The 111519-nt window shown below is 69.5% G+C and carries 101 protein-coding genes, 4 tRNA genes and 6 pseudogenes (2 of these 111 only partly in view); 59 read left to right on the forward strand and 52 right to left on the reverse strand.

Annotated features, from left to right (window positions below; all coding sequences use genetic code 11):
- Positions 1–262 carry the 5' portion of an MFS transporter gene (locus GA0115254_RS40920; RefSeq protein WP_093900324.1) on the reverse strand. 947 nt of this gene lie to the left of the window's left edge, so the window shows 262 of its 1209 coding nt (coding positions 1–262); its start codon is at positions 260–262; its stop codon lies beyond the left edge, outside the window.
- An 86-nt stretch (positions 263–348) separates the two neighbouring features.
- Positions 349–660 carry an ArsR/SmtB family transcription factor gene (locus GA0115254_RS40925; protein WP_093900325.1) on the reverse strand — a complete coding sequence of 104 codons (312 nt, stop codon included), beginning with the start codon at positions 658–660 and terminating at the stop codon, positions 349–351.
- Positions 661–1003: 343 nt separating this feature from the next.
- Here GA0115254_RS40925 and GA0115254_RS40930 point away from each other — a divergent pair, with 343 nt between their 5' ends.
- From GA0115254_RS40930 to GA0115254_RS40945, 4 genes and pseudogenes are all read left to right on the forward strand, one after another.
- A complete protein-coding gene (locus GA0115254_RS40930) occupies positions 1004–1795 on the forward strand; it encodes a hypothetical protein (RefSeq protein WP_218105624.1) in 792 nt (263 codons plus the stop codon).
- Entirely contained in the window at positions 1771–2013 is a 243-nt protein-coding gene (locus tag GA0115254_RS40935; RefSeq protein ID WP_093900327.1) for a hypothetical protein, read from the forward strand. Before GA0115254_RS40930 ends, GA0115254_RS40935 begins: the two co-directional genes overlap by 25 nt.
- Entirely contained in the window at positions 2007–2360 is a 354-nt protein-coding gene (locus tag GA0115254_RS40940) for an SH3 domain-containing protein (protein ID WP_256103069.1), read from the forward strand. Before GA0115254_RS40935 ends, GA0115254_RS40940 begins: the two co-directional genes overlap by 7 nt.
- A 64-nt stretch (positions 2361–2424) precedes the next feature.
- A pseudogene (locus GA0115254_RS40945) lies at positions 2425–2649 on the forward strand (ATP-dependent DNA ligase); the annotation flags it as partial.
- Between the two features lie 104 nt (positions 2650–2753).
- Here the strand turns inward: GA0115254_RS40945 and GA0115254_RS40950 are convergent.
- Complete coding sequence (locus GA0115254_RS40950; protein WP_176740503.1) at positions 2754–3560, reverse strand: alpha/beta fold hydrolase; 807 nt, start codon at positions 3558–3560, stop codon at positions 2754–2756.
- Between the two features lie 148 nt (positions 3561–3708).
- Between GA0115254_RS40950 and GA0115254_RS40955 the strand changes: the two genes are divergently transcribed.
- The 4 genes from GA0115254_RS40955 (at position 3709) to GA0115254_RS40970 (ending at position 6127) form a co-directional block, all read left to right on the forward strand.
- The gene (locus GA0115254_RS40955; RefSeq protein ID WP_256103071.1) at positions 3709–4098 is read left to right on the forward strand and encodes a hypothetical protein; all 390 of its coding nucleotides are present in this window, start codon (positions 3709–3711) and stop codon (positions 4096–4098) included.
- Between the two features lie 161 nt (positions 4099–4259).
- On the forward strand, positions 4260–5249 hold the full coding sequence (locus GA0115254_RS40960; RefSeq protein ID WP_093900329.1) for a hypothetical protein: 990 nt from the start codon (positions 4260–4262) through the stop codon (positions 5247–5249).
- A 32-nt stretch (positions 5250–5281) separates the two neighbouring features.
- Positions 5282–5857: a DUF4240 domain-containing protein gene (locus tag GA0115254_RS40965; RefSeq protein WP_093900431.1), complete on the forward strand. Its 576-nt coding sequence runs from the start codon at positions 5282–5284 to the stop codon at positions 5855–5857.
- A gap of 81 nt (positions 5858–5938) precedes the next feature.
- Positions 5939–6127, forward strand: a complete 189-nt coding sequence (locus GA0115254_RS40970) for a DUF2871 family protein (RefSeq protein WP_093900330.1) — start codon at positions 5939–5941, stop codon at positions 6125–6127.
- A 135-nt stretch (positions 6128–6262) separates the two neighbouring features.
- Here the strand turns inward: GA0115254_RS40970 and GA0115254_RS40975 are convergent, their stop codons facing one another.
- On the reverse strand, positions 6263–7084 hold the full coding sequence (locus GA0115254_RS40975) for an NAD(P)H-binding protein (protein ID WP_093900432.1): 822 nt from the start codon (positions 7082–7084) through the stop codon (positions 6263–6265).
- Positions 7085–7171: 87 nt separating this feature from the next.
- On the opposite strand from GA0115254_RS40975, the gene GA0115254_RS40980 reads away from it, so the two are divergent.
- The 4 genes and pseudogenes from GA0115254_RS40980 to GA0115254_RS40995 all read left to right on the forward strand — a co-directional run bounded on the left by GA0115254_RS40980 (position 7172) and on the right by GA0115254_RS40995 (position 9407).
- Entirely contained in the window at positions 7172–7594 is a 423-nt protein-coding gene (locus GA0115254_RS40980) for a winged helix-turn-helix transcriptional regulator (protein WP_093900331.1), read from the forward strand.
- 843 nt (positions 7595–8437) lie between these two features.
- The gene (locus GA0115254_RS44055; RefSeq protein WP_141720999.1) at positions 8438–8638 is read left to right on the forward strand and encodes a hypothetical protein; all 201 of its coding nucleotides are present in this window, start codon (positions 8438–8440) and stop codon (positions 8636–8638) included.
- Positions 8639–8847: 209 nt separating this feature from the next.
- Positions 8848–8985, forward strand: a pseudogene (locus GA0115254_RS40990) (DUF6879 family protein); the annotation flags it as partial.
- Between the two features lie 17 nt (positions 8986–9002).
- Positions 9003–9407: pseudogene (locus tag GA0115254_RS40995) on the forward strand (helix-turn-helix domain-containing protein).
- A 63-nt stretch (positions 9408–9470) separates the two neighbouring features.
- Here the strand turns inward: GA0115254_RS40995 and GA0115254_RS41000 are convergent.
- Positions 9471–9683, reverse strand: a complete 213-nt coding sequence (locus GA0115254_RS41000) for a DUF397 domain-containing protein (protein WP_093900333.1) — start codon at positions 9681–9683, stop codon at positions 9471–9473.
- Positions 9683–10528 carry a helix-turn-helix domain-containing protein gene (locus GA0115254_RS41005; RefSeq protein WP_093900334.1) on the reverse strand — a complete coding sequence of 282 codons (846 nt, stop codon included), beginning with the start codon at positions 10526–10528 and terminating at the stop codon, positions 9683–9685. The genes GA0115254_RS41000 and GA0115254_RS41005 overlap by 1 nt, the downstream gene beginning before the upstream one ends.
- Before the next feature lie 222 nt (positions 10529–10750).
- Here GA0115254_RS41005 and GA0115254_RS41010 point away from each other — a divergent pair, with 222 nt between their 5' ends.
- Complete coding sequence (locus tag GA0115254_RS41010; protein WP_093900434.1) at positions 10751–11386, forward strand: ATP-binding protein; 636 nt, start codon at positions 10751–10753, stop codon at positions 11384–11386.
- Positions 11387–11934: 548 nt separating this feature from the next.
- Positions 11935–12918: a YDG/SRA domain-containing protein gene (locus tag GA0115254_RS41020; protein WP_093900336.1), complete on the forward strand. Its 984-nt coding sequence runs from the start codon at positions 11935–11937 to the stop codon at positions 12916–12918.
- On the opposite strand, the gene GA0115254_RS41025 is transcribed toward GA0115254_RS41020, so the two are convergent.
- A complete protein-coding gene (locus GA0115254_RS41025; protein WP_093900337.1) occupies positions 12915–16055 on the reverse strand; it encodes a DEAD/DEAH box helicase in 3141 nt (1046 codons plus the stop codon). The two genes, GA0115254_RS41020 and GA0115254_RS41025, sit on opposite strands and share 4 nt — an antisense overlap.
- Positions 16056–16379: 324 nt before the next feature.
- Between GA0115254_RS41025 and GA0115254_RS41030 the strand changes: the two genes are divergently transcribed.
- Entirely contained in the window at positions 16380–16799 is a 420-nt protein-coding gene (locus GA0115254_RS41030; RefSeq protein WP_093900338.1) for a RidA family protein, read from the forward strand.
- 132 nt (positions 16800–16931) lie between these two features.
- On the opposite strand, the gene GA0115254_RS41035 is transcribed toward GA0115254_RS41030, so the two are convergent.
- The 3 genes from GA0115254_RS41035 to GA0115254_RS41045 form a co-directional block, all read right to left on the reverse strand.
- Positions 16932–17300, reverse strand: a complete 369-nt coding sequence (locus GA0115254_RS41035) for a S1 RNA-binding domain-containing protein (RefSeq protein ID WP_093900339.1) — start codon at positions 17298–17300, stop codon at positions 16932–16934.
- A 315-nt stretch (positions 17301–17615) separates the two neighbouring features.
- Positions 17616–18131, reverse strand: coding sequence for a GNAT family N-acetyltransferase (locus GA0115254_RS41040; protein WP_093900340.1), 516 nt, complete (start codon positions 18129–18131; stop codon positions 17616–17618).
- A 178-nt stretch (positions 18132–18309) separates the two neighbouring features.
- The gene (locus tag GA0115254_RS41045) at positions 18310–19311 is read right to left on the reverse strand and encodes an SEC-C domain-containing protein (protein WP_093900435.1); all 1002 of its coding nucleotides are present in this window, start codon (positions 19309–19311) and stop codon (positions 18310–18312) included.
- 174 nt (positions 19312–19485) lie between these two features.
- Here GA0115254_RS41045 and GA0115254_RS41050 point away from each other — a divergent pair.
- The 3 genes and pseudogenes from GA0115254_RS41050 (at position 19486) to GA0115254_RS41060 (ending at position 21970) form a co-directional block, all read left to right on the forward strand.
- A pseudogene (locus tag GA0115254_RS41050) lies at positions 19486–20191 on the forward strand (class E sortase).
- A 55-nt stretch (positions 20192–20246) separates the two neighbouring features.
- Positions 20247–20405: a DUF3311 domain-containing protein gene (locus tag GA0115254_RS41055; protein WP_093900436.1), complete on the forward strand. Its 159-nt coding sequence runs from the start codon at positions 20247–20249 to the stop codon at positions 20403–20405.
- Positions 20402–21970: a sodium:solute symporter family protein gene (locus GA0115254_RS41060; RefSeq protein WP_256103076.1), complete on the forward strand. Its 1569-nt coding sequence runs from the start codon at positions 20402–20404 to the stop codon at positions 21968–21970. Before GA0115254_RS41055 ends, GA0115254_RS41060 begins: the two co-directional genes overlap by 4 nt.
- On the opposite strand, the gene GA0115254_RS43655 is transcribed toward GA0115254_RS41060, so the two are convergent.
- The gene (locus GA0115254_RS43655) at positions 21906–22151 is read right to left on the reverse strand and encodes a hypothetical protein (protein WP_176740495.1); all 246 of its coding nucleotides are present in this window, start codon (positions 22149–22151) and stop codon (positions 21906–21908) included. The two genes, GA0115254_RS41060 and GA0115254_RS43655, sit on opposite strands and share 65 nt — an antisense overlap.
- Positions 22152–22249: 98 nt before the next feature.
- On the opposite strand from GA0115254_RS43655, the gene GA0115254_RS41065 reads away from it, so the two are divergent.
- The 3 genes from GA0115254_RS41065 (at position 22250) to GA0115254_RS41075 (ending at position 24442) form a co-directional block, all read left to right on the forward strand.
- On the forward strand, positions 22250–22582 hold the full coding sequence (locus GA0115254_RS41065) for a DUF6412 domain-containing protein (protein WP_093900342.1): 333 nt from the start codon (positions 22250–22252) through the stop codon (positions 22580–22582).
- A gap of 91 nt (positions 22583–22673) precedes the next feature.
- On the forward strand, positions 22674–23444 hold the full coding sequence (locus tag GA0115254_RS41070; RefSeq protein ID WP_093900343.1) for a YidC/Oxa1 family membrane protein insertase: 771 nt from the start codon (positions 22674–22676) through the stop codon (positions 23442–23444).
- A gap of 137 nt (positions 23445–23581) precedes the next feature.
- Positions 23582–24442, forward strand: a complete 861-nt coding sequence (locus GA0115254_RS41075) for a fumarylacetoacetate hydrolase family protein (RefSeq protein WP_093900344.1) — start codon at positions 23582–23584, stop codon at positions 24440–24442.
- 143 nt (positions 24443–24585) lie between these two features.
- Here GA0115254_RS41075 and GA0115254_RS41080 read toward each other — a convergent pair whose 3' ends face one another.
- Together GA0115254_RS41080 and GA0115254_RS41085 are read right to left on the reverse strand one after the other, a co-directional pair.
- The gene (locus tag GA0115254_RS41080; RefSeq protein ID WP_093900345.1) at positions 24586–25065 is read right to left on the reverse strand and encodes a heme-degrading domain-containing protein; all 480 of its coding nucleotides are present in this window, start codon (positions 25063–25065) and stop codon (positions 24586–24588) included.
- Positions 25062–26234: a Gfo/Idh/MocA family oxidoreductase gene (locus GA0115254_RS41085; protein WP_093900346.1), complete on the reverse strand. Its 1173-nt coding sequence runs from the start codon at positions 26232–26234 to the stop codon at positions 25062–25064. Before GA0115254_RS41085 ends, GA0115254_RS41080 begins: the two co-directional genes overlap by 4 nt.
- A gap of 56 nt (positions 26235–26290) precedes the next feature.
- Between GA0115254_RS41085 and GA0115254_RS41090 the strand changes: the two are divergent.
- The 13 genes and pseudogenes from GA0115254_RS41090 (at position 26291) to GA0115254_RS41150 (ending at position 39454) form a co-directional block, all read left to right on the forward strand.
- A pseudogene (locus GA0115254_RS41090) lies at positions 26291–27438 on the forward strand (ROK family protein).
- A gap of 463 nt (positions 27439–27901) precedes the next feature.
- On the forward strand, positions 27902–28645 hold the full coding sequence (locus GA0115254_RS45355) for a hypothetical protein (protein WP_218105625.1): 744 nt from the start codon (positions 27902–27904) through the stop codon (positions 28643–28645).
- Positions 28646–28988: 343 nt separating this feature from the next.
- Positions 28989–29759 (forward strand): GntR family transcriptional regulator, encoded by a 771-nt coding sequence (locus tag GA0115254_RS41100; RefSeq protein WP_093900437.1) that lies wholly within the window; start codon positions 28989–28991, stop codon positions 29757–29759.
- A gap of 162 nt (positions 29760–29921) precedes the next feature.
- Positions 29922–31046, forward strand: coding sequence for a TIGR03364 family FAD-dependent oxidoreductase (locus GA0115254_RS41105; protein ID WP_093900347.1), 1125 nt, complete (start codon positions 29922–29924; stop codon positions 31044–31046).
- The gene (locus GA0115254_RS41110) at positions 31043–31750 is read left to right on the forward strand and encodes a phosphonatase-like hydrolase (protein WP_256103077.1); all 708 of its coding nucleotides are present in this window, start codon (positions 31043–31045) and stop codon (positions 31748–31750) included. The genes GA0115254_RS41105 and GA0115254_RS41110 overlap by 4 nt, the downstream gene beginning before the upstream one ends.
- Positions 31747–32838 (forward strand): ABC transporter ATP-binding protein, encoded by a 1092-nt coding sequence (locus GA0115254_RS41115; protein WP_093900348.1) that lies wholly within the window; start codon positions 31747–31749, stop codon positions 32836–32838. The genes GA0115254_RS41110 and GA0115254_RS41115 overlap by 4 nt, the downstream gene beginning before the upstream one ends.
- Complete coding sequence (locus GA0115254_RS41120; RefSeq protein ID WP_093900349.1) at positions 32831–33778, forward strand: 2-aminoethylphosphonate ABC transporter permease subunit; 948 nt, start codon at positions 32831–32833, stop codon at positions 33776–33778. The genes GA0115254_RS41115 and GA0115254_RS41120 overlap by 8 nt, the downstream gene beginning before the upstream one ends.
- Positions 33765–34562 (forward strand): ABC transporter permease, encoded by a 798-nt coding sequence (locus tag GA0115254_RS41125; RefSeq protein WP_093900350.1) that lies wholly within the window; start codon positions 33765–33767, stop codon positions 34560–34562. The genes GA0115254_RS41120 and GA0115254_RS41125 overlap by 14 nt, the downstream gene beginning before the upstream one ends.
- A gap of 80 nt (positions 34563–34642) precedes the next feature.
- Positions 34643–35704, forward strand: coding sequence for a 2-aminoethylphosphonate ABC transporter substrate-binding protein (locus tag GA0115254_RS41130; RefSeq protein WP_093900351.1), 1062 nt, complete (start codon positions 34643–34645; stop codon positions 35702–35704).
- A 248-nt stretch (positions 35705–35952) separates the two neighbouring features.
- A complete protein-coding gene (locus tag GA0115254_RS41135; RefSeq protein WP_093900352.1) occupies positions 35953–36741 on the forward strand; it encodes an HAD-IIA family hydrolase in 789 nt (262 codons plus the stop codon).
- A gap of 133 nt (positions 36742–36874) precedes the next feature.
- The gene (locus GA0115254_RS41140; protein WP_093900353.1) at positions 36875–37435 is read left to right on the forward strand and encodes a hypothetical protein; all 561 of its coding nucleotides are present in this window, start codon (positions 36875–36877) and stop codon (positions 37433–37435) included.
- 1 nt (position 37436) lies between these two features.
- Positions 37437–38120, forward strand: a complete 684-nt coding sequence (locus GA0115254_RS41145; RefSeq protein ID WP_176740504.1) for a class F sortase — start codon at positions 37437–37439, stop codon at positions 38118–38120.
- Between the two features lie 284 nt (positions 38121–38404).
- Complete coding sequence (locus tag GA0115254_RS41150) at positions 38405–39454, forward strand: glycoside hydrolase family 6 protein (RefSeq protein ID WP_093900440.1); 1050 nt, start codon at positions 38405–38407, stop codon at positions 39452–39454.
- A gap of 49 nt (positions 39455–39503) precedes the next feature.
- Here the strand turns inward: GA0115254_RS41150 and GA0115254_RS41155 are convergent, their stop codons facing one another.
- From GA0115254_RS41155 to GA0115254_RS41165, 3 genes are all read right to left on the reverse strand, one after another.
- Positions 39504–41438 carry a radical copper oxidase GlxA gene (locus tag GA0115254_RS41155; RefSeq protein WP_093900354.1) on the reverse strand — a complete coding sequence of 645 codons (1935 nt, stop codon included), beginning with the start codon at positions 41436–41438 and terminating at the stop codon, positions 39504–39506.
- Entirely contained in the window at positions 41435–43339 is a 1905-nt protein-coding gene (locus GA0115254_RS41160) for a glycosyltransferase family 2 protein (protein ID WP_093900355.1), read from the reverse strand. The genes GA0115254_RS41155 and GA0115254_RS41160 overlap by 4 nt, the downstream gene beginning before the upstream one ends.
- Positions 43340–43853: 514 nt before the next feature.
- Positions 43854–43927, reverse strand: a tRNA-Lys gene (locus GA0115254_RS41165).
- A 184-nt stretch (positions 43928–44111) separates the two neighbouring features.
- Here GA0115254_RS41165 and GA0115254_RS41170 point away from each other — a divergent pair.
- The 4 genes from GA0115254_RS41170 to GA0115254_RS41185 all read left to right on the forward strand — a co-directional run bounded on the left by GA0115254_RS41170 (position 44112) and on the right by GA0115254_RS41185 (position 49602).
- Positions 44112–45476 carry a peptidoglycan-binding protein gene (locus GA0115254_RS41170; protein ID WP_093900356.1) on the forward strand — a complete coding sequence of 455 codons (1365 nt, stop codon included), beginning with the start codon at positions 44112–44114 and terminating at the stop codon, positions 45474–45476.
- A 25-nt stretch (positions 45477–45501) separates the two neighbouring features.
- Entirely contained in the window at positions 45502–47151 is a 1650-nt protein-coding gene (locus GA0115254_RS41175; RefSeq protein ID WP_256103078.1) for an SPFH domain-containing protein, read from the forward strand.
- 158 nt (positions 47152–47309) lie between these two features.
- Complete coding sequence (locus GA0115254_RS41180) at positions 47310–47906, forward strand: lytic polysaccharide monooxygenase auxiliary activity family 9 protein (protein WP_093900358.1); 597 nt, start codon at positions 47310–47312, stop codon at positions 47904–47906.
- A gap of 19 nt (positions 47907–47925) precedes the next feature.
- Complete coding sequence (locus GA0115254_RS41185; RefSeq protein ID WP_093900359.1) at positions 47926–49602, forward strand: AMP-binding protein; 1677 nt, start codon at positions 47926–47928, stop codon at positions 49600–49602.
- 146 nt (positions 49603–49748) lie between these two features.
- On the opposite strand, the gene GA0115254_RS41190 is transcribed toward GA0115254_RS41185, so the two are convergent.
- From GA0115254_RS41190 to GA0115254_RS41230, 9 genes are all read right to left on the reverse strand, one after another.
- Positions 49749–50102, reverse strand: coding sequence for a beta/gamma crystallin domain-containing protein (locus GA0115254_RS41190; protein ID WP_093900360.1), 354 nt, complete (start codon positions 50100–50102; stop codon positions 49749–49751).
- A 370-nt stretch (positions 50103–50472) separates the two neighbouring features.
- Positions 50473–51993 carry an MFS transporter gene (locus GA0115254_RS41195; protein ID WP_093900361.1) on the reverse strand — a complete coding sequence of 507 codons (1521 nt, stop codon included), beginning with the start codon at positions 51991–51993 and terminating at the stop codon, positions 50473–50475.
- Between the two features lie 131 nt (positions 51994–52124).
- A tRNA-Lys gene (locus GA0115254_RS41200) sits at positions 52125–52198 on the reverse strand.
- Positions 52199–52549: 351 nt separating this feature from the next.
- Positions 52550–53308 carry an IclR family transcriptional regulator gene (locus GA0115254_RS41205; protein ID WP_093900362.1) on the reverse strand — a complete coding sequence of 253 codons (759 nt, stop codon included), beginning with the start codon at positions 53306–53308 and terminating at the stop codon, positions 52550–52552.
- A gap of 167 nt (positions 53309–53475) precedes the next feature.
- Entirely contained in the window at positions 53476–54327 is an 852-nt protein-coding gene (gene ehuA / locus GA0115254_RS41210) for an ectoine/hydroxyectoine ABC transporter ATP-binding protein EhuA (RefSeq protein ID WP_093900363.1), read from the reverse strand.
- Entirely contained in the window at positions 54317–54958 is a 642-nt protein-coding gene (ehuD, locus tag GA0115254_RS41215; protein ID WP_093900364.1) for an ectoine/hydroxyectoine ABC transporter permease subunit EhuD, read from the reverse strand. Before ehuD ends, ehuA begins: the two co-directional genes overlap by 11 nt.
- Positions 54955–55695: an ectoine/hydroxyectoine ABC transporter permease subunit EhuC gene (gene ehuC, locus GA0115254_RS41220; protein WP_093900365.1), complete on the reverse strand. Its 741-nt coding sequence runs from the start codon at positions 55693–55695 to the stop codon at positions 54955–54957. The genes ehuD and ehuC overlap by 4 nt, the downstream gene beginning before the upstream one ends.
- Positions 55696–55714: 19 nt before the next feature.
- Positions 55715–56617 carry an ectoine/hydroxyectoine ABC transporter substrate-binding protein EhuB gene (gene ehuB, locus GA0115254_RS41225; RefSeq protein ID WP_093900366.1) on the reverse strand — a complete coding sequence of 301 codons (903 nt, stop codon included), beginning with the start codon at positions 56615–56617 and terminating at the stop codon, positions 55715–55717.
- Positions 56618–56873: 256 nt separating this feature from the next.
- Positions 56874–57833, reverse strand: coding sequence for a D-2-hydroxyacid dehydrogenase (locus GA0115254_RS41230; protein WP_093900367.1), 960 nt, complete (start codon positions 57831–57833; stop codon positions 56874–56876).
- A gap of 208 nt (positions 57834–58041) precedes the next feature.
- On the opposite strand from GA0115254_RS41230, the gene GA0115254_RS41235 reads away from it, so the two are divergent.
- Positions 58042–58857 (forward strand): maleate cis-trans isomerase family protein, encoded by an 816-nt coding sequence (locus tag GA0115254_RS41235; RefSeq protein ID WP_093900368.1) that lies wholly within the window; start codon positions 58042–58044, stop codon positions 58855–58857.
- Positions 58858–58981: 124 nt separating this feature from the next.
- Positions 58982–60079: an LLM class flavin-dependent oxidoreductase gene (locus GA0115254_RS41240; protein WP_093900369.1), complete on the forward strand. Its 1098-nt coding sequence runs from the start codon at positions 58982–58984 to the stop codon at positions 60077–60079.
- 16 nt (positions 60080–60095) lie between these two features.
- On the opposite strand, the gene GA0115254_RS41245 is transcribed toward GA0115254_RS41240, so the two are convergent.
- Entirely contained in the window at positions 60096–61967 is a 1872-nt protein-coding gene (locus tag GA0115254_RS41245; RefSeq protein ID WP_093900370.1) for a putative bifunctional diguanylate cyclase/phosphodiesterase, read from the reverse strand.
- 409 nt (positions 61968–62376) lie between these two features.
- Between GA0115254_RS41245 and GA0115254_RS41250 the strand changes: the two genes are divergently transcribed.
- On the forward strand, positions 62377–63591 hold the full coding sequence (locus GA0115254_RS41250) for a M6 family metalloprotease domain-containing protein (protein ID WP_093900371.1): 1215 nt from the start codon (positions 62377–62379) through the stop codon (positions 63589–63591).
- A 56-nt stretch (positions 63592–63647) separates the two neighbouring features.
- Here GA0115254_RS41250 and GA0115254_RS41255 read toward each other — a convergent pair.
- The 7 genes from GA0115254_RS41255 to GA0115254_RS41285 all read right to left on the reverse strand — a co-directional run bounded on the left by GA0115254_RS41255 (position 63648) and on the right by GA0115254_RS41285 (position 70083).
- A tRNA-Lys gene (locus GA0115254_RS41255) sits at positions 63648–63721 on the reverse strand.
- The gene (locus GA0115254_RS41260) at positions 63712–64419 is read right to left on the reverse strand and encodes a hypothetical protein (protein ID WP_093900372.1); all 708 of its coding nucleotides are present in this window, start codon (positions 64417–64419) and stop codon (positions 63712–63714) included. The genes GA0115254_RS41255 and GA0115254_RS41260 overlap by 10 nt, the downstream gene beginning before the upstream one ends.
- Positions 64420–64639: 220 nt before the next feature.
- On the reverse strand, positions 64640–64981 hold the full coding sequence (locus GA0115254_RS41265) for a hypothetical protein (protein ID WP_093900373.1): 342 nt from the start codon (positions 64979–64981) through the stop codon (positions 64640–64642).
- 114 nt (positions 64982–65095) lie between these two features.
- A complete protein-coding gene (locus GA0115254_RS41270) occupies positions 65096–66430 on the reverse strand; it encodes an AAA domain-containing protein (RefSeq protein ID WP_093900374.1) in 1335 nt (444 codons plus the stop codon).
- Positions 66427–68040 carry a hypothetical protein gene (locus tag GA0115254_RS41275; RefSeq protein ID WP_093900375.1) on the reverse strand — a complete coding sequence of 538 codons (1614 nt, stop codon included), beginning with the start codon at positions 68038–68040 and terminating at the stop codon, positions 66427–66429. The genes GA0115254_RS41270 and GA0115254_RS41275 overlap by 4 nt, the downstream gene beginning before the upstream one ends.
- The gene (locus tag GA0115254_RS41280; RefSeq protein ID WP_176740506.1) at positions 68031–69218 is read right to left on the reverse strand and encodes a hypothetical protein; all 1188 of its coding nucleotides are present in this window, start codon (positions 69216–69218) and stop codon (positions 68031–68033) included. Before GA0115254_RS41280 ends, GA0115254_RS41275 begins: the two co-directional genes overlap by 10 nt.
- Entirely contained in the window at positions 69103–70083 is a 981-nt protein-coding gene (locus tag GA0115254_RS41285; RefSeq protein WP_256103079.1) for a phosphatase PAP2 family protein, read from the reverse strand. The genes GA0115254_RS41280 and GA0115254_RS41285 overlap by 116 nt, the downstream gene beginning before the upstream one ends.
- 248 nt (positions 70084–70331) lie before the next feature.
- On the opposite strand from GA0115254_RS41285, the gene GA0115254_RS41290 reads away from it, so the two are divergent.
- Entirely contained in the window at positions 70332–70928 is a 597-nt protein-coding gene (locus GA0115254_RS41290; RefSeq protein WP_093900377.1) for a histidine phosphatase family protein, read from the forward strand.
- 140 nt (positions 70929–71068) lie between these two features.
- Here GA0115254_RS41290 and GA0115254_RS41295 read toward each other — a convergent pair whose 3' ends face one another.
- Complete coding sequence (locus tag GA0115254_RS41295) at positions 71069–72415, reverse strand: transcriptional regulator (protein WP_093900378.1); 1347 nt, start codon at positions 72413–72415, stop codon at positions 71069–71071.
- 240 nt (positions 72416–72655) lie between these two features.
- Between GA0115254_RS41295 and GA0115254_RS41300 the strand changes: the two genes are divergently transcribed.
- The 5 genes and pseudogenes from GA0115254_RS41300 to GA0115254_RS41320 all read left to right on the forward strand — a co-directional run bounded on the left by GA0115254_RS41300 (position 72656) and on the right by GA0115254_RS41320 (position 77349).
- A complete protein-coding gene (locus GA0115254_RS41300) occupies positions 72656–73105 on the forward strand; it encodes a hypothetical protein (protein WP_176740507.1) in 450 nt (149 codons plus the stop codon).
- Between the two features lie 110 nt (positions 73106–73215).
- On the forward strand, positions 73216–74157 hold the full coding sequence (locus tag GA0115254_RS41305; protein WP_176740511.1) for a spermidine synthase: 942 nt from the start codon (positions 73216–73218) through the stop codon (positions 74155–74157).
- Between the two features lie 197 nt (positions 74158–74354).
- Positions 74355–75098: a hypothetical protein gene (locus tag GA0115254_RS41310; RefSeq protein ID WP_093900379.1), complete on the forward strand. Its 744-nt coding sequence runs from the start codon at positions 74355–74357 to the stop codon at positions 75096–75098.
- 13 nt (positions 75099–75111) lie between these two features.
- Positions 75112–75453: pseudogene (locus GA0115254_RS41315) on the forward strand (FCD domain-containing protein); the annotation flags it as partial.
- Positions 75454–76020: 567 nt separating this feature from the next.
- Positions 76021–77349, forward strand: a complete 1329-nt coding sequence (locus GA0115254_RS41320; protein ID WP_093900381.1) for an ABC transporter substrate-binding protein — start codon at positions 76021–76023, stop codon at positions 77347–77349.
- A gap of 307 nt (positions 77350–77656) precedes the next feature.
- On the opposite strand, the gene GA0115254_RS48080 is transcribed toward GA0115254_RS41320, so the two are convergent.
- Positions 77657–77800, reverse strand: a complete 144-nt coding sequence (locus GA0115254_RS48080; protein WP_370741026.1) for a CRISPR-associated DxTHG motif protein — start codon at positions 77798–77800, stop codon at positions 77657–77659.
- Here GA0115254_RS48080 and GA0115254_RS41325 point away from each other — a divergent pair.
- From GA0115254_RS41325 to GA0115254_RS41340, 4 genes are all read left to right on the forward strand, one after another.
- Positions 77799–78467 (forward strand): carbohydrate ABC transporter permease, encoded by a 669-nt coding sequence (locus GA0115254_RS41325; protein ID WP_370741027.1) that lies wholly within the window; start codon positions 77799–77801, stop codon positions 78465–78467. The two genes, GA0115254_RS48080 and GA0115254_RS41325, sit on opposite strands and share 2 nt — an antisense overlap.
- A gap of 15 nt (positions 78468–78482) precedes the next feature.
- Positions 78483–79400 (forward strand): carbohydrate ABC transporter permease, encoded by a 918-nt coding sequence (locus tag GA0115254_RS41330; protein WP_093900383.1) that lies wholly within the window; start codon positions 78483–78485, stop codon positions 79398–79400.
- Positions 79401–79524: 124 nt separating this feature from the next.
- On the forward strand, positions 79525–80988 hold the full coding sequence (locus GA0115254_RS41335) for a GH1 family beta-glucosidase (RefSeq protein ID WP_093900384.1): 1464 nt from the start codon (positions 79525–79527) through the stop codon (positions 80986–80988).
- Between the two features lie 255 nt (positions 80989–81243).
- Complete coding sequence (locus tag GA0115254_RS41340; protein ID WP_093900385.1) at positions 81244–82275, forward strand: LacI family DNA-binding transcriptional regulator; 1032 nt, start codon at positions 81244–81246, stop codon at positions 82273–82275.
- A gap of 79 nt (positions 82276–82354) precedes the next feature.
- On the opposite strand, the gene GA0115254_RS41345 is transcribed toward GA0115254_RS41340, so the two are convergent.
- The 3 genes from GA0115254_RS41345 to GA0115254_RS41355 all read right to left on the reverse strand — a co-directional run bounded on the left by GA0115254_RS41345 (position 82355) and on the right by GA0115254_RS41355 (position 84401).
- Positions 82355–82427, reverse strand: a tRNA-His gene (locus tag GA0115254_RS41345).
- A 126-nt stretch (positions 82428–82553) separates the two neighbouring features.
- Positions 82554–83156, reverse strand: coding sequence for an oligoribonuclease (gene orn / locus GA0115254_RS41350; RefSeq protein ID WP_093900386.1), 603 nt, complete (start codon positions 83154–83156; stop codon positions 82554–82556).
- A 9-nt stretch (positions 83157–83165) separates the two neighbouring features.
- On the reverse strand, positions 83166–84401 hold the full coding sequence (locus GA0115254_RS41355) for a helix-turn-helix domain-containing protein (RefSeq protein WP_093900387.1): 1236 nt from the start codon (positions 84399–84401) through the stop codon (positions 83166–83168).
- A 940-nt stretch (positions 84402–85341) separates the two neighbouring features.
- On the opposite strand from GA0115254_RS41355, the gene GA0115254_RS41360 reads away from it, so the two are divergent.
- Together GA0115254_RS41360 and GA0115254_RS41365 are read left to right on the forward strand one after the other, a co-directional pair.
- Positions 85342–85863, forward strand: a complete 522-nt coding sequence (locus GA0115254_RS41360) for a universal stress protein (protein WP_093900388.1) — start codon at positions 85342–85344, stop codon at positions 85861–85863.
- A gap of 186 nt (positions 85864–86049) precedes the next feature.
- Positions 86050–86622 (forward strand): acetate uptake transporter, encoded by a 573-nt coding sequence (locus GA0115254_RS41365; RefSeq protein WP_093900389.1) that lies wholly within the window; start codon positions 86050–86052, stop codon positions 86620–86622.
- A 122-nt stretch (positions 86623–86744) separates the two neighbouring features.
- Here the strand turns inward: GA0115254_RS41365 and glmS are convergent, their stop codons facing one another.
- The 3 genes from glmS to GA0115254_RS41380 form a co-directional block, all read right to left on the reverse strand.
- Positions 86745–88574 (reverse strand): glutamine--fructose-6-phosphate transaminase (isomerizing), encoded by a 1830-nt coding sequence (gene glmS / locus GA0115254_RS41370; protein WP_093900390.1) that lies wholly within the window; start codon positions 88572–88574, stop codon positions 86745–86747.
- 43 nt (positions 88575–88617) lie between these two features.
- Positions 88618–88893 carry a hypothetical protein gene (locus tag GA0115254_RS41375; RefSeq protein ID WP_093900391.1) on the reverse strand — a complete coding sequence of 92 codons (276 nt, stop codon included), beginning with the start codon at positions 88891–88893 and terminating at the stop codon, positions 88618–88620.
- 121 nt (positions 88894–89014) lie between these two features.
- Positions 89015–89935 (reverse strand): DUF4429 domain-containing protein, encoded by a 921-nt coding sequence (locus GA0115254_RS41380; protein WP_093900392.1) that lies wholly within the window; start codon positions 89933–89935, stop codon positions 89015–89017.
- A gap of 134 nt (positions 89936–90069) precedes the next feature.
- Between GA0115254_RS41380 and GA0115254_RS41385 the strand changes: the two genes are divergently transcribed.
- Complete coding sequence (locus GA0115254_RS41385) at positions 90070–91704, forward strand: beta-N-acetylhexosaminidase (protein ID WP_093900393.1); 1635 nt, start codon at positions 90070–90072, stop codon at positions 91702–91704.
- Positions 91705–91790: 86 nt separating this feature from the next.
- On the opposite strand, the gene GA0115254_RS41390 is transcribed toward GA0115254_RS41385, so the two are convergent.
- From GA0115254_RS41390 to GA0115254_RS41440, 11 genes are all read right to left on the reverse strand, one after another.
- Positions 91791–93569 (reverse strand): IucA/IucC family protein, encoded by a 1779-nt coding sequence (locus GA0115254_RS41390; protein WP_141721000.1) that lies wholly within the window; start codon positions 93567–93569, stop codon positions 91791–91793.
- Positions 93569–94114, reverse strand: coding sequence for a GNAT family N-acetyltransferase (locus tag GA0115254_RS41395; RefSeq protein WP_093900444.1), 546 nt, complete (start codon positions 94112–94114; stop codon positions 93569–93571). Before GA0115254_RS41395 ends, GA0115254_RS41390 begins: the two co-directional genes overlap by 1 nt.
- The gene (locus GA0115254_RS41400) at positions 94111–95388 is read right to left on the reverse strand and encodes a lysine N(6)-hydroxylase/L-ornithine N(5)-oxygenase family protein (protein WP_093900394.1); all 1278 of its coding nucleotides are present in this window, start codon (positions 95386–95388) and stop codon (positions 94111–94113) included. The genes GA0115254_RS41395 and GA0115254_RS41400 overlap by 4 nt, the downstream gene beginning before the upstream one ends.
- The gene (locus tag GA0115254_RS41405; protein WP_093900445.1) at positions 95372–96820 is read right to left on the reverse strand and encodes a pyridoxal phosphate-dependent decarboxylase family protein; all 1449 of its coding nucleotides are present in this window, start codon (positions 96818–96820) and stop codon (positions 95372–95374) included. The genes GA0115254_RS41400 and GA0115254_RS41405 overlap by 17 nt, the downstream gene beginning before the upstream one ends.
- A 232-nt stretch (positions 96821–97052) precedes the next feature.
- Complete coding sequence (locus GA0115254_RS41410; RefSeq protein ID WP_093900395.1) at positions 97053–97904, reverse strand: siderophore-interacting protein; 852 nt, start codon at positions 97902–97904, stop codon at positions 97053–97055.
- Between the two features lie 109 nt (positions 97905–98013).
- The gene (locus GA0115254_RS41415; RefSeq protein WP_093900396.1) at positions 98014–98373 is read right to left on the reverse strand and encodes a hypothetical protein; all 360 of its coding nucleotides are present in this window, start codon (positions 98371–98373) and stop codon (positions 98014–98016) included.
- On the reverse strand, positions 98370–99011 hold the full coding sequence (locus GA0115254_RS41420) for a GNAT family N-acetyltransferase (RefSeq protein ID WP_176740508.1): 642 nt from the start codon (positions 99009–99011) through the stop codon (positions 98370–98372). Before GA0115254_RS41420 ends, GA0115254_RS41415 begins: the two co-directional genes overlap by 4 nt.
- 211 nt (positions 99012–99222) lie before the next feature.
- Positions 99223–100389 carry an acyl-CoA dehydrogenase family protein gene (locus GA0115254_RS41425; RefSeq protein ID WP_093900397.1) on the reverse strand — a complete coding sequence of 389 codons (1167 nt, stop codon included), beginning with the start codon at positions 100387–100389 and terminating at the stop codon, positions 99223–99225.
- A gap of 29 nt (positions 100390–100418) precedes the next feature.
- On the reverse strand, positions 100419–101357 hold the full coding sequence (locus GA0115254_RS41430) for a hydroxymethylglutaryl-CoA lyase (RefSeq protein WP_093900398.1): 939 nt from the start codon (positions 101355–101357) through the stop codon (positions 100419–100421).
- Positions 101354–103441 (reverse strand): acetyl/propionyl/methylcrotonyl-CoA carboxylase subunit alpha, encoded by a 2088-nt coding sequence (locus GA0115254_RS41435; protein WP_093900447.1) that lies wholly within the window; start codon positions 103439–103441, stop codon positions 101354–101356. The genes GA0115254_RS41430 and GA0115254_RS41435 overlap by 4 nt, the downstream gene beginning before the upstream one ends.
- Before the next feature lie 13 nt (positions 103442–103454).
- On the reverse strand, positions 103455–105077 hold the full coding sequence (locus GA0115254_RS41440; protein ID WP_093900399.1) for a carboxyl transferase domain-containing protein: 1623 nt from the start codon (positions 105075–105077) through the stop codon (positions 103455–103457).
- Positions 105078–105464: 387 nt separating this feature from the next.
- Between GA0115254_RS41440 and GA0115254_RS41445 the strand changes: the two genes are divergently transcribed.
- The 5 genes from GA0115254_RS41445 to GA0115254_RS41465 all read left to right on the forward strand — a co-directional run.
- On the forward strand, positions 105465–106637 hold the full coding sequence (locus GA0115254_RS41445) for a DUF418 domain-containing protein (protein WP_256103081.1): 1173 nt from the start codon (positions 105465–105467) through the stop codon (positions 106635–106637).
- Between the two features lie 282 nt (positions 106638–106919).
- Complete coding sequence (locus GA0115254_RS41450; protein ID WP_093900401.1) at positions 106920–107525, forward strand: SACE_7040 family transcriptional regulator; 606 nt, start codon at positions 106920–106922, stop codon at positions 107523–107525.
- A 195-nt stretch (positions 107526–107720) separates the two neighbouring features.
- The gene (locus tag GA0115254_RS41455; protein ID WP_093900402.1) at positions 107721–109196 is read left to right on the forward strand and encodes a glycosyltransferase; all 1476 of its coding nucleotides are present in this window, start codon (positions 107721–107723) and stop codon (positions 109194–109196) included.
- Between the two features lie 64 nt (positions 109197–109260).
- Positions 109261–110775 carry a DUF6056 family protein gene (locus GA0115254_RS41460; RefSeq protein ID WP_093900403.1) on the forward strand — a complete coding sequence of 505 codons (1515 nt, stop codon included), beginning with the start codon at positions 109261–109263 and terminating at the stop codon, positions 110773–110775.
- A gap of 98 nt (positions 110776–110873) precedes the next feature.
- On the forward strand, positions 110874–111519 hold the 5' portion of the coding sequence (locus GA0115254_RS41465; protein ID WP_093900404.1) for a phosphatase. 134 nt of this gene lie beyond the right edge of the window; only the first 646 of its 780 coding nucleotides appear in the window; its start codon is at positions 110874–110876; its stop codon lies beyond the right edge, outside the window.

Genomic DNA, 111519 nt, shown 5'->3' on the forward strand with positions numbered 1-111519 from the left:
AGACGGCATTGGAGACGGCGAACACCGCGATTGCGGCGGCGAGCACCTTCTTACGGTCGATGCCGGACGCGAGCAGTGTGGTGAACGGCCCGGACACGGCGATGACCAGGGCAAAGGCGCCGACGAGCCATCCCGCGGCGGACGGGGTGACACCGAGCTCGGCCGAGACCTGCGGGAGTACGCCGACCATGCCCATCTCGGTGGTGATGATCCCGAACACGCCCAGGGCGAGCACGAGGACGGTGAGGGAGGTCTTTCTCATCGCGACCTTTCATCAAATCTAGAAAAGTAGATATGTTGCGCCTGGGAGACGGTGTGCGCACGGAAATCGAGTGGGCTACAGGTGGGCTACAGCTCGTCGCGGACGTGCGCGGCGAACTCGGCGATCACCGTTTCGTTGCGCCGGTAGTACGTCCACTTGCCGATGCGTTCCGAGGTGAGCAGCCCCGCGTCCTTCAGGGTCTGCAAGTAGCCGGACACCACCGACTGTGCCAGCCCGGCACGCTTCTGGATGTCGCCGACGCACACGCCGATGTGGAAGCCGAGCCCCTGCTGCCGGTAGGAGTCCTCGTCGAAGTGCTTCGCCGGGTCCTTGAGCCACTGCATGAACTGCAGGCGCGCGGGGTTGGCGAGTGCCTTGTGTACGGCCAGCGGATCCACCGGTCTGCCTCTCCATGCTCTCTACGGGAATGCATCTAGCTTTCGCGATATGTAGTGGCAAGTCAAATCGATCCACGTCGCCCGCCCCTCCGACAGCTCTGCGGAGTCTGAACGATCTTTCCCTGCACCCGGTTGGCCTCGCTGAGCTCATGGGCCTGGCTGTGGCTTCCAGTGCCAGTACCTGATCGGCTGCCTCGGGGAGGCGTTTGTCACCGGCGTCCCCGCTGGGAGATGCGGTTCTGCCCCGAGCGCGTAGGGGGGCTTGCCCCGGGTCTGCCCCGAAGGCGCTTCTCAGAGGCGGGTCGCTGTTGTGAGCATGGACACCAGCCAGGGGGAGGCGCGTATGCGCGCACAGTCCTCGTTGGAGGTGGAGTTCGCTCACGCTCAGGCGGCGCGGTCACGGCGGAGCGGCGAGCGAGGCGGAGCGGCGGCGGTGAGCGCCGGACCGCAGCCGCCGGGGGCGCTGCTCGCCCTGCAGTGCAGCATCGGGAACGCCGCGGTCGCAGCCGTGATCGCGCGAAGCCGCCACGAACATGGCCCCGGGTGCGGCCCGGCCGACTCCGGCGGGGCCGTCGGTGCCGGTGCCGGTGTCGGTGTCGTGCAGCGCTCCAAGAAGAAGGACTGGAAACTCGGGTCGACGAGCAACGAGCTGGCCGCCGTGAAGACGGCGCACTCCAGTGATCCACTGGTCGACACGCTGCACCACATCATTCCCAAGTCGTTCTTCCAGCCGTTCCTCGCCGTGCTGACCCCCGCCCAGGAGCGGCAGATCGGCACCACGCCGGCGCCACTCGCCCCCAAAGCGTTCGGCACGTCCGACGTCGACAAGGCACTGAAGAACATGCCGGCCAACTTCCGGGTCGGCCCCCGGCCCGAGGACAGGACGGACGGCCCGGGAGACGGCCTCGACCTGACCGAGGACGCCAAGGGCAACACCACGCCCCGCTCCGCCGAGCTCGAGAACGCCTTCAAATACAGATCGGTTTCGACTTCGAGCAGGAACGCGGCCTGCTGGCGGTGCTGCCCGCGGACGAGTACGACACCGGCATCGACTGGATGCCGGTGGTGGCCCGCAACGGGCGGGTCACCGTTCGGCAGTGCTACTACTCGGTGCAGGCGAAGTCCATCGGCCTGATCCGCTTCGACGGCTTCGGCCACTACACGGAGAACTGGCCGCTGCACTTCACCCAGGCCGGGCGGGACCGTCTCGGCGTACACCGCGCGGTGTACGCCGAGATCCACCCCGACGTCACCCTTCCCATACGAGCGGCCCCGGCCGCCGAGGTCGAAGAACCTCGGCATAGGGTGGGAGTGATCGATATTCATGATCGAGAATCGGGGAACTGTTGCTGAAATCAAAGAAGTTGGCATCGGCAATCGCAGGCGTCGCCGTCACGGCTGGTCTGCTCTTGGCGAGCGGCGGCACCGCCTCGGCCGCCCCGTCAGCGGCGGCCGCAATTCCGTCTGCCTGCACTTACCAGTGGAACGAACCGCGCAAGGCCGCGACGACCACGGCGGTCAATCTCCGCAGCGGCCCGAGCACGTCCTATACGTCGCTCGGTCTCCTTTCCAAGGGTACTGGGTTCACCCACTACTGCCTCAAGGGCGACGTCAACCCCAGCTGGGCTTGGGGAAAGGTGACAACGGGAGCCAACGCCGGCAAGTCCGGCTGGGTGCGCTACGACTACCTGAACAAGTAGATCAGTATGCACAGGCAGTCGTATCGACAGCCTGACCGCTCAGCAGCCTGAAGGGGAGACCGCGGGCGCCCTGCGGTATGTGGGCAGCATCGGCACCGGGTGGAACGACACGGAGCGCACCGCACTCGCAGAGCTGCTCCACGTCGCCGCGATCGAGAAGTGCCCGTTCGACAAGTGACCAGGCGTGGCCGGAGCACGGTGTGTGCTGCCGCGCCTGGTCGGCGAAGTCCGCTACGCGACCCGAACCCGAGCGGGGCTACTGCGACCCCCCTCCTGGCGCCGGCTGCGGAGCCCTGTTCAGGGCCACCGGCTGCCACCGGCCGCCAGCAGCACTCGGCCTCCGGAAACGGCCGCGGCCACCGAACACGGCTCGTTCCCGGCATCGGTGATGTCTCATGGGGGGAGAACCTGTCCCGCCATCTCCCGGACCGCGTCGGCCAGGGTGTCAGGAGCGGTGAGGTGGGCGACGTGTCCCTGGCCGGTGAGCGTGACGATCCGGGCGTTCGGCAGGGTCGCCGCCAGGTCGGCCAGGCGCTCGCGCAAGTGGGCGGGACTGAGGTCTCCCTCGACCAGCGTCGTCGGCATTCCCAGCGCCGCGAAGCGATCGGTGCCGACGCCGAGCGCGTCGATCGCCTCGTCATCGGCGATCAGCGCCTCCGCGTGGGCGGAGAGCGCTGCTCGCACCCGCTGGTCGGCGAACATCGCATCGACCACGCCTGCGGGCATGCGGACGATGTCGCGCATGTGGATCCGCATGGCCTCGACCGGGTCGCCCGTATCGAGCGCGGCACGGGCACGAACTCCCGCCTCTCCGGCAACCAACTCCCTCGTGGGCATGGGAGGTTCGTAGAGGAACAGCCCGGCGAATGCCGATGGTGCGAGCAATGCGGCTTCCATCGCGGCGACGGCACCCGAGGAATGCCCCACGAGAAGCACGGGGGGCTTGAGGAGTTCCGCGACGGCGACGATGTCGGCTGCCTCGACGGCCATCGAATGGGGCAGTGCGATGTCCGCCCCGGGTGCGTAGACCCGTCGGTTGATCCTGACGACGCGGAAGTCGTCGGTCAGTTGGCGGGTGACGCCGTTCCAGGTCGTCGCGTCTCCGCCGCCCGGGTGGACCACCAGCAGGTTCGGCCCGCCACCGTCATCGAGAGCGGTAATGGGTCGACCGTCACCGGATGATGCGAGAAGCTCAGCCATGCGCACAAGTCTGTACCCGCCGACCGACATCGCGCCGAGGGTCTGCCGACATTCCGCGCTGCCGACAGCGGTCGCCCGTCCCGGCGGATGCCCTTCCCGGTAGCCCGCCAGGAGAGCCGTCCCTGCTGGTTGCTACCGATGGAGCCCCGTGGCACGCACCGCTCATCACCTTCCCCCTTCGCAGACCAGGAAGTCCTACGACGACCGAGTGGGCAGCCCTTGGCACTGCGTGGTCCTGAACGCTCTCCGATACAGCACCCGAAGCCTCATCGAAGGGGCGAGCGAGGGGCGCAGGCCCCGGCCGCAGAGGGTCCGCCGCCGCGTGAACGTCTACTGCTTCCCCCGACACAACCGCGACCGCGGGGTCTCCCGGGATTCCGCCCTGGCGGAACGCAGGGCCCGCCAACGCCTCCGCGCACAGGCAGGGATCATGCTGCGCCTGGTGAACTCTCCTACCGGAGAACTCGCGTGCGAAGCCGCGGACATGGTGGACGTACCACCGGCGAACCACCAGCACAGCTCGATCTGGCTCGCCTGAGGGTGCGAAGTCCCGTTCACGTGGTGGGAGATGGAGGCGATGCGGTACGGTGACGAAACCATCACGCTCTGTGTGCCCCCGTGCGCATGGAGCGGCCCTCGGCGGTGCGTCAACACCAACCGAGGGCCTTCATCACCAGTGGAGCTGCGAGGCCACCGGAAATGCTGCGTCATGCTATCGCGCCGTCCGCGCGCTATACGAAGGCATCGCACGATGTCGTCCGCCATCCGCGTCTGAACAGTGACGCGAAAGTCCTGCTCGTGTACGTCCAGGGTCTTCCCGAGGACGCCACGACCAAGCCCTTGAGCGAACTCGCCCAGAAGCTGGGTATCAAGGGCCGCGCGTACCAGAAGGCGAAACAACTGCTGGTCGAGCACGGGTACGTGCACGAGTGGCGGAGCCAGGGCGGCGGGGGTCGTTGGATCACTGAGCAGTTGGTCGCGAACACCCCTCTGACGAGTGAGCAGGCGGGACGCCTGCGAGGGGTCTCACCCGCGGCCGCCCCGCCACCGAGTGAGCAGTTCCCGACGGTCGGCGCACCGGCTGCCCGGCCGGCCGGTGGCTATGAACCGGTAGAATACCACAGTGATAAGACCACTCCCCACCCACCCTCCGAAGCCGGGCCGACGGCGAACCCGGACTCGGACCCCGAGCCGGCGGCAGAGTCGGCCGACTCCCTCCAACTGGCCCGGGCAGAACGGCTCCTGCTCTCCCTGCGCCACGCCCGCCGCGAACTGCACCTGGGCGTGCGCGAGGCCCGCGCGCTGGCCGTGGAGGCGGTCAAGTGGCTGGAGCGCGGCCTGAGCGAGTCCGACCTGCGCAAGGCCTTACTCGCCGAACCCCCGCAGGACGGCGTGCGCTCAGCGGTCGGCTTCCTGCGCTACCGCCTCATCCAGAAACTTCCCGAGCCCCAGGCCCCACTCCCGCCGTACGAGCCCTCGCCCGTCCGCGAGTTGTTGGAGTGCGAGGGCCCGGGCGAGAAACACGTCTTCCGCCCCCTGGCCGACGAGACGGAATGCGCACCGTGCCGCCGCTCCACAGCACACGCGACCTTCCACGGCGCCCCGGCACCGGAGCCCGACCGCGTCCCGTGGCGGGAGCGGATCGCGAGAATCAACAGGACGTCGGCGGCCCTGCCCGAGCGGCAGTAGGAGTGTCCGACCCGACTGCCATAGTGCGGTGCATGGATGAGGACTCCTTCTGGGCCCTGTTGGAGGGCTCTCAGCAGCAGACCAGTGACCCGGACCAGCGGCTGGAGGCGCTGCGTGAGCAACTCATGCAGCGGCCACTGCCGGAGATCGCGCAGTTCCAGTCCTGCCTGCACCGGGTGCGAGGGCGGATCGATACGTGGGAGATGTGGGCCGCCGCCGAGCAGATTCACGGCGGACGGTGCTCCGACGACAGTTTCTGGTACTTCCAGTTCTGGGTGGTCGGCCTCGGCCGAGAGGCGTTCGGGAGGGCCGCGGCCGACCCGGATTCACTGGCGGAGGTCCCGGAGCTGCGCCGGTTGGCCGGGCGGTCCATGGAGACATGGTCCGACGACGAGTGGCCCGAGTGGGAGTCGTTGGACTACGCCGCGGCTGAGGCCTTCAACACGTTGACGGGTGAAGAGGAAGGCCTTGAGACGGCACTGGAGGCCGAGGGACTGGACAACCCGTGCAACCCCGAACCGAGCGGCGAGGCGTGGGACGTACGCGACGTGGACGAAGCGTCTCGTCGGCTGCCGCGTCTCAGCAGAATGTTCCCGCTCACCGGCTGAGTCCACTCAGGAACTGCCCGGGTCTGTTCCGCCCCGGTTGCAGACCAGCGGCTGAACTCGGCTGCGGTGGGGTTGTGGTTGATGTTCGTTCACGGCACCGAGACCGTGCTCGGAAGCCATGTCCCCAAGGCCGTGCCGTGGATTGCCGGCCTGGGCCACACCCTTCTCACGGTCGGGCTCATCCTGCTGTTCGTCCTGCTCGGCAAGCGCCTGAACGAGTCCGCGACGACCGAACCGACGGAGTCGGAGCCTGCGAAGACCACGGCCTGAACAGGCTGTGTCGGCAGACCACGTGTCATGCGTCCGGGCCGGGCGCTCTCGCCGACCGGTCGGGGAGCCGGACCGGTCGACCGGTGGCCCCCGGCCACAGAGCCTTTCCGCTTGGAGGGAGCGGGCTGCCCGCCGCTATCCGGCTGCCCCCGGTCTCGTGGCGGACGCGGCTGCGACAGCCGTAGTCAGTGGGTCGAGGACTGGGCGGTCGAGGAGGGCAGCGAGGTCGGGGCCGGTGTTGTCCAGGAAGCCGTGCCGGATACCGGTGGCGATCGAGGCGAGCATGGGCGGCTGGAACGGCAGGAATTCCGGCATCTCGTCGAGGAGCCTGCGCCGGTACTCCCCCAGGCCGATGGTGCGGTGCGGGACTCCGAGCCGGTCGGCCACCTGCGCTGCCGTGATCGGCGTGCCGACGAGGTCGTAGGTGCGCCCGGTGTGTGGTGCCGGATCCGCTGCGGTGATCGTCGCGGCCTCGGCGAGGTCCGCACGAGCGACCGCTGACAGGGCACCTTCGCCGAATGCGGACTCCACACCGCTGCCGACCCACATGAGGAGACCGCCGAAGAGTTCGGCGTAGAGACCGTTGCGCAGGATGGTCCACGGCAAGCCGCAAGCGCGTACCAGCCGTTCGGTCGCGCGGTGCGCCAACGCGAAACCGAGGTGGTCGCCGGCACCGGTCAGGCTCGTGTAGACCACATGCCGGACGCCGTCTCGGACGGCAGCGTCCAGGACGGCCGCGTGCCGCCCGATGACCTGGTCGTCCTCGGCATAGCCGGCGGAGATCAGCACCAGGGTCGATACCCCCGCCAGGTCCATGCCGGAGTGGTCGTCGAAATCGAGCTGCCGCATCCCGCCACTCGGCGTACGGCTGCCGCCTGTCGCGATCACACCGCGGGCGTGCAGCGCCGCGAGTGTGGCCGAGCCGAGGTTCCCGTTCGCTCCGGTCACCAAGATCATGTCCGTCACAGTCTTCCGTCGTGGTTCTCTGAAGTAATTACGCTTGATCCTGATCCGCCCACATACCGGTCACAAGAAGGCACTTTGATGTCACCCACGCACACCGAGGTAACCGCCGCACCCGCCGACCTCGACCCCTGCGGGCACGAAGATCACCCGGGCTGCGGGATCCGCGATGTCCTGGACCGCATCGGGGACAAGTGGTCGGTACTCGTGATCGTCGAGCTCGCCGGCGGGCCGCGCCGGTTCCGCGAAATAGAACGCGCCATCGACGGCATCTCCCAGCGCATGCTCACGCTCACCGTGCGCAGGCTGGAGCGTGACGGACTCGTTCTCCGCACCGTGTACCCGACCGTCCCGGCCCAGGTCGACTACCGCCTGACCGAGACCGGGGCCAGCCTGACCCACCTGGTCAAATCACTCGCCGACTGGTCTCTCACCCATCGCACGGTCATTGCCGAGGCACGGCACCAGTACGACGAGACCCACCCCGACCACGACATCCGATGACAGGGACCGCCACCGCCTCATGCGGGGCGCGTCGCCGGCGACGGCGGAGATCAACGGACGCCTGCCGCTCTGCCGAGTGAGCTGATTCCGCAAGCGGCCGGGAGTACGACCCGAGGGCTCAACCGCGCGGTACGACCAAGGCAAACGACGTACGGAGGCGCCGGAAGCTCTTGTGCCCGCTACGCCCGGTGTGGCTCATGCACTCCACGTCGACGTTCGCGGAGTTCGTGGAAGGCTCCGCGGCCCAGCCGCACCAAAGACACTCGGCCTCGAACGTGACGTCCGTGTCGGGGTGCTCGGTGATGCGGTGGAGCATGTTGCGGTACACGGCCCGCGCACGGGACGCCGCCTGCTGGGACAACGGAGACGGACTGCTCGATGCTCGCCCGTGCAGGATCGCGAGCTGGGTGCGGTAGTTGGGCTGAGAGTGACCGTCTGGTCTACCCGGCAAACGAAGTTCCGGTTGCAGTGGCCCTCAACAAGCGCCGTGCAGTTGTCGAGGAATGCATTAATTCGTGGCGATTCATGCTCATCCAGGGAACGCCCGAGTCGAATCGATATGTCTTCAGAAGGTGCCAGAAGCATATTCGACTTCGAGTGTGTGTGTATGTCCGCGCCGAGGATTGCCCTTGGTGGTCCTGATTCACCCACACGTGCACGTGGGCCTGGTGTCAGAAGAGTTGAGTTGGGTACACTCAATGGCGATAACGGAAGAGGGGGGTGGTCGCCATGGGACCGCCATGAGGCCCCGAATGGCGGGGCGTTGAGCCAATCGAGGCTCAACGAATAAATTACGTATATGAGGTGATATGCCGTGAAGACCTAGAAGATGAGGAACTCTCAATGTTGTCACTGTTTGCCCAGAAAGTATCTGTCTCTCTGAACGTCATTCTCGTCAGCACCACCGTCGGTGGAGTTGTCGCCACCTGTGCGGTTGTTGCTGGGGTGGCCACCCTTACTGCGGTCGGCCTGGCTGCCGGTGTGATTCCGGTCGTGGGAACGTTCGGATTTGTTGTTACCAAGGCCTTGGGCCTGACTTCATAACTTGAGACCCATCCATCGCTACGGAGCAGCCAGCTCCGCAGCCTGACCGAGAAGTTGGGACCGCTGCCGGAAACCTAGGCTCCACAGCGGACCCAAATAGGGTGAGGCCCCGAAACCATCGGGGCCTCAGTCATGTCAGCCGCCAGCCGGGGCCTGCCGTGATCCGGCCGGGCAGGCGGACGAACGGCGCTGGTGTTGCCGCTGTAGTCGACCGCGACTATCTCGTGGACGTCGAACTCATCACGGAGCCGGCAGAGGTGGTGCGCTGCTCGCTGGTACGCGACGCGGCGTGGCACCACGCTGTCCCGCACGAGCTGTTCGCGGCCGAAGTCCACCAGCTCGACTGAAGGTATGTGCTGAACCGGTGAGCACGGACTATCAAGCGGCACGGGCGGCCCTGGGGGCCAGGCTCCGGGAACTCTGCGCTTCGTGCCCTGGAGGCCCCGCTCACCGGCTCGGAATTGGCCGCACGCCTAGGCTGGACACAATCCGAGATCAGCAAGCTGGAGAACGGCCGCCAGACCGCCGCCCCCGAAGATCTGAGGTCGTGGGCGGACGCAACCGACCACCCGGATGCGTACGAAGAACCGCATGCTTCGACTGCCGTCTTGTGATTACTGAGGACTGGCATGCCGAGCTATGGCTCGACGACGCGGACACCATCGCCACGTACCGGTGGGTGTGGCGGGCCCTGAGCGAATCCGCCGTGTTCGGAGCCGAGGCACAACACGTGATCGCCCAGGCGCGCCGGAGCCTCGATGTCCGCTGACTCGGCCCCGAGGCCTGGAGTGATCGATCACCCTCAACCACTGGCGGAGGACTCCGAGTCTGATCACGAGCGCCCAGCGCGCCCCCCGGACGCTGGCTGTCGCAAGCTCTGTACGAACTCGGTCCAGGTGCTTCGTTGGACGGCGATTCGCGGCCCTTGGGGCTGCTTCGAGTCGCGTACACCGATGGCGGATATCAGGTCGGCGACCTCGATGCACTCGGTGCCGCTACCGCCGCTGTAGGACGACTTGAACCAGTGCGTGCGTTCGTAATCCATCAAAGCTCCCCACAGACTTGGTCCAGGAGCGCGGCAGACAGGTCGATATCCAACGCCTGCGCACGCAGGTACTCGAACGCCAATTTATAGCGTGCGAGTTCTTGCGGCTTCTCCATGAAGAGTCCGCCACCGATGATGTCCACGTACACGACGTCGAGTTCGGGCGCAGGACCGCCGAGGACGACGAAACTGCCCACCGCAGCGGCATGAGCGCCCGCTTCGAACGGCAGTATCTGAACGGTGACGTGGGGCTGGGTGGCTTGAGCACTGAGGTACTTCAACTGCTCGCGCATGACGGCGCGGCCACCCACGATGCGTCGGATGACCGCTTCGTCAATCACTGCCCAGATGTGCGGAGGATCGGCCCGAGCGAGGAGCTCCTGCCGCTTCATGCGGATGTCCACCATGTGGTGGATTTCCTGGTCCGTGCACCGCATCTCTGAGGCGCGATGAACCGCCTCTGCGTATGCGCGCGTCTGGAGCAGGCCAGGCACGTACATACAGGCGTAATGGTCCTCACTGACCACTTCGTCTTCAAGAGTCAGCATGAGATTCATCGACTCGGGGATTGGATCCGCAAGGGACCGCCACCATCCCTGGATCCGCGCGCCCTTGGCCAGCTCGACCAGCGACGCACGTTCCTGATCCGAGGCGCCGTACTCACGGCAGAGGGCGTCGACTGCTGGCCACTTGACCGTGCCCTCCTTCGTTTCGTAGCGGCTCAAGGTTGCCTTGGAGATGCCGACCCGAGCCCCGGCCTCCTCCAATGTGAGGCCCTTGCGCTCGCGGAAACGGCGAAGATCTGCGCCGAGTTGACGTCTACGGGTGGTTGGTCCGACTGGCATGGCGGTGGTCCTTCACGTTGATCCCCAAGAGCGTGCATGGTGCGGGGTGCATCGAGCAAGACAGCGCACTCCGGGGGCGCGCGTCAGTTCGTGTGCTCCCGTTGCTTCCACATGAGAGTTCCATTTTGAGAGTTCCAATGCCACCGTATGAGAGAGATCGGGCACACACGGTGACCGACTGGTGTTGGAGGGGTGGTTGGCTTGGACGAGTGTCGTTTCGGCGTGGACAGAAAAGCTTGGGATCTGGCGTTTCTGGCAGAAGCAGAGGAACTCGCCGGCCTGCGGCGCGTGATGCGGATACACCTGGAGCTCTGGGGATTGCCAGGAGTCGTCTACGCAGCGCAGGTCTGCGTCACGGAGCTAGTCACAAATGTGGTCAGCCATGTAGGCCGCGGCACCCCGTCGTGTCTAGCCGTATCCATGAACGGAGACCGTCTTCGCATCGAGGTAAGCGATCCCGATCTGCAAGCACTCCCTACGCTCATCACGGCAGCGGGGGAGAGTGAGGCGGGGCGGGGCATGGCCCTTGTGGACGGTATTGCAGATCGCTGGGGCGTCATCCTGCGCGGTGACTCCAAGGTCACCTGGTGCGAGCTGGCCACCGGCCTCCGGTCATCGAACGATCACGTCGGTGGTCCCCAAGTCGCGAAGGCGGAGGCACTGCTGGGGCTTTGCGGGCTCGGCGGCCTCCCGGCGAACTACCGTCGTGAACGGTTGAGCCTGACCTTGGGGAGGGAGATGGCGATCGATCTCATTGTCGACCTCCTCCATTGGCTCCGTGCTCACGGCTGCGATCCAGACGACGCCCTCGACTGCGCACAAACGCACTTCGAAGCCGAGGTAGCTGATCCGGTGTGAAGCAGCCTTCGCCTGAGGAACTTGTCGAAATCGCCGAAGAGTTGGATGACTTGGAAGCGGACTGCGACTGGACGGACTCATACAACCTGTGGTGCCTCGTGTGTGCTGCACAGCATTGTGGCTTCTTGCCCGGAGTGTCGGTGCACCAACTCGTTCCCCTCGGTCGGCGGGACGACTTCTTCCTCATCACTGTTGAAGCGACGCCGAGGATCGTGTTGGCCTCAGCCCCCATCCACTGGCGTGGAATCGAACCTCCAGCTCCGAGTGCCGGGACGGCGGCGATCAGCCATCTGTTGGCGAGGATCGGAGAGGAGTGCTCGAAGTTGCTCGTGGCCTTTCATGAGAACGCCGCAATTCGTCCCGATGAGTAGCCAAACCGATCGTCGACCTCCCCACCGGCTGTACCCGCGGCCATGACCCCGACGAGGTGTCGGGCCAGGCCCAGTCATTGGTCACCTTTAGGTCAAGTGTAGGGGGGATTCGGCCACTTAGCCTCACAAGATGGCAGGAGTGATCAAAAATGATCGAATAGCCGGAAGTATGTTCGCATGGCTGCGTACAGAGCTTTCTTTGGGCATGTGGATGAGTGTCTTCCGGGCGTCCATTTTGAATCCCGACAAGCTGTCAAGGATGCCAAGCTTCACAAAGAGCGCGAGGCGGGTATCTCCTGGGGGCTTGATGCTGACGGGGAGAGGGCTGCCGATGCGATCGTGCTAAATCAAGGCTATGAAGACGACCTCGATAAGTGGGATGAGGTCATTTACACGGGTGCTGGTGGTCGGGATCGCAACACTGGTCGGCAGATAGAGGATCAGACTTGGGAGAACCGTGGCAACGCGGGTCTCCGGAGAAGTCGGCTGCTGGCCAACCCTATACGGGTCATACGGGGCAGTGAAGGTGATCGAGATTATTCGCCTGTGAGCGGATACCGGTATGACGGCCTCTACCAGATTGTCGAGGATTGGGCTGAAGTCGGTAAGGCCGGCTTTCGGATCTGCCGGTTTAGGCTGCGTCGCCTCCCAGCTGAAACGCAGGAGCTTACGCCCGTTGAGCAGCAGGTCCGAGACATCCTCGACCGGCAGGACCAAGGTGCAGCAGATGAGAACAGTGCTGACGTGTCTTCGGCGCCTGCTCAGCGGCGGACGACTACGGTCGAACGTATCGTCCGCGACACGGCTGTTGTCCGCCGGGTTAAGCGATGGCACGAGTACACGTGTCAGATCTGTGGTCTAGTGCTGACAGTTGGGGCTGAGGGTAAGAGCTATGCCGAAGGGGCGCACATACAAGCGCTTGGCGGCTCGGCGGGGGGTCCCGATGTCGAGGGGAACGTGTTGTGTCTGTGCCCCAACTGCCATGTTCGACTTGACCGTGGTGCCCTTTATCTGACCGATGAGTTCCGTGTTGTGGATCGCTATGCAGAAGGTCTGACCTCGCGATCGGTTCCGTTGAGGACGGTGGACCAGCATCGCATTGGAAAGCGATTCCTTCGAGCACACCGGCGCTTCTGGCATATAAGCGATCTGGATCGCTAACCTGCAGCAATTGCCGAGTAGGTCCATACATCAGCAGGAATCTCATGACGGAGCTTCCAGGTAATGCCCATGGGCTTGCTGCCCTTGTGTTCGATGTACTCGGCCGGACCAAGAAGCATCCACGGCTGGGGCCCGCCGATGTCCGTCTTCTTGTAGCGGCGGACGAAGAGTAGGACGTGAGTGCCCTTCTCTTCGTGGGTCTGGTAGCGGATGCCGGTGGGGGATGTCTCGGAGGTCTGGTTCTGCGATTCCCAGTGGAACAGGGACTCGTTCAGGGCGTAGTCCTTGTAGCGGGTCTCTGGCGAGAAGTCCTTCTCGTCCTTTTCGAGGGTGATGAGTAGTGCGTCAGTCTGGATGTTTTCGCACCACTTCACACCTTCGCGGAAGTGTCCCGGCATGAAGCCACCCACGTAGGACTGCCCCAGGGCAGGGAGGATCTCTTCACGACTGTACGAGGCGTGCACTGTCAGCGGCAGGCTTGCATGCCTGCCGAGCAGGGGGACGGGTACGTGGTCGGCCTGGTCCAGGGCGTGAGCGAAGACCTGGCGGAGCTCGTCGCGGAAGGCGTGCTGAGGGCGAAGGGTGTTGAAGCCGTCCTGGTAGCTGTTGAAGTCGCCGCCCAACGGCCACAGAGAGAAGAAGAACATGCGGGCATACGCCTGTTCCTGCTCGCTGAGGTCGTCGTACGTGGGGGCGTCGTCAGCGAGGAGCTTGCTGTATACGGCGACTCGGAGCGGGTCATCGACGTGAAGGAACGCCGATACGCGCTTCAGCAGCGACGTTTCACCCTCCGGCCCGGTCTCAGGGAGGAGCTTGGCCCGGCGGAGCAGACCCGTCCATGAGTTCCCGTTGCCCCGGTAGAGCTCCTTGAGCTCGCGACCGCTCTCCTTCAGGTAGTCGGCGAGCTGAGGTTCGGCGTACCTGGCGACCTCGCGTGCAAGCTGGGTGACGTTGACGCTGATCTGGCTGCGGATGTTGTCAATGATCAGATCCTTGGCCTTCGACTCAAGGATGATCTGGCAGCCAGACGGCAGCTGCGGAAAGTCGTGCTCGATGTTGGCGAGCAGGCGATTGCGAGTGAGGTTGGTCAGCGCGCGGAACTGCTCCTCGAAGCGGAACTCCTTGCGGTGCTGACCGATGAAGTCCAGGACAGTGAGGACGGCCTTGTCCTCGGTACGACGCAGGCCTCGTCCCAGCTGCTGGAGGAACACCGTGGCGCTGGAAGTAGGGCGCAAGAGGAGCAGGGTGTCGACGTCAGGGACATCGAGACCCTCGTTGAACAGGTCGACAGAGAAGATGACCTGGAGCGCGCCTGCCTTGAGCTGATCCAGGGCGTCCTTGCGCTCATGGCGTGAGGTCTCGCCGGACAGGGCGACCGCATGCAGGCCGGCTCGTCGGAAGAAGTCGGCCATGAAGACGGCGTGGGCGACTGATACACAGAAGCCCAGCGCGCGCATCGAGCCCGGGTCGGCAACCTTGTCCTTCACGGCCTGCACGACGAGCCTGGCTCGTGCGTCATTGCCAGTGAAGAGATTGCTGAGGGCCGTGGCGTCGTACGACCCCCGCTTCCAGGTGATGGCGCTCATGTCGGTGTTGTCGGTGACGCCGAAGTAGTGGAATGGGCTGAGTAGATCGTTCTCCAGGGCTTCCCAGAGGCGCATCTCTGCTGCGATCCGGCCTTCAAAGAACTCGTCCTGGATGTTCAGCCCATCCATGCGTTCCGGGGTAGCGGTGAGTCCCAGCAGTTCCTTGGGGTCGAAGTGATCCAAGATCCGCCGGTACGTGGGGGACGTGCCGTGATGGAACTCGTCGATCACGATGACGTCAAAGTGGTCTGGAGCGAAGCGGTCCAACACACTTGAGTTGAGCGACTGGACGCTGGCGAACACATGCGTCCAGCTATCAGGGATCTCCCCACCGACGAAGAGCTCGCCGAAGTTCGCGTCAGTCAGCACGTTCTGGTAGACGCGCAGAGACTGCTCCAGAATCTCCTTGCGATGGGCTACGAAGAGCAGACGCGGGTCACGGCCCAGCGTCCGCCGAAGCCGCTTGAAGTCCAGAGCTGCCATCACGGTCTTGCCTGTGCCGGTCGCGGCAACGAGGAGGTTGTGGTGCCGACCGTGAACGGTGCGCTCCACTTCGAGGCGTTCCAACATGTCGCGTTGGTGCGGATAGGGGCGCACCTCAAGTCCGGAGAGCGTGATGGTGGTGCCACCGTTTCGGCCGGATCCGCCAGCTTGAGACAGCGCATCGTCCAGTCGTTGCGCGTCGCTGTCGGGGTCGTACGGCTCGAAGGAGCGCTCACTCCAATACGCGTCGAATGTTGCCTCGAACTTGCGGAGGACGGATGGCGTGGCGACCGACGACAGCCGAACGTTCCATTCGAGCCCGTCAAGAAGGGCGGCCTTGGACAGGTTCGAGCTGCCCACGTACGCCGTATCGAAGCCGCTCTCGCGACGGAAGAGCCAGGCCTTGGCATGAAGGCGCGTAGAGCGGAGCTCGTAGTTGACCTTCACCTCGGCGCCGAACTCGCGTACCAGACGATCCAGTGCGCGACGCTCCGTGGCTCCGATGTAGGTCGTTGTCAACACACGGATGGGTACGCCGCGATCGCGTGCGGAGGAGAGCGACTGCTCAAGGACTCGGAGTCCGTGCCACTTCACGAAGGCACAGAGGAGATCTACGCGGTCCGCCGTGGCCAACTCAGCGCGGAGCTCAAAGCCCAGGCTCGGATCATCAGGCGAGTTGGTGATCAGTGCCGTCTCGGAGAGGGGTGTTGCCGGGCGAATTGCGTAGACGCCAGGAGCTTCTTGCTCTGCGACTGCGAGCAATTGTCGGGGGCCCTCGATGACGAGATCGACCCACTCGGTCGCACCTTCGATGGTGTTGAGCGAATCCAGGATGTGGTTGGCGGCGACCACCTGCTCCGCAGGTGAGAGGCCCTGAAGGACCCGTCGCACGGCGCCCGCGATGTGGCGTGACAGCACGTGAGGTGCAGATTCAGCGCCGACTATTTCATCGATGGAGTGCCAGCCCGTGGAGTCGAGTTGCTTCATACGCTCTTCGAGACGGTGGGTGATCAGCGTCTCGTAGAGCCCAGCAACCGGAGCTGCTTCGCCTGCAAAGTCGTTGGGCATCGCCGAGTCCCCCTCATCTCGTCAGCTATGCGTGCAGTTCTATCAAGCGGGACTGACAAAGCCGCTCTCGCATGAGCCCGCCCGTGTTGGGGGAGGGTCTTCGGAAGGGTGTCGTGATCAACTCAAGGCAAATTCCATCTGCGTCCGCTTCGTCGCAGTGCGCTGCAACCGCCGATGGCTGCACTCCACGCCCTGCTGCCGAAACCCGTACGAAGCGCCTCAAGTAGAGTCACAACATCGCCCTCGCAGCGCAGAGATCGAGTGTCCACTCCGCTGGGGGAGCTTCACCGGGTGGAAACACCGCACTTGAAGGAATCGCCACACATGAGCGACAACCGCACCATCACCAACCCTGCCGGGCTGCACGACCCCACCCCGTTCGGTTACAGCCATGCCGCTTCCGCACCCGGCGAGCTGGTGTTCATCGGTGGGCAGTACGCCTCCGACGACACCGGCCAAGTCGTGCCCGGTGACTTTGCCGCGCAGGTCGAGCGGTCCTTCGGCAACCTGCGCATCGCGCTCGCCGGTGTCGGTCTCGGCGTCGAACATGTCGTACGGCTCGGCACGTACATCGTCGACCATGACCTGGAGAAGCTGGAGATCCTCGGCAGGGCGCTGCACGGCGCCTGGGGCGACCGGCTGCCCGCCCAGACGCTCAGCGGGGTTGCTTCGCTCGCGCTGCCCGGGATGCTCTTCGAGATCGACGCGGTCGCGGTCCGTCCGGCCGAGGGACGCGAAAGCTAGGAGCGTGGGTCGGTAACGGGCAACTGCCTGGCCGGGCCCGGCCCACGGCTTGCGGGCCAGGCGTTCCTTGAGCTGCCCGCACGCGTGTCTCACGCTTTGCGGCTGCTCAGCGGAGCGAAGCCTGAGCAGGTCCTACGGAGTTGATGGTTTCGAACTCCTCACGACTTCGCCGATTTCGGATGGCCAAGCGGGCCTGTATCGGGCAACGAAGTCGGCGAAGTCCTCGCACAGATACTTCGGATCAGACGGCTTGAGCCGTATCTGCTGGTGGCCCTTGTGCACCCACCAGATCTCGAAGTCGGTCACAGTCCCCTCGGCAGGCCAGTCCTCGATTCGTGTACGAGGCAGAAGCACGACGTCGACGAACCCTTCGACGCCGAGGCCGATGTCCACGAAGATGCCGATCGTTCCGGGCCTGGGCACCCGGACGACTGTGCCCGTGACGACCTGACCGAAGCGCAACTCACCTTGAATTCGCTCCCACTCCGCCTCCGTCACCACTCACGCATCCTCGCACGAGCACCGGCCTGGACAGGAGGGCCCGGTGCGAGCTTCAGTTCGTGCCGGGCTCAACGTCTGAATTCGCCAACAGTGTGAGTGTCTGCCGGGGCTGCTGGGGGAGTGGATGGTGTGTCATCCGGGGTGGTTCGCCGCGGTCAGGGGGCCGGGTGGTAGGCGTGCAGGATGGTTTGTTCCGCGGTGCCGCCGTCGGTGTCGCGTGGCGCGGCCTTCAGGGAGACGAAGGGGCCGGGCCCTGCGGGTGGGCTGGTGGTGACGCGGTGGCTCGCGGTGCCGTCCGAGGTGACCGGTGTCCTGCTATGCCGTGCCGTCGTCGAAGGAGACCTGGTCCGCCGTACTCCGTGCGTAACCCAGCCCCGGCCGCCCGCTCAGCAGGAGTTCCTCTCCCGTCGGGACGAAACCCGCGCGGGTCAGGACCGTTTGGGAGGCCGGGTTGTCGTGTGTGGTGGCGGCCCGCAGTGTGGTCAGGCCGTACTCCTCGGCCGCCAGGGTGCAGAGGCGGCGGACGGTGGCCGTGGCCAGGCCCCGGCCGGTGGCCTTCTCGGCTACGCGGTAGCCGAGTTCGGCGGAGCCGTTCGCCGCGTCGACCAGGTTGAAGCGGCCCAGGATCACGCCCTGGTCGTCCACCAGGACATGGAAGTGACAGATGCCCGCGGCCTGTTCGGCGAGCAGGGCGGCGAGGCGGGCGTCGAAGTTCGTGAAGTAGTCGTCGCCGCGGTCCGGGACCGATGCGGCGAAGAACGTGCGGTTCTCCTGCTCGAACGCGAGCAGGGCCGGGACGTGATCGGGATGGAGACGCTGGAGGTCGGGCATGGCTGCACCATACGGATCGGCGGCATGGCGTGGCCATCAGGATTCCGCGGACACCACCCCCGTCGTCGTGCCGTGACGGTCGCGGCCCGATGTGTCACGTTCACGCACGAGGGCATGGGTGGCCGTGCAGTACGGGAACGGCCCCGGTTGCGCCGGGACCGCCCCTTCGTACGGTCGTTCAGTCCGCCCCGTGGCACTCCCGGTACGCCCGTCCCGATCCGCACCAGCAGGGCGCGCTGCGGGCCGGGGGCCAGGGGACCGCTCGGCCGCGGGCGGCGAGGGTGGTGGCGTACTGGGGGAGGAGATCCGGGTCGGCCGGGGACGTGGCTTCCGAGGCGGCGAAGGCCTCGTACGACGGGACCGTGCCCGTCACGATGCCGAGGTTCGGGGTGCCGGCCTGGTGGAGGTCCCGGAGTGCGGCTTCCAGGCGGGCCAGGTGGTCGGCGTGGGAGGGGTACTCGCCGCGCAGGACCGGGTACGCGTTGAGGAGTTCGTCGAGCTCGGTGGCCGGCCAGTGCAGCACCGCCACCGGGAACGGGCGGGACAGCGCGGTGCGGTACGTGCCCAGTTCGGCGCGGAGGCGGGTGATCTCGGCCCGGAGCTCGCCCGGGTCCGAGGAGCCGAGTGCCCACAGGCGCTTCGGGTCGTGCAGCTCGTCCAGCGTGACGGAGGCCGTGTGGACGGTGTCGGCCAGCTCGTCCCAGACATCGTGCTCGACGCCCATCAGCCTTCGCACCCGGTGGCGGCCGATCAGCAGTGACTGCGTGGCGTACGGGACCTCCTCGCCCGGCGTGAGGAGGAGCGTCAGCGCGGTCGTGAAGCAGTCGTGGGCCGCGTCCAGCTCGTCGTGCGATTCGAGGGTCTCGGCCGCGATCTCCCAGGCCGCCGGGTCGAGCGGGCCCGCGGCACGGATGCCGTCGATGATCGCGCGGGCCTCGGCCTCGTGGCCGTACTCCCACAGGTTGGCCGCGTTCAGGGCCTTGACCAGGTGCGGGTGGTCGAGGTCGGGGGAGCCGAGCAGTTCGTCGTAGAGAGTGGTGGCGCGGGCGCGGTCACCGGCGAGCTCCAGATGGGCCGCGGCCTGGAGGAGCAGCGGCTCGCGGTCCTCGGGGTACTGCGCCGCGGTGCGCAGCAGGCGCTCGGCTTCGGTGATGTGGTCAGCAGGCGTGTCGGGGCGCATGAACCACACCGTACTGCTGTACGGCATCTGGACGGAGGGTTGTTCCGGCCCTGGAGAGTTACGGCACATGGCCCTATCGTGCGGGCCGTGCGGGAGCGGATACCGGTCGTGGTGCAGGGAAACTCGCGAGGGCGCCGGGTCGCCGCGCGCGGGTTGTGGACGGGCGCCGAGGTGATGGTGACCCTGGGTTTCGTCCTGTTGTTGCTCGTTGTTCATCAGCTGTGGTGGACCAACCGGCAGGCCCGCGCCGACGCCCAGCACAAGGTGCAGGCGCTTGAGAGGGAGTGGGGAGAGCCACGGGGGCAGGCACAGGAGGAGCCGCGACAGCCACAGGGGCCGGAGGGCGGTACGGGGAGCAGTGGCGAGTCCGGACGTGGGGCTTCCGGCGGGGGTTCGTCCGGGGGGCGCACCGCACCCCGCGCCCCGCTGGGACCAGGCGTACGCCGTCATCCGTATCCCGCGGCTCGGGCTCGCGGCCCCCGTCGCCCAGGGCATCAGCAAACGCGGCGTCCTCGACAAGGGGTACGTCGGGCACTACCCGCGCACCGCACAGCCCGGCCAGGCCGGGAACTTCGCGCTCGCCGGGCACCGCAACACGCACGGCGAACCCTTCCGGTACATCAACCGGCTGCGGCGCGGGGACCGGATCGATGTGGAGACCCGGGACGCCGTCTACACGTACACCGTCGACCGGACGCTCGGGCAGACCAGCGCCGGTGACAGCGGTGTCATCGCGGCCGTCCCGCGCAGCAATGTGAACCCGCACGCCGGGTACGGCACGGCCGGTTCGTATGTGACGCTCACTACGTGCACGCCCGAATTCACCTCCCGTTACCGGCTTGTCGTATGGGGGAAGCTCACGGGGGTCCGGGGGCGGTAGCGGTGTCGCACTAAGGTTTTCTGACGTGCTCAGACGACGTCCGCAGTTGTTGTGGTTGCTGGTCCCCTACGTGCTGTACCTGGGGTTGCTGCCGTTCGTGAACCGGGTCCGTCCCGTGGTTCTCGGACTGCCGTTCCTCTTCGTATGGCTGCTCGGGGCGACCTTGCTGACACCCGTCGCCGTATGGCTGACTCGACGGGGGGACCGCCGGTGAACGCCGCAGTCGCGACCTCCGTCTTCGGGGTCTTCATGGTCGTCACCGTCGCCCTCGGGCTGCTCGCGATGCGCGGGCGGCGGAATGGGAGCGGCGAGGGCGGCGGGCTCGCGGAGTGGTCCGTGGGCGGGCGCAGCCTCGGGACCGTGTTCATCTGGGTGCTGATGGCCGGCGAGGGCTACACCAGCTTCAGCTACCTGGGCGCCGCGGGATGGGGCTACAACTACGGGGCGCCCGTGCTCTACGTGGTGGCGTACATGTCCTGCGGTTACGCCCTCGGCTATGTCGTCGGGCCGACGCTCTGGGCGTACGCACGCAAGCACGGACTCGTCGGGATCACCGACATGGTGGCGCACCGCTTCGGACGGCCCTGGCTCGGTGCGCTGGTCGCCGTCCTCGCGACCGTCTTCCTGCTGCCGTACATCCAGCTCCAGATCACCGGCATGGGCGTGGTCGTATCGACGATCTCCTACGGTGCCATCAGCCTGAACTGGGCCTACTTCATAGCCTTCGCCGTCACCACCGGCTTCGTCGTGGTGAGCGGGCTGCGCGGCAGCGCGTGGGTGTCCGTCCTCAAGGACATCCTCGTGATCGCCACGCTCGGCTTCCTCGCCCTCTACGTACCGATCCACTACTTCGACGGCTACGGGCCCTTCCTCGACCGGCTCGTCACCGAGAAGAGCCAGTGGCTGACCTTCCCCGGGCACGGGGACAGCGGGCTCGGGCAGGCCTGGTTCATCACCACCTCGTTCCTCAACTCCCTCACCGTGGTGATCTTCCCGACGACCGTCGCCGGCTACCTCGGCGCCAGGAACGCCGACGTACTGCGGCGCAACGCGATGTGGCTGCCCGCCTACAACGTGCTGCTCTTCGTGCCCATGCTGCTCGGCATGGCCGCTCTCTTCGTCGTGCCGGGGCTCGTCGGCGCCGAGTCCAACCTGGCGCTCTTCAAGCTGGTCGTGGACTCGCTGCCGGCCTGGGCGGTCGGCGTCATCGGTGTGGCGGCGGCTCTGTCGTCGATCGTGCCGATGGCCGTCTTCATGCTGGTCATCGGAACGATGTGGGGGCGCAGTGTGCTCTCGCTCGTGCCACGGTGGGAGCGGCGGCAGAAGGGCGCCGCGCAGACCGTCGTGGTGGCCGCGGGGGTGATCGCGCTCGTGCTCACGTACACCGCGCCGAACACCCTCGTACGACTCTCCCTCATCTCGTACGAGGGGATGGCACAGCTGCTCCCCATGGTGCTGCTGGGGCTGATGTGGCGGCGGCTGACCCTGCTCGGGGCGATGAGCGGGCTGGTCGTCGGCGTGGGCATGGTGTGCGGGTTCGTGTTCACGGAGAACGATCCGGTGTGGGGGGTGAACGCGGGCATCGTGGCGCTCGGCGCCAACCTCGCCGTCGCGCTCGCCGTGACGTACGCGGGCCCGCGCGAGCACGACGACCGGCCGGACAGCGAGGTGCTCGCGCGGGACGGGATCGGGTCCCCGGAGGACGGCGTGGAGCTCAGCGGCGTTCCCGCGGCGCGGACATCCCCGGCGCCTGCTGGAGCAGCGTCGGCAGACAGCTGAACAGGTCGATCAGTGACAGACCGGTGAACAGCCCGCCGGCCGACGATTCGAGATGCGGCCGGGCGACGGACTCGATCCGGACCCTGCCGGTCCGGTCAGCCGCGCCCTGCTCGCGCCGCACCGACTGCCGCGGCCGCTGGAGACCGATCGCGCCCAGCGCGGACAGGTGTGCCGGACCCATCGTGTATAACGGCTGGAGAGCCGAACGCACACCTGCGCGAAAGGCGTGGCTGAGTGAGCCCGGCCGTCAGGCCGCGAAGGGGAAGAAGGGAGGGGCCGATGAGTGGTGACGTGAACCGTCTGCGCGGTGGCCTCGCCCGGCTGCTCCGCCCCCTGGGACTGCTGCTCTTCCTCGTCACCGAAGTCGTCCTCGCCGAAGGCGGCAGCCTCTCCGCCGCCGTCGCGCTCGCCGCCACGGCGGCCGCCGGCTCCGCGCTCGTCGCCGCCTCGGTCATCAGCGCCCGCTGCGCCGTCCCCATGCCCCGCACCCGGGTCCGTACGGCCATCCGCGACCGGGAGAAACGCACCGCGTTCCTGCCGCAGCGAGACCCGGACGCCAAGGGGCGCAGGCGCCCCCGAGCCCCCGGCCGTGCCCTCCCGACGGCCGCGTAGGGGCTCGCACCACCCGTAGGCACCCCTCGCGGTTCGTCATGCCGAGTTCGCTCTTCCTCCCGGCACGACGAGACCCCCGGAGGGCTCACCCATGTCCGTCTTCATGTCCGCATTCGCCGCCCTGGTCGGCGCGCTGGCCGATGTGCTGCACCCGCTCTTCCAGGGCGCGTCCGCCGCCGCCGCGATCGTGCTGTTCACAGCGCTCGTGCGGCTCGCCGTGCACCCGTTGTCGCGGGCCGCCGCGCGCGGGCAGAAGGCCCGCACCAGGCTCCAGCCGCAGATCGCCGAGCTGCGCAAGAAACACGGCAAGAACCCCGAGCGCATGCAGAAGGCGCTCATGGAACTGCACAAGGCGGAGAACGTCTCGCCGCTCTCCGGCTGCCTGCCGAGCCTTCTGCAGATGCCCGCCTTCTTCCTCCTCTACCACCTCTTCTCCAGCCGGACGATCGACGGCCACCCCAACGAGCTGCTCGGCCACCAGCTCTTCGAAGCCCCGCTCGGCGAGCGCTGGCAGGACGCGCTCGCGCACGGCGGGCTGTTCGGGGCGCAGGGCATGGTCTACCTCGGCCTGTTCGCGATCGTCGCCGTCGTGGCCACCTTCAACTTCCGGCGTACGAAGCAGCAGATGGCCGCCAACCCCGTCACCCCGGCCACCGGGCCCGACGGACAGCCGGTCCCGGGCATGGGCGCGATGACGAAGCTGATGCCCCTGATGTCCTTCGCCACCCTGTTCACCGTGTCCGTCGTACCGCTCGCCGCCGCGCTGTACGTCGTCACGAGCACCACCTGGACCGCGATCGAGCGGGCCGTCCTCTACCGCGACATGCCGGCCGCCGGCACCGCCATGGCCACCGCGGCGTGAGTCGGGACGGCCAGTGCGCCGGTCCAGTGTGTGAACAGGGTCTTGCGGAGTGATCGGATGTCTTGGACGATCGGACAAGCCTGCGATGGCCGACACCCATCCGACGGGCCCGATCTCGACCAAGGGGAGAAAGACCGTTGAAGCTGCTTCGTGTGGGTACGGCAGGCGCGGAACGACCGGCACTGCTGGACGAGGACGGAACCCTGCGTGACCTGTCGGGAATCGTCACCGACATCGACAACGCGCTGCTCGCCGACGAGTCCGCGCTCGCCCGGGTACGGGCCGCCGCGGCCGCGCCCGGCGAACTGCCCGAGCTCGACGCCGAGGGGCTGCGGGTCGGGCCGCCGCTCGCCCGGATCGGCAAGATCGTGTGCATCGGGCTGAACTACCACGACCACGCCGCAGAGACCGGTGCGGAGATTCCCGCCGAGCCGATCCTGTTCTTCAAGGCGCCGGACACCGTCGTCGGGCCCGACGACACGGTGCTGGTGCCGCGCGGCAGCGTCAAGACCGACTGGGAGGTGGAGCTCGCGGTCGTCATCGGGCGCACCGCTCGCTACCTGGAGTCCGCCGAGGAGGGGCTCGCGCATGTCGCCGGATACGCGACGGCGCACGATGTCTCCGAGCGCGAGTTCCAGATCGAGCGCGGCGGCACCTGGGACAAGGGCAAGAACTGCGAGACGTTCAACCCGCTGGGGCCGTGGCTGGTGACGGCGGACGAGATCGCCGACCCGCAGGCGCTGTCGCTGAAGCTCTGGGTCAACGGTGAGCTGAAGCAGGACGGCACGACAGCCGACCAGATCTTTTCTGTGGGTGAGGTGGTCCGATACCTCAGCCACTTCATGACCCTGTACCCGGGCGATGTGATCAACACCGGGACGCCGGCGGGGGTCGCTCTGGGGCACCCCGAGCCCAAGCCGTATCTGAGGGCGGGGGATGTCGTGGAGCTGGAGGTCGCGGGGCTGGGGCGGCAGCGGCAGGAGCTGAAGGACGCGTAGCGGTGGTGTCGGGGGCGGGGTGGTTCGCCGGGGCGTCCGGGTGACCGCTCTGTCCTCGGCCGCCGACCGGGTCTTGAGGTGACCGGCCATAAAGGTCGGAGGGGTGGGGTGCTGTGCAAGCAGCGCCCCACCCCTCCTTGCCGTCACGCGCCGATCGTCGTCGCGAACTGTTCCAGTGCCTCGACCACCAGGGCGTGGTCCTCCGCCTGGGGCAGGCCCGAGACCGTCACCGAGCCGATGACGCCCGCGCCCTCGACCGCGATCGGGAACGAACCGCCGTGCGCGGCGTACATGTCCGGGTCCAGGCGCGAGGACTCGTCGAAGGTCGTCCCCTTCGACCGGAACCGGGATCCGACCAGGTACGAGCTCTCGCCGTACCGTTCCACGACCTTGCGCTTGCGGTCGATCCAGGCGTCGTTGTCCGCGCTCGATCCCGGCAGTGCGGCATGGAACAACTGCTGTGCGCCGCGGCGGATGTCGATCGCGACCGGGGCGTGCCTTTCCCGGGCCATCGAGACGAGCAGGCCGCCGAGCGCGTACGCATCGTCGTAGCTGAAATGCGGCAGCGTCAGTCGGCGTTCCTGAGCGATGAGCTCGGAGATGGTCGGAGCGGTGGGGTTCATACGTTCTGCTCCTCGGTATCGGTATCGGTTTCGGTATCGGCGGAGGTGGACGGGGTGACGGCGGGCAGGGGCACGGTGACGCCCTCGCGGGCCGAGCGGCGCGCGGCCTCCAGTACGTCCAGGGCAGCGGCGGCCTGGAGGGCGGTCACTGGATTGTCACCCTTTCCGCGCAGTGCGTCGGTGACCGCCGCGTAGTACGCGGGGTAGTCGCCCGGCAGCGTACGGACCGGGGCGCCGCCGCCCGTCAGCGGGGACTCGCCCGAGCCGATCCGGCCCCACAGTTCCTCGGGCTCCTCGCCCCACGACCGGTTCGCCGTCGGACGCGCGCCCGCGCGCAGGTCGGCCTCCTGCGGGTCGAGGCCGTACTTCACATAGCCGGCGGTCGAACCGAGCACCCGGAAGCGCGGGCCGAGCTGGGCCGTGGTGGCGCTGACGTACAGATGCGAGCGGACCCCGTTCGCATGGGTGATCGCGAGAAACGTGTCGTCGTCGGCGGCGGCACCGGGGCGGCGTACATCGGACTCCGCGTACACCTGTACCGCCGGTCCGAACAGGACGAGCGCCTGGTCGACGACATGGCTGCCCAGGTCGTACAGCAGCCCGCCGATCTCCTGGGGGTCGCCCGACTCGCGCCAGCCGCCCTTCGGCTGCGGTCGCCACCGCTCGAAACGGGACTCGAAGCGCTGTACGTCCCCCAGCTCACCGTCCGCGACCAGGCGGGCGAGAGTGAGGAAGTCATTGTCCCAGCGGCGGTTCTGGAAGACCGAGAGCAGCACCCCGCGCTCCTCGGCGAGGGCCGCGAGCTCCCGCGCCTCGGCGGCCGTACCGGCGATCGGCTTGTCCACGACGACCGGCAGACCGGCCTGGATCGCGGCGGTCGCGATCGGGACGTGGGTCCTGTTCGGCGACGCGATCACGATCAGATCGAGTTCGTCCGCGCGCCCCCACAGCTCCTCCGGCGACGCGGCGAACCGTACGCCGGGGAACTCGGCGCGCGCCTGCGCCTGCCGCTCCTCGTTCGAGGTGACGACCGTGTCGAGGACGAGGCCCTCGGTCGCGGCGATCAGCGGGGCGTGGAAGACGGAGCCCGCCAGGCCGTAGCCGACGAGTGCGACGCGCAGGGGGGTCTCGGACAGCCCGGGCGTCTCGTGAGTCGCGTTGCCAGTCATGCCCGCCACTTAAGCAACGCTGTTGCCAAAGTGCAAGCGACAGGGACAATGGAGCTGTGAACAGGAGTAATAGCGGCGCGAACCTGCCGACGCTGCGCAGCCACAATGCGGCGCTGGTGCTGGATCTGCTGCGGGTGGCGGGCCAGCGCGGCATCAGCAGGCTCGAACTCGCCGAGCGTACGGGGCTCACGCCGCAGGCCGTCAGCAAGATCACCGCCCGGCTGCGCGCCGAGGGCCTGGCGACCGACGCGGGCCACCGGGCCTCCACCGGGGGCAAGCCGCGCACCGTGCTGCGGCTGGTGCCGGACGCCGGGTACGCGGTCGGCATGCACCTGGACCGCGACGAGCTGACGGTGGTGCTCGTCGACCTGGCCGGCGCGGTTGCCGCCGGCCGTACCGCTCCGCTGGACTTCGGCGCCCCGGCGGACGAGGTGGTCGCGGCGGCGGCGTGCGCGGTCGCGGCGGTACGGGACGGGGGCGCGCAGCCCGTGGACCTGCCGGTGCTCGGGGTCGGTGTGGCGGTGCCGGGGCCGCTCGACCACCGGGGCGGGGTGCTGCACCGCGTCACCGGGTTCCCGCAGTGGGACGGGTATCCGTTGCGGGACGCGCTCGCCGCGCGGACCGGGCTGCCCGTCGTCGTCGACAAGGACACCAACGCCGCGGCCCTGGGCCTCGCCCTGCGTGCGGCAGGTGCGGGTGACTTCGCGTATCTGCACCTCGGGACCGGGCTCGGCGCCGGGGCTGGTCCTGGGGCGGGGGGCTGCACCGCGGGGCCCGTACCGGGGCCGGTGAGTTCGGGCACCAGACCGTGCAGCTGGACGGGCCGGTGTGCAGCTGCGGGGGGCGCGGCTGCATCGAGGCGCTCTGTCTCGCCGCCGTCGCCCGCGGTGATGTCGCGGAGGCCGCACGAGTACTGGGTACCGGCGCCGCCAACCTCGTCGGGCTGCTCGACGTCGACCGGGTGATGCTGGGTGGCCGTACCGTCGCCGCCGACCCCGATGCGTACGTGCGAGGCGTCCGTGCCGTGATCGACGAGCGCGCCCGGCTGGGCGGCATCGACGCGCCCGTGCCGGTCACCGCCGCCGGGGGAGGGGACCGGCCGGTCGCGGAGGGGGCCGCGCAGCTGGTCCTGGCCCCGCTGTTCGGGCGGGTCGGGGGTGCGGACGTCGGAGATACGGACGGAGGTGCGGCCCTGGTCCCGTGACCGTTCGGCGGCCGAGCGCGGCGGGTTCGGCTCCGGTCCCGTGACCGCCGGCGGCCGAGGGCGGAAGCGTGGACGCGGGGCGCCTGAGCCGATCGAGCGGTTGCGGGCCGCCGGCCGGGCGGCCCTCCGGCATGTCGGTGCCGGTCGCCTCGCGCGCGCGTGGCAGCGTCGCGGCCCAGAACCGGTGAACTCCGGCGCACGGGGCGAGCCGACCGTCTCGCGAGCAGCGAAGGGTGCCCCCCCATCGCCCCCCACACCGCCCCCGTCCGGACCGCCCCTGTCCGGCGGACCTTCCGCCTCCGCCCCTGCATCCATTCCCGCGGCCGGTCCTGCATCCATCCCGCTGTCCTCCGCCGCCTCCATCCCCGTATTCACCGCCTCCGCGCGTCCTCCCTCGCCCCCGCACCCGCTCCCCGGGCGGACGCGGCACGGGCTCGCGCTCGGGCTGGCGGCGGCGGCGAGCGTGGTTCCCGCCGTCCTCGGTGGCGCATCCGCCTCCGCCGCATCTTCGGCCACCCCGGTCTCGAAGCCGGACTTCGCCACCGCCGACCAGCAGCCCACCTGCGGTGATCCCGAGGCGCACGACTTCCCGATCAGCACCCGTATCCACGGTGGTCCGGACACCTACGCATCCGGCGGCGGCTACGGAACCTGGTTCCTGGACCTCACCAACACCACCACCGAGTCGTGCCGGGCCATCCATCCTGTGCTGGTCCTCACCGACGAGGACCGGAAGCTGACCTCCGAACAGATCCAGCTGGAGTTCTCCGAGCCGAGCCGTCCCGATGTGGAGCACCGCGTCACCTGGGAGACCACCGACCAGGACGAACACATCGGCGTCTTCGGCGGTGACGGCGCCGACTCCTTCGAGGGCTTCACCATTCCCGCGGGCCGTACCGTCACCGTCGAGATCCGGATGGCGTTTACCTCGGACACCAGACCGGGCCGGATGACCGCCAATGCCGCGATCGTCCAGCGGCAGCCCGCAGCGAGCGGCGGGACCGGGAAGGACGACGGGGCCTGGGTCGGCGAGTCCGGCGAATACCCCTTTGCCGTCGTCGACAACAGCGGCGGGACGGGAGAGATCGACAGGACCGGGGAGGTCGGCGGGACGGGGGAGGTCGGCAGGGCTGGCGAGGTCGGCGGGACCGGGCAGGTCGGCGGGACGGGAGAGGTCGGCAGGGCTGGCGAGGTCGGCAGGACATGAGAGATCGGTGGGACCGGGAAGGCCGCCGACACTCCCCGCGACACCCTGCCCGACAAAGCCACGCCCAGCGCCACCGCCGTCACCGGCACCGGTGACGCTCCGCGGCCGCTCGCACCCGGCCGGACCCCTGCCGACAGCGGCCTCCCCGAGCTGGCCGCAACCGGTCCGGCCGCCCTTCCGCACCCCGGCATCACCGTTGCCGGGTTCCTGATCGGCGGCGGGGCCATGGTGGTCTGGTCCCGCCGCCTGCGCCGCCCCTGAACCGCCCCTTCCGCACCCGTCGTCAGGCCCGTCCGCGCCCGGGCTTTCACGGGTGTTCATGTCCGTCTGCCACCATCGGGCCGTGGACTACCCGTACGACCAGACACCTGGCGCACCCATCCGCTCCGGCATCCCGGAGCACGGCCGTATCCCCAAGTACTACGCGGTCAAGGCTCGTGTGTCCCTCCTCATAGAGGAGTTGGGCGAGGGCGGCATGCTGCCCACCGAACGCGATCTGGCCGAGCGCTACGAAGTCTCGCGCGAGACGGTGCGCCAGGCGCTGCGCGAACTCCTGCTGGAGGGGCGGCTCGCCCGCCAGGGGCGCGGCACCGTCGTCGCGGGCCCCAAGCTGGAGCAGCCGCTCTCGCTGGCGAGCTATACGGAGGGCGTACGCCGCCAGGGCCGCACCCCCGGCCGTCACCTCATCGGTCTGGAGCGGTTCCCCTGCCCCGAGGCGCTGGCCGCCGACATCGGGGTGGGGCGCGGCGAACCGGTCTGGCACCTGGAGCGGGTGCTGCTCGCCGACGACGACCGGGTCGGCCTGGAGAGCACGTACGTCTCCGTCGCCCGCGTACCGGATCTCGACACGGGATTCGACCCCGACTCGTCCTTCTACGCCTACCTCCGCGACCGGCTCGGGATCTCCTTCGGTGATGCGGACGAGCGGATCGAGACCGTGCTCGCGACGCCGCGCGAGGCGCTGCTCATCGGTACGCCGCCCGCACTGCCCATGCTGCTGATCCACCGGATCTCGCGCGATACGGGCGGGAAGCCGCTGGAGCGCGTACGGACCCTCTTCCGCGGGGACAGGTTCTCCTTCACCGCACACCTGGGCGCGCAGGGCGGACGCTGAACGGCGCCAAACGGCACCAAACAGCCCCGGACACGGCAGCCACCGATCGACTCCTCATGATAACGAGAAGGTAACGGGTCTGGTCCAAGCTTGGGGCCCAGTTCACCCTCCCGTTGCCGTACCGATCCGTACGGGTCACCAGCCCCGAGGAGCGTAGCCGTCGTGAGAGTCATCGTCGTAGGAGCCGGCGTGGTGGGAACCATGCACGCCTGGCACGCAGTGAACCGCGGCCACGAGGTCGTACAGATCGAGCGCGAGAGCGAGGCGCGCGGGGCATCGCTCCGCAATTTCGGACAGATATGGGTCAGCGGCCGGGCCGGTGGCGAGGAACTGGAGACCGCGCTTCGCGCCCGTGAGCTGTGGGAGGGCATCGGGGCCCGGGTCCCCGGCCTCGGCTTCCGGCCCTGCGGCTCGCTCACCCCGCTCCGCACCGAGCTGGAGACCGCCGTCGCGGAGGCGGCCGTCGCCCGCCCCGACGCGGCGGCCCGCGGCTACAAGCTGCTCACCGCCGACGAGGCCCGCGCGGTCAACCCCGCGCTGCGCGGCGACTTCACCGCCGCCCTGTGGTGCGAGCGGGATGCGGCGGTCGAGCCGCGCACCGCCCAACTGGCACTGAAGCAGGAGCTGGTGAAGTCCGGGCGGTATACGTACCTCGGCGGGCGTGAGGTCCGCGAGGTGATGGGTACCGCCTCCGTCCGCGACGACCACGGCGATGTGCACACCGGTGACGCAGTGATCCTGGCCACCGGAGCCTGGCTCGGCGGACTCGTCCGCGAACTGGCCGGCCCCGATCTGCCGGTGCGTCGCGTACGCCTCCAGATGATGCAGACCGACCCGCTCGGCGAGCCGCTCACCACCTCCGTCGCCGACGCCGACAGTTTCCGTTACTACCCGGCGTACCGGAGCGAGGCGCTGGACACCCTCAACGCCCGGCAGGCACAGGCGCCGACCGCCGCCGAGCACCGGATGCAGCTCCTGATGGTGCAGCGCCGCGACGGCGGACTGACCATCGGCGACACCCACGAGTACGAGCACCCCTTCTCCTTCGACACCGTCGAGGAGCCGTACGAGCACCTCACCGGGGTCGTCGAATCCTTCCTCGGCCGCCCGCTGCCGAGGATCCGCCACCGCTGGGCCGGGGTCTACGCCCAGTGCACCGACACCGGCCGGGTCGTCCACCGCCAGCAGGTGCGGGACGGCGTCTGGCTGGTCACCGGACCGGGCGGGCGCGGCATGACCTGCTCGCCCGCAATCGCCGAAACGACCGCCAACGAACTGGGCTGGTGAAGAAGTTGACCTCGCAGAACCCCCTCGACCTGATCGTGCTCGACATGGCCGGCACCACCGTCGCCGACGGCGGCCTCGTCGAGCAGGCCTTCTCCGCCGCGGCCCAGCGCCTCGGCGTGGAGCCCGGCTCCGCCGACCACGCCGGAAAGCTCGACTACGTACGCGCCACCATGGGCGAGTCCAAGATCTCCGTCTTCCGCCACCTCTTCGGTGACGAGGACCGGGCCCAGCAGGCCAACACCACCTTCGAGGAGGCATACGGGGAACTGGTCCACGGCGGCCTCATCGCCCCGGTCCCCGGCGCCCGCGAGGCGATCGAGGAGCTGAAGGCAGCCGGCCGCACGGTGGTCCTCACCACCGGGTTCGCGCGCGTCACCCAGGACGCGATCCTCGCCGCACTCGGCTGGCAGGACCTGGCCGACCTGACCCTCTGCCCCGCCGACGCGGGCGGGCGCGGGCGTCCCCACCCGGACATGGTCCTCGCCGCTTTCCTGCGCACCGGCGCGGTGGACGGCGTCCAGCAGACCGTGGTCGCCGGGGACACCTCGTACGACATGCTCAGCGGCATACGCTCCGGGGCCGGGATCGTTGCGGGCGTGCTGACCGGCGCACACGACAAGGACCAGCTGACCCGCAACGGGGCCACGCACGTGCTGCGTTCGGTCGCGGAGCTGCCGGACCTCGTCGCTCGGGCGGAAGCATGACCGGCGGGGCCACCGGCGGGATCCGTTTCGATCAGGTCAGCGTCGCCTACGGCGGGAACACCGTCCTCGACCGGCTCGATCTGACCGTCGAACCCGGCGAGGTCATGGCGCTGCTCGGGCCCTCCGGGTCCGGCAAGACCACCGCCCTGCGCGCCGTCGCCGGATTCGTGCAGCCCGCCTCGGGCCGGGTGTACCTCGGCGACCGGGATGTCACCGGGCTGCCGCCGCACAAGCGCGGCATCGGCATGGTCGTCCAGCAATACGCACTCTTCCCGCACATGCGGGTCCAGGACAACGTCGCCTTCGGACTCAAGGCCCGCAAGGCGGCGAAGGCACAAATCCCCGAGCGGGTCACCGAGGCCCTCGAACTCGTCGGCATGGCCGCCTACGCCGAGCGCTACCCGCGCGAACTCTCCGGCGGCCAGCAACAGCGCGTCGCCATCGCCCGCGCGCTCGCCATCCGCCCCGGCGTGCTCCTGCTCGACGAACCGCTCTCCGCGCTCGACGCCCAGCTGCGCTCCGGAATGCTCGCCGAACTGGCGCGACTGCACCGGGAGTTGCCGGACATCTCCATCCTGTACGTCACCCACGACCAGGTCGAGGCGCTCACCCTCGCCGACCGGATCGCGGTCATGGACAAGGCGCGGCTGCAGGATTGCGGCACCCCGCAGGAGCTGTACCGCCGCCCGCGTACGGAGTTCACCGCGTCGTTCGTCGGCAACGCGAATCTGCTGCCGGTCACCGTCGCCGACGGCGCCGACACCGTCGACTTCGCGGGGCGCGCGCTCGACGTACCGACCGGCGAAGCGGCCGGCGGTGCCACCGCCACCCTGTGCGTCCGGCCCCATCTGGTCGGGCTCGGCGACGGGCCCAACGCACTGAGCGGCACGATCGCCGAGGTGCAGTGGCGAGGCTCCACCCACCGGCTGTACGTCGACGTCGACGGGCACCGGGTCAAGGCGGACCTCCGCGAGCTGCGCGAGACACCGGCGCTCGGTGACACGGTGACGCTGCACTTTGCCGCGGAGGATGCGGTGCTGCTGCCCGCGGGCACGGCACCGGGAACCGGGGGAGGAGCGCATGCCTAGCGCGCTGACCGCGGACGTCCGCCCGGGACCGTCCGGCAGCCGGTCCGTCAAGCGCCGCACGGGCTCGATCGCCGACCCGCGCAAGCCGGTCGAGGCCCCGGACCGGGGTGCGGGCGACCGCCGGATCCCCCGCTTCGTCTGGGCGCTGCCGCCCGTCGCCGTCCTCGCACTCGTCTTCCTCTACCCGCTGGCCCTCGTCGTTCAGCAGTCCGTCAGCCCGGACGAGGGCGGCACCTCACTCGCCCCGTACGGTGACGTGTTCGCCTCCGAGTCGTTCCGCTCCGCGCTGACGACCACCGTGTGGCTGGCGGTCGGTTCGACGGTCGGATGTCTGGTGCTGGGCTTCGTCCTGGCCATGGTCATCGCGTTCGTGCCGTTCCCCGGCGGCAGGGCGGTCGCCAAGTTCATCGACGTCTTCCTCTCCTTCCCGTCGTTCCTGATCACGCTCGCCCTGCTGTTCATCTACGGCAATGCCGGCATGGCCAACGGCCTGTGGACGGACGTCACCGGGGCACCGAACGGGCCCTTCGACTTCCTCACCACCCCGTGGGGCGTGCTGCTCGCCGAGGTCACGTACTTCACCCCCTTCGTGATGCGCCCGCTGCTCGCCGCGTTCTCGCAGCTCGACACCGCGCAACTGGAGGTGGCGTCCTCGCTGGGCGCCAGGCCGGCCCGGATCGTGCGGCAGGTGATCCTCCCCGAAGCGCTCCCCGCGCTCGCCGCGGGCGGCAGCCTCGTCCTCGTGATGTGTCTCAACGAGTTCGGCATCGTGCTGTTCACCGGCGCGAAAGGAGTCACGACCCTGCCGATGCTCGTCTACAGCAAGGCGATCCTGGAGTCCGACTACCCGGCCGCCTGTGTCGTCGCCGTCGTCAACATCGCGATCTCCGTGGGTCTCTACAGCCTGTATCGGATGGTGAGCCGCCGTGTTGGTGCATAGCCGTACGGGGAAGTGGGCCGCCTGGGCCGTGTTCTTCGTGCTCTTCGTCCCGCTGTTCGCGGTGCCGCTGCTGGTCATCCTCGCCGCGTCGTTCACCACCAACTGGTCCGGCGCCTTCCCCTCGGGCCCGACCACCGAGCACTACGCGGCCGCGACCGGCGGCGACTCCCTCCAGGCCCTGACCACCAGCCTGATCACCGCCGTCAGCGCCAGTCTGCTCGCCCTCACCGTCGGCTCCTGGGCCGCGCTCGCCGCCGCCTCGCTGCGCAGGCGCGGCAGGAGGTTCCTCGACGCGCTGTTCATGCTGCCGGTCGCCGTGCCGTCGGTCGTCGTCGGCCTCGCCGTGCTCGTCGCGTTCAGCAAGCCGCCGATGCTGCTGAACGGGACGCGCTGGATCGTGATCCTGGCGCACACGATTCTTGTCACGGCGTTCGCCTATTCGTCGGTTTCGTCGGCAATAGTGCGTCTCGACCCGATGTACGAACAGGCCGCGGCCAGTCTCGGCGCCCGACCCTCGTACGTCCTGTGGCGCATCAAGCTGCCGCTCCTGCTGCCGGCCCTCACGGCGGCCGCAGGGCTCTGCTTCGCGCTGTCCATGGGTGAGCTGAGCGCCACGATGATGCTCTACCCGCCGGACTGGACACCGCTCCCGGTGCAGATCTTCGCGGCCACCGACCGTGGCTCGCTGTTCACCGGAGCGGCCGTCGCCGTGGTCCTGATGGGAACGACGCTGCTCGTGCTGCTCGGCGTCGCCCGAATCCGCACCAGGGCCTCGTACCGCTGATCCGTCGATCCGTGGATCGGCCGACACCCCCGTACCGACTCCGGCCGGCTTCCGGCCGACATCCAGGAGATACGACCGTCATGCGCAAGAACCACCTCAAGCCCATAGCCGCCGTCACCGGCTGCCTCGCCCTCGCCGCCACCCTCTCCGCCTGCGGCGGCTCCTCGGCCGCCTCCGACGAGAAGGTCGTCACCGTCTACAGCGCGGACGGCCTCAAGGGCGAGAACGGCGACGGCTGGTACGACAAGGTCTTCAAGGACTTCGAGAAGAAGACCGGCATCAAGGTCAAGTACGTGGAGGGCGGCTCCGGCGAGATGGTGCAGCGCGCCGTCCGCGAGAAGTCCAACACCCAGGCCGATGTGCTGGTCACCCTGCCGCCGTTCATCCAGCAGGCCGACAGCAAGGGCCTCCTGACGGCGTACACACCGGCCGGCTCCGACAAGGTCGACGGCGCCGACAAGGCGTCCGACTCCAAGTGGACCTCCGTCGTCAACAACTACTTCGGCTTCATCCACAACAAGAAGGAGCTGAAGTCGGCCCCCACCACCTGGGAGGACCTGCTCGACGGAAAGTTCAAGAACAAGATCCAGTACTCCACCCCCGGAGTCGCCGGTGACGGCACGGCCGTACTGATCAAGGCCATGCACGACTTCGGCGGCAAGGAGCAGGCGATGGAGTACCTGAAGAAGCTCCAGGCGAACAACGTCGGCCCGTCCGCCTCCACCGGCAAGCTCGCTCCCAAGGTCGACAAGGGCGAACTGCTCGCGGCCAACGGCGACGTCCAGATGAACTACGCACAGTCCAAGGACATGCCGAACCTCGGCATCTGGTTCCCCGCGAAGGAGGGCGGCAAGCCCACCACCTTCGCCCTGCCGTACGCGGCCGGCCTGGTCGACAAGGCCCCGCACAGCGCCAACGGCAAGAAGCTGCTCGACTTCATGCTCTCCGAGCAGGCCCAGAAGGACGTCAGCGCGGTCGGCGGCGGCTTCTCGGCCCGTAAGGACATCGAGGCCACCGACGCCAACGCCATCGAGCTCGCCAAGCTGATGGACGGCGTGGAGATCTTCCAGCCCGACTGGTCGGACATCGGCACCAACCTGGACACGTACGTCGAGGCCTGGAAGTCGGCCACCGGCAGCTGACCGCAGGCCGGCGATTCACCTTGAGGAAAAGGGACTTCGGCGGATCATCGCGCAAAGGTAACGGGTCTGGACCACCCGGGGGGCGGCGCCGGGCGACCAGGCACCGACGACCAGGCACCGGGTGATTCGGCACCGGGCGTTCCGGCCGTATCGGCTGGTTGAACGGACGGCCTAAAATCGGGGATGTCGGCGCTGCACAACGCGGTGCCGCCGGCGTCCCCGCACACGGCGTACGGCAGGAGTCCCACATGGCAGAGCGCAAGCCGATCTCATCCTGGCTCACCGACATGGACGGAGTCCTGATCCACGAGGGGACGCCGATCCCCGGAGCGGATGCCTTCATCAAGCGGTTGCGGGACTCGGGGCTGCCCTTCCTGGTCCTCACGAACAACTCGATCTACACCGCTCGCGACCTCCACGCCCGCCTGGACCGCATGGGTCTCGACGTGCCGGTGGAGAATATCTGGACCTCTGCCCTGGCCACCGCCCAGTTCCTGGACGACCAGCGGCCCGGCGGCACGGCGTACGTCATCGGAGAGGCCGGGCTCACCACCGCCCTGCACGACATCGGCTACGTCCTCACCGACCACGAGCCGGACTACGTGGTCCTCGGAGAGACCCGTACATACAGCTTCGAGGCGCTCACCAAGGCGATAAGGCTGATCAACGGCGGCGCCCGCTTCATCTGCACCAACCCGGACGAGACCGGCCCGTCCGCCGAGGGCCCGCTGCCCGCCACCGGGTCCGTCGCCGCCCTCATCACCAAGGCCACCGGCAAGGCCCCGTATTTCGCGGGCAAGCCCAACCCGCTGATGATGCGCACCGGACTCAACGCGATCGGCGCCCACTCCGAGTCCAGCGCCATGATCGGCGACCGGATGGATACCGATGTGCTGGCCGGTCTGGAGGCGGGGATGCAGACGTTCCTGGTCCTCACCGGTCTCACCGCAATGGCGGATATCGACCGGTACCCCTTCCGGCCGTCCACGGTCGTCGATTCCATCGCCGATCTGGTCGACCTCGTCGACGTGAGCTGAGCCCGGCGGGGCGCCGGCCCGAGGGGGCGGGGGGAAAACGTTCCGAGGGGGCCTTGCCCGCCCGCCCCGCCCCCGTGCTCCTGCGGATGCGAAAAGCCGGAGCAGGCGTGAACCTTCCCTAAGGAGGTTCACGATGCGTTCGATACCCCTCACGTTCTGTGCCGTCGCGGCCGTCGCGGCGACCCTGGTGCCGGCTTCCGCCGCACTGGCCGAATCCGGGTCCGGCCAGACGGGCTCGGACTCCCGCACCGCACTCTCGGTGACCCCGCCCTCCGCCGCCCCGGGCGGCGACGTGGCCCTCAGGCTGGACGCCTGCGGGGGCAAGGAGGCCAGGGGCACTTCCGATGCCTTCGTCTCGGAGGCGCGCTTCTCGCCTGCCGCGGACGGGGGCCTCTTCGCGCAGGCCCGGATCAGCTCGGACGCCTCCCCGGGCGACCACGACATCCAGATCGTCTGTACGGACGACAAAGGCACCAAGGCATCCGGCAGGGTCACCGTGATGGACCGCGGCCGGGCCACGCCCCTCGCGCCGGTCAGCGCGGGCGGCGGCGGTACCGCCGTCCTCACCGACAAGGAAGCCCATCAGGACGGCCCAGGCGCCGTGCATGTGGTGATCGGTCTGGCCCTGGCTGCCGTCGCGGCCGCCGTCGTGGGGTTCCGCAGCGTGCGCCGTCGCCGCCCGGCCGAGGACTGACGTGTCCGCCCCCGACCGCCCCGAGGGTCGCGGTCGGCTGCTCACCGGAGTGGCCTGGGCAGTCCTGCTGATGGGCCTGTGGCTCTGGGGCCGCGACATCGCCGACGGCTCCGGCGCCAGTTCCGCCCCGACCACCGGCGACATCGCCGCGGTCGGGCGCCCGCTCGGCGTCCCGCTGCCACCGCCGCACGACCCGATCGAGGGCGCCGCGCCGGAGCGCGTCGAGGTCCCGTCGATCGGCATCGACGCGCCCGTGGTCGCCCGTGGCCTGGACAAGGACGGGGCGATCGAACCGCCGCCGTTCGACACGCCCCGGACCGTCGGCTGGTACGGCAGCGGCACCGAGCCCGGCGCGAAGGGTCCCGCCCTCTTCGTCGGCCACGTCGACACCGAGACCCAGCCGGCTGTCTTCTACGGGCTCAGCGCGGCCCGCCCCGGCGCCAGGGTCGAGGTGACCCGCGCGGACGGCAGGGTCGCCGAATTCACCATCGACGACGTCCAGGTCTTCACCCGGGAACGCTTCAACGCCGACAAGGCGTACGGCCCCCACAAGAACGGCCGCGCGGAACTCCGTCTGATCACCTGCGGCGGCACCTACGACCGGGCGGCGCACTCGTACGACGCGAATGTGGTCGTCTCCGCCTACCTGACCGGCGAGAAGTCCGCGGGGAGCGGCAGCGACTGACGACGCCGGTATCCGGCCCGGCCGACAGCCCTCTTCCCCCGGGGCGTCGGCCGGGCCGGTCCTCGACCGCGGCGCACGGGTGCGGGAGCAGCCGGCGCCGGCACGGGGGGCCAAGGGGTGGACCGCGCCCGGCGCTCCATGGCGGCGAACCGCCGTGACTGAGAGCATTTCTGACGTACCGTCGACAATGGCTCACTCTCGGCTTCCGGGTGAACGGACAGAAGCCCTGTGCCAGGATGAAGGGGACGCGGCAGTGCACCGCCGTCGCACCCGAGGGGGAGTGGATGTACGGCAGCTGCAACGGCCGGTCGGGCATGGTGCGGGTGGGTGCGGTGGCCGCGGTCGGGGCCGTTCTGCTGCTCGCGGGATGTTCCTCCTCGTCCGGCTCGTCCGGCTCGTCCCCCGGTTCCGGCGGTGCGGGGAAGGATGCCGGTGCCATCGGTCAGCGTCCCCGGGGCAGCGACCCGTACTGGGTCAACCCGGACGGGAATGCGGCCAGGCAGGTCGCCACGTACACGAAGGACGGCGACGAGGAGAACGCCGGCCTGATCGAGAAGATCGCGCGGCAGCCCGTCGGCGAGTGGATCGGCCCGGACGATCCGGAGGCCGAGGTGAAGGGCTTCACGGAGGCGGCCGAGAAGGCCGGCCGGGAAGCGCTGCTGGTCCTCTACAACATCCCGCACCGCGACTGCGGCCAGTTCTCCAAGGGCGGCGCCGCCGACGGCAATGCGTACCGGGCCTGGCTGGACGGCGTCGCCAAGGGCATCGGTGACCGGCGTGCCACGGTGATCCTGGAGCCGGACGCGCTGCTGCACATGGTCGACGGGTGCACGCCGCAGGAGTTCCACGAGGAGCGGTACGACCTGCTGAAGGGGGCCGTCGAGCGGCTCGGGCAGCAGCCGGACACCCGCGTCTACATGGACGCCGGCAACGCCGGCTGGCGCACCCCCGACGCGCTCTTCCAGCCGCTCCGGCGGGCGGGCATCGCAGCGGCCGACGGATTCGCTGTCAACGTCTCCAACTTCCAGACCACGGAGGCCAGTACGGACTTCGGCAGGCAGCTCTCGGCGAAGGTCGGCGACAAGCCGTTCGTCATCGACACCAGCCGCAACGGCAACGGCCCGTACAGCGGGGGCGCGCCCGAGGAGAACTGGTGCAACCCGCCCGGCCGCGCGCTCGGCGAGACGCCGACGACCGACACGGGTGACGAACTGGTCGACGCCTACCTCTGGGTCAAGCGGCCCGGCGAGTCCGACGGTGACTGCAAGGGCGGCCCGAAGGCGGGCGATTGGTGGCCCGAGTACGCGCTGGGGCTGGCCCGGGCGTCGAAATAGGGTGCGGGGCGCCCCGAATCACCGGACGCCCCGCCCCGGGGACCCGCACTTATGGCACGTCGACCCACGTCGCGTCGGACGGCGTCCCCCTGTCGTCCGTCACGAACAGCATGTACCACCCCGACGGCACCAACGCCCGGTTCCCCGGCACCGTCACCGTGATCCCGCCCGCCGTCCTCTTCAGGCCCAGCGCCACCGACCGCTGGTCGGTGTCCGTGACATGGGTGACCGCACTCGGCCGTATCAGCTTCGCCGAGGTGATCGGCGCCCCGTGCGCCGTCGTGAATCTGCCCGTGCCGCCGCGTCGGACGGTCTTCGGTCCGGCCGTCAGCTCCGGGCGCGAACCGCGGTACCTGTACGGCGGCGTGTAGATCTCGATGCGCTGCTCGAAGACGCCCGGCCGGGTGTTCGCCCGGTCCGCGTAGAGCGAGTCCGAGCCGAAGACCATGACCCGGCCGTCGGGGAGGAGTACGGAACCCGAGTGGTAGTTGCGGCCCACCGCCGGGTCGGCGACCCGCTTGTACGTGTCCGTCCTCGGGTCGTACAGCCGGGCCTGCAGCACATTGGACCCACCGCGCCCGCGGTAGTCGTGGGAGCCGCCGGTGACCAGCAGCGAGTCGTCGGGGAGGAGGGAGGCGCTCGGATAACGGGTGCCTTTCTCCAGCGAGGCGCCGTCCCGGAACCTCGGGGAGGGGTCCTTCAGGTCGACCAGACGTGACTTCGCGCTCGACCTGTCGGACTCGCCGACCCCTCCACCGCCGATGACCATGAACTTCTCGTCCTGGGCCGGGGGCAGCCGTACCGTTGCCGAGGTCTCCATCTCGTCGGCGTCGCTCAGGCCGGGGATCTTTCTGAAACTGTTCGTCGTCAGGTCCCAGATGCCGGGCTCGCGGCCGACATCGGCGGGGCCGTATCCGGCGTTCGAACCGGAGTAGAAGAGCTTCCCGTCGTTCAGCAGGAAGACCGCGGGGTACGTGGGGAACCTCCGGACGATGCCGGTGTACTGCCACTTCCTGGTCTTCGGGTCGTAGATCTCGTCCTTGCCGGGGACGATCTGCCCGATCTCGTCCAGTCCGGAGAGGGCGAGGACACTGCCGTCCCGGAGGGTGGTCAGCGTCGGGTACCAGCGCGCCTCGTTCATCGGGTCGACGGTGATGTACTTCTCCGCCACCGGGTCGAACTCGAAGGCTTCCCGGATGCCCTGGAAGTCCTTCTTGTCGAGGGCGAGCTTCTGCGCGATTCCGTACACGTTCCGTGCGTCGGAGCCGGTCAGGCCCGCGATCCGGTAGTTGTCCTCGGTGCCCGTTCCGTACTCCTCACCGGATTTCCGTGCCTCGACATAGATCCGGCCGAGGCCGGCGTCGTTGCGCAGGAACGCGCCGGTCCTCCGGTCGAAGACCTTGGTGGCCCTCTCGACCAGCACCGGATCCTTGGAGACGAACGTCCTGCCGTTCGCGCTGCCCGTGAACCGAGTGCCCGCGGGCAGGGTGATCGGCTTGTCCGGGTCCTCGTTGTGGACGATCATCAGCCCGCCGGCCTTGGTGACATCGCCCTTGAGCTTCTCGTAACGCCTGGTGCCGCCGGCTATGAGCAGCTTGCCGTCGGGCAGCTGGGTGTGACCCGAGCAGAACATGTCCTTGGGCGTGGGTATGTTCTTGAACTCATCGGTCTTCGGGTCCCACAGCACCGAGCGGAAGCTCTTCGCGTCGAAGTTCTTCCGGTTGTTGCCGGAGCCCGCGACGAGCAGCACCTTGCCGGTGTGCAGCAGGGCCGCGTGGATCGTATTGATCCGGTACCCGGAAGGGATGTCCAGGAAGTCCCAGTGGCCGTTCGCGGCCGTGTAGTCCGGCTTATTGATCTTGTACTCGTGGTAGCGCTCGCTGCTGAAGCGGTACACCCACGGCCCGTTCGCTCCCGAGAGTGCCAGGACCACCGCCGTACTGATCGCCATGCGGCGGGTACGGAGACTCGGACGGTACTTCATCGTTCATGTCCCCCAAGAGCGGTCTGCATGGTCTGTTCGTCCTCGGCCCGCTCGGGATCGGCCTGTATGCGTGCCGGCTGCGGGAGTGGGGTGGTGCGGCGCTTCCGCTTCTCCGTGCGGACGGTGTACTGCCAGCCGAGGATCGGTGCCGCGGTGATCAGCAGCGCCATGGCGGCCCAGGTGAGCATCGCCGGATGGCTGTGTCCGCGTACGAAGGAGGCGGCGATGGAGCCGCCGAAGACCACAATGAAGACGAGGTGGATCCGGAAGGTGCCGAAGAGGGTGTCCGGGCTGGACGAGTCGCCCTTGGGTGTCACCACGAACGAGCTCTTGCGGCGCAGCACGGCATCCAGCAGCGAGCGTGCGTAGACCGGGGCGGAGAGCGCGGACATCATCATGCCGGCCAGGCCGCCGGAGCCCTCGGGCTCGTGCGGTGAGACATTGTGCCGCCGGTTCCAGATGTACAGGCCGATCTGGAGCGCCGAGGCATTGCCGTACAGCATCATCCAGACCGTCGGGTCGATCTGCACGCCCGAGGCGCCCATCCCCAGGAACAGTGCGCAACTCAGTGCCGCGAGGATCCAGTTCAGGGCGGACATCGGGTAGAAGATGATCATCATGGTGTAGTTGAAGAGCTTGCCCACGGGGAGCGAGAAGAGGCCCCTCCCGTACTGCTTGAGGATCGTCTCGTACGTTCCCCGTGACCAGCGGAGCTGCTGGGTGAAGAAGTCCGTCCACGCGGTCGGGCCCTCGCCGACGGCCAGCACGTCCGGGGTGTAGACCGAGCGCCACTTGCGGCCGGTCCGCGGATTGCGGGCGCGGTGCATCTCGAAGCCGGTCGCCATGTCCTCGGTGATCGAGTCGTACAGGCCGCCGATCTGCTTGAGGGCCGAGATCCGCACCGCGTTGCTGGTGCCGACGAACATCGGGGCGCCGTAGCGGTTGCCCGCGCGCTGGATCAGTGCGTGGAAGAGGAACTGCTGGGACTCGGCGGCCTTGGTGACCAACGTGTCGTAGTTGCCGTAGACCTGCGGGCCGATGACGAAGCCGACGTCCGGGTCGCGGAAGTAGCCGAGCATCCGCTCCAGATAGTTGGGCAGCGGTACGTGATCGGTGTCGACGGAGGCGAAGAAGTCGTACGCGCCGCCGTGCGCGTCCAGCCAGGCGTTGTAGTTGCCGTGCTTGGTCCTCGCGCGGTGCGCACCCTCGGCCCGGTTCCAGCGCGCGACGCCCTTGCGGGTGAAGTGGTGCACCCCGAGCCGGACGCAGACCTCTTTCACGGCCGGGTCGTCGCCCTCGTCGAGCAGCCAGACGTGCACCGTCCCGCGGTGCCGGATGCGGACCGCGGCCCGGAGGGTCTTCTTCACCATCGCCAGGGGCTCCTTGCCCGGGACGAAGGAGGTGAGGAAGGCGACCCTGGTGCCGGTCTCCGGTACGACCGGGACCGGGTCGCGCGCGACCAGCGTCGCGTGCGCGTTCGACAGGACGTTCAGCGTGCGGAAGAGCTCGATCAGGCCGATCGAGACCAGCATCACGATGTCGAGGACCAGCAGCGTGTCGTTCTTGAGGTTCGGGTCGCGCCGGGTCCAGTGATCCGGCTGCATGAGCCAGACGAACAGACCGAGCGAGACGAGGGGCGCGGCGCCCAGCAGGAGCGCCGCGCGGATTCTGTGCGGCTCCTGCGAGAGCAGCGAGCGGTACTGCACCCGGTACGGTCTGCCCGGATCGGGCCGGGTCAGCGGGCCGGCGAGCCGGCTGTAGTGCTCGTAGTCGTAACGTGGCAACGCATTCTTCGGGTGCCGCCGTCGTTCCCCGGTCCTCGGCTGCGCCGGTATCCGGAGCTGAGTGGTCCGGGAAGGGTCGTTGTTCTGCTGCCGGGCGCCTGTCGGCGTCGACGTCATGGGTCATCCCCCTGCACGCGTGGTCAGTGCGTGGTTGGTCGGTCGTCTCGGCCACGGCGATTCCCTGTCGGTCGCCGCGGACGACATCAATGGCGGGCGACTTTCCGCTCAGACACGGAACGGCGCCCTTCCGGCTGTCCGGTGCCTCCCCGGCATCTGTCCCTGAGCGGGGCCCCCACCCCACGTAGCGGACAGCCGGAGACGTCCCCCTCTGCATCCCCCAACTGCACGGCACATCAGCCTGGTTGGAGCTGACGACCTCTAGACAGGTTGTCCGACCCCGGTCCCGATCGCAAGGGTGAAAAGGGTGGGTTGCCAGTCATGTGTTCGATTTGTGGAGCCCTTGCGGAAGGGGTGCGCGGAGGCGTAAGCGAAGGCTCTTCGGGCCTCTGGGTGACGGGGTGGTGACTGTGTGGCAGCCGTATGCCGCTTGCGGGTCCCGTGAAAGTGGCGATGCGGGGGGTGTGAACGAGCAAGGCCCCCTCACGTGTGGTGAGGGGGCCTTGACTCTGCGTGCGCCGCCAGGGACTCGAACCCCGGACCCGCTGATTAAGAGTCAGCTGCTCTAACCAACTGAGCTAGCGGCGCCTGCTGACCTGAAGAACTCTACCCGAAGGTGAGGTGTGCTCCCGACCATTTCCGGTCCCTCACGGCCTGTCGGATGGTCGTTTTTTCTCTTCTGTCCGTCAAAATGCGATATGTCAGGAGAGTCGAGACACTGGCGCCCGTGCAGATGCGCCGAAGGATCTTGACGAGTGAGGAGGGGAATCGCATGACTGTGCCGGCTTTCGAGGAGTACGTACCTGCCAGTGACTGCACCTGTGCGGGATGCGCCGCACAACGGCGCACTGCCGCCGGCGCCCTGCCCGTGCGGTACGGAGGTCATCCGGCCGCACATGGCGCGCGCCGCGCGCTGGTGCTGGTCACCGCGGCCGGAGTGGTGCTGAGCACCGGCGTGGCCGAGGCGGCGCGTGCGCCGGGCGGCCGGGCGGCGGAGGCGACCGGAGCCGCCCGTACGGACGAGGCGACGATGTCGGTGGACCCGGAGACCCTGGCCGACGAGGACGACCCGCTCGCCCCGGTCGACCGGGATCCGGACAGTCCGCAGGGCGGCCCGGGGCCGCTGCGGGGCACGGGGGCGTCGGGCCCGCCCTCGTCCACCGGGACCACATTGCGCAAGACCAGCCGGGCCGCGATCATCAACCGCGCGAAGAAATGGGTGTCCGCGCAGGTTCCGTACAGCATGAACAAGTACTGGTCCGACGGCTACCGGCAGGACTGCTCCGGCTATGTGTCGATGGCCTGGAACCTGCCCGGCAACGAGTGGACCGGCAGCCTCGCCACCTACGGGAAGAAGATCGCGCGGGCGAAGCTGCAGCCCGGCGACATCCTGCTCTTCCACAATCCGGCCGACCCCACGAAGGGCTCGCACGTCACGATCTTCGGCGGCTGGACCAACTCCACGCACACCCACTACACGGCGTACGAGCAGACGAAGCCGCACACCCGCAAGCAGACGACGCCCATGGCGTACTGGACCAACTCCGCCAAGTACGTCGCGTACCGCTACAAGTCGCTCAGCAGCGACAGCGGAGTGTCGACGAAGGCGTTCCCGGGCGCCGGGAAGTTCGGTACCGGAGTCAGCAACACATACGTCACCCAGCTCGGGAAGATGCTCGCGGACCGGGGTGGCAAGCGCTTCTACAAGGTCGGCCCCGGGCCGGGCTGGGGCGACGCCGACCGGCGCGCGACCCGGGCTTTCCAGCAGGCTCAGGGCTGGAAGGGCAAGGAAGCGGACGGCATCCCCGGCCCCGACACCTGGCACCGCCTGGCCAACGGGACCGGTCGCGACATTCCCGCCGCCGGAAGCGGGAGCGGCCGGGGCGATTCGAACCCGGCTTCGAAGTTCCCCGGGCGGGGCTATTTCCGGCCCGGTCGGTCGAACGGCCATGTCGACAGGCTCGGCAAGCAGTTGGTGAAGAAGGGATACGGCAAGCACTACCAGTCGGGACCGGGGACCCGCTGGACCGAGGCGGACCGGCGCAATGTCGAGGCCTTCCAGCGGGCCCAGGGCTGGCGGGGCGGAGCGGCCGACGGCTACCCCGGCCCGGAGACCTGGCGACGACTCTTCGCGTGACAGAACGGACATGACGGAGGCGGGAATGGGATCCACGGTGTCGGACAGCTCCGGAACCCCGGAGAACGCGAGGGAACGGGAAGGGAGGCGGGAGCAGGGGGAGACGCCGGTGCGGGTGTGGAGTCCGGACCGGCTGAAGGCGTGCGACGGGGCGGGGAAAGCGGGCGAGGAGACGGCTCCGGATCCGGGGAGCGGTGCGGGGGCGGCTTCGGGTTCGGGTAACGGTGCGGGCCCGGGGGCCGTCCCGGACGGGGAGCCGGGTGCCGGTCCCGACTCGGTGGTCGACCTTGTGCTGGACCTGGTCCCGGGTGGGGCCGTGGACTCCGCAACCCTCGGTGCGACCTCGGCCTCGGTATCGGTTCCGGCCGTGGGCGCCGCTCCCGTCCCGGACGTCGCGCCCGCTCCGGCCCTGACCGACCACCGCACCGGGCCCGGTTCCGGCACCCCGTCCCCGTCCTCGTCCACGAACCGGGTCGTTCCCGACATCGTCTTCGACCCCCTCCCCGTCGCCGGGGGTGACGGGGCCGGGCAGTCCGCCGACGCCCCACGGAGGACCGAGCGGCATCACGCGGTCATCGCCCATGAGCGGCCCGCCACCATCCCCGTGCACCTGCTCTTCCGTGAGGGCTCCGAGCGCGCAGACGCGGCCGCGCTCCCTGCAGGTGTGATGCGGAGGGGGGACGACGGTGACGAGCCGGCGGCGGGGGTGCCTCAGCCGCCCGTGCCGAGGGGGCCGCAGGTGCCGCCCCCGACGCGGCCGGCGCCGGTCGGTGATCCACAGCTTGCCGAGCGGCCGGGGCCCGCGCTGCCCGGCTGGGTGGCACTGCTCGCCGGGCTGGCCGGGATCGTTGCCGGTGGTGCTGTCCTCTGGTGGGTCGGCGCGCTGCCCGCCGCCGCGCTCGCCCGGTTCGGGATCGGCTCGCGTCCGTACGACGGGATCGGTTCCGGCGTCTGGGCGGGCCTCGCCGCGCTGGTGATGGTGGTGATCTTCGCGCTCGGCGGCCTGGGCCGCGGACGGGCCGGGTACGCCTGGGTGCTGACGCTCTTCGGCGAGTACCGGGGGAGTGTGCGGCGGACCGGGCTGATGTGGATCAGCCCGCTGCTGCTGCGTCGCCGGGTCGACGTACGCCTGCGGCACTGGCGCAGCGAACCGCTCCCCGCCGTGGATGCCAACGGTACGGCGCTGCGCGTCGTCGTCCTCGTCGTCTGGCGGATCAGGGACACCGTACGGGCGACGCTCGGGGTCGCGGACCACGAGGCGTATCTGCGTGAGCAGGTCGAGGCGGCGATGGCCCGGGTCCTCTCGCAGCTGCCCGCCGACGCCTTCCAGGAGGACGCGCACACCCTGCGCGACGCGGAGGCCGTCGGTGATGCCCTGACCCGGATGCTGAAGGCGGACTGCGAACCCGTCGGCGTCGAGGTCTACTCGGCGCAGCCGACCGGAATCGAGTACGCACCGGAGGTCGCCGCGGCCATGCAGCGCCGCCGGATCGCCGCCATCGACGCCAAGCATCGTGACAGTGTGCTGACTTCGGTGGTTGACGCCGTGGACGACACTGTCAACCGGCTGACCTCGAGGGGGCTCGTGGAGCTGGACGACTACGAACGGAAGGCGCTGGTCAAGGACTTGACGGTGGCCTTCTACACCGGACGCAGTGGCGGGGAGGGCGCCTGAGGGCTTCCGGGGGCGCTCCGGTGGCGAAGCGGAATCCAGCTCCCATTGGTCTGGACATGTTCATGTCGCGTCAATAATCTAAGGCTTGGTCTAGACCGCAGCACATGCGCGCAGCAGGGCTCATGGAACCTCCCCCACGTTCTTGAGGAGCGACAGCAATGCGTAAAAGGGCAAGCGCGGCCGTAGTCGGCCTGGCGATAGCGGGCGTCTCGATGTTCGCGACGGGCAGTGCCGGCAGCCACGGCTACACCGACAACCCCATCAGCCGCCAGAAGCTCTGCGCCAATGGCACGGTGACGGGCTGCGGCAACATCCAGTGGGAGCCGCAGAGCGTCGAGGGCCCCAAGGGCTTCCCGGCGGCAGGGCCGGCCGACGGCAGGATCTGCTCCGGCGGCCACTCCGAGTTCGCCCAGCTCGACGACCCGCGCGGCGGCAACTGGCCCGCCACCGATGTCACCGCGGGGCAGGGCTTCAGCTTCCGCTGGCAGTTCACCGCGCGCCACGCCACGACGGACTTCCGCTACTACGTCACCAAGAACGGCTGGGACCCCACCAAGCCCCTCACCAGGGCGGACCTGGAGCCGCAGCCCTTCATGACGGTGCCGTACGGCGGCAAGCAGCCCCCGTCGACCCTGACCCAGCAGGGCACCATCCCCACCCAGAAGACCGGGAAGCACATCATCCTGAGCGTCTGGACCATCGCGGACACGGCGAACGCGTTCTATGCGTGCTCCGATGTTCAGTCTGACGTGTAGTCAGTTACCGTGCGGCGCCATGGGGAGCGCAGGCACCGTCGCGGAGCTCGTACAGCGCCAATGGGGCGACCACCGGCCGGGACTGAGATCTGAGGACACCGTCCTCAGCCATCACCAGGTCGCCTCGGGTGCTGCCGCACGGGCCGCGCTCCTGGCGGATCTGCTGCCGGCGGGCAGCGAACCGCACCTCGGGGTACTGCTGGACAACACCCCTGAATTTGCGCTCTGGTTGAGTGCGGCGGCCCTGGCCGGGGTCGCCGTCGCCGGTATCAACCCCACCCGGCGCGGCGCCGAACTGGCCCGCGACATCCTGCACACCGACTGCCGCGTCCTGGTGACCGAACGCGCGCATCTCTCGCTGCTCGACGGCCTGGATCTTCCGGGTGTGCGGGTGCTGGTCACCGACACCGATGCGTACGCCGAACTGCTCGCCCCGTACGCAGGAGCGAAACCGGGTGACACGGTCCTGGCCGAAGTCGGGCCCGGAACACGGATGCTGCTCTACTTCACCTCGGGCTCGACCGGTGCACCCAAGGCCGCGATCTGCTCCCAGGGGCGGCTGGCGGCGGCCGGGCGGTCCCTCGTCGATCACTTCGGCGTCCGGCGCGAGGACGTCCACTACATCTGCATGCCGATGTTCCACGGCAACGCGGTGATTGCCGACTGGGCGCCCGCGCTGGCCGGCGGGGCCGCGGTCGCGCTGCGCCGCCGCTTCTCGGCCTCCGGTTTCCTCGATGACGTACGGGCGCACGGGGCTACGTACTTCACCTATGTCGGCCGCGCCGTGCAGTATCTGCTGGCCACCCCCGAGCGCCCGGACGACCGTGAGCACCCGCTGCGGCTCGGCTTCGGCACCGAAGCCGGTGCGGTGGACGCGGCCCGTTTCCGGGAGCGGTTCGGGGTGCGGCTGGTCGAGGGCTACGGCTCCTCCGAGGGCGGCGCGGCGATCCAGCGGACCCCGGACACCCCGAAGCATGCGATCGGGAAGGCGGCGTCGCGCGACGATCTCGCGGTCGTCGACCCGGAGACCGGCGAGGAGCGGGCCGCCGCGGTCTTCGACGAGTCCGGAAGGCTGACCAACGGGGCGGACGCGATAGGTGAGTTGGTCAACCGGGGCCGTACGCCCTTCGAGGGGTACTGGCGCAACGCGGCGGCGGACGCGGACCGGGTGCACGGCGGCTGGTACTGGACCGGGGACCTCTTCTTCCGCGACGCCGACGGCTTCCTCTACTTCGCGGGTCGTACGGACGACCGGCTGCGGGTGGACAGCGAGAACCTGGCCGCCGCGGTGATCGAGAACATCCTGGCCCGCTGGCAGGACGCGGCGGCCGTGGCGGTGTACGCGGTGCCGGACCCGGTCGCCGGTGACCAGGTGATGGCGGCGCTCGCGATGCGGGAGGGCACCGGCTTCGACCCGTCCGCCTTCGCCGCGTTCCTCGGGGAGCAGACGGACCTGGGTACGAAGATGGCCCCCCGCTTCGTACGCATCGTCCCGGCGATGCCGGTGACGGCCACGAACAAGGTGCACCGGGTGGGGCTGCGCCGCGAGGGGTTCTGGTGCGGGGGACCGGTGTGGTGGAACGGCGCCCGGGGCGGGTACGAAGCGTTCGGCGAGGAACAACTGGACCGCCTGCTGGGCGAGTTCGAAGCACACGGGCGAGACGGCCTGCTGCCCTCGATCTCCCCCATGGCCTGAAGGGCATGGGAGGCACCCCTCGACGGGCTTGAGGATCGAGCCCGTCCGGCGACCGACGGCAGAACGCTCTTCAAGCCATCGTGTCCCGGTCACGCCCGGAAAGGCGTGACCGGGACAGTCATTTCCCGCAACCGGATGTCAACTCGTCACACGATCTGGATGGCGACGACCTTCGGGGGGTAGTTCGGGAAGGTGATGTCGTGCCAGCGCTCGATCTTCACCGAGTCACCGTTGGCGTCGTAGTAGATCAGGTCGTTGTTGCCCGTGGAGATCCGGTCGACCCACCACCCGCCGAAGTCGGTCTTCCCGCCATTCGCGTAGCAGTCGACGCTCTCACGGCCATCGAGGTGCGACCAGATCTTCAAGAAGTTCTCCCCGCCGACGCATTGGACGTGGTCGATGGCGAAGGCGTTACCGCTCGGCATGCTGACGGTGAGCGCGGCAGCCGTGGCGAGGGCCACGGCCATGGAACGCGCGGCCCTCTTGCTTTTCGAAAACACAGATTCTCCTTCACGCGAAGGCCGGCGCACGGGCCGACCCTGTCGGCGATATTGCGTCATGACGGAACGGTGCTTCGTCGAGCAGGCAACGGGATACGACCCGTCAGGCAGCCATGAGACCCCATCGGGCAGCTCGAACGATGCAGGCCCCACGCTACAAACGGAAGGAGGTCATACCGGCCGTAACCAGGGAAAACGCATCAAAAGGGTGATAACCCGAGGTAAAGCCGTGGCGTACGGTCGAAAAAGCCCGAACCCTCGCCGGCCCCGCCCCACTCGCCGCTCCGGCAGCGTGCTGACGGGCCCGGCAGGCGGTGGAGCCGATGTGCACGTCCCACTTGAGAGGAATCCGAACCCCATTCTGAAGCGATCAGCAATTCGTCAGGGCCGGCTCCTCCCGCGGCGTCACCGCGGACCTCCGCCGCAGCAGCGTCACGGCCAGCACCGCCCCCGCCAGCAACAGTGCGGCCCCAGCCACCGAGGCGTACTGCATGCTGTGCACGAATGCCTCCCTCCCGACCGAGATCAGCGAACCGTCCCCCGTGGCCACCGCGCCCGGCAGCGTCTTGCGGGCCGCCTCCGGCGCCGAGCCCGGCATGTCCGCGGTGTAGACCGCCGTGGCCACCGCGCCCAGCAGGGCCATCCCCATCGCGCCGCCGAACTCCTGGCCTGTCTCCAGCAGAGAGGCCGCCGAACTCGCCTTCTCCGGTGGGGCGGTGGTCAGCGCCAGGTCCGAGACCAGCGCCATCACGGTGACGATGCCGCAGCTCATCACCGCGCTGCCGCCGAGCAGCAGCCACAGCGAGTCCGTACCGGTCAGCGCGAGTACGGCGAAACCGGCGGCGGCGATGACGAAACCGGCGCAGACGACTCGCGTACGGTCGGTCCGCTGGGCGATCGCCGTGGCCGTCGGGGCCGCAGCACCCACCGCCAGTGACGGGGCCAAGCTCCACAGCGCGGCCTCCATGGTGCCCATGCCGAGCACCGACTGCAGATACTGCGTGGTGAAGAACGCCGAGCCCATCATGGCGAAGGCGGCCAGCGAGTTCAGCCCGATTCCGGCCGCGAAGCCGCGGTCACGGAACAGTTCCCGGCTGATCATCGCGTCGCTGCGGTTGTGCTGGCGGCGGACGAAGAGCCGGCCGACGAGGAGCCCGGCGGCGATGACCAGTCCGTATCGCAGATCGAGCCCATGGGCGGCGCTCTCCTTGATCCCGTAGACGACGGGCAGCACGGCGCCCATCGACAGCGGCACGCTCAGGAAGTCGAACCTGCCGGGGTTCGGGTCCTTGAACTCCGGGACCAGCACCGGCACCAGGACCAGCAGCAGCACCATCGCCGGCACATTGATCAGAAAGACCGAGCCCCACCAGAAGTGCTGCAGCATGACCCCGCTGAGCACCGAGCCGAGCGCGATCCCGCCGGCCATGGCGCCCGACCAGATGCCGACGGCCCGGCCGCGCTGCCGCTCGTCGCGGAACATGTTCCGCACGAGACCCATCGTCGACGGCATCAGCGTCGCCCCGCCGATCCCGAGCAGCGCGCGGGCCGCGATCAGCATCTCGGGGCTGGTGGAGTACGCGGCCGCGACGGACGCGGTACTGAACGCGAACGCCCCGAGCAGCAGCAGCTTCCGGCGGCCGATCCGGTCGCCGAGCGAGCCCATCGTGATCAGCAGACCGGCCAGGGCGAAGGCGTACACATCGAAGATCCAGAGCTGCTGGGTGGCGCTGGGGGCGAGGTCCCGGTCGATGGACGGGATGGCGAAGAAGAGGACGGAGACGTCCATCGAGACGAGGAGGAGGGGCAGCAGGAGGACCACGAAGGCGGTCCATTCCCGGCGGCCGGCGAGGTGGCCGCGCTCGGCGGTGGTGCTCGTAGCGTTCGTCATGCCAGGAAATGTACGAGCGTTTAAAACACTTGTCTAGTACGAGTGTGTAAAACGTTCGTACATCTAGAGGGGCAGCAAAAAACGCACTGGGCGGTTCACGTGTGTACGTGAACCGCCCAGTGCGTTGTCTGTGCGCCGCCAGGGACTCGAACCCCGGACCCGCTGATTAAGAGTCAGCTGCTCTAACCAACTGAGCTAGCGGCGCCTGCTGACTAGAAAATAATACCTGCTCCCGAGGGTGCTGATGACACTCGGGCAAACGGAATGTATCGGGTCAAATCGATTCCCGTCCCGCAAAATCAGGCCCGAGGAGCAAAATCGAGCCCGTTTGGCGATTGAGGACGAAGCCGCCCCGGGGTACCCCGGTGGGCCTCGCCGAACCCTCGGCCCCCTGGTGCTGCGACCGGAAAGGTTCACCGGCTCGCGACGCCCGGCACGGCACCTCGCCGCGTTGTCGCATCACCCGAGTACATCCAGTACGCGGGCAATGCTCCGCCTTGCGATGCACCGCACCGGACACCGCGAGCTTTCCGGCAAACCTTTCCGGTCACAGCACCTAGAGCGCCAGCGACAGGAGCACGGGTGCCGCCCGCCGGTTCAGCGTGGCTGCCGCTGCGCGCAGGCGATGCGCGTCCTCGACCGGCAGGGACAGTGCAAGGCAACCCGCCGACGACCCGGCCGTCAGCGGTACCGCCGCGCACACCGTGCCGACCGCGTACTCCTGGAGGTCGAGCACCGGGACCGTCGCCGGCTGGCTGTCCAGCTTGGAGAAGAGCACCTTCTCGCTGGTGATCGTCCGTGAGGTGAGCCGGGCCGTCTTGTGGCGCGAGAGGTGGTCGCGGCGGCCGTTCTGGTCGAGCTGGGCCAGCAGGCACTTGCCGACGGCCGAGGCGTGCGCGGAGGAACGGAAGTCCACCCACTCGTTGACCGCAGGGGTGCGGGGGCCGTCGGCGTACTGCGTGACGCGGATCTCGCCGTCGACGTACCGGCTGATGTAGACCGCCGCACCGACCGAATCGCGCAGCTGCGTGAGCATCTGCTGGAGCTTGGTCTCCAGCGCCTGTCTGCGGGCCGTACCGGAACCGAGGAGCAGCAGCGAGGCGCCGATGACATACGCGCCGTCGGTGACCTGCTCGACGTATCCCTCGCGGCGCAGCATCAGCAGCAAGGAGGTGAGATGCCCCATGGGCAGTCCCGTCTCCCGGGAGATCTCGGTGTCCGGCACGCCGTTGCCGTACCGGGAGACCGTTTCGAGAACACGAAGGGCGTACTGCACCGAATGGAACGGTGCGGTCGGTTCGGGCTTCAACGTCACGGTTTCCCCCCACCAGGTTGTGACCGCAGGCTCTGTCTTCACGATAGCCGCCAAGAGCCCTTTCCGGGGCGGCTGTTGGCGACTTGATGGGGCGCCCCGACGCCGTAAGCTGGGACGCGCCCGTCTGGCATATGCCAGGGTCATTGGCGTACGAGGAAGTGGCGAGGTCACAGCACTGCGGTGAGGAACTCGCGTGTGCGTTCGTGTGCGGGATCCGTGAAGATTTTTTCCGGTGATCCCGACTCGACCACACGTCCGGCATCGAACATCAGTACCGTCTCCGAGACGTCCCGGGCGAAGTTCATCTCGTGGGTCACGCAGAGCATGGTGATGTCGGTGTTCCTGGCGATGTCGCTCAGCAGCTCAAGCACACCCGCCACCAGCTCCGGGTCGAGTGCGGACGTCACCTCGTCCAGCAGCAGGATCTCCGGCTGCATCGCCAGCGCGCGGGCGATCGCCACCCGTTGCTGCTGGCCGCCGGAGAGCTGGGAGGGGTGTGCGTCGATCTTCCCGGCGAGTCCCACCAGGTCGAGCAGCTCACGGGCACGGGCCTCCGCCTCGTCGCGGTCCAGGCCCAGCACACTGACCGGGGCCTCGGTGATGTTCTGAAGCACCTTCATATGGGGGAAGAGGTTGAACTGCTGGAAGACCATGCCGATCTTCTTCCGGGCCTCGCGCAGATGCTTCTCCGTCGCCGGCCTCAGCGAGCCGTCGGGCGCCTTGGTGTGGGACAGCGGGTCGCCGTCCACCCAGATCACTCCGTCGCTGACCTTCTCCAGCGTCATCAGCAGCCGCAGGATGGTGGTCTTGCCCGAGCCGCTCGGCCCGATCAGGGTGACGTTCTCGCCGCGCCGTACCGAGAAGTCCAGCCCGTCCAGGACGACATGGTCGCCGTACCGCTTCACGACGTTGTCGAAGCGGACCAGCGGACGGCCGGTCTGCGACGTGGTGTGGGCCGGGGTGATGTCCACGGCGGCCGCGGGCGCCGTCTTCTGCAGGGGGAGAGGTTCAGTGGCCAAGGCGCTTCTCCAGCTTTCTCATCAGCAGCGAGGTGGGACAGCTCGCGACCAGGAAGACCAGTCCGGCGAGCGTGAACGCCTCGGTGTAGGCGAAGTGATCGGCGCCGTACTTACGGGCCTCGAAGACCATTTCCTGCACCGTGATCACAGCGAGGAACGGGGTCTCCTTGAACATCGAGATCGCGTAGTTGCCGAGGGCGGGCAGCACATTGCGCACCGCCTGCGGCAGGATCACGGCCTGCCAGGTCCGCCGCGGGGAGAGCGAGAGCGCCCGGCAGGCCTCCCACTGGCCCCTCGGCACACCGTCGATCCCGGCGCGGTACACCTCGGAGGTGTACGCGGCGTAGTGGATGCCCAGCACCACGATGCCGATCGTCAGCGGCTCAACAGAGGTGAACAGGGCGGCGGCGCCGACAAGTTGGACGAGCAGCGGGGTGGAGCGGATGAACTCCGTCACGGCCCGCACCGGCACCGTCACGAACCGGCTCGGGGCCCGTCCGGCGACCGCGATGGCGAGTCCGAGGACCGCGGCGACGAGCGTGCCGAGCACGGTCGCGAGCAGTGTGACCTCGAAACCTTCGAGTACCAGGGGAAGGACGTCCCGGGCGGCGTTCCAGTCGAAGCCGTTCACCGGGCACCTCCGGCCGTCGACGCGACGGCTTCCGCGGCGCTGCGGCTGCGCAGCAGCGAGCCCGCACCGGTCTGCAGACCGAGTCGCCGTTTGGCGCTCCGCTCCAGCAGATTCATCAGCAGGGTCAGCGCGTAGGCCAGGACGAAGTAGGCGACCAGCAGGGTCATGTACGCGGTGAGCGTCTCACCGGTACGGTCGCGGAGCTGCTGGATCACGGTCATCAGGTCGGCCGCGGAGATCAGCCACAGCAGCGGGGTGCACTTCAGCAGCTGGATCAGCAGATTGGTGAACGACGGGATCATCTGCACCCAGGCCTGCGGAAGGATCACCTTCCGCATCCGGCGCAGCGGCGTCAGGTTCAGCGCGACGGCCGCCTCGTACTGGGCGCGCGGCACGGAGTTGACCGCCCCCCGCACCACCTCGGAGCCGTACGCCCCGTAGTTGAGGCCGAAGGCGACGACGCCGCAGAGCAGCGGCGTCAGTTCGTACCCCGTCAGCGGCGGCATCGCGTAGTAGAGCCAGAACAGCTGGATGTAGAGCGAGGTGCCGCGGAAGAACTCCACGACCACGCGCGAGACACCGCGTAGCACCAGCAGCCGGCTGACCGACATCAGACCGAGGACGAACGACAGGAGCAGGGCGAGCAGCGCGCCCAGGACGGTGGCCCGGAGGGTCACCCACAGCCCCGAGCGCAACTGCGGCAGATCATCGAAGAAGGCGGAGAAGAAATCACTCATGCGGTGCGTTCCGTCCCCGTCAGCCCTTGCACAGATCGGCCGTCTTCAGGGTGGCCGGCGGGAGCTCGGCGGCCCCGAATCCGTACTCCCGGAGCAGGCCCGCATAGCGCGAACCGTCCGAGACGATCTTCTTCAGCTCGCGGTTGAAGGCGTCCCGCAGATCCTCGTTGCCCTTGCGGAAGACGGCGCCGCCGGGGCTGTACTGCTTCTTGCCGTCGAGCTCCGGCAGGAAGGCCTCGGTGACCTCGGTGTCGGGGTTCGTCCTCGCGAGCCAGCGCAGTGAGATGCCGGTGAGCAGGAACGCGTCGATCCGGCCGCCCTTGACCGCGTCGGCGCCGTCCTGCGGCTTCTGCAGCGACTTGATCCTGTCCTTGGAGATACCGGCACCCTCGGCGTACGAGCCCTCGACGGCACCCGACATCACGCCGACGGTGATTCCGGCGGCCTTCGCCGATGCCAGGTCCGTGACCTTCTTCGGATTGCCCTTCTTCACCATCAGCGCGGTCGGCGAGATGAACTCCGGCTCGGAGAAGACGGCATTGGCGCAGCGCTCCGGAGTGATCGCCATGCCGGCGCTGACCACGTCGTACTTGCCCGCCTGCAGCCCGGGGATCAGGCCGTCCCACTCGGAGAGCGTGGGCTTCAGTTCGTCGACGCCGAGCGCCTTGAAGATCTCCCGGTGCAGGGTGGGCGCCTCGCCCTTGAGCTGCTTGCCCTCCAGATAGCCGTACGGGGCCTCATTGGCGTACGCGACCCGGACGAAGCCCTGCTTGCGGAGCTTGTCGAGCGCCCCCGCGCCGTCCGCGGAACCGGCGTCTGTCTTGCTGCACGCGGAGAGCAGACCGGGAACGACGAGCAGGCCACCCACGGCCGCCGATCGATTGAGAAAGCCCCGGCGGGACAGGTTCGGGAAGTCAGCCATGGTTCGCAATCTCCTGGAGCGGTCGAACAGTCCGGACAGGAGGTGCGCCTGCCCGATCCCGTACGTCTATGCAGGAAGAGCCCTCCTGTGATCGAACGGTGACCGGAGTGCGACCTTCCCGTGTCCTGTTGCGGGCGGAGTGCGACGCCCGGTGCGCAGCGCGTATGTCCTTGCCTGGAACCGTTCATGACGCACCGTCATGCAGAGGCATCGACGAGGGGGAGGTGAACCGACCGGCAGGCCGGGCCCGTCGAGGTCACTCGCTCCGGTCCCGGACGGGGACGTACCCGCGCTGTTTGTCCACCACGTTCGGCAACGGCTCCCCGGCCGACCAGAGTTCGTACAGCTCCACGAACTGCTCGCCCAGCCGGTCCCGCCAGCCCGCTGTGTCACCGCTCATGTGCGGCGACACGATCAGATCCGGTACGTCCCAGAGCGGGCTCTGCGGCCCCAGCGGCTCCTGCTCGAACACGTCGAGCGCCGCGCCCGCGATCCAGCGCTTGCGCAGTGCGGCGACCAGATCATCCTCGACGACCATCGGGCCGCGCCCCACGTTGATGAATCGGGCCGACGGCTGCATCAGCCCGAAGAACCGCGCGTCGAACATGCCGCGGGTCGACTCCGTCAGCGGCGCCGCGCAGATCACCCAGTCGGCCAGGGAGGCCAGCCGGTCCAGCTCTGCCACGCCGTGAATGGTGCGCCGTGCCCGGCGCCCCACGAGCGCCACCTGGACCCCGAGGGCGATCAGCAGCCGGGTGATCTCCCGCCCGATCGGGCCCGCGCCGACGACCACCGCACGGCTGCCCGCGACCTGGGCGCTCTCCCTGTGGCGCCACAGCCGTCGGTGCTGGAGCTCCAGAGTGCCGGGGAGATCCTTGGCGAACGCCAGCACCAGGCCCGTCACATACTCGGCGATCGGCCGCTCGAAGATGCCCCGCGCATTGGTCACCACCGTGTCGGAGGCCGCGAGCTCCGGGCAGAGCAGCCGGTCCACGCCCGCGCTCGCCGTATGCACCCATGCCGGGCGCGGTCCGTCACCGGGCCAGGCGGCCCGCACCGCGTCGGAGGTGAAGTCCCACACCAGCAGTACATCGGCCTCCGGGAGCTGTGCGGCGAGTCCGGCCTCGTCCGTATAGCGGACGGCGGCCCGGCCGGTCAGCCGGCCGAGACGCGGCGACGGGTCGGTGTCCAGGACGAGCAGGGTGGGCTCTGACATGAGAGACAGTCGCTCCGCTGCGTCTGATGAGGTGCGGTTCGACCACGCTCGCACCCCCGCCCGGCTTCGTCAACAGGTCGCAGTGGGGGTGGCGACGGATGGGGGAATACTGGGGAGGGACGGGTGGAAACGGTCACGGGCAGGGCTTCCAGGCCCTGCCCGGCCCCCGAGCACCCGTCCAGGAACCGCAGGAACAGGAAGGGTGGACATGACGACCCTCGGTTTTCTCTACCCGGGCCACCACTGCGCGGAGGACGACTTCCCGCGGATGGAGATCCTGCTCGACGCCGTCAGACTGGTCGTGAACCACACCGAAGTCGACGAGGACTCCTACGGGGTCGACGCGCTGGTACGGACCGGCACGCCCGAATGCCTGGCCGCCGGGGTGGCGGAGCTGCAGCGCGCCGGTGTCGAGTCCGTCGTGTGGGCGAGCAGCGGCGGCAGTTTCCTGTACGGCTGGGAGGGCGCCCATGAACAGACCGCCGCCCTGGCCCGGGCGGCCGGTGTGCCCGCCTCCAGCACCTCCTTCGGCTTCGTCCATGCGGTACGGGAGCTGGGCGCCGACCGCGTCGCCGTCGCCGCGACCTACCCCGAGCACATCACCGCACTGTTCACCGCCTTTCTCCGGTCCGCGGGCATCGAGGTGGCCGCCGCTCACGCCGCCTCCGTCTCCTCGGCCGCCGAGGCTGCCGCCTGGGACCTGGACCAGGTGAAGGAACTCGTCACGGCCGCGGACCGCCCGGACGCCGACGCGATGCTGCTGCCCGACACGGCCCTGCACACCGTCTCGCACGTGGCGGAGCTGGAGAAACTCCTCGGCAAGCCGGTCCTCACCGGGAACCAGGTGACGGTCCGGGAGGGGCTGCGGCTGGCGGACCGCCGGTCCTGGTCCCCGAAGCTCGGCAAGATCTTCGCCGAGCGCGAGGCGCCCCCGGCCCCGGTGGCCGGATGGGGCGCGGGCCGGGAGCGCGCGCACAGCGGGAAGAAAGGGTGGCCCGGAAAGCAGGCCCACCCCGGCTGGTGAGCCCTGGGACGGTCGATGAACCAAGGATGGACGGCGAGCCGGGGGAATAAACGGAGACCACCTCCTGTTCTGCTCTTCCGGACGTATGAGCCGGACGTAGGCGCAACACCGGAGAGGCCAGGACGTGGACGAGATTCGAGGCGACGAGATCCGTGGCAAGACGGAGGGGACGGCCACCGTTCCGCTCTCCGTGCTGGACCTGGTGACCGTGGGCCAGGGCCGCACCGCCACCCAGGCGCTGCGTACGAGCGTGGACATCGCGCAGCTCGCCGAGTGCCGCGGATTCCATCGCTACTGGGTCGCCGAACACCACTCCATGCCCGGCGTCGCCTCCTCCTCACCCGCCGTGATCCTGGCCCACCTCGCCGCACACACCGAGCGCATCAGGCTCGGCTCCGGCGGCGTGATGCTGCCCAACCACGCACCGCTCGTCATCGCCGAACAGTTCGGCACCCTGGAGGCCATGGCCCCCGGCCGCATCGACCTCGGTCTCGGGCGGGCCCCCGGCACCGACGGCGCGACCGCAGCCGCCCTGCGCCGCACGGACCGGCTGGGCGAAGGCGCCGAAGACTTCCCGCAGCAGCTCGCCGAGCTGACCCGGTTCCTGGACGACGACTTCCCCGACGGCCACCCCTACGCCCGTATCCACGCGGTCCCCGGGCCGGTCCAGGCCACCGCCCAGGGCGGGATCCAGTCCCCTGCCCGCCCGCCGATCTGGCTGCTCGGCTCCTCCGGCTTCAGCGCCCGGCTGGCCGGCGTACTCGGCCTGCCGTTCGCCTTCGCCCACCACTTCTCGGCCCAGAACACGGTGCCGGCCCTCGACCTGTACCGGGAGTCGTTCCGGCCGTCCGCGGTGCTCGACGCCCCGTACGCCCTGATCGGGGTCTCGGCGCTGGCCGCCGACGACGAGCGCGAGGCCCGCCGTCAGGTGCTCTCCGGGGCCCTGTCCATGGTCCGCCTGCGCACCGGGCGCCCCGGCCTGGTCCCGACACCCGAGGAGGCGGAGGCGTACGCCTTCAGCCCCATGGAGCGGGAGTTCGTCGACAGCTGGCTGGTCAACATCGTCCACGGCACGGCGGACGAGGTCCGTACGGGCCTCGACGACCTGGCCAAGCGCACCGGCGCCGACGAACTGATGATCACCGCCAACGCCCATGGCGGCGAGGCCCGGCTGCGCAGCTACGAACTGATCGCGGACGCGTACGGGCTGCCCGCGGACTGACATCGTCCGCCGGGGTTCAGACCTTCAGCCTTCCGCTGCCGATCAGCTCGGCGATCCGCTCCGGGGCCACCGCGCGTGAGTACAACCAGCCCTGCCCGGTGTCGCAGCCGATCCTGCGCAGCCGTTCCGCCTGGCCTGCCGTCTCCACGCACTCCGCGGTGACGGTCAGGCCCAGGCGGTGCGCCAGCTCCACCATCGCCTCGACGATCGTCTCGTCGGCGGGGCTCGGGCGGTCGCCGTCGTCGTGGCGGAAGCCGCGTACGAACGAGCCGTCCAGCTTCAGTACGGAGACCGGCAGCCGGCTCAGATAGGCAAGGTTCGAGTAGCCGGTCCCGAAGTCGTCGATGGCGATCCGTACGCCCATGTCGCTGAGCGACTGGAGGGCCTGGAGCGGGCGGCCCGCCGAGCCCATCACGGCGGACTCGGTCAGCTCCAGCTGCAGCAGTGCGGGATCGAGGCCGGTCTCGGCGAGGATCTCCGCGACATCGGTGACCAGGTCGGAGTCCCAGACCTGCCGTACGGCGACATTGACGCTGATGAACAACGGCGGTTCGGCCGGGTGGTCCAGCTGCCAGCGCCGGGCCTGGCGGCAGGCGGACTGCAGCACCCACCGGCCGAGCTGGACGATCGAGCCGTCCTCCTCCGCGATCGCCACGAACCGATTCGGCGAGAGCATGCCGAACTGCGGGTGGTTCCAGCGGACCAGCGCCTCCACCCCGCGTACGACTCCGTCGGCCATGCCGACCAGCGGCTGGTACTCGATGGTGAACTCACCGCGTTCGACGGCCGGCCGCAGATGGGAGGAGAGCGTCTGCCGGGTCATCCGGTGGGCGTTGCGTTCCGGGTCGAAGAGCGTCCAGCGGGCCTTGCCGTCCGCCTTCGCCCAGTACAGCGTGGTGTCGGCGGCCTGCATCAGACCGGTCGCCGAGGTGCCGGCCACGGCCCGTTCCACCACTCCGATCGAGGCCGAGACGGAGAGCCGCTGCCCGCCCAGGTCGAAGGGCTTCTGCAGCGCGGCGAGGACCGTGCGGGCCAGGTCGGTGAGCTGCTGCGTACCGGCGGAGTCCTCGACCAGGATCGCGAACTCGTCGCCGCCCAGGCGCGCCACGAGATGTGAACCGGGGCGGTGCGGGCCGTCCTGGGCCGCACAGTCGGTGAGCCGTGCGGCGACGGCGGCGAGCAGCCGGTCGCCGATCCGATGGCCCATCGTGTCGTTGACGGCCTTGAAGCCGTCGAGATCGAGATAGCAGAGCCCGATACGGCCGCGTCCGGGGACACTGTCGTCCTGGTACGGCGGGGTCTCCAGGGCGGCCGAGAGCCGTTCGAAGAACAACGTCCGGTTGGGCAGCCGGGTCACCGGGTCGTGCATCTGGAGGTGACGCAGCCGCTTCTGCAGCTCACGCCGGTCGCTGATGTCCGCGACGGAGAGCAGCACCCGGCCGGGCCCGGGGCCGTCGGCCCTGCCGGCCTCCGGTTCTGGCATCGGTACGACGGTGATCTCGGCCCACATCGAGCGCCCGTCGCGGTGTTTGAGACTGCGGGTGCAGCGGAACCGTGAGCGCCGACGGTGCAGCACCTCGCGGTACGCGTGCCAGGTGCGGCCGTCCGCCACGAGGTCGAGCAGATCGGCGGCGGACTGTGTGGTCAGTGCCGCGGCGGGGAAGCCGAGGAGGCCGCCGAGGGCGTCGTTGGCGGCGACGACCAGGCCCTCGTGGTCGATGACGGCCATCGGGAGCGTGGCGGCCCGGAAGGCGGCCCGGTAACCGTGCGGCTCGGACCCTGCGGCTCCGGCAGGGGACCACGGAGGGTGACGCTCCGCGACCGACGGTCCTGCGGAATGAGGGGGTGTGCCCACCGCAGGCCTCGGCCCTTCGGAGGTTCCGCTCACCGTTCGCTCCCGCCGTGCAGTTCTGTCCTGAACAGGTGTGGCCGGACTGGCCCGCCGCGCGGGGCGCCGTTGTTGGAGGCGGAAACCACGCGGGAAAGCCTGGTGAAGCATAGAGGTTGGTGCGTCGGCCGTTCCAGCGCCCGACCCCTCCGCGCCCCGCGTACGCCCCACTTGGGCCAGTCGCGCGCCGATCCGGTTTGCCCGCGACTGATCTTTTCTGAGCGGTTCTGTTCTCTTGCGATGTCCTGGTGATTGATTGTGACTGTCCGTGAGGGTGAATGCCTCGGCCCACTGTTGACTCGACTGGGGCAGCTCAACAGGACGAAAGCCTCGAATCATCACAGGGTGGGTGGGTGACTGCATCTCGCACCCGGAGGTTGATGTGCCGCGTCAGCACGGACCCGGAGGAGTGCGGAGGCCGAACCTGCGAGGTGTGGTCGCGGCCGCGACCTCCCTGCTGGCGCTCGCTGCCACCTCCCTCGTCGCCGGGCCCGCCGTGGCGGCCGCCGGCGAAGCGGGTCCGTGCGCGCTGCCCCTGACCGAGGCGCACCACTCGCTCGGCGTCGGGGAATGGAACGACGCCTACCCCCGCCCCGACCATTCCCTCGACGCGGTCATGGTCTTTCTCTCCTTCCCGGACCACCACCCCACCATCACCCCCAAGGAACTCACCGCCGACTACTTCCCCGCCACCACCCAGTTCTTCCAGCGCGCCTCGTACGGGAAGTTCACCCTGCGCCCGCACCCGCTGCAGCAGTGGATCCAGATGCCCAAGGCGTCCGACTGGTACGGCATACGGCGGGACTGGAACGACGAGCGGCGCAGCGCCTATCTGCGCGACGCCATCGCCGTGGCGGACCCGAAGGTCGACTTCTCCCGGTTCGGCATCGTCTACCTGGTCGCCGACCCGGACGCCCCGGGCGTCGACTCCGACGCCACCAAGGTCGTCAACTTCGACCAGCCGCTGCACGCCGACGGCACGGACATCCGGCGCGTCGTCACCGTCTTCGAACGGCACCCGCCGGACCACAATGTGCTGGCCCACGAGACCGGGCATGTCTTCGACCTGCCGGACCTCTACCACCGGCCGTCCGACGGCAAGGGCGACTGGGACACCTATGTCGGCGACTGGGATGTGATGGGCAGTCAGTTCGGGCTCTCGCCGGACTTCTTCGGCTGGCACAAGTGGAAGCTGGGCTGGCTGGACCGCAGGCAGGTGGTGTGCGTCCAGGGCAGCCGGGACGTCACCCTGGAGTCGATCGCCGCCGTGCCCGCGCCCGGGGCCTCCATCGGCACCCGGCTCGCGGTGATCAGGACCGGTGAGGGCAGTGCCGTGGCCATCGAGGCCCGCAGTGCCACCGGCAACGACCGGACGACCTGCACCGAAGGCGTCCTGCTCTACCGGGTGCGCAACGAAACCCCGTCCGGCGGGGGCCCGGTCGAGGTCATCGACACCCACCCCCGCACCGACGCCTGCTGGGACCTGTCCGTCTACGCGCCGCTCGCGGATGCCCCGCTGGGGGTCGGTGAGACGTACAGCATCCCCGGCGTGCACGCCAGGGTCGAGGTCGCCGGCCGGACACGGTCGGGTGCCTGGACGGTCCGGATCACCACGGGAACGTAGGCTCCCGCGAACACGAAGAAGCCCCCTCGCGTTCGCGAGAGGGCTTCTTCCGTCTGTGCGCCGCCAGGGACTCGAACCCCGGACCCGCTGATTAAGAGTCAGCTGCTCTAACCAACTGAGCTAGCGGCGCCTGCTGACGTCGTAGACATTAGCATCCTGATCGGCGGGAGGAAAAATCGAATTCCTGGCCGCCGACGAGGGCGTCGACCTGGTCACCCGTACACAGGCCCAGAGCAGTACGTCCGGCCCCGGCAGCCAGGGGCTGCGGGTGTCGGGGGCTACCAGCCAGCGGGGCCCGGGGGTGGAGGATGTGCAGGTCAGGGGCGGTACGGTCACCGCGTCCCCGATGCCGTGGCAGAGCAGCGGCGGGACCCTGCCGTCGACGCCGCCCCGCCCCTGCGCGTCCCTGCCGGTCCGCGGTTCGTGGCCGCCGCCCCACTCCTCCCAGTCGAGCAGCGACGGCAGCCGCTGGGCGGTGCCGGGGGAGGCGAAGAGCAGCATCCGTCCGCGGTGGGTGGCGACGGGTCCGGAGCCCGGGCCGTCCGCCCACAGGTGTTCCAGCATCCTGCGCCCGAAGAGGGTGGGCACATTCACCACGTCGAAGGCCGAACCGCACGGCAGTACCCCGGGGGATGAGGGGTGGGCCTCCCATTGGGCCAGCGTGCTGCGCGGATAGGCCGCGGCACCGGCGAGCCAGGCGGCGCCGGCCGCGGTGACCTGAGCCGTCTGGTTCGCGGCCCGGTCCCGCAGGAGGGCGAAGATGTCGGCGCCGCGGTGGGGGCCGTCGCCGTGATACAGGGTCGTTTCGTCTGGCAGCCATGCGGTCATGCGCCCATGTCTACCGGGAGTGATCAAGGGGATTCCGAGAGTTGCCGGAAAGCGGGACAGGTGGGGGCGAGGGGGAGTATCTTGCGCTCGGGCATATGCCACTGGTTGTACCCGGTGTAAGGACCTGGCGTGGACGGGTGGTCCGGATGGTCCGGTGCGACGGCGGGCCGGGGCCGGTGGCAGGCCCGGTGTGGTGGTCGTGCCGGGGCCTTTACGGCGGTCAGGGCGTGGAGCCGCCCAGCAGGCTCCGGCCGAACTCGATCATCTTCTTGGCATAGTCCTCGGTCCACTCCGCGCGCTGCGCGATGTCCGCGGTCGTCAGCCGGTCGAACCGGCGCGGATCGGCGAGCTGGGCGGCGGCGATCGCCTGGAACTCGACCGCACGGTCGGCCGCGGCGCGGAACGCCAGGGTCAACTCGGTGGCGCGGGACAATATCTCCTGCGGATCGTCCATCGACTCCAGGTCGAAGAAGTGTTCAGGATCGGCGACTGCCGCCGACGGCTCGAAGAGCAGGGGTGCGGGGCGCAGCCGCTGCCGCTCGTTCCGCTCGGGTTGTGGCATGTGGTGTTTCCTCCTTCGGTGGGCCCGACGGCCACCCTCCATTGTCCAACGTCGCGCAAGAGGGCTCCGCGGCTCCCCGGAAGCGGGGCTGCGACCCGCCGGGACCGGGCGCCGTCACGCCTCCCACCGCACCCGGTGCTCGCCCAGATGCGCCAGCACCGCGTGGTTCGCCTCCCAGCCGTCCGGGAACTTCACCGTGACCCCCAGCTGCACCGGCTCCGTCGACGGGTGCTCGTCCAGCAGTTCCGCGACGCCCGCCCGGCACACCACGATGCACGCATGCCGGTGGCGCGAGGCCAGGACGCACAGCCGGCCCGTCTCCAGATGGAACGCCGTGGCGTCCGGGCGGCCGGACAGCGGGTGCAGGACCACCGTCACATCGAACTCGCGGCCCTGGAGCCGGTTCGCCGTGTCCACCGCCACACCTGACACACCCAGCTCCGCGAGCGCCGCCCGTACCGCCGCCGCCTGGTCGCGGTGGGCGGTGCCGACCGCGACCCGGTCCGCCGTCACCGGGACCGGATCCGGGGAGCGCTCGCTCGTCGCCGCGCCACCCCGGTCGAGGAGCCGGCGGACGACCAGGGCCACCGCCCGTACCGCCTCCGGATCGGTGCGCGGCGTGTGCCGGGCCGGGAGTTCGAGCAGGCCCCAGCCGGATTCCGCGGCCTCGTCCAGCACCCGGTCCGGCGCCGAGCCGTCGGACGCGACGCCGAACGACAGCCGCCGGTCCCCGTGGTCCGTACCGCTGCGGAACGGGGTGTACGGGTAGAACGCGTCCGAGACGAGCGGCGCGGCGGAGGCGGGCAGCCGCCACGACACCGGCAGCCGGTGCTGCGGCAGTTGGGGATTGTGCGCGAGCAACGTGGAGACCGCGCTCGCGGACGGGTCGTACGACAGCCCCGCCCACTGGTCCGCGCCGACGATCGAGAACGGGTCCAACTGGCCCGGATCGCCGACGAACAGCGCCCGTTCGAAGAGGCCCGCGACGGCCAGCAGCGCATCCGAACGCATCTGGTACGCCTCGTCGACGATCGCATGCCCCCACGGCTCGACGTTCTTCACATGCGCCCACTTGGCGGCCGTCGAGATGACGACATCGAGTCCGGCGAGATCCGACGCCCTGGCCGACTTCCGTACATGGGCCAGGCCGTCCAGCACCTTGTCGTACGGGTCGGAGTCATTGCTGTGCAACCGCCCGACCGGTAGCCCCGGGTCCTTCTCGGCCAGCCGCACCACCAGGTCGTCGACCTGGGCATTGGTCTGCGCGACCACCATCAACGGGTGCCCGGCCGCCGCGAGTTCGAGTGCGGCACGCACCACGAGCGTCGACTTGCCCGCGCCCGGCGGGGAGTCCACCACGATGCCGCGTGACGTACCGCTCAGGGTGTCGGCGAGGATCGCGTCGGTCGCTCGCGCGGCCTGGGCGCCCGGGTCGAATACGGCCGTCACAGCAGGTCCTCCGCGGTCACGGGATCGGGGCTCTCGGCCTGCCCGGCAGTGGCGCCCGGCGGGCCGCCGTGCGTCCAGGGCGTCTCCTCGGGGTCCGGCAGCTTCGGGCCGCCGCGCTGATCGTGCTCGAACAGCGTCCAGGCGATCCGGTCGCCCGGCTCGGGCACCGAACCCGGGGCCGGCTCCTTGCTCCGGCCCATCCGGTCGGTGATCCGCAGCACCAGCAGGGGCGCGTTCCCGTCCTCCGGCTCCGTGACGTACTCCACGAACTCGGCGGTCTGCGGCTTGCCGTCCAGCGAGCGGTACACCTTGGTGCGCTCCCCGAGATGCGGGTGCTCGTCCGTGCGGACCGTGACCAGCGGGCGCGGGGACGGGCGCTTCGACTCGCTGTACGCCATCACCACCTCCGTCACGTCGCCGACGAACGCCTCACCGGCCAGCCGCCGCCCGGCCAGCACCAGCGGATCGTCCAGCGCCTCCTGCGCCTCCAGCTGGGCCTGCGCCGTCTCCCGCGAGGCCAGCTTCTGCGCGGCCGTCACCGCGTCGTCCCGGCGCGGCTGCGGCGGCTCACCGGACCGCACCCGGCCCCGGTGACCGGTGAACGACCAGCGGTCCCTCGTCCAGCGGTCCTCGGCACGAGACCCCTCGGGCAGTTCCTTCAGCAGATCGAGCCCCCGCCACACCGCGTCCCAGGTCGGCCGCATCACCCCGGCCAGCAACGCCCTGATGTCCCGCTCGGCGGCGGTCAGTTCGGCGAGCCGGGCATCGGCCGCCAGACCGTCCTCGGCCGCTGCGAGGGAGGTGCGCGCCCGGTCGTACTTCTCGATGGCGGGCGCCAGCAGCCGGTTGTCGAACGCGGGGTCCGTGGCCGGACCGGCCGGCGGGCACAGCAACTGTCCTTCGCCGTCCCGCTCCAGCTCCGCACGGAGCGCGGCCCGCGCTCCGGACCCGCCCGCCGGGGCGGCGATCCAGGCCAGCAGCGCACCCAGATGCTGGTCCTCCAGGCTGCTCTGCCCGGTCGCCCAGTGCCGGTTCAGCAGATCGGTCGTGGCCAGCAGCAGCGAGGAGCCCGGCACCCTGGCCCGCTCCCCGTAGTGCGTCAGCCAGCGGCCCAGCAACGGGACACGGGCAGGGGCGGGGTACGGGGTGTCGGGATCGTCCTCAGCCGTACGCCTGAACCGCATGGAGCGGCCGAGCAGCCGTACGAAATCGATGCCCGCCCGGCTCGGCACGATCAACTGCGGTGCGTCCGCGCACAGCTCGACCTCGACCTTGACCTTCTTCCCGGTCTCCGGATCGGTCTCATTGCGCTCGGCGGGCTCGACGACATCCTCGTACGCCTCGATGTGCGGCAGCACCGCCTCGGCCAGCTCGGCGAGGAACGCGAACCGCAGATCCCGGTCGCGCGGCTGCGAAACCGCCAGCAGCCGCGGCGCCTCCCGGTCGGTCCCGACGAGCGCGCCCAGCGGGGCTCCCGCCTCACCGGCGGTGATCAGCGGCACCAGGACGAGCGGACGGTCGGTGAGATGGCGGTGCAGGACCGTCGTCATCGGCTGCGCCCGGCCGCTCTCCACCGCCTCCAGCCGGGCCAGGGTACTGATCAGCGACATGCCGCACTGCCCTCCAGCGCCTCGGCACGCAGCGCCGCCGCACGCCGCAGGGCCACGACCGTCGGATCCGCCGGGTCGCCCTCCTTGCCCGCGGCGGCGGCCAGCACCGCACCCACCGTCGTCAGCCCGCCGAGCTCACCCCGCACGCTCCGCCCCAGCGCCTCCACGGCACCGGCCGCGCGGGCCTTCGCCCGGCAATGGAAGGCCAGTTCGCAAGCGGCCAGGCACTCCGGGGCATACGCCGCACCGACGGCCTCGACCGCGGCGTCGAGCTGCTGCGGGGAGCACCCCGGATCGAAGGTGGTGCCCTCGGGCAGGGCCGCCGCGATGTCCTCGATCCGGGTCAGCCTGGCCAACTGGCGCCGGGTGACCGCACGCTGCTTGCGTACGTCGACGACCGAGGCGGTGGGCAGGTTGGAGAAGTCCTTCGGGCAGACCAGCAGCACCCGGTGGCCGACCTCCGCGCCCTCGGTCAGTTCCGCGATCCGCTCCAGCGCAAGTACGTAGACGGCGGACTGACGGGCCGCCGCACCGACCTTCGCCGCGTCGGCAGAACCGTCGATCATGGGGAAGGACTTGATCTCGACGACCGTCCAGGTGCCGTCGGGGTGCACCGCGACCGCGTCCGGCTCCAGGTAGGTGGGGGAGCCCGCCACCTCCAGGGCCAGCATCGGGTGGTCCAGCAGCGCCCAGCCGCCCGCCTCGGTCGCCTCCCGCAGGGCCAGCGCCGTACGCGCCGCGCGGCCCTCGGGACCGGCCGCGGTCAGATCGGGCACCAGGACCTCGCGCGGCGCCTCGGCGCCGCCGCCGAGGCGTTCGTGGAGCAGCCGCATCAGCTCCGTACCGCCGTCGGCCTTGACCTTGGCCTCGAAGGCGTTGCCCCGGACGAAAGCGAACTGCGACTGACCGAAGGGGGCCGGTGAACCGAGCGCCGTGGCCAGCGCGGCCTTGTCCACCCCGGCGCCGTCCAGCAGCGCGCGGCGCCGGCAGCCGGGGTTGGCGGCGAGGGCGGCCAGCGCGCGGGCATCCAGCGGACGCGGTGCGACAGCCGGGCCCCGCAGCTCAGCGAGCCGCTGCCGGAGTGTCGTCCCCCGCTGCTCCCGCGCCTGCGGGGGCAGCGGCGTCGGCCCGGGGTGCGCGACCGGCCGAGGCATCTGCGTCGGCCGATGCTGCGGCATCGGTGGAATCTGCGGAGGTGGTCCGCTGGCCAGGGATTCGCTCACCCGCCGAAGTCTTGCATCCGGCACTGACAATCGGGGACTTCGTGGTCCGGGCGAACCGTGGGAAGCGGGTTGTGACCCGGTCGGCAATACGCATCACCGGTCCGGCCAGCAGGGCTCCGACGCCCATCACGGCAGCGCCCGCGACCGCGTCGAGGAAGTAATGGTTGGCCGTGCCCATCACCACGAACGTGGTGACCAGGGGGTACGCGATGCCCGCGGCCCGTACGAGCGGGTGCCGGCCGTGACGCCACAGCAGGATTCCGCACCAGAGCGCCCAGCCGACGTGCAGGCTCGGCATCGCCGCGTACTGGTTCGTCATTCCGCCCATGCCACGCGGAGCACTCGCCTCGCTGCCCCACCAGCCGTACGAGCTGTACTGCGCCATCGTGTCGACGAAGCCGTGAGTGGCGTGAAGCAGCCGCGGCGGGCAGGTCGGCATCAGCGCGAAGCCGATCAGGCCGAGCAGCGTGGAGGTCATCAGCCAGGTGCGGGCCCTGCGGTACACGGCCTGGCGGCGGCGGAAGAGCCAGACCAGCACGACCGGGGTGACCAGATAGTGCAGGGTCGCATATATGAAGTCGGCGGGTATGCCTATGGAGGGGTGGGCGGTCAGCAGCCGGTTGAGCGGGTGCTCGAAGTTGATGTGGAGCGCCTTCTCCAGGTGCAGGATGCGCAGACCGTGGTCGACGGCCGTGGACACGTCGCCGCGCGCCACCAGACGGCCCGCCGAGTAGGCTGCGTACACCAGGGCCAGCAACGGCAGCTCGGTCCACCAACGGGGCCGCGGGCGCGGCACGTACGCGGTGCTGGCATGCTGCATCCGGAAGCTCTCCATCATGTGTTCATGCGACCGACGGCGGGCGTTCAACCGTACGGTGCAGGTCGGTCGCGATTCCCCCGGGGGTCCTTGTCGGGTGCCCCGTGTGTGCACGGATTTCTCCGCGCAGGGAGTGACGCCGGTTCGGCCCCGGAGGTTGCCTCCCGAAGGCGTGCGCGATGATGGGAAAACCGGACGATCCGTTCTGTCTCGATCTCCGGCCTCAGATCTCAGTCTCAGGGAGAGCCGTCATGGCACCGCGTATCCTGCTCGCCCGGCACGGCCAGACGGAATGGTCCGTCAAGGGCAATCACACAGGCAGGACGGACATCCCACTGCTCGACACAGGCCGTGCGGGCGCCAAGCTTCTCGGTGAGCGGCTGCACCGCAAGCCGTGGGCGGACCTGCCGGGCCTGGAAGTCCGCACCAGTCCGCTGCTGCGGGCCAAGGAGACCTGCGACATCGCGGGTTTCGGGGACCGGGCCGAGCCGTGGGACGCGCTGCTGGAGTGGGACTACGGGGCGTACGAGGGGATGACCCCGGCACAGATCAAGGCGATCCGTCCCGACTGGTTCATCTGGCGTGACGGGGTGCCGGAGGGGGAGACCCTGGCCGAGCTGTCCGCCCGCGCCGACGCGATCGTCGACTGGGCCCGCTCGGCCGACCGCGACGTCCTGGTCTTCGCCCACGGTCACATCCTGCGGGCGCTGGGGGCGCGGTGGCTCGGCGAGGACGTGTCGTTCGCGGCGCGTATCCGGCTGGATCCGACGTCGCTGTCGGTGCTGGGGTGGGCGTACGGCGCGCCTGCGATAGAGCGCTGGAACGACACGGGCCACCTGGACCGGTAGTCCTGCCGCCCCCGGCAGCGGGGGTCCTCGGTCGCCGGACGGGCGTGATCCAGCCGGTGCGCGGTGGAAGCCGACCCGTCCCGCGACCGGGTACGGAACCGGTCACGTGGCGCGGGGAATCCGGGCCGTTCGGCGAGCCTCTACGCCCCCGTCTCGGAGACCTCCCCGTGCCGCTCGAGGAACTCCCGTACCTCCACCGCACCCCGCTGCGGCGCCAGTACCCCCGCCGCCCCCGCCAGCATCGCCCGGATGCGGGACGACCGGACGCGGTCCAGCAGGTCCAGCACCCGGTGGCCCGCCGTCGCCGCCTCCGCGGCCCGGCCCGCCCGGGCCAGGTCCCAGGTCAGCTCGGCCCGGTACAGCGCCAGGTTCCGGGTGAAGTGCGGGTTCTGGAGCCGCGTCGCCCGCAGCGCATGACGGGCCGCCCTCGACCATTCGCCCAGCGCCGACCAGCACTGCGCCTCCAGCATCTCCAGCTCCGCCTCCCGGAAGAAGGTCATCCACTCCGGATCGGCGTCGGACGGACCGCGGTCGAACGCGGTGTGCGCCCGGCCGATCGCCCGTTCGCAGCCCGTACGGTCCCCGAGCCCCGCCCTGCCCCCCGCCTCCCGCAGTGCGAGCAGCGCCAGCAGCCGCGGCGAGCCCAGCGGCTGCGCCGCCCGCTGCCCGGCCTCGGCGGCGCGTACGGACTCGCGGGGCCGCCCGGTGTCCCTGGCCAGGAACGACGCATTGCAGAACGCATGTGCCTCCAGCGCCTCGTCACCCGCCACCCGCGCCGTGGCCAGCGCCTCCGCATAGTGCGAGCGGGCGTCCTCGAACCGGCCCGAGTCATGGGCCAGCCAGCCCACCGAGATGGCCAGTTCACCCGCCCCGGCATGCAGCCGGTCGGCCGTGGAGCGCCTGGTGGCGGCTCCGGAGTCGAGCAGCGCGTACGCCGCCCGCAGTGGCTGGGACGCCCTGCGGTACAGGCCGTCACCGCCGTGCCGGTCGTCGAGCAGCCGGATCTGCCGTACTGCCTTCTCGACGGCGCTCACCTCGGCCTCTCCGACCCGGTGCCGGTCGGGCGGGGCGGCGGACGTGCCGTCGAGGCCGAGGCCCAGGGGTGCGGCCGCCATCGCGGTGGTGGCGCTCGTCATGAATACGCGACGCAGCACGTCGCTCTCCTCGTCGGTGTCGCTGTGGAGCGTGGGGGGCGGTGGGGTTTCGGCAGTGGTCCGTGCCCCCCGGCCGCGCACCGATTCGCGCGGCGAGAAGCCCAGGTCCGCCAGGGTGGCGCCGGGAAACATGTGCAGGAAGACCCGTTCGTACGCGTAGTTGGGGCAGCGGATCTCACCGGATTCCACGCGTCCGATGTACCGGGCGTCGCACGCGACCTGCTCGCCGATCTCGCGGGCGGACCTGCGTACCGCGGCGGCGAACTCCCCGGCGGAGCGCGGTCCGCGCAGCCGCCGGAAGGCGAGGTTGGGAACTGCCCCTGTCGACACCATGGCTGAGCCCTCTCTGGTGCAGCCGGGCTCCTGCTTCCGGTGTCCCGGCGGAGCAAGAACGTACCTGTTGTGACAGACCACACACACAGCGTTTGCCTACAAAGCGGGCATCTCGCCCGCGATCCGCCATGAACTGCCACCCTTTGCGGCGGCGTGGCACCGTAGCCCTTGACGCCGTCGGCGCGTTGGTCCACGTGGAGACGGAATCCGGCTCCGCCCGGCGATGAGAGGAGAGGTCCCTTGTTGCACATCGGCACGGAGACCGGCTCGCGGACGACTGCGACGACCCCGGCCGCAACGGGTGCCACGGTGCCCACCGCGCCCACGGAGGACCACGGCGCCGCACCCTGCGACCTGGTGACCGTCCCGGCACGCCAGGGGCTGGAGGCCGTGGACATCCTGCGTCGGGGCGCCGACCAGGAAGCCGTCGGCCCGGTCCTGCACGACGGTGCCTGCGACACCCTCGGCTTCCTGGTTCCCCCGGGGACCGCCGAGGCCTGGGACGTACCGGGCAGCGCCTGTACGCGGACCGACGGCCGCGGGCTGCGCATCCCCGCCGAGCCGCCCGCCACCGGCAGCGGCTGGCTGCTGCCACCCGGGGAGGACGCCCCGGTCACCGACCCGGCCGTGCTGCGGGCCGCTCTCGACCAGGCGGCCCGGCTGATCGAGGCGGCCGACAACTGCCGCTGACCGTGGGCTCACCGCCCGCGCGCCCATAATGGGCCGGTGGCCGGGTTTCCCCGGCACGGCCGGTTCCGTACCGGCCCGGAGCGATGAGCAGTGAGCAGGCACGAGCAGCAGTGGCACGTCGAGGAGCGTCGAGCGCAGGCGCGGGCGCCCGCAAGCGATCCGACCGCAAGGCCGACGGCAGGACCGAACGCGGGGTCGGGCGCGGCGGCGCCGGGCGCAGGACGGAACCCCTCGCCGAACCGGTGGACGGCGGTCTCGCCGAGCTGGTGCCCGACCGGGAGCGCCCGCACGCCTGGACGCTGACGCTCGACGGAGCACCGCAGTCCCATGTGGACCTCGACGACCCCACGTATCTGTCCTTCGAGTACCAGCGCAGGATCGGCCACATCGCCGACCTCGTCGCACCCCCCGGGCAGCCCCTGCACGTGGTGCATCTGGGCGGCGGCGCCTTCACGCTCGCCCGCTACATCGCCGCGACCCGGCCCCGCTCCACCCAGCAGATCGTCGAGGTGGACGCCGCGCTCGTCCAACTGGTCCGCCGGGAGCTGCCGCTGGACCCGCAGGCCAGGATCCGGGTCCGGGCCACCGATGCCCGCGCCGGGCTCGGGAAGATCCAGGACGGCTGGGCGGATCTCGTCATCGCCGATGTCTTCAGCGGGGCCCGTACCCCCGCACACCTCACCAGCACCGAGTTCCTCGCCGAGGTGCGCCGGGTCCTCAAGCCCGGCGGGAGTTACGTGGCCAACCTCGCGGACGGCCCGCCGCTGACCCATCTGCGCGGCCAGATCGCCACCGCGGCCACGGCCTTCTCCGAACTGGCGCTCGCCGCCGACCCGACCGTCTGGCGCGGCCGTCGCTTCGGCAACGCCGTGCTGCTCGCCTCGGATCTGCCGCTGAAGGTCGCGGAGCTGACCCGCCGGGTCGCGACCGACCCGCACCCCGGACGCGTCGAACACGGGCGGGCACTCGCCGACTTCACCGGCGGCGCGGCGGCGGTGAGCGACGCGGACGCCAGGCCCTCACCGGCGCCACCGCCGTCGGTCTTCGGGTAGGAGGGCGCTGAAGACATGGGCCGGGATGCCGCGAGCACCCCGTACCCATGCGGAACCCGAGAGAGCCCTGACCGAAGGCGTGGGGGTCGGCACCCAGGGGGCGGGGAGGCCGATCTCCGAGGTCGCCTTCAACGGCAAGACCCGGCGCGTGGCTGTTGGCGTGGCGACAACGGATTCCTGATCGGAGCAAACCCCGTATGACCCTCGAAGAACCGCGGCGCATGCTCGTGCAGGCCCGGGACGAACCGTCCCCGCTGTACGAGCCGGAGGATCGCGGGGCCTACGAGGACCTCGGGGCCTTCACCCGTAACGTCCCGCTGGACGATTCCCGGCTGGACCTCCCGGCGGATCTGGCGGACGTGCTGCGTTCCTGGTCGCTGACCCGTCCGCCGGGGGGTTTCGTATCCCGCCCGGACCTGCGCAAGCACGCAAGGCAGGGCCTGGCGGCCGCCCAGCGACTGGCCGGGCATCTCGGGCCGTCGTGTGCGGTGCGCTACCGGGACGAGCGCCACGGGCCAGCGAAGTGGGTGTGCTGGGGTTGCGATCGCCTCCACTGGGAGCGCGACAGCCACGGCACGCCCCCGCACCCGGTCGACATCACGGTCGAGGGCGAGTACAAGTTCGGTCCGCTGCGCTCCGACGGATTCGGGGACTTCTTCCCGGATGACCCCGCCGCCGCCCTGGTCCTGTCCGACGACCTCGTCGCCGCTCTGTACATGTGGGCGGAAAGCATCGACACCACGCTGAACCTGCACCTGCGGGACCGGGAGGACGGCAAGTACGACGCAGAGTGGCAGCGGCTGTTCCGCGAGGGATTGGACCTGGCGGAACAGATCGCACACGAGCTCGGCCCCGCCCGGACAGTGACCTACAAAGGCCTGGCACATGGTGGCCTGGCCGCACTGACGTCAGTCACCTGGCAAGGGGACCGGGAGTTGTAGACGTGAGATGAACACGGCCGAGGACCTGGCCGCCCTCGATGCGGCGCTCACCGTGCGGCGAGCGGCGGGGGCCGGGGGAGACGCCGAGTTCGTCGACGTGGTCATCGCCCTGCGCCGGGCCGTGGTGGTCGCGGCCCACAACCCCGTACTCCCCGATCTCTTCGGCGAGTTCGCCCCGGCGTTGCGACAGGGTCTCATCGACCTCGTGGAGCTGTTCGGGCTGCGCCGCGAGGACCCGCACCACGGCGACGCGGGCCATGACGCGCTGGTACGGGCCGTCGTGGCCGACGACGCGGAGTCGGCGGGCCGGGCCGCGCAGACCGAACTGGAGTCCACGCCGGCCCGGCTGCGGGCGGCGTGGTTCCGGTGGACCCCGGCCTGTCCTTCCCGTTGTCCCCGCCGCCCCGTGATGGTACGTCGGGTTCGGAGAAAGAACGCGGATGAGTCCCCGACCGCCCCCGCGGCGCGATGCCCCGTTCACCTTCCGGCGGGCGGTCGGGCGTGAATCGGGGATGTCCAAGACCGCTCCCGGGGGCGGGCGGAAATGCGGCGCGGGCGTGCCGGCTCGGCGTGACCGGCGCGGCGAGCCTTCCTCAATGAGCCCTTGGCCTGCGTCTTTTCGGAACGGCGTGAGTCCTCGATCGGTGCTTGCGGGATATGGCAAGACTTGGACGGGACACGGTCTCGTGACTTGAAGGACACACTCGGGCAACGGAAGCGTCTTCAACTCTTGACACTCACCCCCTCAAGGCAGGAACCTTCCGACATCGACGCATGGGAGCGCTCCCACATCGTGCGGGGATTTTCCGCTCGAACGGCACTGCCCGTGTCCTCCCCCCTGAACCAGTCGGCACCCGCACTCACCAGCGCGTATGCCACGCAGTCAGAACGCCAGTCCCACCCTGGAACAAGGAGTAGTGGAATGCGTATCACCCGCACCGTCGCCGGCCGGAGCCGCAGAGTCGCGGTTCTGGTCACCACGGGCCTGACAGCCTCGGCCCTGTTGCTGACCGGCTGCAGCAGCGATTCGGATACATCGGACAACACGGGCTCCGATGCGAACGGGAAGATCACGCTGACCGTCGCCGACTTCGGGCAGTTCGGCTACAAGGAAGCCGGTCTCTTCGCCAAGTACCACGAGCTGCACCCGAACATCACGGTCAAGGAAGACGTCACCTCCGACGAGAAGGTCTACTACCCCAAACTGCTCCAGCAGCTGAACTCGGGCAGCGGTCTCGCCGACGTCCAGGGCATCGAGGTGGGCCGGATCAAGGAGATCGTCGACACCAAGGCGTCCTCCTTCGTCGACCTCAGCAAGGTGATCAACGTCGACGACTGGGTTTCCTGGAAGGAGAAGCAGGCCACCACGGCCGACGGCGCGGTGATCGGCGCGGGCACCGACATCGGTCCGATGTCGCTCTGCTACAACACCGAGCTCTTCAAGAAGGCCGGTCTGCCGACCGACCGCGAGGAGGTTGCCCAGAAGGTCGCCGGCGGCTGGGAGGACTACCTCAAGCTCGGTGAGGAGTACAAGAAGAACGCGCCCGAGGGCACGTACTTCATGGACTCCGCCAGCGCGATGTTCAACGCCGTGGTGAGCTCGAACGCGAAGCAGTACTACGACGAGAGCGGCAAGGCGATCTACAAGGACAGCCCCAGTGTCAAGCAGGGCTGGGACCTGGCGGCCGAGGCGGCGTCGAAGAAGCTGACCCAGGGCCTCGCCCAGTTCACCGACCCGTGGAAGGCCGGCCTGCGCAAGGGCACGATCGCCACGGTCGCCTGCCCCGCGTGGATGGCCGGTCAGATCTCGATCAACTCCGGTGACGCCAACAAGGGCAAGTGGAACATCACCACCGCTCCCGGTGCGACCGCCGCCAACTGGGGCGGCTCGTTCCTCTCCGTGCCCAAGTCGGGCAAGCACGTCGACGAGGCCACCGAGCTCGTCAAGTGGCTGACCGCCCCCGAGCAGCAGGCCGCGGTCTTCAAGGCGATCGGCAGCTTCCCGTCCAACAAGGTTGCGTACGACCTGCCGGACGTGAAGAACGCGAAGCTCCCCTACTTCAACGACGCGCCGATCGGCCAGATCTACGCCGATGAGGCCAAGTCCATCCCCGAGACGGTTCTCGGCCCGAAGGACGGCGTGATCAAGGACAGCATCTCCACCCAGATCAACAACATGGAGCAGCGCGGCACCAGCCCGGACGACGCGTGGAAGGCCGCGACCAACGTGGTCGACAAGGCGATCGGCTGATCGTCGCCGGTGCGGGCGGCCCCCAGGAGCCGCCCGCACCGGCACGCGCCCCGCCCAGCCCCTTACCCGGGCACCCCTCGTACAGGGCAACCCAGCAACGCAGGGAAGGACTCCCGCCCGTGGCCACCTCCACTCCCACCCGGGACGCATACGCCCCGCCACCCGGCGGTTCCCAGAAGACACCGGCGGCCCCTCGCCGGCACACATGGCGGAGCCGGCTGTGGCGGTTCGACGACAAGGCATCGCCGTACGCCTACATAGCCCCGTTCTTCCTCGTCTTCGGCGCCTTCGGGCTCTACCCGCTGCTCTACACCGGCTGGATCGCCCTGCACCGGGTCGAGATGACCGGCATGAACCGGATGGAGTGGGTCGGCTGGGACAACTTCGACAAGATCCTGCACGACAGCGAGTTCTGGACCGCCGTCACCAACACCTTCCTCATCGGCGTCATGTCCACCGTCCCGCAACTGCTGGTCGCGCTCGGCCTGGCCCACCTGCTGAACTACAAGCTGCGCGCCAGCACCTTCTGGCGGACGGTCATCCTCACCCCGTACGCCACCTCCGTGGCCTCCGCGGCCCTCGTCTTCGCCCTGGTCTTCCGGGCCGACGGCGGCCTGTTGAACTGGGCGCTGGAGTTCGTCGGCCTCGGCCACACCAACTGGGCCAACGGCCACTGGACGTCGAAGATCGCGATCTCCGTCATCGTGATCTGGCGTTGGACGGGCTACAACACCCTGATCTATCTGGCCGCCATGCAGGCCGTGCCGAGCGATCTGTACGAGGCCGCGTCACTCGACGGCGCATCGCGCTGGCAGCAGTTCCGCAAGGTGACCATCCCCTCGCTGCGGCCCACGATCCTGTTCACGATCGTCATCTCGACCATCGGCTCCATGCAGTTGTTCGGCGAGCCCCTGCTGCTGGAGGGCGGCACCCTCGGCGCCACGGGCGGCAACGAGAATCAGTACGAGACGCTCAGCGTCTACCTCTACAACTACGGCTGGAACCTCGGGCATCTCGGTCCGGCCGCCGCAGTGGCCTGGGCGATGCTCGCCCTCCTGCTGATCATCGCTGCGGTCAACTGGCTCATCGGCCGCTTCGTACGCACATCCGCGGTCTGACCGGGAGCGATTTCCATGACCATGACCAGCCCCATCAAAACCCGGGAACTCGGCCCGGCGAGCGCGGCCCACCGGGAGGCGCGGCGTCCGAGCCGCTTCAAGCCGGGCGCCGGCAAGCAGCTGCAAGGCGGCCCGTTCGCCTACATCGCCCTGGCTGTCGTCGGCATCGGCTCGCTTCTGCCGCTCTACTGGACCCTGGTGGCCGCGTCCCACACGCAGGACGAAGTGCTCGCCACCACACCGCCGTTCGTGCCCGGCGGGCGGCTGCTGCACAACCTCGACGCCGCCTGGAACCAGGCGCATCTCGGCAAGGCGATCGTCAACAGCGTCGTCGTCTCCAGCTGCATCACGGCGGCGACGCTCTTCTTCTGCACCCTGGCCGGCTACGCCTTCGCCAAGATGCGCTTCAGGGGCCGTGGCGGACTGATGACCGCGGTCGTCGCCACGCTCACGATCCCGCCGCAGCTCAGCGTCGTGCCGCTGTTCATGATGATGTCCGACATCGGCTGGGGCGGAAAGCTGGAGTCGGTGATCTTCCCGACCCTGGTGAGCGCGTTCGGGGTGTTCTTCATGCGGCAGTACCTGACCGAGGCGCTGCCCTACGAACTCATCGAGGCCGCCAAGGTCGACGGCGCGAACAACTTCCGCATCGTGCGGAGCGTGGTGCTGCCGGTGGCCCGTCCGGCGATGACGGTGCTGGGGATGCTCACCTTCGTACAGGCGTGGAACGACTTCTTCTGGCCCTACCTCGCCCTCAATCAGCAGAACCCCACGCTCCAGGTGGCCCTCGGTCAGCTGAGCGCCTCCTACACCCCCGACCAGAGCATCGTGATGGCCGGTGCGCTGATCAGCACACTGCCGCTGCTCGTGGTCTTCGTGATCTTCGGCAAGCAGATCGTCGGAGGGATCATGTCCGGCGCCGTCAAGGGGTGACACCGCGTCACCCGCTTCTCCCCGGACTCCCCGTACGGCCTGTTCCCTGACCGCGGGCCGTACGGGCCCCCGGAGCTCCACCCCTTATCCGCCCCTGTTCGTCCACCCCTGGGAGCGCTCCCGCATGACTGCTGTACGACCCGACATCGCCCCGAAGCAGGCGTCCGAGGCAGCGGACTTTCCGACCGGTTTCGTCTGGGGGGCGGCCACCGCCGCCTACCAGGTCGAGGGCGGCGCCGCCGAGGACGGCCGCACCCCTTCCATCTGGGACACCTTCAGCCGCACTCCGGGCAAGGTCCGCAACGGTGACACCGGAGACATCGCCGCCGACCACTACCACCGCTACCGCGACGACGTGGCGCTGATGAAGCAACTCGGGCTGAAGGCCTACCGCTTCTCCGTCTCCTGGTCCCGGGTGCAGCCCACCGGTCGCGGCCCCGCCGTCGAACGCGGACTGGACTTCTACCGCAGGCTCGTCGACGAGCTCCTCGAAGCGGGCATCGCGCCCGTCGCCACGCTCTACCACTGGGACCTGCCCCAGGAGCTGGAGGACGCCGGCGGCTGGCCCCAGCGGGTGACCGTCGAGCGTTTCGCCGACTACGCCGCCATAGTGGCCGGCGCCCTCGGTGACCGCGTCGGCACCTGGACCACCTTCAACGAGCCGTGGTGCTCGGCCTTCCTCGGTTACGGCTCCGGCGTGCACGCCCCCGGCCGCACCGAGCCGGCCTCCGCCCTGCGCGCTGCCCACCATCTCAACCTCGCCCACGGCCGGGCGATCGAGGTCCTGCGCAACCAACTCCCCGCTACCGCGCAGACCTCGGTCACCCTCAACCTCCACCAGGTCCGCCCGCTGACCGACAGCGCAGCCGACGCGGACGCCGCCCGCCGGATCGACGCGGTGGGCAACCGGGTCTTCACCGGCCCGATGCTGCACGGCGCGTACCCCGAGGACCTGATCGCCGACACCTCGCACCTGGTGGACTGGTCGAAGCTGGTCCACGACGGCGACCTGGCCGCCATCTCCCGTCCGGTCGACGTCCTGGGCGTCAACTACTACACACCGACGCTGGTCTCCACGCCCGCCGACGGCTCCGGCGACTCGCGCAACGACGGTCACGGCAACAGCGACCACTCCCCGTGGCCCGGCTCCGAGCATGTCGCCTTCCATCTCTCCGAAGGCAAGAAGCGCACCGCGATGAACTGGGCGATCGACCCCGACGGGCTGTACCACCTGCTCATGGACGTCGCCCGGGACCACCCCGGCCTGCCGCTGATGGTCACCGAGAACGGCGCGGCCTTCGACGACTACGTTTCGCCCGAGGGCCTGGTGGAGGACCCCGAGCGGATCGAGTACCTGCGTGGCCACCTCGACGCCGTACAGCGGGCCGTGGCGGACGGCGCGGACGTACGCGGCTACTTCCTCTGGTCCCTGATGGACAACTTCGAGTGGGCGTACGGGTACTCCAAGCGCTTCGGTGCCGTCTACGTCGACTACGCCACCCAGCGCCGCATCCCCAAGGCGAGCGCCCACTGGTACGCCGACGTCATTCGCCGCCACGCACTGCCCCCGGTCACCGACCTCGCCTGAGACCGACCCGCACATGGGGGCGGCGTGACCGACCCGCACCCCTCCCGAGACCCGGCCGTCCGTGCCGGGTCTCCGTCATTTCCGCCCCTTTTCGGGGGCCGGGGAGCCCGACTCGGTACCCCCGTAGGATGGGAGCGCTCCCAGTTCTGATGCTGCGGAGAGGCCGCCGGGCCCGGACGAGTGTCAAGGGATCCAGCGCCAGGACTTGGTTCGGTTATCCGACTGTGAGAAATTGACCGCGAACGGGAGGCAGCCATGACGGCAGCGCGAGTACGGAGCGGCGGGCGGCCCACGCTCGAAGAGGTCGCGGCACGGGCGGGGGTGGGGCGCGGCACGGCCTCGCGGGTGATCAACGGCTCCCCGCGGGTCAGTGCGCACACCCGCGAGGCGGTGGAGGCGGCCGTCGCCGAACTGGGGTACGTGCCCAATCGAGCGGCCCGCGCGCTCGCCGGGAACCGTACCGACGCCATTGCCCTCGTCGTGCCGGAGCCGGAGACCCGCTTCTTCGCCGAGCCGTACTTCTCCGACATCGTCCGGGGCGTCGGCGCGGCGCTCGCAGACACCGACATGCAGCTCCTGCTCACCCTCGTCGGCAGCGACCGCGAGCGCCGACGGCTGGCCCAGTATCTGACCGCGCACCGCGTCGACGGAGTGCTTCTGGTCTCCGTCCACGCCGACGACCCGCTCCCGGACCTGCTGGAGCAGCTCGGCATGCCGGCCGTGATGAGCGGCCGCAGATCCGCCTCGGAACCGCTCGCCGCGGTCGACTCCGACAACTTCGAAGGCGCCCGTGCAGCCGTCGACCATCTGATCTCCCGGGGCCGCCGCTCCATCGCCACGATCACTGGGCCCCTCGATGTCTACGGTGCCCGGCGCCGCCTCGACGGCTACCGCAAGGCGGTCTCCGCGGCCGGTCCCGGACCGGACGAGCAGCTGATCGCCCCCGCCGACTTCACCGAGGAGGGCGGCGCACAGGCCATGCGCGACCTGCTCGCCCGCCGCCCCGACGTCGACGCGGTCTTCGCCGCCTCCGACGTCATGGCCGCAGGGGCCCGCCAGGTGCTGCGCGAGGCCGGCCGGCGCATCCCGGACGATGTGGCTCTGATCGGCTTCGACGACTCGGCCGTGGCCCGTCACATGGACCCGGCGCTCACCAGCGTGCGCCAGCCGATCGAGGAGATGGGCCGCACGATGGCCCGCGTACTGCTCCAGGAGATCGCGGGTGAGAACCAGGAGCGTCCGCAGATCGTGCTCCCCACGGAACTGATCGTCCGCGACTCCTCGTGACGACCGTCACACAGTCGTCGGTGAGGGTGATTCAGACACGAGAAGGGCCCCGGTCATTGACCGGGGCCCTTCCCTTCAGGGTGAGTAACGGGACTCGAACCCGCGACATCCTGGACCACAACCAGGTGCTCTACCATCTGAGCTATACCCACCATGCCCGGTCTTTTTCTGACCGGCCGAGAAAAAGTGTACAGGGTCCGAGAGGGTGCTCGCGCCCCAGTTGTTCAGCCGCTGATCCCGGCCCCCGAAAGGCCCATGACCAGCGGCTTCACAACGTCCTACGGCGTGGGCGGCGCGACACGTGCCGCGATCGCCTTGGCGCGCTCCGAGTCCGGCCCGGGCTGCGGCACGAAGATCGCCTCGCGGTAGTAACGCAGCTCCGTGATGGAGTCACGGATGTCCGCGAGCGCCCGGTGGTTGCCGTTCTTGTCCGGGCTGTTGAAGTACGCCCTCGGGTACCAGCGGCGCGCCAGCTCCTTGACCGAGGACACATCGACGATCCGGTAGTGGAGGTAACCCTCCAGAGTCGACATGTCCCGCGCCAGGAAGCCGCGGTCGGTGGAGACCGAGTTCCCGCAGAGCGGGGCCTTGCCGGGCTCCTTCACATGCTCGCGGACATAGGCGAGCACCTGGGCCTCGGCGTCGGCCAGGGTGGTGCCCTGGGCCAGCTCGTCGAGGAGACCCGAGGTGGTGTGCATCTCGCGCACCACCTCGGGCATCGTCTCCAGGGCCCTGTCCGGCGGGCGGATCACGATGTCCACCCCTTCGCCGAGCACGTTCAGCTCCGAGTCGGTGACCAGTGCGGCCACCTCGATGAGTGCGTCTTCCGTCAACGAGAGCCCGGTCATCTCGCAGTCGATCCACACCATGCGATCGTTCATGGCTCCACCCTACGGGGCACTCCGTTGACCCGGCAGGGTCGGGCGCCCGGCGGAGTACGCGTCGGGGCCCGGTTTCCCGTGCTCCGGCTGCCCCGCGCCGACCGTCGCCGACGTGACGGCATGCGGACCCGGTGGGGTGGCCGCAGCCGTGGCACGCCGGCCCGCCGAGGTGCCCTGCGCGGGCACGGTCGGATCGATCGCCGGGGCGAGGGCCTCCGCGTTACCGCCCTGCGGACGGCGGGCCCGGTATGCGGCCCGGTACGCGGCGGGGGAGGAGCCCAGCTGGCGCCGGAAGTGTCCGCGCAGCGCGACCGGCGAGCGGAAGCCGCAGCGGCCCGCGACCTCGTCGACCGAGTACTCGGACGTCTCCAGCAGCCGCTGCGCCTGCAGCACCCGCTGGGTGATCAGCCACTGGAGCGGTGCGCTGCCGGTGAGCGAGCGGAACCTCCGGTCAAAGGTCCGCCTGCTCATGTAGGCGCGTGCGGCCAGTGTCTCCACGTCGAACTGCTCGTGGAGATGCTCCAGCGCCCAGGCCACGACCTCGGCGAGCGGGTCGGAGCCGATTTCCTCAGGTAAAGACCTGTCGAGGTAGCGCTCCTGACCGCCACTGCGCCGCGGCGGCACGACGAGCCGACGGGCCAGTGCCCCGGCGGCTTCCGTGCCGTGGTCCGTGCGGACGATGTGCAGACAGAGATCGATCCCGGCCGCTGTCCCGGCGGAGGTGAGCACATCGCCGTCGTCGACGAAGAGCTCACGCGGATCGACATGCACCGACGGATAGCGCTTGGCCAGCGTCGGTGCGTACATCCAGTGCGTGGTCGCCGGGCGGCCGTCCAGCAGGCCGGCGGCGGCGAGCACGAACGCGCCGGTGCACAGCCCGACGATGCGGGCCCCTTCCTCATGGGCGCGGCGCAGCGCGTCCAGCGCCTCCGCGGGCGGCGGCGAGGTGATCGAACGCCAGGCGGGCACCACGACGGTGCCTGCCCTGCTGATCGCCTCCAGCCCGTAGGGCGCGGTCAGTTCGAGTCCCCCGGTGGTCCGCAGCGGCCCCTCTTCCCCGCCGCAGACGAGGAGTCGGTAGCGCGGAACTCCCGCGTCCTGGCGGTCGATTCCGAACACGGAGAGCGGGATCGAGCTCTCGAAGATGGGGCCGCCGCTGAACAGCAGTACGGCGACGACTTCCCGTCGTCGTCGTCCACTGAGCTTCCGTACAGCCTCCGTTGCGGCGGCGGAGTCCTGGCTCATGACGCTAAGCCCCCCTCGGTGTTCGCGTCTTCCTGGTCCTTGCGGGCCTGTCGCTCCTGCACTTTTCCCCTCGGTCCTGCACGAGTCCCCGTCTTCGATACTCAAGATCGAATCTACTGCGTCCCGTGGTGCCGGCGTGACAAGTTCACCAACCGGCGTTATGTCGACAAGGCAACTTGGCGGGAAGCATTCGATCACGAAGGGTTTCATCCAGCGGCCGTGCAGGGAAGTGCGCCTCCCGTTCATGGCCCGTCCCCGTCGGGTGGAAGCGTACCGCGCGGTCTCTTCCTGCCTGGTGGCAAGGGGGTTGATCGGCCAATTCGGCAAGGAAGCGACAGGGGTGTGAAGTTGGCTGAAAATAGACGGTTGTGCGTACGTGATTCAGTCAGTCGACCGGCGCACAACCCCGATGGGCGGCCGCTTCCTTGCGCCCCCTCGGCAGGTCGGGCGGCCGATCGTACGGAGCGACGCGACGCGCGGCCGGGCGGTGGGATCTCGACCGGCGGGCCGATATCGGTCCGCCGATCGGGGTGAGGGCTCCGGGCGGGGCGAGTGGGACGGGTCGGGTGCGGCGTGACTTCCGGGGGCGGACCGCCGGCCCGGCGGTCGATGGCGGAGTGGTGATCCACGCGGGGGGTGCGGCGGTCCCGGTGCGCCGCGGAGCGGGTGACGGATGCGGCCCCGCCCGGTCACCGAGGGGAGTCGTTCCGGCCCGCCGACGTCGATGTACAGCGCAACCGGCATTGCCATACGGGTCCGCCTCGGGCATGCTCCGTGAAACGTCGCGCGCGCTTTGCGCGGGTCTGGGCAGTGGAGGAGTGGCGCCGTACCCTTGGGGGTAAGGGGTTGGGAAGATGATTCCCGGACACCGCAACACCGCCCGCTGACGCACCTTCCCCACGTCGCTCTCCTCACGAGGACTCTCTTCGCCGAGACACCGATGGCCGGTCACGAAATCCCCGAACCCGCCGACCGCAAGCAGGTAGCCGACCACATGTCGGACCCGCAGGCGGTCGAAGAAACACGTCATTCCTGCGACCCCGCCTTCCGGCATGGGGTCGTGGTCGGCTTCGACGGCTCGACGTCCAGCGAGCGTGCCCTCGCATACGCCATCGGTATGGCCCGAAGATCAGGTTCCGGCCTGATCATCGTCCATGTCGCCAATCGGCTGCCGACCACCGTCTGGGCAGGCTGCGAGCCGCCCGTCTTCGTCGACGTGCCCGACCACCGCACCGAGGTGCTCGGCCTGGAGCTCGCCTGCGCGGACTACCTCTCCGAGGTTCCCTGGGTGCTCGTCGAGCGCGGCGGGGACATCTGTCACGAGCTGGAGGAGGTCGGCCGGGAGTACTCGGCCGACGCCATCGTCGTCGGCTCCACGCACGGCATCGTCGGTCGCATCTTCGGCTCGGTGGCGGGGCGCCTCGCGCGGCGCGCACAGCGCCCGGTCGTCGTCATTCCCTGAGCGTTCCCCGTCCCGGGCGCCCCTGCCGTCACCCCTGTCACCGGTTCCGGACCCGTCGGTCGACGTGGCGTCAACTCGCCTGTGGAAACCGGCAATCTACCGATGCGTAGAGGTGGATTGTGCGCTTGTGAAGGGTACATAAGGGTCACTGGGAAGCAGGACCACTGCATGTGAAGGGAGCCCGCCGTGGACAATGACGTCTCTGCGGGAAGCACCAGCACCTCTACCCTCGGCCATCTCGCCCTGGGACTCACCCTGTTGGCGTTCGGTATCGGTCACACCGGGGTCGTGGACGGTGTGACGGCGGCCGACGCCGTCTCACTCGCGCTGTATGTCGGCGGTGTCGCCCTGTTCGTCGCCGGACTCCTGGCGTTCCGCGTGGGAAGCGGCTTCACCGGCACGGCCTTCGCCGGACTCGGCGCCTTCTGGTTCACCTGGGGCACCGGCGCCGGCGCGCATGTCTCCAGCCATGCGGCAGGGCTGTTCCTGCTGCTCTGGGCCCTGTTCGCGCTCAGCCTGACCCTCGGCGCGGCCGGTGGCGGCCTGCTCGCCCAGGGGACGTACGCACTGCTGTTCCTGGCGCTTCTGCTCCTGGGCGTCGGGCAGTTCGCGGACAGCGGGAGCCTGGCCAAGGCGGGCGGCTGGCTCGCCGCGGTCTCCGGTCTCGCCGCCTGGTACGGGGCGACGGCGGCGCTGGCCAACTGGCCCACGGCGCTGCCGGGGCGTGCTGCCGGCCGAGGGGTGACGGCCACCGGCTGAGGCAGCGACCGGGCCGGTGCGGCAAGGGGAAGAGGCACCGACCCCGACGGGAGCGGCCCCGTACCCGCGGTGGCGGTGGGTACGGGGCCGCTCTGCTCCGGGCACAGCCCGTGCGGGGATGCCTACTCGACGGTGACGGACTTCGCCAGGTTGCGCGGCTTGTCGATGTCACGGCCCATGGCCAGTGCCGTGTGGTACGCGAAGAGCTGGAGCGGGATGCCCATCAGGATCGGGTCCAGCTCGTTCTCGTTCTTCGGTACGACGATGGTGTGGTCGGCCTTCTCCTGCACCTGGTGCGCGACGGCGAGGATGCGGCCGCTGCGGGCCTTGATCTCCTCCATCGCGGCACGGTTCTTCTCCAGAAGATCGTCGTCCGGCACGATCGCGACCGTCGGCATCGAGGGCTCGATCAGCGCCAGCGGCCCGTGCTTCAGCTCGGAGGCGGGGTACGCCTCCGCGTGGATGTACGAGACCTCCTTGAGCTTCAGCGAGGCCTCACGGGCGACGGGGTAGCCGCGCACCCGGCCGATGAACATCATCGACTTGGCGTCCGCGTACTGGGCCGCCAGCTCCTTGATCTCGTCCTCGTTCGCCAGGATCTCGCTGATCTGGGCGGGCAGCCTGCGCAGCCCCTCGATGATCCGCTTGCCGTCGGCGACCGACAGATCCCGGATCCGGCCCAGGTGCAGGGCGAGCAGCGCGAACGCGACGACCGTGTTCGTGAAGCACTTGGTGGAGACGACACAGACCTCGGGGCCGGCGTGGACGTACGTACCGCCGTCGGCCTCCCGGGCGATTGCCGAACCCACCACGTTGACCACACCGAGCACCCGGGCGCCCTTGCGCTTGAGCTCCTGGACGGCGGCCAGCACGTCGTACGTCTCGCCGGACTGGGAGACCGCGACGTACAGGGTGTCGGGGTCGACGACCGGGTTGCGGTAGCGGAACTCGGAGGCGGGCTCGGCGTCCGCGGGGATACGGGCCAGCTCCTCGATCAGCTGCGCGCCGATCTGGCCCGCGTGGTACGAGGTGCCGCAGCCCAGGATCTTGATCCGGCGGACCCCGCGCGCCTCGCGGGCGTCCAGGTTGAGGCCGCCGAGGTGCACGGTGGAGAAACGGTCGTCGATCCGGCCGCGGAGCACCCGGTCGACGGCGTCCGCCTGCTCGGAGATCTCCTTGTGCATGTACGTGTCGTGGCCACCCATGTCGTACGACTCGGCCTCCCACTCCACGGTGGTCGGCGTGGCCGTCGTGGACGAGCCCTCCGTCGTGTACGTACGGAAGTCGTCGGCCTTGAGGGTGGCCATCTCGCCGTCGTCGAGGGTGACGACCTGGCGGGTGTGGGCGACCAGCGCGGCGACGTCGGAGGCGACGAACATCTCCTTCTCGCCGATGCCGAGCACGACCGGGGAGCCGTTGCGGGCGACCACGATGCGGTCGTTGAATTCGGCGTGCATGACGGCGATGCCGTACGTGCCCTCGACCGACCGCAGCGCCTCGCGGACCTTCTCCTCCAGGGTCTCCGCCTGGGCCCGGGCGATCAGGTGGACCAGCACCTCGGTGTCGGTCTCGGAGAGGAAGACGACACCGTCGGCGACGAGCTTCGCACGGAGCTCGGAGGCGTTGTCGATGATGCCGTTGTGGACGACGGCGACCTTGTTGTCGGCGTCCAGGTGGGGGTGCGCGTTCTCGTCGCTCGGGGCGCCGTGGGTGGCCCAGCGGGTGTGGGCGATACCGGTGGTGCCGGTGAAACGCTTGGGAACGCGGGCCTCGAGCTCGCGGACCCGGCCCTTCGCCTTGACCATCTTCAGGGCGGCGGGCTTCCCGGCCGACGCCTTGCCGGTGATGACGATGCCTGCGGAGTCGTAACCCCGGTACTCCAGCCGCTGCAAGCCTTCCAGCAGCAGCGGAGCCACATCACGCTTCCCGATATATCCGACGATTCCGCACATAAAGTCTCTGCCCCTCCATCGACGTACCTGTGGTGCCCGTTGCTCAGCCGTAGACGATGCGGCGCAGCTGGCGGAGCGAGAGCTCCGGCGGCGCGACCGCCCGGTGCGGCAGCTCGGCCGCGATCCGCTCGAAGATCTCCGCGTTCACCAGGCCGCCGGACTGCAGTTCGCGATGGCGGCGGCGGACGAAGTCGTCGGTCGTCTCGTCGAAGTACGCCAGCACATCGAGAACCACCCGGGCGGCTTCACCGCGCTGGAGCGCGGTGCTGCGCACCAGGTGATCAATGAGGTCGTCATGCGACGAGCGGCGTTCGAGCACTCGTTGATATTGCGGTGGACGGGGCGCTTACGCAACAATTCTGCCCGATATCGGGCAGGGGTGGAGGTGATTGCGCTCTCGGGCAGACCTTGAGGCGGTCGGAAAGGGCATGGGTGCGCGCTCAGAGACGCTTCAGGACGGCCTGCTTGGCGGCGGTGAACTCGTCGTCGGTGAGAATCCCGGCCCGATGCAGTTCGCCGAGCTCGCGCAGCCGGCGCAGCAGCACATCGTGATCGTCGGCCGGCGGCGCGGCGACGGGTGCCGCCGGTGCGGCCGGGGCCGGGATCTGCGCGGGCCGAGCACTTTCGGCGGCGGTCGCTGTCTGCGCCCCCGCCGCACCCGGCAGCCGGACCAGTACCGCCGCCGCGACCAGTACCGCCGTGTACTCCTTCTTGGACAGCCCCCACAGATCCAGCGAGTACGGATCGAACTCGGCCGCAGGCGCCGGACCCGTGCCCATGTCCCCGCCCCGTACGAAGCGCAGATGTCCGTTCTCCAGACCGATGGCGGGCAACCAGTGCACCCCGGTCACCTCCGACACCGGGAAGGCGACCGGGCCACCCGAGCTCTTGACCTCCTTGGCCTTCCAGTTCCAGGTGAGGCGGATGACCTCTCCGTCGAACGAGGCCGTGCCGTCCCCACCGCCCCCGGCGACCGGCACGGCGGGCCCCGGCAGCAGAAAGCCGTCCACCGGCCCGGCGGGCACCTGCTCGATCAGCAGGGCGCTGCGCACCTCGCCGACGAAGTACTCCGCTACTCCGCTCCGGTCCCTCTCCACCGTCAGCTGGTACGGATCCGCGGCGTCCTTGAGCCTGCCGTCCGCAGCGCGCAGGACCGGACAGGCGCCGTCGCGCAGCCTCAGCCGGAGCCGGCCGCCCTTGCGGTCCGGTTCGAAGGCGATGCCCGCCAGTGCCCGGAGCGGGACCACGCACTCACCCAGCTCCTGCCGGAGCGGATGAACACCCTTCCCCCGGCCGGGCACGATCCGCACCGTCTCGCCGTCGAAGGTCCACGTTCCGTCGCGCTGGATTATTTCCGCCATGGGGCAGATTCTCGCAGCTCGATAACGGGGAAGTGGTCTACACCTTGACCGTGCGTGGGACAGGCGATACGCATGGTGATGGTTCGTTGCTCAGGAGATCCACAGGTGTGAACCCGTCGAAAGGGACCCGGCTTGTGAGACTGCACAGGACACAGCGCACCGCCCTTCCCCGCCTTCTCGGCTCGTTGCTGCTCGTCACAGCGGCCGGCATCTCCAGCGTCGGCGCTGCGCCGGGAGGACAGGCGGCCGGCAGCGGCCCGGCCACTGCCGCCTCACCCCGTCCGCTCGGGCAGACAGTGCCCGCCCCTGCCGAGGCGAAGCCCGGCGGTTCTGCGTACACCATCACCGCGGACACCAGGATCCGCGTCGAGGACGGCTCCCGCGAGGCCCGGAGGATCGGTGACTATCTGGCGGGCGTGCTGCGCCCGTCCACCGGTTACGCCCTGCCGGTCACCGGCCGTGGCGGCGACGGTATCCGGCTGCGGCTCGACTCCCACGACAGCGCGTCGGGTGCCGAGGGCTACACGCTGAAGTCGAACCACGGCTCGGTCACCATCACCGCGCGCGGCCCGGCAGGGCTCTTCCACGGCGTCCAGACGCTGCGCCAGCTGCTCCCGGCCGACGTGGAGAAGAACAGCCGCCAGAAGGGCCCGTGGAAGGTCGCGGGCGGCACGGTCAAGGACGCGCCGCGCTATGCGTACCGGAGCGCGATGCTGGACGTCTCCCGGCACTTCTTCTCCGTCGCCGAGGTCAAGCGCTACATCGACCAGCTCGCCCTCTACAAGATGAACAAGCTTCATCTGCATCTCTCCGACGACCAGGGCTGGCGGATCGCCATCGACTCCTGGCCGCGGCTCGCCACGTACGGCGGGCAGACGGAGGTGGGCGGGGGAGTCGGTGGCTACTACACGAAGAGCGACTACAAGGAGATCGTGCGGTACGCCTCCTCCCGCTATCTGGAGGTCGTGCCGGAGATCGACCTGCCCGGTCACACCAACGCGGCCCTCGCCTCGTACGCGGAGCTGAACTGCAACGGCGTCGCGCCGCCGCTCTACACCGGCACCAATGTCGGCTTCAGCTCGCTCTGCGTCCCGAAGGCGCTCACGTACGACTTCGTGGACGACGTGGTCCGTGAGCTGGCCGCGCTCACCCCCGGCAAGTACCTCCACATCGGGGGCGACGAGGCGCACTCCACCAGCCACGAGGACTATGTGGCCTTCATGGACAAGGCGCAGGCCATCGTCGGCAAGTACGGCAAGACCGTGATCGGCTGGCACCAGCTGACCGGGGGTACGCCGGTGAAGGGCGCGGTCGCCCAGTACTGGGGTTACGACCGGACGGGCGCGGCCGAGCGCAAGCAGGTGGCGGATGCCGCTGTGAACGGCACGAAGCTGGTGCTGTCCCCGGCCGACCGGAGCTACCTCGACATGAAGTACGACAAGGACACCAAGCTGGGCCTGGCCTGGGCCGGTTACGTCTCCGTCCAGCGCAGTTACGACTGGAACCCGGCGACGTATCTGGACGGTGCCCCGGAGGGTTCGATCCTCGGCGTCGAGGCGCCGCTCTGGTCGGAGACCCTGACCGACAGCGACGAGATCGAACAGATGGCGTTCCCCAGGCTGCCCGGGGTGGCGGAGCTGGGATGGTCGCCCGCGTCCACGCACGACTGGGACGCGTACAAGGTGCGGCTGGGTGCGCAGGGGCCGAGGCTCTCGGCGCTCGGCGTCGACTACTACCGGGCGCCGCAGGTCCCCTGGGCCGACCGGTGAGGTGACCGGGGCCGTCCGGCGACCATTGGCCACTCGGTCGCCGGACGGGCTCGGCAGATGTCCTCAGTCGCCGGGCGGGCCCGGTTTCATGCCTGTCCGGCGATCGGGTTCTTGAGCGTGCCGATCAGCTGCAGTGCCCCCGACGGATCGGTCAGATCGACCATCTGCTTGTTGTTCCGCAGCTGCAGCCGGTTCAGGCAGGACAGTGCGAACTCCTGCGCGAACATGTCGTACTGCTTGAACTTCTCGGCGAGCCGGGGCACCGACTCCTGGTACCCGGTGACGCATTGGGCGACCGTCCGCCAGAACGTCTCCTCGTCGAGCACACCCTCGTTCGCCAGCCCCGCACCGAGGAAGCGCAGGAAGCAGTCGAAGACATCGGTGAGGACCGAGAGCAGTTTCATGTCCTCGGGAACCTCGGCGCGGATCCGCTCGACCTTCGGCGGCAGCACCGCGTCCGGGTCCATGACCGCGATCTCCTCGGCGATGTCCTTGAAGACGGTGCGGCGTACGACCCCGTCCTCGACGACCAGGATGACGTTCTCGCCGTGCGGCATGAACACCAGGTCGTACGCGTAGAAGCTGTGCAGCACCGGCACCAGGTACGCGTCCAGGTAGTGGCGCAGCCACACCGCGGGAGCCAGCCCCGACTCGGCGATCAGCGCACCGGCGACGGAGCCGCCCTCGTGGTCGGTGTGGAGCAGCGAGGCCATGGTCGCGACCCGCTCACCGGGGGCCAGGCCGGGGACGGGGCTCTCCCGCCACAGCGCGGCGAGCATTTTCAGGTACGGGGAGCTCTTGGCGGTGGCCGCCTCGTACGTCCGGTGGTGGTAGCCGATGGCCGCCCGCTCCCGGATGATCGAGAAACGGGCCTCGCGCAGCAGCTCGTCGCGCTCGATCAGCTCGGCCAGCCAGTCGTTGATCGCGGGGGTGGCCTCCATGTACGCGGCGGACAGCCCGCGCATGAAGCCCATGTTGAGGACGGACAGCGCCGTTTTGACGTAATGGCGGTCCGGGTTGCTGGTGTTGAAGAAGGTACGGATGGACTGCTGTGCCAGGTATACGTCGTCGCCTTCGCCCAGGCAGACCAGATGGTGCTGCGCGAGTTCCCCGGCGAAGGTGACGGCCAGCTTGTTCCACCACTGCCAGGGGTGGACGGGGATCAGCAGGTAGTCGTCGAGGTCGAGCCCGAGGCCGGTCATCGTGGCCGCGAACCGGGTCAGGGTCTCCTCGCCCAGCTCGCCCGCGATCAGCGTCCCGTAGTCGAGACCGGTGCCCGCGGTGAAGGTGGCGCGGTCGCGGCGGGCGGCGAGCCAGACCAGACGGATCCCGGCTGCCGCCTCGGGGGCGTACGCCCGGTACTCGTCCACCCCGAAGCCGAGCCGCCCGTTGTTGGCGACGAAGCAGGGGTGGCCCTCGGTCATGCCGGTCTCGATCGCCTGGAACCCGGCACGGACCAGCTCGGCGGAGGTGACGGGCGGCTTGGTCAGCTTGTACGCGGTGCCGGCCAGGGTGGAGGAGATCTCCTCCAGGTAGACCGGAAGGACCTCCGCGGAGAGGCCGAGCGTGGAGCGCAGCTCGACGAAGAACTCGCTCGCCTCCAGAGGCAGTTCCGAACCGTGCCGATGACGGGTGATCGAGTCGGCCTCGACCTGCCAGTGATCGAGGGCGTAGATCCGCGCGGTGAAGCGGTACTCGGTCGCCGCGTCGTCGCTGCGCACCGAGTAGCGGTCGTCGCCGAGCGGTGCGGGAGCCAGCAGCCGCTCGTGGCTGAACTCGGCGAGCGCCTTGCGGATCAGCAGCCGGTTGGCGGTGGCCCAGCGCTCAGGGGTGAGATGGGCGACGCTGTCGATGACGGGGGACATCAGGCGCCACCCCCGGTCGCTGCGGCGAACTGTTCCCGTGTGCAGGCGCTGAGCAGGGCGTTCTTCTCCGGCTTGGCCATCTCGCCCAGCACTTCGAAGCCGACGGCCTTGTTGAGGGCGTGCACCGCGCTGTTGCGTACATCGGGTTCGACGACGACCCGGCGTACGGACGGGTCGGCGAACAGCGTCCGCATCACGGTGGTGATCACACCGAGCGTGAAGCCGTGCAGCGGCGTGTCGGTCGGGGCGACCAGGAAGTGCATCCCGATGTCGCCGGGCTCGGCGTCGTACAGCCCCTTGAGCTCGACCTCGGTGGGGTCGTACCGCTCCATCAGGAAGGCGGGCTCCCCGTCGTACAGCCCGATGAACGCGTCGTGGTGCGGGTGGGCGGCGATCGCCATGTACTCCCGCTCGACGTCCTGGAGTTCCGCGTCGCCCATCAGCCAGAAGGAGGCCTTGGGGTGGGTGACCCAGCCGTGCACCAGTCCGGCGTCGGCGAGGGGGTCCAGCGGGCGGGTGGTGAAGGTGCTGAGGTCGTGGGTCATACGGCGAACTCCTGGAAGGCGATGGACTTCTCGATCGGGTAGTACTCGCGGCCGAGCAGTTCGCCGATGATGTACGCGTTGCGGTAGGCACCCATGCCCAGGTCGGGTGAGGTGATCGAGTGGGTGTGCGTGCCCGCGTTCTGCAGGAAGACGCCGTGCCCGGTGGTGTCGATGGAGTAGTTGCGGGCCACATCGAAGCGGCCGCGGCCGTCCCGGCGCAGTCGGTCGTGGATGCCCTCCAGGAACGCCGGTGCGCGGTAGCGGTAGCCGGTGGCGAGGATCAGGCCCTCGGTGGTGAGGGTGTAGTCCTTGTCCTGCTCCTCCTGGTGCAGCCCCAGCGTGTACGTACCGCTGCTCTCCTCGTAGCTCACGTTGTCCAGCGAGGAGTTGGCGAGAAGCCGGGTCGGGACGGGGCCGGGCAGGTTCTTCTGGTAGAGCAGATCGAAGATCGCGTCGATCAGCTCTCCGTCGATGCCCTTGAAGAGGCCCTTCTGTCCGGATTCCAGCCGGTAGCGGGTCTCCTCGGGCAGCGCGTGGAAGTAGTCGATGTACTCCGGGGAGGTCATCTCCAGCGTCAGCTTGGTGTACTCCAGCGGGAAGAAACGCGGCGAGCGCGTCACCCAGTTCAGCCGATAGCCGTGCACATCGATCTCGGAGAGCAGGTCGTAATAGATCTCGGCCGCGCTCTGCCCACTGCCGACGAGGGTGATGGACTCCTTCGCCTGGAGAGCCGCCTTCCCTTCCAGGTAACGGGAGTTGTGCAGATAGTCGCCGCCCAGGCCCTGGCAGGCATCCGGGATGTACGGGGGAGTGCCGGTGCCGAGCACGAGCCGTCGGGCCCGGAAGACGCCGCCGGTGGCCGTGCGGACGGTGTAGAGCGCGGTGCCCCCGTCGTACGTGACCGACTCGACGGTCTCGTCGAAGCGGATGCTGCTCAGTCTGGCGGCGGCCCAGCGGCAGTAGTCGTTGTACTCGGTCCGCAGCGGGTAGAAGTTCTCCCGGATGTAGAAGGAGTACAGCCGCCCGCGGTCCTTCAGATAGTTCAGGAAGGAGTACGCAGAGGTCGGATCGGCCATCGTGACCAGGTCCGACATGAACGGCGTCTGGAGATGGGCCCCTTCGAGGAACATCCCGGAGTGCCATTCGAAGTCCGGCTTGGACTCCAGGAACACCCCGTTCAGCTCGTCGATCGGCTCGGTCAGACAGGCGAGCCCGAGATTGAACGGGCCGAGCCCGATACCGATGAAGTCGTGGGGTTCAGGAAGCGCGGTCAAGGGAGTCTCCCAGGTACTGCTCGGCGTGGCCGGAGATCAGGTCGAGTACCGCGGCGATGTCCTGCGCGGTTGTTTCGGGGTTGAGCAGGGTGAACTTCAGGTACTGGCGGCCGCCGACCTTCGTACCGGCGACGACGGCCTCACCGGAGGCGAAGAGCGCCTTGCGGGCATGGAGATTGGCCCGGTCGATCTCGGTGGGCGCGGTGACGCCGGACGGGATGTGGCGGAACACCAGCGTGGACAGCTGGGGCTCGACGACGACATCGAATCGCGGGTCGGCGGCGAGCAGCCGCCAGCCCTCGGCGGCCAGGTCGCAGACCTCGTCGAAGAGCTCGCCGATGCCGTCGGCGCCCATGACACGCAGCGTCATCCACAGTTTCAGGGCGTCGAATCTGCGGGTGGTCTGGAGCGACTTGTCCACCTGGTTGGGGATGCGTTCGACGGCCATGCGCTGCGGGTTGAGGTACTCGGCGTGGTACGTGGCGTGGCGCAGTGTCGCCCGGTCCCGGACCAGTACGGCCGAGGAACTCACCGGCTGGAAGAAGGACTTGTGGTAGTCCACGGTGACCGAGTCGGCGTGCTCGATGCCGTCGAGGAGGTGGCGGCGCCGACGGGAGGCCAGCAGGCCGCAGCCGTACGCGGCGTCGACATGCAGCCAGGTGGAGAACTGCCGGCAGAGCGCGGCGATTTCGGGCAGCGGGTCGATGGAGCCGAAGTCGGTGGTGCCCGCGGTGGCGACGACGGCCATCGGTACGGCGCCTTCGGCGACGCACTGCTCCAGGGCGCGGGCCAGCGCCACGGTCTGCATGCGCTTGTTGTGGTCGACGGGGACGGCGATGACCGAGTCCGGTCCCAGACCGAGGAGTTTCGCCGACTTCTGGACACTGAAGTGGCTGCATTCGGAGGTGAAGACGCGCAGCCGGGTGAAGTGGTGCGGCGGCGTCTTGGCCTCTTCCCGGGCGAGCAGCAGGGCCTGCAGATTGGACTGCGTACCGCCGCTGGTGAAGATGCCGTCCGCGGCCGGTCCGAGGCCGATCCGGGCCGCGGTCCAGTCGATCAGGCGGCGCTCGATCAGGGTGCCGCCGGCGCTCTGGTCCCAGGTGTCCAGGGAGGAGTTGACGGCCGAGAGCACGGCTTCGCCGAGGACGGCGGGGATGACGACCGGGCAGTTGAGGTGGCCCAGGTAGCGGGGGTGGTGGAAGTAGACGGCGTCACGGAGATAGACGCTGTCGAGCTCGTCGAGGGCGGCGGACGCATCGCCCAGCGGCCGGTCCAGATCGATCGCGTCAACGACGGGAGTGAGCTCGTCGACGGAGACTCCGGTGAACGGCCGGTCTGTGGCGGCGAGTTTGGCTGCGACCCGTTCGACTCCTGCGGTCACGGAGCGCCGGTAGTGCTCCGCGGTCGTGTCGTTGAGCAGGTGCGAACGCATGAAGGGGTCCTCCCGGACGCGGGGAAACTTCATCGGCCCTCAGGGCAGAAGGAGGGGGCGAGGACTCGATGTTGAAGTTAGGTTAGCCTAACCTAACTTCACATCAAGTTGTTCCTCGCCTCCGGGGGGACGCAGAGGTTGTCCGGTTTACGCGTACGGGGTGGCCGCTTCCGGCCTGCGGGCGGGGAGTTCGGGGTGTGCGGCGCACGGTCCGTGCCCTGCCGCCTTCCGGCTACGCGTCCGCGGTGGCCGCCGCCTCGCGCAGCTGCTCCTCGCTCATCCCGCGACGCCAGTACCCGACGAACGTCACGCGCCTGCGGTCGAGCCGGCGCTCCTGTACGAGATGGCGGCGCAGCGCCCGCACCTGTGACGACTCGCCCGCGATCCAGACGTACGGCGTCCCCTCGGGCAACTCGGCCGCCCGGACGGCCTCCAGGCCGACGGGTGCGCCTTCGTCCCGCACGAGCCAGGTGATCCGGGCCCTGGCCGCGGTGTTGAGGGCCTGGCGGTCCTCGGTGTGCTGGACCTCCAGCCAGACCCGGGCCTTCATGCCGGACGGCAGCCACTCCAGGGCGGCGGATGCGGCGGGCAGCGCGGTCTCGTCGGCCCAGATCAGTACCCAGTCGGTGTCCTGCGGAGGGCGGAAGCGTACGGCGGTGTTGTCCTCGATGGCCGGGCCCAGTGCTTTGAGCGGATCGCCGGGGGAGGCGGCGGCGGCCCAGCGGCACGCGGGCCCGCCGTCCTCGTGCAGCGCGAAGTCGATGTCGATCTCGGTCGCCCCGTCGTGAGTGCGGCGCTGGGTGCGCACGGTGTACGAGCGCATGACGGCCCGTACGTTGTCCGGAAGGGCGCGCCAGGCGGCGAACCAATTGCCCTCATCATCGACCGGAACGACTGGTTCCGGCTGTCCTGGGTGCGGCAGGAACAGTGACAGGCTCTGGTCGCGCCCTCCGGCGGCGAAGCCGTCGAGTCCCGGGCCGCCGAAGGTGACCCGGAGCATGGAGGGTCCGAGTCGCCGGGTCCGCAGGACGGTCAGGCCGAAGAGCCGGAAGGGGGTGATGGGGGGTGCGACGGACGTCGTCATACGGGGGCTCCTCCCAGGAACCGGAGGCGAAGCCGGGAACCGGCCGCCGGTATGTTCGAAGGAAGGTTAGCCTAACCTCATTGAACATTCGAGGGTGCCCCGAGGCCGCTCACCAGACGAGGACCCCGCCGCCCACGGCCCGGGCCCGCAGGGCCGCGGCGGTGATGTTGGCCAGCCGGGCCGCCACGTAGTCCCGCCGGTCGCCCCCGTCTCCGGCCAGCGCTGCGGCGTTTCGGTGCAGCAGCTCGCACTCTTCGAGGAAGTCGTCGATGTCCTCCGGCTCCACGTGCAGATTGCCGGTGGCCAGCTCGGGGAAGAACCGGGCGCCGAGTGCCCGTGCGGTCTTCGACCCCCACAGCGTGGTCCGGCAGACCTCGGTCCCGGCCATGTTGCTGCCGTCCTCGGGGTCGTCGAGGAGATGCGACTGGCAGTCCTCGTCGTAGATGAACGTATGCACCGTCAGCGTCATGCCCCGAATTCCTTCCGGCAGTCGTCGAGCCCCTCGACCGTCACCTCGACGGCCCGGTACGCCTCCCAGCGGGCACGGTCCAGCCGCAGCCGCTGCAGAGTGACGGGCGCACCCCGTACCGCGGCGACCTCCAGTCCGTCCGGCAGATATCCGAGCCGGCGCGAGACACCCAGCGAGCGCGGGTTGTCGGTCATGGCGGCCGAGACCGCGGTCCGGGCCCCGAGTCCGGCGAAGGCGAGATGCAGGGCGGCGGCCCGCATCTCGGTGCCGATGCCCTGCCCCTGGTGAGCCAGACCCAGCCACGAGCCGGTGCCGACCTCGCCGGTCACGGCGAAGTCCTTCGCCATCACATCCTGTCGCCCGACCACCTTGCCCTCGTGCAGCACGGCGAGGCTCAGCGCCCAGTCCCGTACGGACCAGTTGGCGACGGTGGCCAGCACATGCTGGAACACGGCCCTGCCGCGCTCGGCGGGCGACGCGTCGGTCCACGGAACCGTGAACGGCATGTCGGCCCGCAGGTGCACCCCGTCCGCAGCGACCGATGCGAGATCGTCCAGCAACTCCAGGTCCGGGAGCCGGAGTTCCAGGCGCGGCGTGCGGAGGCGGAGCCCGTACAGGGGCCAGTGCTGCGGATTCATGTACGGACTCTGCCGCGCTGGTCCGTGCCCTGTCGAACGGATTGCGCCCCTCTGGCAGCGGTTCAAGGGCCCGTCGGGGTGATCGACGGACTGGAGGGAGAGGGCATACGGTTGGGGCGGGCCCGGAACTCCAGCCTCCTGGAACCCTCGGCCCGCCCCTCCAGAGCCGGGGCCACCCCGAACGCAGGCCGCCCCGTACGTCATCGCCGAGTCAGGCCGGCAGCCCCAACTCCCTCGCGATCAGCATCCGCTGCACCTCGCTCGTGCCCTCGCCGATCTCCAGAATCTTGGAGTCGCGCCACATCCTGGCCACCGGGTACTCGTTCATGAAGCCGTAGCCGCCGTGGATCTGGGTCGCCTCGCGGGCGTTGTCCACCGCGACCGTCGACGAGTACAGCTTGGCGATCGCGGCCTCCTTCTTGAAGGGTTCGCCCGCCACCAGGCGCGACGCCGCGTCGCGCCAGCCGATGCGGGCCATGTGGGCCCGCATCTCCATGTCCGCGATCTTGAACTGGATGGCCTGGTTGGCGCCGATCGGCCTGCCGAAGGCCTGACGCTCCTTGGCGTACTTCACCGACTCGTCCACGCATCCCTGCGCCAGGCCCGTGGACAGGGCGGCGATGGCGATACGGCCCTCGTCCAGGATGCGCAGGAACTGGGCGTAGCCGCGGCCCTCCTCGCCCAGCAGGTTCGCCAGGGGCACGCGGACGTCGGCGAAGGACAGTTCGCGGGTGTCCGAGGCGTTCCAGCCGACCTTGGAGTACGGGGCGGCGACCGTGAAGCCGGGGGTGCCGGACGGCACGATGATCGAGGAGATGAGCGGGGCGCCGTTCTCCTTGTGGCCGGTCACCGCCGTGACCGTGACCAGCGCCGTGATGTCCGTACCGGAGTTGGTGATGAAGCACTTGGAGCCGTTGATCACCCACTCGCCCGTGGCCTCGTCGCGTACCGCCGTCGTGCGGGTGCCGCCCGCGTCCGAGCCGGCGTCCGGCTCGGTCAGACCGAACGCGCCGAGCGCCTCGCCCGAGCAGAGCTTGGGCAGCCACTGCCGCTTCTGCTCCTCCGTACCGAAGTGGTAGACCGGCATCGCACCGAGCGAGACCCCGGCCTCCAGCGTGATCGCCACGGACGAGTCGACCCGGGCCAGTTCCTCCAGGGCGATCCCCAGCGCGAGGTAGTCGCCGCCCATCCCGCCGTACTCCTCCGGGAACGGCAGCCCGAACAGCCCCATCCGTCCCATCTCGCGCACGATCTCGTACGGGAACTCATGGCGCTCGTAGAAGTCCCCGATCTTCGGGGCGATCACATCGTGTGCGAACTCCTCGACGGTGCGACGCAGTTCCTCGTGCTCGGCGGTCAGCCGGTGGTCCAGGGACATGGTGGGTGTCACTCCTTGTGGGACTGTGTTTATCGAACCGAGAGCGCGCGGACGGTACGGGACGGGCTGGGTCGGCCCAGTTGTTCGGCGAGCCACACGCTGGTGGCGGTGAGCGCGTCGAGGTCGACCCCGGTTTCGATGCCGAGGCCGTCGAGCATCCACACGAGGTCTTCGGTGGCGAGATTTCCGGTCGCGCTCTTCGCGTACGGACAGCCGCCGAGGCCGCCCGCGGAGGCGTCCACGGTGGTCACACCGTGCTGGAGCGCGGCGAGGGTGTTGGAGAGGGCCTGGCCGTACGTGTCGTGGAAGTGCACGCCGATGGTGTCGGTGTGCACGCCCTCCTCGTTCAGCTCGGAGAGCAGGTCCTGCACATGGCCGGGCGTGGCGACGCCGATGGTGTCGCCGAGGGAGAGTTCGTCGCAGCCGAGGTCCATCAGTGCCTTGGCCACGCGGACGACCTGGTGGACGGGGACGGGCCCCTCCCACGGGTCGCCGAAGCACATCGACAGATAGCCGCGGACATGCACCTTGTCGGCCTTGGCCCGGGCGACGACCGGCTCGAACATGGCGAGCGACTCGTCGACGGTGCGGTTGAGATTGCGGGCGGCGAACGTCTCGGTCGCCGAGCCGAACACGGCGATGCGGCGGGCGCCGAGCGCCAGGGCCCGGTCCAGGCCGCGTTCGTTCGGTACGAGTACGGGCAGGGCGACGCCCTCGATGTCATCGAGGCGGGGGAACAGGGCCTCCGCGTCGGCCAGTTGGGGCACCCACTTCGGGTGCACGAAGCTGGTCGCCTCGATACTGGTCAGGCCCGACGCGGCCAGGCGGTGGATGAACTCCGCCTTCACCTCGGTCGGTACGACGGCCTTCTCGTTCTGCAGCCCGTCGCGGGCGCCGACCTCGTGGATGCGTACCCGTGGGGGCAGGTCCTGGGCGGGCACGGTCATGGGCAGGGTGCGGGGTGTCATGCGTCCTCCCCGGGAGCTTCGGCGGGCGTCACCACGGCCAGGATCTGGTCCATGGCGACCGTGGCGCCGGCGGCGACATCCAGCTCGGTCACGGTCCCGGCGTGCGGGGCGGAGATGACGTGTTCCATCTTCATCGCCTCGACGACGAGCAGGCTCTGACCGGCCACGACCTCGTCCCCGACCGCCACCTTCACGACGGTGACGGTCCCGGGCATGGGCGCGGCGAGCGTGTCCGCCCCGGAACGGGAGGCGCCGGCCAACGACGCCTGAACGGGATCGTGATCCTGTACGTGCCAGGTGTCGCCGTCGCGGCCCAACCAGGTCCCCTCCGGGGACGCGGCATGGGTGAACGTGTGCGTGACACCGGCGAGTTCGAGCGTGAGGTGATGCGCGGACAGCTCGATCAGCCTGGCCGTCTCCTTGCCGCCGGGCATCGGGGCCAGCGGCCCGCAGGCGCCCGTCGCGGGCTCCGGCGGCAGCGCGCCCTCCCCGACATGGCCGAACGTCAGCTCGGTGCCCGCCGGGCAGGAGCGCAGTGACACCTGCACCGGGTCGTGGCCCGGCAGCCGGAAGTGGCGCACCGTCCGGGCCGGGGTGCCGCCCAGCCGCCAGCCGCTCGCCACGGAGAACGGGTCCACCCAGCCGGTGCCGTCCACGGCGGAGGCGCTCACCGTGGAGGGCTGCCGCAGCAGCGCCGCCGCCGCGTACACCTCCTCCGGTACCCCCTCCGGCACCAGCCCGGCCACCTCGCGTTCCACCAGACCCGTGTCCAGATCGCCCGCCACCACCGCCGGGTGGGCGAGCAGCCGGCGCAGGAAGCCGGCGTTCGTCGAGACGCCGAGGATCACCGTGTCCGCGAGCGCCGCACGCAGCCGGCGCAGGGCGGCGGCGCGGTCGGGGCCGTACGCGATGACCTTCGACAGCATCGGGTCGTACAGGCTGCCGACCTCGCCACCCGTGCCGAGCCCGGAGTCCGTCCGTACGCCGTTGCCCTGCGGCTCGTGCAGCGCGAGCACCGTGCCACCGGACGGCAGGAAGCCGCGGAACGGGTCCTCCGCACAGATCCGGGCCTCGATCGCATGCCCGGTGAGCTTTATGTCCTGCTGCTCGTAAGGGAGTTGCTCGCCCGCCGCGACCCTCAGCTGCCACTCCACCAGGTCCAGGCCGGTGATCAGCTCGGTGACCGGGTGTTCGACCTGGAGGCGGGTGTTCATCTCCATGAAGTAGTACGAGGCGGGGTCGTTGCCCGGGACGATGAACTCCACCGTGCCCGCGCCCACATATCCGCAACTGCGGGCCGCCTGGACGGCCGCCTCGCCCATCGCCGCCCGGGTCTCCTCGTCGAGCAGGACGGACGGCGCCTCCTCGATGATCTTCTGGTGGCGGCGCTGGAGCGAGCACTCGCGCTCACCGAGGTGGACCACGTTGCCGTGGGCGTCCGCCAGCACCTGGATCTCGATGTGCCGTGGCCGGTCGATCCACCGTTCCACGAGCAGCGTGTCGTCGCCGAACGAGGCCCGTGCCTCGCGCCGGGCGGCCGCGATCTCGTCCGCGAGCAGCGCCTCGTCGCGTACCAGCCGCATGCCCTTGCCACCGCCGCCCGCCGAGGGCTTCAGCAGGACGGGCGTACCGATCTCGCGGGCCGCGGTGTCCAGCTGGGCATCGGTGAGCCCGCTCCCGGACGAGCCCGGCACCACCGGAACCCCGGCCGCCGCGACCGTCTCCTTGGCCCGGATCTTGTCGCCCATCAGCGAGATGGCCTGGGCGGGCGGACCGATGAAGGCCAGCCCCGCCTCCGCGCACGCCCGCGCGAAGCCCGCGTTCTCGGCGAGGAACCCGTACCCCGGGTGGACGGCCTGCGCGCCGGTGCGGCGGGCCGCGTCCAGCAGCGCGGGCACGCTCAGATAGCTCATCGAGGCGGGCGCGGGCCCGATCCGTACCGCGGTGTCGGCCTCCCGTACATGCCGGGCCTCCGCGTCCGCGTCGCTGAAGACGGCGACGGACCGCACACCCAGTTCGCGCAGGGTCCGGATGACCCGGACCGCGATCTCGCCGCGGTTGGCGACAAGAACGGTGTCGAACATCGTCATCTGTTCCTCACATCCGGAAGACGCCGAAGCCGGGCGCTGTGTGGTCCCTTTGGGGAAGTGGAGCGTTGGCACACGCGGTCAGGGCGAGCCCCAGCACCTGCCGGGTCTCCATCGGGTCGATCACACCGTCGTCCCACAGCCGGGCCGTGGCGTAGTACGCGTTGCCCTGGGTCTCGTACTGCTCGCGGATCGGGGCCTTGAAGGCCTCCTCGTCCGCCGCGCTCCAGTCGTCGCCCAGCTGGTCGCGCTTGACCGTCGCGAGGACGGACGCGGCCTGCTCGCCGCCCATGACGGAGATCTTCGCGTTGGGCCACATCCACAGGAAGCGCGGCGAGTAGGCCCGCCCGCACATCGAATAGTTGCCCGCCCCGTACGACCCGCCGACCACGACGGTCAGCTTCGGCACACGGGTGCAGGCGACGGCCGTGACCATCTTCGCGCCGTGCTTGGCGATGCCGCCGGCCTCGTAGTCCCGCCCCACCATGAAGCCCGAGATGTTCTGCAGGAAGACCAGCGGGATACCGCGCTGGTCGCACAGCTCGATGAAGTGGGCGCCCTTCTGGGCGGACTCGGAGAACAGGATGCCGTTGTTGGCGACGATCCCGACCGGGTGGCCGTGGATACGGGCGAATCCGGTGATCAGCGTCGTCCCGTACTCCGCCTTGAACTCGGCGAACCGGGAGGCGTCCACCACCCGGGCGATCACCTCCCGTACGTCGTACGGCGTCCGGGAATCGACCGGGACGGTCCCGTACAGCCCGGCGGGATCGACCTTCGGCTCCTCGACCGGCTGCACCGACCACGGAAGCGCGCCGCGATCCGGCAGCGTGGCGACGATGTTCCGCACGATCCGCAGCGCGTGCGCGTCGTCCTCGGCGAGATGGTCGGTCACCCCCGACGTACGGGAGTGCACCTCGCCGCCGCCCAGCTCCTCGGCCGTCACGACCTCGCCGGTGGCGGCCTTCACCAGTGGCGGACCGCCCAGGAAGATCGTGCCCTGATTACGGACGATCACGGCCTCGTCGCTCATCGCGGGGACGTACGCCCCGCCCGCCGTGCACGAGCCCAGCACCGCCGCGATCTGCGGAATTCCGGCCCCCGACATCCGGGCCTGGTTGAAGAAGATCCGCCCGAAGTGCTCCCGGTCCGGGAAGACCTCGTCCTGCATCGGCAGGAACGCCCCGCCCGAATCGACGAGATACAGGCAGGGGAGCCGGTTCTCCAGCGCCACTTCCTGGGCACGGAGGTGCTTCTTCACGGTCATCGGGTAGTACGTGCCGCCCTTGACGGTCGCGTCATTGGCGACGATCACGCACTCCCGGCCGCTGACCCGGCCGATCCCGGCGATCACCCCGGCCGCCGGGGCGGCGCCCCCGTACAGCCCCTCGGCCGCCAACGGCGCCAGCTCCAGGAAGGGCGACCCGGGGTCCAGCAACGTGTCCACCCGGTCCCGGGGCAGCAACTTGCCGCGCGCCACATGCCGGGCGCGGGCCTTCTCACCCCCGCCGAGCCTGGCCGTGGCGAGCCGCTTGCGCAGCTCGTCGGCGAGCGCGTGATGCGCCGCCTCGTTGGCCTGCCAGGCCTCGGAGGCGGGATCGGCCGCGCTCGCCAGCACCGGTGCCTGCTGCATCGTGTCGAGCCCCCTTGCCCGTACCGCAGTAGTTAATGAGCGTTAACGTCCGACTCCAGGTTAACGAGCGCTAACAGCCTTGTCCAGGCCGCTCTGCCGGTGCCCGCAGTGGTTGCGGCAGGTATCGGTCACCTACGTCCCGCACAGGACAGGGCGCGCGGTGGGCCCGGAATAATGACCCGCGCCGCTCCCCGACCCGGAGCGGCACCGGTCGCGGTCCGACGAGAGCCGTGACCGAGCGAGTTGCCCGGCGTGTGTGGGGGCTCCGGTCGTCACGGCCGGGGGCGCGCAACGGCCGACGGCCTATCGGGTGGGGGAAACCAGCAGATGACGCAGCAGTCGCAGTCAGAGTCCGTGCGAGGGATGGGCGCGGGAACGGCCAGGGGAGTGACGGAGAGGCCGCGCATCCTCGAAGTGGACGCCCTGCGCGGGTTCGCGCTCGCCGGGATCCTGGTCGTGAACGTCCTGACGACGGCCGGGCCTCCGGGTGTCAGGGGCGGGCTCACGCATGTGCACGCGGCGGACGGGGCCGTGGAATGGCTGGTCGTTCTCCTCGCGCAGTCGAAGTTCTACCTGCTCTTCTCCTTCCTCTTCGGCTACAGCTTCACCCTTCAGATGGACTCGGCCGCCCGCGCCGGGGCACGCTTCGTACCCCGGATGTCACGGCGGCTGGCCGGACTGTCCGTGCTCGGGCTCGCGCACGCGGTGCTGCTCTACACCGGCGACATCCTCATGATGTACGCCCTGTGCGGACTGGTCCTGCTGGCCGCCCGGAACGCCGGGCCCGCGAAGGCCTGGCGGGCGGCGCTGTGGGTGTACGGCGTCGCCGGAGGGTTCCTGCTGCTCGTCGGTCTGGGCGCCGCGCTGTTCGATCCCGGTGACCTGGGCGAATCCGCCGCGGTGAAGGCCGAGCTGACCGCCGCCTACAGGGGTGGCTTCACCGAGGTCGTGGGCGCCAACATCAGGGCTCTGCCCGACATCGTGGCAGCCCTTCCGCTGATGGGCGGCTATGTCGTCGCCGCCTTCCTCGTGGGGTTCGTGGCCGGCCGGCGGCAGTGGCTCGGCGCAGCCGCGCTCGCCGACCGGGCGCGGCTGCGCCGCATCCTTCTGACAGGTCTCGCCATCGGAGTCCCCGGGGCGGTCTTCTCCGCGGCCGGGATGGCGGGGCCGCTGCCGGCGCGCTGGGAACTGTTCGGCCTGGCAGTCGGTCTGGCCGCGGCCCCGGCGCTCTCGGCCGCGTACGCCACGGGGCTGCTGCTGTGGTTCGCCACACCGGGCGGCGCCGCGACGGCCCGGGTCCTTGCGCCCGCCGGGCGGATGGCGCTGACCAACTACCTGACCCAGTCCCTCGTCATGGCCCTCGTCTTCTCCGGGTACGGCCTGGGGCTGTACGGCCGCACGGGCGCGGCGGCGGCGGTCGGCGGGGCGCTCCTGCTCTACGCCTGCCAGCTCGCGCTCAGCCGGTGGCTGATGCGGCGTCACCGGCTCGGGCCCGTGGAGTGGCTGCTGCGTACGGTGACGCTGTGGGCGTGGCCCCCGAAGGCGGCGGGAGGCCGCTGAACGGGGGCATCGCACAGGGCGTTGTGAGCGTGGAGTGAGATGGGTGCCGGCTGAACACTCCGCGTCCCTGGGGGCTGCTTGTCCGCCGCAGGGGACGCCGATGCCGGCGACGATGTCGATCGGATGGCCGCGGCGGGGTGTACACGATGTTCCGCACGGTCCGCGGCGCGTGCGCGTCGTCCGCGCGGCGAGACGGTCGGTCACCCCTCGGCCCGGCCGATGAGCGTTGACACCTGGCGCCGAAGTTAACGTTCGCTAACCAGGCTGTCTAGAATCGAATCCATGACCACCAGGACGGACGCACCCACCCGCCGCGAGCAGATCCTCAAGGAGGCTGCCCGCCTCTTTGCCGAGCGCGGCTTCCACGGTGTCGGCGTCGACGAGATAGGTGCCGCCGTCGGTATCAGCGGCCCCGGCCTCTACCGGCACTTCCCCGGCAAGGACGCGATGCTCGCCGAGCTGCTGGTCGGTATCAGTGAGCGCCTGCTGGCTGGCGGGCAACTGCGCGTGTCGGAGGACGCGGCCTGCGAGGACGGCTCCCCGCACGCCCTGCTCGACGCACTGATCGAGGGCCATATCGACTTCGCCCTCGACGACCGCCCTCTGATCACCCTCCATGACCGCGAGCTGGACCGGCTCCGGGACGCCGACCGCAAGCGGGTGCGACAGCTCCAGCGGCAGTACGTGGAGGTGTGGGTGCAGGTGGTCCGCGAGCTGTATCCGGACCTGCCCGAGCACGAGGCCCGCGCCGCCGTTCATGCCGTCTTCGGACTCCTGAACTCGACCCCGCACCTGGGCCGCCCGGACGCGCAGCCGGACCGCGCGGACACGGCGGCTCTGCTGCACCGGCTGGCGCGCGGGGCGTTCGAGGCGGCAGCCCGCGCGTAGGGCCTGGTCATGGGCCCGTCGGTGAGACGGTGCGATGTCCGCCGGGCCTTTGAATATATGAATTGATACGAGAGGGAAGAAGCGGTCCCTCAAATTCCCATCCCTTTTTCGAGTGAGCTCCTTCGATCGGAGTGTCGCGGTGACCCACAGGCATATGGTTTGAGCTGTCTCGCCCACGCCTGATGGGGAAATTAAATGAAAAAATGTCAGGTCTCGATCGTTGTCCCCTGCTTCAATGAGGACGAGGTGATCGAGGCATTTCACCGTGCATTGATCTCCGCCCTCGAACCGACTCGGCGGACCTTCGAGATCTGTTATGTCGACGACGGCAGCAGTGACCGGACCAGGGCCCGGATCGGCTCGCTCGCCACCGCGGACCGACGGGTCCGCTACACCTCCTTCAGTCGCAATTTCGGCAAGGAGGCCGCCATGCTCGCGGGGCTGCGCATGTCCCGTGGCGAAGCTGTCGTGCTCATGGACGCCGACCTCCAGCATCCGCCCGAACTTCTCCCCCGCATGCTGCAGTTGCGGCAGCGCGGGTACGACCAGGTAGTCGCGAGGCGGGACCGGACGGGTGAAGGTGCCCTGCGTACCTTTCTCAGCGCCGCCTACTACCGGGCCATGGGCCGGTGCATGGACGTCGAGGTCGTCGACGGCGAGGGCGACTTCAGGCTGCTGTCACGCACCGCCGTGGACGCCGTACTCGCGCTGCCCGAGACCAACCGGTTCTCCAAGGGGATCTTCTCCTGGGTCGGCTTCGACACCGTCAGCTTCACCTACCGGAACATCCAGCGTGCGGCCGGGAGTTCGAAGTGGGGCAGCAGGCGTCTGCTCAACTACGGGATCGACGGACTGATCTCCTTCAACAGCCGTCCACTGCGCCTGGCGATCCACGTCGGCCTCGCCCTCGCGCTGGCGGCGCTGGGATACGCCCTGTGGATCATCACCGACGTCGTTCTGCACGGTGTCGCCGTACCCGGCTACACCACACTGCTGACCGCCGTCGTGGCGCTCGGCGGCATCCAACTCGCCACGCTCGGCATCATCGGTGAATACGTGGGACGCATCTACAGCGAGTCGAAACGCCGTCCGCATTACGTGGTGCGCGAAACGAATGAATCCCCGAATGTTCTCCCGGTCGATATTCCAGCCGATGAGCCGGACGAGGCCCATACCGCTTCGCCCGTGGTCGAGACACCGTTGGCGGGGCACGCCGGGGCGACCGCACTCGGTGCCGCCAGAGCGCGCACCGTACGTCAGTTCGTCATTTTCGCGATGCTCGGAATCGTCAATACGGCGGTGTATCTGGCGGTGTACGCCTCGCTGAACACCTGGATTCCCTATCTGGTCGCGCATGTCCTCGGATATGCGGTCAGCATCATGGGATCGTTCCTGCTCAACTCGTACATCACCTGCCGTACGAAGCCGACCTGGCGCGCCTTCGTCCGGTATCCGCTGTCGAGTGTCGTCAATCTCGTGCTCACCGGTGCTCTGCTCTACCTCGGCGTGAGCAGGCTGGGCATGGAAAAGAACATCGCCGCCGTGGCCGCGGGAATCCTCGCCACTCCCTTCTCGTTCCTGCTCGCCCGCTGGGCCATCGACTCAGGCGCCGCGCTGGCCCGGCAACGCGCCGGCCTGGCCGAGAGCGGTGCAGGACACACCACACCTTGACCCCACACCGCCTGAACCACTCGGCGCGCAAGACGCGAGCAACGTACGAAGGGCACCAGTGCACATGACCGCGGACACGTCGAAAACCGCCGGCACACAGTCGGAGAGCGAGGAGTCCCCCCAGCCGGAGGCCCGCCCGGGCCCCGCACGGCGGTGGGCGGCGATCTGGACGGCGGCCCTCACTCTGCTGCCGCTCGCCCTGCTCGGCGCGGCCTTCTGGATCGGCCGCCTGGTCCGCCCGGGAGGGGACGACTGGTGCTTCCTCCCGGTCGTACGCGACGAGGGCGCTTCCGGAATGATCGCGAAGTTCTTCTTCCACGACAACGGACGCGTGGCCAACGCGCTGTTGGTCGTCGCGTATGCGTCCTTCGGCGTCGCGGGTCAGCGGTGGTTCGCCCTCGTCAGCGGGGTAGTCATGCTGGGCATCCTCTGGCTGCTGACCGCCTCGGCGCTCAAGAGGGCCGGACTGACCGGGCCGCGCGGGCTCGCGCTGCTGGTGGCGGCGATGATGGCGGCGGTCTTCTTTCTCGCGACGTCCAACACGTACAAGACGTTCTACTGGCCCGCCTCCTCCGTGTCGCACACAGTCGCACCGGTACTGGCCTGCGCCGCCGTGATTCCCCTGCTGCGCGCACGGACCCGCCGGGGACGCGACTTCGCGGTGGGCATCGCAATCGTGGCCGGAGCCTTCATCGGCACGCTGTCGGAGGAGACGGCGGTCGTCGCGTTCGTCGTGCTCGCTGCCGCGCTGCTGATCAGCTGCTGGGCCCTTCCCGGGGCCGGCCGGACCCATGCACGCATCTGGTGCGCGTTCGCCTTCGCCGGGGTCGCGGTGGGATCGGCCATCCTGTACATGTCGCCCGGCGCACGCTCCCGGCGTGAACGGTTCGGCGCCGACAGCGCCTCCACGTTCGGCCCGGAGGCACTGACCACGGCACTGCGGGCGTTCGAGCACATCCTGGGGGTGATCTTCACGACCTGGCAGTACCTGGGGGCGGTCGCCGTCGGCGTACTGCTGGGCCTGCTGGTACGCGGTGGCGAGCAGGGAACGGGCGGGCCGGACGGGTCCCTGCGGCGCAGGCCCCTCCGCGCGGTCCTCGTCGGATTTCTCGCCTTCCTGGTCTCCGGATACCTCTGCACCGTCATCGCCTACCCCGCCTTCGGGGCGAGCGTGATGTACGCGCCGCGTATCTGGGGCGACTTCCTCCTGCTGTTCGTGATGCTCCTGGTCAGTGTCGGCGCCCTGCTGGGACGGGCGTTGCGCGGCCGCAGGTGGGGGATCCGTGCGGCGACGGCGGCGGCCGCCGGTGTCGTATGCGCCCTGGCCTGTGTCGGCCTCGCCGTCCCGCTGCTCCAGTTGGGGCAGCAGATGGACGTGCGCGCCCAGCGCTGGGACCGCCAGGACCGCTCACTGAGGACCCAGGCGGCGCGCGGTGCCCAAGTGCTCCCGTACACACCGGTATCGGTCAGCGGAATGGGTGAACCGTTCGGCAATCACGGCAAGAAACTGTGGCCGGGGCAGTGCGTCGCCCAGTACTACCATCTCAAGAAGATCACGTACTCGACCCGGCTTCCCTGAGGCGCCGGCGGGCCGGTCCGTGCGTTTCGCCCAGCGGCCGGCCCGTCCGTGTGCAGGACACCCGGCACACTGTGCACACCTGACGGCACAATGGGTTCATGCCGATACCCAGCCGTGCCGCCCTCGTCGAACATCTCGTCCGTACGCGCATCGCCGGAGACGTCGCCACACCCCGCGACAACAACCTCTCCCACTACCGCAAGCTCGCCAACGGCGACCGCCACTACTGGCTGGGCCTGGAGCTCGGGGACCGGTGGCGCGACGAGCAGGACGTGCTGGCCGTGATGGCCGAGCGCTGCGGGGTCAGCGACGATCCGGAGCACCGGTTCGGGCAGGACACCATCGACCCGGAGCTGACGGTCGACGCCCTGGAGCGGATGGCGGCGCGGCTGCGGAAGGCGGCGGCGGGGGCGGAGCGGGTGCTGTTCGCGACCGGGCACCCCGGCGGGCTTCTCGATGTGCATCGGCAGACCGCTCAGGCGCTGCGGGCGGCCGGATGCGAGATCGTACGGATTCCCTCGGGGCTGGTGGCCGACGAGGGCATGGTGTTCCAGTTCGCGGACGTCGCGGTGCAGGAGCGCGGCGCGACGCTCTGGCACACGCACTCGCCCGCTCCGATGGCCGCGATCCTGGACGGTCTGGAGCGGGAGGGCCGGCTGCTGCCGGACCTGGTGGTCGCCGACCACGGGTGGGCGGGGTGCGCGGCGCAGCGGGGGCTGGACGCGGTGGGGTATGCGGACTGCA

The organism is Streptomyces sp. Ncost-T10-10d, assembly GCF_900091955.1.
In the GTDB taxonomy this organism is placed as follows: domain Bacteria; phylum Actinomycetota; class Actinomycetes; order Streptomycetales; family Streptomycetaceae; genus Streptomyces.

What these genes read in the sequence shown, in the direction of transcription:
- GA0115254_RS40930 (WP_218105624.1), top strand. Translation starts at nt 1,004, where the DNA reads ATGCGCGCACAGTCCTCGTTGGAGGTGGAGTTCGCTCACGCTCAGGCG.
- GA0115254_RS40950 (WP_176740503.1), bottom strand. Translation starts at nt 3,560, where the DNA reads ATGGCTGAGCTTCTCGCATCATCCGGTGACGGTCGACCCATTACCGCT.
- GA0115254_RS40960 (WP_093900329.1), top strand. Translation starts at nt 4,260, where the DNA reads ATGCTGCGTCATGCTATCGCGCCGTCCGCGCGCTATACGAAGGCATCG.
- GA0115254_RS40965 (WP_093900431.1), top strand. Translation starts at nt 5,282, where the DNA reads ATGGATGAGGACTCCTTCTGGGCCCTGTTGGAGGGCTCTCAGCAGCAG.
- GA0115254_RS40970 (WP_093900330.1), top strand. Translation starts at nt 5,939, where the DNA reads ATGTTCGTTCACGGCACCGAGACCGTGCTCGGAAGCCATGTCCCCAAG.
- GA0115254_RS40975 (WP_093900432.1), bottom strand. Translation starts at nt 7,084, where the DNA reads ATGATCTTGGTGACCGGAGCGAACGGGAACCTCGGCTCGGCCACACTC.
- GA0115254_RS40980 (WP_093900331.1), top strand. Translation starts at nt 7,172, where the DNA reads ATGTCACCCACGCACACCGAGGTAACCGCCGCACCCGCCGACCTCGAC.
- GA0115254_RS44055 (WP_141720999.1), top strand. Translation starts at nt 8,438, where the DNA reads ATGTTGTCACTGTTTGCCCAGAAAGTATCTGTCTCTCTGAACGTCATT.
- GA0115254_RS41000 (WP_093900333.1), bottom strand. Translation starts at nt 9,683, where the DNA reads ATGGATTACGAACGCACGCACTGGTTCAAGTCGTCCTACAGCGGCGGT.
- GA0115254_RS41005 (WP_093900334.1), bottom strand. Translation starts at nt 10,528, where the DNA reads ATGCCAGTCGGACCAACCACCCGTAGACGTCAACTCGGCGCAGATCTT.
- GA0115254_RS41020 (WP_093900336.1), top strand. Translation starts at nt 11,935, where the DNA reads ATGGCTGCGTACAGAGCTTTCTTTGGGCATGTGGATGAGTGTCTTCCG.
- GA0115254_RS41025 (WP_093900337.1), bottom strand. Translation starts at nt 16,055, where the DNA reads ATGCCCAACGACTTTGCAGGCGAAGCAGCTCCGGTTGCTGGGCTCTAC.
- GA0115254_RS41030 (WP_093900338.1), top strand. Translation starts at nt 16,380, where the DNA reads ATGAGCGACAACCGCACCATCACCAACCCTGCCGGGCTGCACGACCCC.
- GA0115254_RS41040 (WP_093900340.1), bottom strand. Translation starts at nt 18,131, where the DNA reads ATGCCCGACCTCCAGCGTCTCCATCCCGATCACGTCCCGGCCCTGCTC.
- GA0115254_RS41045 (WP_093900435.1), bottom strand. Translation starts at nt 19,311, where the DNA reads ATGCGCCCCGACACGCCTGCTGACCACATCACCGAAGCCGAGCGCCTG.
- GA0115254_RS43655 (WP_176740495.1), bottom strand. Translation starts at nt 22,151, where the DNA reads ATGGGTCCGGCACACCTGTCCGCGCTGGGCGCGATCGGTCTCCAGCGG.
- GA0115254_RS41065 (WP_093900342.1), top strand. Translation starts at nt 22,250, where the DNA reads ATGAGTGGTGACGTGAACCGTCTGCGCGGTGGCCTCGCCCGGCTGCTC.
- GA0115254_RS41070 (WP_093900343.1), top strand. Translation starts at nt 22,674, where the DNA reads ATGTCCGTCTTCATGTCCGCATTCGCCGCCCTGGTCGGCGCGCTGGCC.
- GA0115254_RS41080 (WP_093900345.1), bottom strand. Translation starts at nt 25,065, where the DNA reads ATGAACCCCACCGCTCCGACCATCTCCGAGCTCATCGCTCAGGAACGC.
- GA0115254_RS41085 (WP_093900346.1), bottom strand. Translation starts at nt 26,234, where the DNA reads ATGACTGGCAACGCGACTCACGAGACGCCCGGGCTGTCCGAGACCCCC.
- GA0115254_RS41115 (WP_093900348.1), top strand. Translation starts at nt 31,747, where the DNA reads ATGACCGGCGGGGCCACCGGCGGGATCCGTTTCGATCAGGTCAGCGTC.
- GA0115254_RS41120 (WP_093900349.1), top strand. Translation starts at nt 32,831, where the DNA reads ATGCCTAGCGCGCTGACCGCGGACGTCCGCCCGGGACCGTCCGGCAGC.
- GA0115254_RS41130 (WP_093900351.1), top strand. Translation starts at nt 34,643, where the DNA reads ATGCGCAAGAACCACCTCAAGCCCATAGCCGCCGTCACCGGCTGCCTC.
- GA0115254_RS41135 (WP_093900352.1), top strand. Translation starts at nt 35,953, where the DNA reads ATGGCAGAGCGCAAGCCGATCTCATCCTGGCTCACCGACATGGACGGA.
- GA0115254_RS41140 (WP_093900353.1), top strand. Translation starts at nt 36,875, where the DNA reads ATGCGTTCGATACCCCTCACGTTCTGTGCCGTCGCGGCCGTCGCGGCG.
- GA0115254_RS41150 (WP_093900440.1), top strand. Translation starts at nt 38,405, where the DNA reads ATGTACGGCAGCTGCAACGGCCGGTCGGGCATGGTGCGGGTGGGTGCG.
- GA0115254_RS41155 (WP_093900354.1), bottom strand. Translation starts at nt 41,438, where the DNA reads ATGAAGTACCGTCCGAGTCTCCGTACCCGCCGCATGGCGATCAGTACG.
- GA0115254_RS41160 (WP_093900355.1), bottom strand. Translation starts at nt 43,339, where the DNA reads ATGACGTCGACGCCGACAGGCGCCCGGCAGCAGAACAACGACCCTTCC.
- GA0115254_RS41170 (WP_093900356.1), top strand. Translation starts at nt 44,112, where the DNA reads ATGACTGTGCCGGCTTTCGAGGAGTACGTACCTGCCAGTGACTGCACC.
- GA0115254_RS41175 (WP_256103078.1), top strand. Translation starts at nt 45,502, where the DNA reads ATGGGATCCACGGTGTCGGACAGCTCCGGAACCCCGGAGAACGCGAGG.
- GA0115254_RS41180 (WP_093900358.1), top strand. Translation starts at nt 47,310, where the DNA reads ATGCGTAAAAGGGCAAGCGCGGCCGTAGTCGGCCTGGCGATAGCGGGC.
- GA0115254_RS41185 (WP_093900359.1), top strand. Translation starts at nt 47,926, where the DNA reads ATGGGGAGCGCAGGCACCGTCGCGGAGCTCGTACAGCGCCAATGGGGC.
- GA0115254_RS41195 (WP_093900361.1), bottom strand. Translation starts at nt 51,993, where the DNA reads ATGACGAACGCTACGAGCACCACCGCCGAGCGCGGCCACCTCGCCGGC.
- ehuC (WP_093900365.1), bottom strand. Translation starts at nt 55,695, where the DNA reads ATGAGTGATTTCTTCTCCGCCTTCTTCGATGATCTGCCGCAGTTGCGC.
- ehuB (WP_093900366.1), bottom strand. Translation starts at nt 56,617, where the DNA reads ATGGCTGACTTCCCGAACCTGTCCCGCCGGGGCTTTCTCAATCGATCG.
- GA0115254_RS41230 (WP_093900367.1), bottom strand. Translation starts at nt 57,833, where the DNA reads ATGTCAGAGCCCACCCTGCTCGTCCTGGACACCGACCCGTCGCCGCGT.
- GA0115254_RS41235 (WP_093900368.1), top strand. Translation starts at nt 58,042, where the DNA reads ATGACGACCCTCGGTTTTCTCTACCCGGGCCACCACTGCGCGGAGGAC.
- GA0115254_RS41260 (WP_093900372.1), bottom strand. Translation starts at nt 64,419, where the DNA reads ATGACCGCATGGCTGCCAGACGAAACGACCCTGTATCACGGCGACGGC.
- GA0115254_RS41265 (WP_093900373.1), bottom strand. Translation starts at nt 64,981, where the DNA reads ATGCCACAACCCGAGCGGAACGAGCGGCAGCGGCTGCGCCCCGCACCC.
- GA0115254_RS41275 (WP_093900375.1), bottom strand. Translation starts at nt 68,040, where the DNA reads ATGTCGCTGATCAGTACCCTGGCCCGGCTGGAGGCGGTGGAGAGCGGC.
- GA0115254_RS41280 (WP_176740506.1), bottom strand. Translation starts at nt 69,218, where the DNA reads ATGCCGCAGCATCGGCCGACGCAGATGCCTCGGCCGGTCGCGCACCCC.
- GA0115254_RS41285 (WP_256103079.1), bottom strand. Translation starts at nt 70,083, where the DNA reads ATGCAGCATGCCAGCACCGCGTACGTGCCGCGCCCGCGGCCCCGTTGG.
- GA0115254_RS41290 (WP_093900377.1), top strand. Translation starts at nt 70,332, where the DNA reads ATGGCACCGCGTATCCTGCTCGCCCGGCACGGCCAGACGGAATGGTCC.
- GA0115254_RS41295 (WP_093900378.1), bottom strand. Translation starts at nt 72,415, where the DNA reads ATGGTGTCGACAGGGGCAGTTCCCAACCTCGCCTTCCGGCGGCTGCGC.
- GA0115254_RS41310 (WP_093900379.1), top strand. Translation starts at nt 74,355, where the DNA reads ATGACCCTCGAAGAACCGCGGCGCATGCTCGTGCAGGCCCGGGACGAA.
- GA0115254_RS41320 (WP_093900381.1), top strand. Translation starts at nt 76,021, where the DNA reads ATGCGTATCACCCGCACCGTCGCCGGCCGGAGCCGCAGAGTCGCGGTT.
- GA0115254_RS41325 (WP_370741027.1), top strand. Translation starts at nt 77,799, where the DNA reads ATGTCCACCGTCCCGCAACTGCTGGTCGCGCTCGGCCTGGCCCACCTG.
- GA0115254_RS48080 (WP_370741026.1), bottom strand. Translation starts at nt 77,800, where the DNA reads ATGACGCCGATGAGGAAGGTGTTGGTGACGGCGGTCCAGAACTCGCTG.
- GA0115254_RS41330 (WP_093900383.1), top strand. Translation starts at nt 78,483, where the DNA reads ATGACCATGACCAGCCCCATCAAAACCCGGGAACTCGGCCCGGCGAGC.
- GA0115254_RS41335 (WP_093900384.1), top strand. Translation starts at nt 79,525, where the DNA reads ATGACTGCTGTACGACCCGACATCGCCCCGAAGCAGGCGTCCGAGGCA.
- GA0115254_RS41340 (WP_093900385.1), top strand. Translation starts at nt 81,244, where the DNA reads ATGACGGCAGCGCGAGTACGGAGCGGCGGGCGGCCCACGCTCGAAGAG.
- orn (WP_093900386.1), bottom strand. Translation starts at nt 83,156, where the DNA reads ATGAACGATCGCATGGTGTGGATCGACTGCGAGATGACCGGGCTCTCG.
- GA0115254_RS41355 (WP_093900387.1), bottom strand. Translation starts at nt 84,401, where the DNA reads ATGAGCCAGGACTCCGCCGCCGCAACGGAGGCTGTACGGAAGCTCAGT.
- GA0115254_RS41360 (WP_093900388.1), top strand. Translation starts at nt 85,342, where the DNA reads ATGGCCGGTCACGAAATCCCCGAACCCGCCGACCGCAAGCAGGTAGCC.
- glmS (WP_093900390.1), bottom strand. Translation starts at nt 88,574, where the DNA reads ATGTGCGGAATCGTCGGATATATCGGGAAGCGTGATGTGGCTCCGCTG.
- GA0115254_RS41380 (WP_093900392.1), bottom strand. Translation starts at nt 89,935, where the DNA reads ATGGCGGAAATAATCCAGCGCGACGGAACGTGGACCTTCGACGGCGAG.
- GA0115254_RS41390 (WP_141721000.1), bottom strand. Translation starts at nt 93,569, where the DNA reads ATGTCCCCCGTCATCGACAGCGTCGCCCATCTCACCCCTGAGCGCTGG.
- GA0115254_RS41395 (WP_093900444.1), bottom strand. Translation starts at nt 94,114, where the DNA reads ATGACCCACGACCTCAGCACCTTCACCACCCGCCCGCTGGACCCCCTC.
- GA0115254_RS41405 (WP_093900445.1), bottom strand. Translation starts at nt 96,820, where the DNA reads ATGCGTTCGCACCTGCTCAACGACACGACCGCGGAGCACTACCGGCGC.
- GA0115254_RS41410 (WP_093900395.1), bottom strand. Translation starts at nt 97,904, where the DNA reads ATGACGACGTCCGTCGCACCCCCCATCACCCCCTTCCGGCTCTTCGGC.
- GA0115254_RS41415 (WP_093900396.1), bottom strand. Translation starts at nt 98,373, where the DNA reads ATGACGCTGACGGTGCATACGTTCATCTACGACGAGGACTGCCAGTCG.
- GA0115254_RS41420 (WP_176740508.1), bottom strand. Translation starts at nt 99,011, where the DNA reads ATGAATCCGCAGCACTGGCCCCTGTACGGGCTCCGCCTCCGCACGCCG.
- GA0115254_RS41425 (WP_093900397.1), bottom strand. Translation starts at nt 100,389, where the DNA reads ATGTCCCTGGACCACCGGCTGACCGCCGAGCACGAGGAACTGCGTCGC.
- GA0115254_RS41430 (WP_093900398.1), bottom strand. Translation starts at nt 101,357, where the DNA reads ATGACACCCCGCACCCTGCCCATGACCGTGCCCGCCCAGGACCTGCCC.
- GA0115254_RS41435 (WP_093900447.1), bottom strand. Translation starts at nt 103,441, where the DNA reads ATGTTCGACACCGTTCTTGTCGCCAACCGCGGCGAGATCGCGGTCCGG.
- GA0115254_RS41440 (WP_093900399.1), bottom strand. Translation starts at nt 105,077, where the DNA reads ATGCAGCAGGCACCGGTGCTGGCGAGCGCGGCCGATCCCGCCTCCGAG.
- GA0115254_RS41450 (WP_093900401.1), top strand. Translation starts at nt 106,920, where the DNA reads ATGACCACCAGGACGGACGCACCCACCCGCCGCGAGCAGATCCTCAAG.
- GA0115254_RS41455 (WP_093900402.1), top strand. Translation starts at nt 107,721, where the DNA reads ATGAAAAAATGTCAGGTCTCGATCGTTGTCCCCTGCTTCAATGAGGAC.
- GA0115254_RS41460 (WP_093900403.1), top strand. Translation starts at nt 109,261, where the DNA reads ATGACCGCGGACACGTCGAAAACCGCCGGCACACAGTCGGAGAGCGAG.